The organism is Nitrosomonas nitrosa, from assembly GCF_003051105.1.
GTDB lineage: Bacteria > Pseudomonadota > Gammaproteobacteria > Burkholderiales > Nitrosomonadaceae > Nitrosomonas > Nitrosomonas nitrosa.
On record NZ_QAOO01000014.1, the window covers coordinates 1 to 92,591 of the forward strand.

General features: G+C 45.5%; 78 protein-coding genes and 1 pseudogene. 48 read left to right on the top strand and 31 right to left on the bottom strand.

The features are described 5' to 3' along the window. Positions 1–468 precede the first annotated feature (468 nt). The 3 genes from C8R30_RS09230 to C8R30_RS09240 are packed head-to-tail and all read left to right on the top strand — an operon-like array spanning position 469 to position 5,124. Positions 469–924, top strand: coding sequence for a hypothetical protein (locus C8R30_RS09230; RefSeq protein ID WP_244888106.1), 456 nt, complete (start codon positions 469–471; stop codon positions 922–924). Beyond that, entirely contained in the window at positions 893–2,197 is a 1,305-nt protein-coding gene (locus C8R30_RS09235; RefSeq protein ID WP_146156625.1) for a hypothetical protein, read from the top strand. Before C8R30_RS09230 ends, C8R30_RS09235 begins: the two co-directional genes overlap by 32 nt. Positions 2,198–2,208: 11 nt before the next feature. Next, positions 2,209–5,124 carry a bifunctional diguanylate cyclase/phosphodiesterase gene (locus C8R30_RS09240; protein ID WP_107789996.1) on the top strand — a complete coding sequence of 972 codons (2,916 nt, stop codon included), beginning with the start codon at positions 2,209–2,211 and terminating at the stop codon, positions 5,122–5,124. A 15-nt stretch (positions 5,125–5,139) separates the two neighbouring features. Here C8R30_RS09240 and C8R30_RS09245 read toward each other — a convergent pair whose 3' ends face one another. From C8R30_RS09245 to purM, 3 genes are all read right to left on the bottom strand, one after another. Next, positions 5,140–6,411: an RsmB/NOP family class I SAM-dependent RNA methyltransferase gene (locus tag C8R30_RS09245; protein ID WP_107789997.1), complete on the bottom strand. Its 1,272-nt coding sequence runs from the start codon at positions 6,409–6,411 to the stop codon at positions 5,140–5,142. Positions 6,412–6,533: 122 nt separating this feature from the next. After that, complete coding sequence (purN, locus tag C8R30_RS09250; RefSeq protein WP_090672564.1) at positions 6,534–7,181, bottom strand: phosphoribosylglycinamide formyltransferase; 648 nt, start codon at positions 7,179–7,181, stop codon at positions 6,534–6,536. A gap of 13 nt (positions 7,182–7,194) precedes the next feature. Continuing rightward, positions 7,195–8,253: a phosphoribosylformylglycinamidine cyclo-ligase gene (gene purM, locus C8R30_RS09255; protein WP_090672567.1), complete on the bottom strand. Its 1,059-nt coding sequence runs from the start codon at positions 8,251–8,253 to the stop codon at positions 7,195–7,197. Positions 8,254–8,312: 59 nt separating this feature from the next. Here purM and C8R30_RS09260 point away from each other — a divergent pair, with 59 nt between their 5' ends. From C8R30_RS09260 to C8R30_RS09285, 6 genes are all read left to right on the top strand, one after another. Beyond that, positions 8,313–9,383, top strand: a complete 1,071-nt coding sequence (locus C8R30_RS09260) for an AI-2E family transporter (RefSeq protein WP_107784184.1) — start codon at positions 8,313–8,315, stop codon at positions 9,381–9,383. A 418-nt stretch (positions 9,384–9,801) separates the two neighbouring features. Continuing rightward, positions 9,802–10,542 carry a hypothetical protein gene (locus tag C8R30_RS09265; RefSeq protein WP_090668768.1) on the top strand — a complete coding sequence of 247 codons (741 nt, stop codon included), beginning with the start codon at positions 9,802–9,804 and terminating at the stop codon, positions 10,540–10,542. A 51-nt stretch (positions 10,543–10,593) separates the two neighbouring features. Beyond that, positions 10,594–11,412 carry an AmmeMemoRadiSam system protein B gene (gene amrB / locus C8R30_RS09270; RefSeq protein WP_107789998.1) on the top strand — a complete coding sequence of 273 codons (819 nt, stop codon included), beginning with the start codon at positions 10,594–10,596 and terminating at the stop codon, positions 11,410–11,412. After that, positions 11,402–11,983 (top strand): AmmeMemoRadiSam system protein A, encoded by a 582-nt coding sequence (amrA, locus tag C8R30_RS09275; RefSeq protein WP_107789999.1) that lies wholly within the window; start codon positions 11,402–11,404, stop codon positions 11,981–11,983. The genes amrB and amrA overlap by 11 nt, the downstream gene beginning before the upstream one ends. Beyond that, positions 11,976–13,067, top strand: coding sequence for an AmmeMemoRadiSam system radical SAM enzyme (amrS, locus tag C8R30_RS09280; RefSeq protein WP_107790000.1), 1,092 nt, complete (start codon positions 11,976–11,978; stop codon positions 13,065–13,067). The genes amrA and amrS overlap by 8 nt, the downstream gene beginning before the upstream one ends. Position 13,068: 1 nt before the next feature. After that, positions 13,069–13,719 (top strand): dienelactone hydrolase family protein, encoded by a 651-nt coding sequence (locus tag C8R30_RS09285; RefSeq protein ID WP_107790001.1) that lies wholly within the window; start codon positions 13,069–13,071, stop codon positions 13,717–13,719. Positions 13,720–13,792: 73 nt separating this feature from the next. On the opposite strand, the gene C8R30_RS09290 is transcribed toward C8R30_RS09285, so the two are convergent. Together C8R30_RS09290 and C8R30_RS09295 are read right to left on the bottom strand one after the other, a co-directional pair. Further along, complete coding sequence (locus C8R30_RS09290; RefSeq protein WP_107790002.1) at positions 13,793–16,498, bottom strand: cation-transporting P-type ATPase; 2,706 nt, start codon at positions 16,496–16,498, stop codon at positions 13,793–13,795. Between the two features lie 95 nt (positions 16,499–16,593). Continuing rightward, a complete protein-coding gene (locus C8R30_RS09295) occupies positions 16,594–17,232 on the bottom strand; it encodes a phosphoribosyltransferase (RefSeq protein WP_090668784.1) in 639 nt (212 codons plus the stop codon). A 266-nt stretch (positions 17,233–17,498) separates the two neighbouring features. On the opposite strand from C8R30_RS09295, the gene C8R30_RS09300 reads away from it, so the two are divergent. The 5 genes from C8R30_RS09300 (at position 17,499) to C8R30_RS09320 (ending at position 20,442) form a co-directional block, all read left to right on the top strand. After that, on the top strand, positions 17,499–18,002 hold the full coding sequence (locus C8R30_RS09300) for a BCAM0308 family protein (protein ID WP_107790003.1): 504 nt from the start codon (positions 17,499–17,501) through the stop codon (positions 18,000–18,002). Between the two features lie 64 nt (positions 18,003–18,066). Further along, positions 18,067–18,573 (top strand): Hsp20/alpha crystallin family protein, encoded by a 507-nt coding sequence (locus C8R30_RS09305; protein WP_107790004.1) that lies wholly within the window; start codon positions 18,067–18,069, stop codon positions 18,571–18,573. 73 nt (positions 18,574–18,646) lie between these two features. Further along, positions 18,647–19,327: a DnaA regulatory inactivator Hda gene (gene hda, locus C8R30_RS09310; RefSeq protein WP_090668795.1), complete on the top strand. Its 681-nt coding sequence runs from the start codon at positions 18,647–18,649 to the stop codon at positions 19,325–19,327. Continuing rightward, a complete protein-coding gene (locus tag C8R30_RS09315; RefSeq protein WP_090668798.1) occupies positions 19,324–19,986 on the top strand; it encodes a histidinol-phosphatase in 663 nt (220 codons plus the stop codon). Before hda ends, C8R30_RS09315 begins: the two co-directional genes overlap by 4 nt. A gap of 51 nt (positions 19,987–20,037) precedes the next feature. Then, positions 20,038–20,442, top strand: a complete 405-nt coding sequence (locus C8R30_RS09320; protein WP_107784190.1) for a carboxypeptidase-like regulatory domain-containing protein — start codon at positions 20,038–20,040, stop codon at positions 20,440–20,442. A gap of 4 nt (positions 20,443–20,446) precedes the next feature. On the opposite strand, the gene C8R30_RS09325 is transcribed toward C8R30_RS09320, so the two are convergent. Both C8R30_RS09325 and C8R30_RS09330 read right to left on the bottom strand, forming a co-directional pair. Then, a complete protein-coding gene (locus C8R30_RS09325) occupies positions 20,447–20,920 on the bottom strand; it encodes a hydrogenase maturation protease (RefSeq protein ID WP_107790005.1) in 474 nt (157 codons plus the stop codon). Between the two features lie 53 nt (positions 20,921–20,973). Further along, positions 20,974–21,906: a patatin-like phospholipase family protein gene (locus tag C8R30_RS09330; protein ID WP_090668807.1), complete on the bottom strand. Its 933-nt coding sequence runs from the start codon at positions 21,904–21,906 to the stop codon at positions 20,974–20,976. Between the two features lie 456 nt (positions 21,907–22,362). Here C8R30_RS09330 and C8R30_RS09335 point away from each other — a divergent pair, with 456 nt between their 5' ends. The 6 genes from C8R30_RS09335 (at position 22,363) to C8R30_RS09360 (ending at position 28,334) form a co-directional block, all read left to right on the top strand. After that, a complete protein-coding gene (locus C8R30_RS09335; RefSeq protein ID WP_244888043.1) occupies positions 22,363–24,120 on the top strand; it encodes a fatty acyl-AMP ligase in 1,758 nt (585 codons plus the stop codon). Between the two features lie 6 nt (positions 24,121–24,126). Continuing rightward, positions 24,127–25,047, top strand: a complete 921-nt coding sequence (locus tag C8R30_RS09340) for an NAD-dependent epimerase/dehydratase family protein (RefSeq protein ID WP_107790006.1) — start codon at positions 24,127–24,129, stop codon at positions 25,045–25,047. 36 nt (positions 25,048–25,083) lie between these two features. Continuing rightward, entirely contained in the window at positions 25,084–25,314 is a 231-nt protein-coding gene (locus tag C8R30_RS09345; RefSeq protein ID WP_258191975.1) for an acyl carrier protein, read from the top strand. Then, entirely contained in the window at positions 25,311–26,498 is a 1,188-nt protein-coding gene (gene spt / locus C8R30_RS09350) for a serine palmitoyltransferase (protein ID WP_107790007.1), read from the top strand. Before C8R30_RS09345 ends, spt begins: the two co-directional genes overlap by 4 nt. 61 nt (positions 26,499–26,559) lie before the next feature. Beyond that, positions 26,560–27,312 (top strand): peptidoglycan editing factor PgeF, encoded by a 753-nt coding sequence (gene pgeF / locus C8R30_RS09355; RefSeq protein WP_090668822.1) that lies wholly within the window; start codon positions 26,560–26,562, stop codon positions 27,310–27,312. A 227-nt stretch (positions 27,313–27,539) separates the two neighbouring features. After that, positions 27,540–28,334, top strand: coding sequence for a ZIP family metal transporter (locus tag C8R30_RS09360; RefSeq protein WP_090668825.1), 795 nt, complete (start codon positions 27,540–27,542; stop codon positions 28,332–28,334). A 35-nt stretch (positions 28,335–28,369) separates the two neighbouring features. Here C8R30_RS09360 and C8R30_RS09365 read toward each other — a convergent pair whose 3' ends face one another. From C8R30_RS09365 to C8R30_RS09410, 10 genes are all read right to left on the bottom strand, one after another. Further along, positions 28,370–30,991, bottom strand: coding sequence for a glycosyltransferase family 39 protein (locus C8R30_RS09365; RefSeq protein WP_090668827.1), 2,622 nt, complete (start codon positions 30,989–30,991; stop codon positions 28,370–28,372). Positions 30,992–31,039: 48 nt separating this feature from the next. Next, a complete protein-coding gene (mltG, locus tag C8R30_RS09370; protein ID WP_107784195.1) occupies positions 31,040–32,050 on the bottom strand; it encodes an endolytic transglycosylase MltG in 1,011 nt (336 codons plus the stop codon). A gap of 15 nt (positions 32,051–32,065) precedes the next feature. Continuing rightward, positions 32,066–33,307: a beta-ketoacyl-ACP synthase II gene (fabF, locus tag C8R30_RS09375; RefSeq protein WP_107790008.1), complete on the bottom strand. Its 1,242-nt coding sequence runs from the start codon at positions 33,305–33,307 to the stop codon at positions 32,066–32,068. A 33-nt stretch (positions 33,308–33,340) separates the two neighbouring features. Continuing rightward, positions 33,341–33,586, bottom strand: coding sequence for an acyl carrier protein (acpP, locus tag C8R30_RS09380; RefSeq protein WP_046849580.1), 246 nt, complete (start codon positions 33,584–33,586; stop codon positions 33,341–33,343). 178 nt (positions 33,587–33,764) lie between these two features. Beyond that, positions 33,765–34,505: a 3-oxoacyl-ACP reductase FabG gene (fabG, locus tag C8R30_RS09385; protein ID WP_177182319.1), complete on the bottom strand. Its 741-nt coding sequence runs from the start codon at positions 34,503–34,505 to the stop codon at positions 33,765–33,767. A 29-nt stretch (positions 34,506–34,534) separates the two neighbouring features. Beyond that, a complete protein-coding gene (gene fabD, locus C8R30_RS09390; RefSeq protein ID WP_090668838.1) occupies positions 34,535–35,473 on the bottom strand; it encodes an ACP S-malonyltransferase in 939 nt (312 codons plus the stop codon). 10 nt (positions 35,474–35,483) lie between these two features. After that, positions 35,484–36,440 carry a beta-ketoacyl-ACP synthase III gene (locus tag C8R30_RS09395; protein ID WP_090668841.1) on the bottom strand — a complete coding sequence of 319 codons (957 nt, stop codon included), beginning with the start codon at positions 36,438–36,440 and terminating at the stop codon, positions 35,484–35,486. A 5-nt stretch (positions 36,441–36,445) separates the two neighbouring features. Further along, the gene (plsX, locus tag C8R30_RS09400) at positions 36,446–37,492 is read right to left on the bottom strand and encodes a phosphate acyltransferase PlsX (RefSeq protein WP_090668844.1); all 1,047 of its coding nucleotides are present in this window, start codon (positions 37,490–37,492) and stop codon (positions 36,446–36,448) included. Positions 37,493–37,576: 84 nt separating this feature from the next. Continuing rightward, positions 37,577–37,759 (bottom strand): 50S ribosomal protein L32, encoded by a 183-nt coding sequence (rpmF, locus tag C8R30_RS09405; RefSeq protein WP_090668846.1) that lies wholly within the window; start codon positions 37,757–37,759, stop codon positions 37,577–37,579. A gap of 17 nt (positions 37,760–37,776) precedes the next feature. Beyond that, positions 37,777–38,289, bottom strand: a complete 513-nt coding sequence (locus C8R30_RS09410) for a YceD family protein (protein WP_090668849.1) — start codon at positions 38,287–38,289, stop codon at positions 37,777–37,779. 63 nt (positions 38,290–38,352) lie between these two features. Here C8R30_RS09410 and C8R30_RS09415 point away from each other — a divergent pair, with 63 nt between their 5' ends. The 9 genes from C8R30_RS09415 (at position 38,353) to C8R30_RS09455 (ending at position 48,876) form a co-directional block, all read left to right on the top strand. Next, positions 38,353–38,949: a Maf family nucleotide pyrophosphatase gene (locus C8R30_RS09415; protein WP_107784196.1), complete on the top strand. Its 597-nt coding sequence runs from the start codon at positions 38,353–38,355 to the stop codon at positions 38,947–38,949. A 132-nt stretch (positions 38,950–39,081) separates the two neighbouring features. Continuing rightward, positions 39,082–39,456: a hypothetical protein gene (locus C8R30_RS09420; RefSeq protein ID WP_090668855.1), complete on the top strand. Its 375-nt coding sequence runs from the start codon at positions 39,082–39,084 to the stop codon at positions 39,454–39,456. 203 nt (positions 39,457–39,659) lie between these two features. Beyond that, complete coding sequence (locus C8R30_RS09425) at positions 39,660–41,048, top strand: TolC family protein (protein ID WP_107790009.1); 1,389 nt, start codon at positions 39,660–39,662, stop codon at positions 41,046–41,048. 3 nt (positions 41,049–41,051) lie between these two features. Continuing rightward, positions 41,052–42,593, top strand: a complete 1,542-nt coding sequence (locus C8R30_RS09430) for an efflux RND transporter periplasmic adaptor subunit (RefSeq protein WP_107790010.1) — start codon at positions 41,052–41,054, stop codon at positions 42,591–42,593. A gap of 32 nt (positions 42,594–42,625) precedes the next feature. Beyond that, complete coding sequence (locus C8R30_RS09435; protein WP_107790011.1) at positions 42,626–45,805, top strand: efflux RND transporter permease subunit; 3,180 nt, start codon at positions 42,626–42,628, stop codon at positions 45,803–45,805. Positions 45,806–46,136: 331 nt separating this feature from the next. Beyond that, positions 46,137–46,556, top strand: coding sequence for a hypothetical protein (locus tag C8R30_RS09440; RefSeq protein WP_090668866.1), 420 nt, complete (start codon positions 46,137–46,139; stop codon positions 46,554–46,556). Positions 46,557–46,573: 17 nt separating this feature from the next. Then, the gene (locus tag C8R30_RS09445) at positions 46,574–46,879 is read left to right on the top strand and encodes an HPr-rel-A system PqqD family peptide chaperone (RefSeq protein WP_090668869.1); all 306 of its coding nucleotides are present in this window, start codon (positions 46,574–46,576) and stop codon (positions 46,877–46,879) included. After that, positions 46,869–47,777, top strand: a complete 909-nt coding sequence (locus tag C8R30_RS09450) for an HprK-related kinase A (protein ID WP_107790012.1) — start codon at positions 46,869–46,871, stop codon at positions 47,775–47,777. Before C8R30_RS09445 ends, C8R30_RS09450 begins: the two co-directional genes overlap by 11 nt. After that, complete coding sequence (locus C8R30_RS09455; RefSeq protein ID WP_107784201.1) at positions 47,770–48,876, top strand: nucleotidyltransferase domain-containing protein; 1,107 nt, start codon at positions 47,770–47,772, stop codon at positions 48,874–48,876. The genes C8R30_RS09450 and C8R30_RS09455 overlap by 8 nt, the downstream gene beginning before the upstream one ends. A gap of 53 nt (positions 48,877–48,929) precedes the next feature. On the opposite strand, the gene mgtE is transcribed toward C8R30_RS09455, so the two are convergent. The 5 genes from mgtE to C8R30_RS09480 form a co-directional block, all read right to left on the bottom strand. Next, positions 48,930–50,372, bottom strand: a complete 1,443-nt coding sequence (mgtE, locus tag C8R30_RS09460) for a magnesium transporter (RefSeq protein ID WP_090668878.1) — start codon at positions 50,370–50,372, stop codon at positions 48,930–48,932. 263 nt (positions 50,373–50,635) lie between these two features. Further along, positions 50,636–51,334: a monofunctional biosynthetic peptidoglycan transglycosylase gene (gene mtgA / locus C8R30_RS09465; RefSeq protein ID WP_090668882.1), complete on the bottom strand. Its 699-nt coding sequence runs from the start codon at positions 51,332–51,334 to the stop codon at positions 50,636–50,638. A 96-nt stretch (positions 51,335–51,430) separates the two neighbouring features. Then, positions 51,431–52,252, bottom strand: a complete 822-nt coding sequence (gene aroE, locus C8R30_RS09470) for a shikimate dehydrogenase (RefSeq protein ID WP_107784203.1) — start codon at positions 52,250–52,252, stop codon at positions 51,431–51,433. 291 nt (positions 52,253–52,543) lie between these two features. Continuing rightward, positions 52,544–53,452 (bottom strand): energy transducer TonB, encoded by a 909-nt coding sequence (locus C8R30_RS09475; protein ID WP_107784216.1) that lies wholly within the window; start codon positions 53,450–53,452, stop codon positions 52,544–52,546. A gap of 94 nt (positions 53,453–53,546) precedes the next feature. After that, positions 53,547–55,403, bottom strand: coding sequence for a ribonuclease catalytic domain-containing protein (locus tag C8R30_RS09480; RefSeq protein WP_090668891.1), 1,857 nt, complete (start codon positions 55,401–55,403; stop codon positions 53,547–53,549). Positions 55,404–56,779: 1,376 nt separating this feature from the next. On the opposite strand from C8R30_RS09480, the pseudogene C8R30_RS16420 reads away from it, so the two are divergent. From C8R30_RS16420 to grxD, 6 genes and pseudogenes are all read left to right on the top strand, one after another. Then, positions 56,780–57,460: pseudogene (locus C8R30_RS16420) on the top strand (EAL domain-containing protein). 187 nt (positions 57,461–57,647) lie between these two features. Next, positions 57,648–58,100 (top strand): protein CreA, encoded by a 453-nt coding sequence (gene creA / locus C8R30_RS09500; RefSeq protein WP_090668962.1) that lies wholly within the window; start codon positions 57,648–57,650, stop codon positions 58,098–58,100. A gap of 118 nt (positions 58,101–58,218) precedes the next feature. Further along, positions 58,219–59,472: a glutamyl-tRNA reductase gene (gene hemA / locus C8R30_RS09505; protein WP_107790015.1), complete on the top strand. Its 1,254-nt coding sequence runs from the start codon at positions 58,219–58,221 to the stop codon at positions 59,470–59,472. Continuing rightward, entirely contained in the window at positions 59,469–60,548 is a 1,080-nt protein-coding gene (prfA, locus tag C8R30_RS09510) for a peptide chain release factor 1 (RefSeq protein WP_090668903.1), read from the top strand. Before hemA ends, prfA begins: the two co-directional genes overlap by 4 nt. Positions 60,549–60,682: 134 nt before the next feature. Further along, complete coding sequence (gene prmC, locus C8R30_RS09515) at positions 60,683–61,528, top strand: peptide chain release factor N(5)-glutamine methyltransferase (RefSeq protein ID WP_090668906.1); 846 nt, start codon at positions 60,683–60,685, stop codon at positions 61,526–61,528. A gap of 152 nt (positions 61,529–61,680) precedes the next feature. Continuing rightward, positions 61,681–61,995: a Grx4 family monothiol glutaredoxin gene (grxD, locus tag C8R30_RS09520; RefSeq protein ID WP_090668908.1), complete on the top strand. Its 315-nt coding sequence runs from the start codon at positions 61,681–61,683 to the stop codon at positions 61,993–61,995. A gap of 29 nt (positions 61,996–62,024) precedes the next feature. Here the strand turns inward: grxD and C8R30_RS09525 are convergent, their stop codons facing one another. Together C8R30_RS09525 and metE are read right to left on the bottom strand one after the other, a co-directional pair. Next, entirely contained in the window at positions 62,025–62,444 is a 420-nt protein-coding gene (locus C8R30_RS09525; protein WP_090668911.1) for a YqaA family protein, read from the bottom strand. A gap of 207 nt (positions 62,445–62,651) precedes the next feature. Then, on the bottom strand, positions 62,652–64,925 hold the full coding sequence (gene metE, locus C8R30_RS09530) for a 5-methyltetrahydropteroyltriglutamate--homocysteine S-methyltransferase (RefSeq protein WP_090668914.1): 2,274 nt from the start codon (positions 64,923–64,925) through the stop codon (positions 62,652–62,654). A 116-nt stretch (positions 64,926–65,041) separates the two neighbouring features. Here metE and C8R30_RS09535 point away from each other — a divergent pair, with 116 nt between their 5' ends. The 7 genes from C8R30_RS09535 (at position 65,042) to C8R30_RS09565 (ending at position 73,929) form a co-directional block, all read left to right on the top strand. Then, complete coding sequence (locus C8R30_RS09535) at positions 65,042–65,965, top strand: LysR family transcriptional regulator (RefSeq protein ID WP_107790016.1); 924 nt, start codon at positions 65,042–65,044, stop codon at positions 65,963–65,965. Between the two features lie 69 nt (positions 65,966–66,034). Continuing rightward, positions 66,035–67,006, top strand: coding sequence for an ornithine cyclodeaminase family protein (locus C8R30_RS09540; protein WP_239654147.1), 972 nt, complete (start codon positions 66,035–66,037; stop codon positions 67,004–67,006). Between the two features lie 200 nt (positions 67,007–67,206). Then, positions 67,207–67,791, top strand: a complete 585-nt coding sequence (locus C8R30_RS09545) for a CBS domain-containing protein (protein ID WP_107790017.1) — start codon at positions 67,207–67,209, stop codon at positions 67,789–67,791. Positions 67,792–68,073: 282 nt separating this feature from the next. After that, a complete protein-coding gene (locus C8R30_RS09550; protein WP_090668923.1) occupies positions 68,074–69,816 on the top strand; it encodes a sensor histidine kinase in 1,743 nt (580 codons plus the stop codon). Beyond that, complete coding sequence (locus tag C8R30_RS09555) at positions 69,800–70,249, top strand: response regulator (RefSeq protein WP_090668926.1); 450 nt, start codon at positions 69,800–69,802, stop codon at positions 70,247–70,249. Before C8R30_RS09550 ends, C8R30_RS09555 begins: the two co-directional genes overlap by 17 nt. A 16-nt stretch (positions 70,250–70,265) precedes the next feature. Then, positions 70,266–73,274: an EAL domain-containing protein gene (locus C8R30_RS09560; RefSeq protein WP_107784211.1), complete on the top strand. Its 3,009-nt coding sequence runs from the start codon at positions 70,266–70,268 to the stop codon at positions 73,272–73,274. 247 nt (positions 73,275–73,521) lie between these two features. After that, positions 73,522–73,929 (top strand): VOC family protein, encoded by a 408-nt coding sequence (locus tag C8R30_RS09565; protein WP_090668930.1) that lies wholly within the window; start codon positions 73,522–73,524, stop codon positions 73,927–73,929. Positions 73,930–74,005: 76 nt separating this feature from the next. Here the strand turns inward: C8R30_RS09565 and C8R30_RS09570 are convergent, their stop codons facing one another. The 7 genes from C8R30_RS09570 to gyrA form a co-directional block, all read right to left on the bottom strand. Further along, positions 74,006–76,753 carry a M16 family metallopeptidase gene (locus C8R30_RS09570; protein WP_107790018.1) on the bottom strand — a complete coding sequence of 916 codons (2,748 nt, stop codon included), beginning with the start codon at positions 76,751–76,753 and terminating at the stop codon, positions 74,006–74,008. Positions 76,754–76,872: 119 nt separating this feature from the next. Continuing rightward, positions 76,873–77,757: a prephenate dehydrogenase gene (locus C8R30_RS09575; protein ID WP_090668935.1), complete on the bottom strand. Its 885-nt coding sequence runs from the start codon at positions 77,755–77,757 to the stop codon at positions 76,873–76,875. A 43-nt stretch (positions 77,758–77,800) separates the two neighbouring features. After that, positions 77,801–78,919, bottom strand: coding sequence for a histidinol-phosphate transaminase (hisC, locus tag C8R30_RS09580; RefSeq protein ID WP_090668938.1), 1,119 nt, complete (start codon positions 78,917–78,919; stop codon positions 77,801–77,803). Positions 78,920–78,993: 74 nt separating this feature from the next. Further along, the gene (gene pheA, locus C8R30_RS09585) at positions 78,994–80,064 is read right to left on the bottom strand and encodes a prephenate dehydratase (protein WP_090668941.1); all 1,071 of its coding nucleotides are present in this window, start codon (positions 80,062–80,064) and stop codon (positions 78,994–78,996) included. Positions 80,065–80,075: 11 nt separating this feature from the next. Continuing rightward, on the bottom strand, positions 80,076–81,284 hold the full coding sequence (locus C8R30_RS09590; protein WP_107790019.1) for a phosphoglycerate dehydrogenase: 1,209 nt from the start codon (positions 81,282–81,284) through the stop codon (positions 80,076–80,078). Next, entirely contained in the window at positions 81,277–82,380 is a 1,104-nt protein-coding gene (gene serC / locus C8R30_RS09595) for a 3-phosphoserine/phosphohydroxythreonine transaminase (RefSeq protein ID WP_107790020.1), read from the bottom strand. The genes C8R30_RS09590 and serC overlap by 8 nt, the downstream gene beginning before the upstream one ends. Before the next feature lie 81 nt (positions 82,381–82,461). After that, complete coding sequence (gene gyrA, locus C8R30_RS09600) at positions 82,462–85,008, bottom strand: DNA gyrase subunit A (protein WP_107790021.1); 2,547 nt, start codon at positions 85,006–85,008, stop codon at positions 82,462–82,464. 446 nt (positions 85,009–85,454) lie between these two features. Between gyrA and C8R30_RS09605 the strand changes: the two genes are divergently transcribed. From C8R30_RS09605 to fusA, 6 genes are all read left to right on the top strand, one after another. Then, complete coding sequence (locus C8R30_RS09605; protein WP_090668953.1) at positions 85,455–86,660, top strand: aspartate aminotransferase family protein; 1,206 nt, start codon at positions 85,455–85,457, stop codon at positions 86,658–86,660. 11 nt (positions 86,661–86,671) lie between these two features. Then, the gene (argF, locus tag C8R30_RS09610) at positions 86,672–87,595 is read left to right on the top strand and encodes an ornithine carbamoyltransferase (RefSeq protein WP_090668956.1); all 924 of its coding nucleotides are present in this window, start codon (positions 86,672–86,674) and stop codon (positions 87,593–87,595) included. Between the two features lie 44 nt (positions 87,596–87,639). Beyond that, complete coding sequence (locus C8R30_RS09615; RefSeq protein WP_090668959.1) at positions 87,640–88,854, top strand: argininosuccinate synthase; 1,215 nt, start codon at positions 87,640–87,642, stop codon at positions 88,852–88,854. Positions 88,855–89,351: 497 nt separating this feature from the next. Then, entirely contained in the window at positions 89,352–89,729 is a 378-nt protein-coding gene (gene rpsL, locus C8R30_RS09620; RefSeq protein WP_090672719.1) for a 30S ribosomal protein S12, read from the top strand. Between the two features lie 73 nt (positions 89,730–89,802). Next, a complete protein-coding gene (rpsG, locus tag C8R30_RS09625) occupies positions 89,803–90,273 on the top strand; it encodes a 30S ribosomal protein S7 (protein ID WP_090672722.1) in 471 nt (156 codons plus the stop codon). A gap of 123 nt (positions 90,274–90,396) precedes the next feature. Further along, the gene (gene fusA, locus C8R30_RS09630; RefSeq protein ID WP_090672724.1) at positions 90,397–92,490 is read left to right on the top strand and encodes an elongation factor G; all 2,094 of its coding nucleotides are present in this window, start codon (positions 90,397–90,399) and stop codon (positions 92,488–92,490) included. The last annotated feature ends 101 nt before the right edge of the window (positions 92,491–92,591 follow it).

Sequence of the window (92,591 nt, forward strand, 5' to 3'; positions counted from 1 at the left end):
ATGAGCACTTTTTACACTGAAAGTGCTCTTTTGTCCAGATCTTTAAATAACTTTCTGAATTTGATTATGATTGATTAGTGAACAAATTTACCCTGAACCTAACATAAGTGGGCGTAGACGTTTTCCTCACCCAATGCTAGGACTGGCAGTCGGTATCATCCAAATGTGTGCAAAACATAATATCTATTACTGGTTCTCAGCAATGGATCCTGCCCTGAATAGACTGCTGGGCTTTTATGGTATGCAACTTAATCCCATTGGTCCTTTAGCTGAGTTCCACGGCGCCCGTCGACCTTATCATGTTTGTATACTCGATGTGCTTGAACGAATGTATCAGAATCATCGTGATATTTGGGAGTTGGTAACTGAGAATGGTCAAATCTGGCCTGCAGATCTTAAGTCTATTCCCTTGTGTCAGCCCCGAGCGCATACTGATTCAAGCGTTGTGACCTGCTAGAACTACTCGGCATGGTTGCGCGTTTCGTTGATCATTGGTGGTGCTGCATTCTTTTGCTGCTTATCCTCATTGGTTTATCGCATGATATCAATTCTGCAGAAACGAGTCAGTCGGTTGAAACGATCATACATCCTGCAGTTAATATTCATCATATTTCGAGAAACTCACTGCGTGGCATTTTTGGTATGCGGCAAAGAGCATGGCCGAATGGCTTGCCTATCAGGGTGTTTGTACTTCCGGACGATGCGCAGCTACACAATCAATTCGCGAAAGAAAAACTCAATATTTTTCCATATCAATTACGTTCTGCATGGGATAGGCTTATCTTTTCAGGGACTGGCCAGGCCCCATTTCTAGTAAATTCTGAAGAAGAAATGCGCGCGCGCGTAGCCAGCACACCGGGCGCTATCGGTTATTTGAAGAGAGTGAATATAGATGACAGTGTCCAAATTCTTCATATTGAATAAGCTTCTTACTCATAATGTGAGGTTGTTTTTATTATGGGGGGGAGCGGTCTGGATCGTCATGCATGCTTCCTTGGTAAATGCTTCAGAGGGTAAGAATCTAAATATACTTCAAATTCATGGTTTTTTGAGTCAAGGTTATGTCAATACGTTGGGGTCAAATAATGATGTATTCGGTGATAGCAGTAGAGGGAGAGGAAGTTTCGACTTTAGAGAAATTGGTGTGAATGCCTCTTATCGACCACTGACGAATCTTCAGTTTTCAGGGCAATTACTATCACGCCAGGCGGGTGAAGATAGCAAAGGGGGAATTCGCGTCGATTATGGTTTCGTGGATTATACTGCTTTTACAACAGAAACGAGGGAATTAGGTATTCGTTTGGGGCGAACCAAGAATCCACTTGGCTTGTACAATGATACACGCGATGTGCCGTTCACACGTCCAAGTATTTTGTTGCCCCAATCGATTTATTTTGACCGGACGCGTAATTTGGGATTGGCTTCAGACGGAGCTCAATTTTATGGTGAGTCGCGTGAAGAATGGGGCGATATTACTGTCCAGTTTGGGGTTGTGTTTCCACAAGTCGGTGATCGGGCTACTGAATGGGCGATTCTCAATCGTGATCGACTGGGTCATTTAACAACCCGGCTGTCCTATATTGGACGCATGATTTATGAACGTGATGGGGGGCGTATAAGGCTTGGAATAAGCGGAGCGCAAGTCAACGTTGGCTATGATTCAGCGGCGAGCTTGAATGATCCTTTAAATGAAGCGGGTTCATTTCAGTTTACGCCTATAATTTTTTCTGCTCAATATAACACTGAACGTTGGAGCTTTACGTCGGAGTATGCATTGCGTCACATTATGCGTAAAGACTTTGGTTCGGCTTTAGGTAAAGTTGATACTACAGGTGAGAGCTTTTATTTTCAGGGGATTTATCGGTTCAGCCCTTCTTGGGAAGCTGTTTTGCGTTATGACGTATATTTTGCTGATAGGAGTGACCGTGACGGGAGTGATTTCTTTGCCCATATTCAGCAAGCAGCACCTCAGCTTGCTAAGCACTATCCTGCATACAGCCGTTATGCCAAGGATTTGACGGTGGGTTTGCGCTGGAATGTGACGCCTTCGATTATGTTACGTGCAGAATACCACCATGTGAATGGGACGGGGTGGCTTTCTCAGTTAGATAATCGACATCCTGTGAGACCTGATTTCCCTGCATTCACTGATCGCCACTGGAATCTTTTCGCTTTTCAAGCTTCTTATCGTTTCTAAGTGAACGTCTCATGAAACAGGGTACTTCGGAAAAAATCACTCAACTAAATAAGTTGACTCATCGCGAATCATCTAAATTTGCTAGCCTAAAATGGAAAATTTCACTACTCAGCAGTGTCATTTTGCTAGTAGTCGTGACGATATTCAGTGTCATCAATTACAAAAGCCTCATAGATAGCATTGATCAACAAGGTGAATTGCAGTATCTACGGTACGGTAGGGAAGTCGAGAAGCTGATCGAGCAGATCAAGCAAGATTCCCACCAATTAATCAGAATGATTCCTTTTCTGAAAGGAATGGACGTGGCTCTAATTGCGCAAGATGATAAGCAAATTACAGAGGCATTCGAACATCATTGGCCATTACTCCAGCTGCAGGATGGGATCGAAGCGGTAAGATTTTATGATCAATTTAATCAGCTCTTAGTAGGATGGGACAGTTTTGAAGCCGACAGTTATCGTGAAACTTTAATTTTGGAGCATGTACGGCAAGTCAACTTGCAAGAGCAACCAGCCAATCCCTTGATATGTGTAGAGAGTTGTATACAGTACACGATAGAGCCCTTACTCATAGAAGGTATTCGTGCCGGGACGATCGTTATTGGTGCTTCACTTACGGATGTCTTTTTAGGGTTTAAGCGGACATTCGGTTCCGATATTGGATTACTTCTGAAAGAAAATACTTATTCGGCAAAAGACCACGATGTTTGGTTTCCTGATTGGGAGATGCGTTTGGCGGCATTGACCAATAGAGAAAGAAATCTCAAGATTCTTAATCATGCCATTAAAACGCACCCGGATCCTCTCAGTCTCAAACAAGGCATTCAAACCGAGAGGAATAAACGCTATTACAGGGTTAAGCTGTTGCCTTTACAAGGTGTAAGTGCGGCAGATCAGGCGCATCTCGTCGTTATAACTGATATTACTGCGACTATTGAGGCTATTCATAACTCCACTTGGCGTATCGTTATCATTGGGTTAATCGGATTAATTTTTTCGGAAATTCTGTTATTTGCCATTCTTTCCGGACCCCTCTCGCGGCTTAAGCACATTGTTTTTACTTTGCCGTTATTAGCAGGCGGAAGCTTTAGCATTTTTCGTGCAACGCTTTCTTCGATTGAACGAAAACAATGGCTAAAGGATGAAATCAACCTCCTTTATGAAGCAGCTGTCACTTTATCGCATAAACTCGAGAATTTGGAAGACAAAGTCGTTTACCGTACCAAACAACTTGTGCAGCAACGAGACGAGTTAAGTAAAGAGAAAGATTTTATTGCACATTTGTTGGATACCGCCCAGGTTATCGTATTGACGCAAAACGTGTATGGCAAAATCATCATGTTGAATGCCTATGGTGAAATGCTGATGCGTTATACGGAAGAGGAAATAAGTGGAAAGCCTTTTCTTGAGATATTATCTCCCGATAGTGAGCAATACAACCTTAGTCAATATTTGGAAGAAATGCGTTTGGGGCGACGCGAACAATTGAAGCATGAGACGATTACTTTATGTAACGATGGTTCAAAGCGGCATATCGTTTGGCTGCATTCTCGATTGGCGTGGCAATCAGCAGAAGAACCCTCGGTGCTTTCGGTGGGATTGGATATCACAGAGTATAAGCGCGTAGAGGGTCATTTGGCATGGTTGGCTGATCACGATCCTCTAACAAATCTGTATAACCGGCGTCGTTTTAGTGAAGAGCTTGAACAGATCATGAGTTGGTCGGAGCGTTATCAACACCATGGTGCATTACTGTTTTTCGATCTTGATCGCTTCAAATATATCAATGATACCAGCGGCCACCAAGCGGGCGATACGCTGCTCAAGATGATAGCGGATATGTTAACCCAGACTATTCGTTCAGCGGATGTGACAGGGCGTTTGGGAGGAGATGAGTTTGCCGTTATACTGCCGGAAATTACTGCGAGTGGTGCAATTGAAGTCGCAAAAAAAATTATTGCTCGACTGAATGAAACGCAACTCACTGTAAATGGCAGAACTTATAAAATTGCTGCCAGTATCGGCATTGCACTTTTTCCGGAGCATGGTAAAAATGTGCATGATTTATTGGCTGCAGCTGACCTTGCAATGTATCAAGCCAAGGAAATTGGACGAGGAACTTGGCATCTGTTTTCCAATGATGATCAAACGAGAGAGCGAATGTACACGCTTGTGCATTGGAAGGAGAAGATAGAGTATGCTAACTTATACGATAAATATCTACTTTATTTTCAACCGATTATGTCGTTACGGGATAGATCGGTTACGCACTACGAAGTTCTCCTGCGTATGTCCGATAAAGATGGTACGATTCATTCACCAGCGGCGTTCATTGCTGCGGCCGAGCATACCGGTTTGATTCATGAAATCGATCACATGGTATTACGTAAAGCGATTGAGCAATCGGCAAAAATCAATAAATCGGGTAATCGGATTCGATTATCGATCAATTTGTCCGCCCATGCATTCAATGATCCGGAGTTGTTGCCCGTAATTAGGCATGAGCTCACCTATTACAATGTTGATCCTACCCTCTTCATGTTTGAAATAACCGAAACAGCGGCACTGGATAATTTGCCGGGAACCAGAAATTTATTGCGTGAAATTAAGGAATTGGGGTGTGGTTTTGTATTAGATGATTTCGGTGTGGGTTTTTCTTCATTCTATTATTTGCGAGAATTGCCTGTCGATGCAGTAAAAATTGATGGTTCGTTTGTACGAAACTTAGCAAGTAACCCGGCTGACCAGATTTTAGTAAAAGCTTTATGCAGCGTAGCAAGAGGATTTGGGAAGAAAATTACGGCTGAATTTGTTGAAAACGAGGAAGTGCTCGCGTTACTGGAAAAAATGGAGGTCGATTTTGCGCAGGGTTATCACGTAGGCAAGCCATGTTCAGCAAATGAAGCATTTCGATCCTTGTTACCGTGATAGTTGTATCGACCACTAAGCCAAATTTTCTTTTGAACGCTCAAGAGCAGCGGCGAAAAAACCATCGGTATGGTGAAGATTGGGAAATAATTGTAGATATTCTCCTGTATCAAGTGGAATATTTTGCTGAGACAGAATGTGGGCACAATTTAAGCGGGTAAAGCATGATGCATTTTCCGAGAGAAAGTGTTCGATGATCTCCTGATTCTCTTCAGGTAATAGGCTGCAGGTGGCATAGACCAGCCTGCCACCGGGCTTGAGTAGTTTTGCCGCAGAAGTGAGGATGACCGTTTGTTTAGTTTTTAATTCGTCGATACTTTGTGGATTTTGCCGCCATTTCAGGTCCGGATTGCGGCGCAGTGTGCCTAATCCGCTGCAAGGCGCATCAACCAGTACGCGATCTATTTTTCCCTGTAATCGTTTGATTCGGGCATCATTCTCATTGTTGATACGTTGAGGGTGTAAATTGGATAGCCCTGAGCGTTTGAGGCGGGGTTTCAAATTATTGAGCCGTTTCTCAGAAATATCGAATGCATAAATACGGCCTTGGGAATGCATGAGCGCCCCGAGCATCAGAGCTTTGCCTCCCGCACCCGCACAAAAATCAACAACCATTTCACCTCGACGAGGCGCAAGCAAATACCCAAGAATCTGACTGCTTTCATCTTGTACTTCAATTTTTCCGGAGAGAAATAAAGGGTTTTTGTTAATAGCCGGCTTGCCAGTTAACCGAATTCCGATAGGCGAGTAGGGTGTAGCATTCGCTTCAATACCTTGCTGGTTCAAGGTTGCGAGTACCTCATCTTGTTTAGCAAGTAATGTGTTAACACGCAAATCCAACGGGGCAGGGCATTGCAACGCCTGGCCAAGTTCCAGGATCTCATTATCTGACATGAATTTCTGGAGTTTTTCTACTAGCCATTCAGGAAACTCGGCCTGAATTGTGAGCGATTGTGATGTAGATGATATCGCCTTAATACGTGCAAGCCATTTAGCTTCACTGTCGTTGATGAATGTGGCTAGTTCTCGCAGATTCATGCCCTCGAATTTCGCTAAATAAGCCAAGAGGAGTGAGTGGGGAGTGATTTTTTCAGTTAAACATTCCAGAAAAATTCTGTGTCGCAGGATACCGAACACAATTTCTGCGATGATGGCGCGATCATTTTGACCAATCATGGGATGTTCGCGAAAAAATTGCCGAAGTAGCGCATCTGCAGGCGCTTTCAGGGGTAGGACAGTGCGTATGGCCGCGATGGTCATATCAAATTGAGCGGGGGATGGGCGCATATTATTTCCAGAGATTAAGAGAGCGTATTTTAAGTTAATGGTGTTGGTGGGCGTTATTTTTAGTACGGTAATAAGTCAGCATAGCGAAGCGCTTAACAGAGCTTTCAGCACATTTCTAGTCGTTATTGATCTAGATTAGGAGAAAGCAAAACGTACTGTTTTGTCTTTATATGAGTTGCTGATTGAACGAGAACACGACCATGAGCAACGGTGATACGGCCTTCCAGAAACCAGCGCACGGCTTGTGGATAAATCAAGTGCTCTTGTTGAAGAACGCGCGCACCCAGCGTTTCGGGGGTATCCCCAGTCAGAACCGGGACGGCAGCCTGAATGATGATGGGGCCATGATCTAATTGGGGGGTGACGAAGTGAACTGTGCAGCCATGGATTCTGACACCTTCTTGTAGCGCACGTGCATGGGTGTTTAGGCCTGAAAAAGCTGGTAGGAGTGAGGGGTGGATATTGATCAATCGTTTTTGGTATCGATTGACAAAATTATCTCCTAGGATTCGCATGAAACCAGCGAGCGCGACCAAACTAGGCTGGCAAGCTTCTATGATTTCAGTCAATGCGGCATCGAACGTTGTGCGATCCGAATAAAGGCGATGATCAATGACATGTGTTGTTATGTTGCGTGATCTTGCAATTTCTAACCCAGCGGCTGCCGGATTGTTACTGATCACTGTGATCCTTTTGACTGGAAGTTTCGCATCGAGCAACGCTCGCATATTACTACCTTGACCTGAAATAAGAATAACCAACGATTCCATCAGGACAAGACGGTTAAGCGATCAGGATAGAAGGCGCGTTAGAAGCTGTGGATTGAATGTGACCAATTGGCCAGACTGTTTCTCCAAGTGCGCGCAAGAGGGTTATCGCCTCATCGGCGTGTTCGGGGGCAACTACGAGTACCATTCCTACACCACAGTTAAAAACCCGGAGCATCTCTTCATCGGTGACATTACCGTGCTGCTGCAACCAACGGAATAAAGGTGGGGTTTCCCACGCATCTTTTTGGATATAAGCCATCGTTGTTGCAGGAAGAATCCGTGGGATGTTTTCCAGCAATCCCCCACCCGTAATATGAGCCATGCCTTTCACAGGCAATTGCTTTATTAACTCCAGCAAAGGCTTTACATAAATACGTGTCGGAGCCATGATGGCTTCGATCAGACTGCTACCGCCAAGCGGAGTGTTTAATTCGTTAGGGTATTTTTCGATAATTTTACGGATTAAAGAATAACCATTGGAGTGTGCGCCATTGGAAGCGATGCCAAGAACGATGTCATTTTCCGAAATGGTAGAGCCATTAATGATACTGTCTTTTTCAACGATCCCTACTGCGAAGCCAGCCAAGTCGTATTCACCATCTGGGTACATACTGGGCATTTCTGCAGTTTCTCCACCAATCAAGGCACATCCTGCCAACTCGCACCCTGCTGCGATACCCTGCACAACACGGGTGGCGATATCCACTTCCAGTTTTCCACAGGCGAAGTAATCGAGGAAGAACAGCGGTTCCGCACCTTGAACAAGAATATCATTGACACTCATGGCAACCAGATCGATACCGATATGATCATGCCGATCGAACTGGAATGCTAGCTTTAATTTTGTGCCCACGCCATCGGTTCCTGATACCAGCACGGGCTGACGATAACCCCCGGGAATTTCGAAAAGCGCACCGAACCCTCCGATTCCAGCAAGTATTTCCGGACGCCAAGTCCGTTGAGCAAATGGTTTTATTTTCTCAATCAGTAGATTACCTGCATCAATATTGACACCGGCATCGTGGTAGGAAAGTTGTTCAGCGTTAGAAGGATGCGATTTAGGCGAAGTCAAGTTGAGTTCTCGCTAAGTTACAGTTAGAGTGCCACTTTTATTGTGTAATTTTACCGCAAATGGCTTCTAAATACTCTCACTCTCGCGATCGGCAATATCTTTGGTGGTTTGTCTTAATCGGTTTATTCGGTGTGTTGATTTATTTATTGAGCCCAATATTGACACCTTTTATGCTGGCAGCAGTGATCGCATATATTTGTAACCCGCTTGTTTCATGGTTATCCGCTAAAAAAATATCCAGGACACTGGGGGCAATAGTCGTCATGCTTTTGTTAGTCGGCGCTTTTGCTACTTTGATTCTAATCATGATGCCCTTGTTCGAGAGAGAGTTTACACGTTTTGTTACCAGGATGCCCGACTACCTAGAAATTGCCCGTGATCATTGGATCCCTTGGTTAAATGCGAGGTTGGGGATCGATTTGCAGCTGGATGTGACAATGTTAAGGCAAGCATTGACAGAGCATTGGAGAAGTGCCGGCGGTATAGCTGCCAAGATGTTACCTTCGCTAACGAGTGGGGGTATTGCGATATTGGATTTTTTAATGAATTTACTGCTGGTGCCAGTTGTTCTTTTTTATTTGTTACGTGATTGGAACACCTTGATTCTACATCTCTATCAATGGATCCCTCCTTTTTGGCATGCTCAGGTTTATCCTTTGATGAAAGAAACCGATCGCGTGCTGGCCGAATTTTTGCGAGGACAAGTCGCAGTCATTATTTTGATGAGTATTTTTTTTGTGACCGGATTGTGGCTCGTAGATTTGGAATTTGCGCTACCGATTGGACTATTGGCAGGTATCTTGGTGTTTGTGCCTTATTTAGGCGCAATTGTTGGTTTGGCGCTTGCAACGTTTGCAGCCGTGATGCAATTCCAGGAATGGACGGATGTAATTGCCGTCTGGGCAGTATTTGGTGCCGGACAATTACTTGAAAGCATGCTGATAACGCCCTGGTTGGTGGGAGACCGCATAGGGTTGCATCCGGTTATGGTCATTTTTGCATTGCTCGCTTTTGGTCAATTGTTTGGGTTTATCGGTGTTTTGATTGCACTTCCAGTAAGTGCCATCCTGCTGGTGTGGCTCAGGCATTTACATAGGCAATATCTGGGTAAGATGCAGTCAAGCGACTGAAGTGCGAAGATATCCGTTTATTTGTGTGGATCGTGCATTCTGTATTTTTTTGATGATAAGTATTCATCATGCACCCTTGATATTCAGCTAAACTCACATTTCAGTGTATCTAAAATTTTTTCTAAAGCCTCTTGATTTTTAGACGACAATTTACGTGCAAAATCAATTAATCAAAAGGAATTTTGAAGAGTTCGACTGGTATTATTTCTGGTAAATTCTGAAAACTTTTTCACACATGGAGCGTGATTCGAGCTAATTTTGTTTAAGGGTCAATATTGTTTTGAGGGTAGCTAAATTCAGGAAAAATTGAATAGATTTATTACAATCTCAATAATATAGTATAGCTAATTGAGCGTATCGAAACTGACTGAAACGAGTCATAAATCCGCCAATTAGAACCTCTCGATCAGAAAATAAAATGATCAATGCTGAGATTGATGAAGAAATAGCGTTAATAAAGTCCTATGGAAAGCTTGTGTATCCCATAATCGATGGTTATATCATTAGTCTCGATAAGAAAAGATTCATAAAAGTCACTCGTCCCGTTACACCATCCGCATTGCGCGAATTTGAGAATTATTTGGAAACCTTGTTTAATCTCACGTATTCAGCTTATTCACAACAGTTCCATTTTTCTACGAATGAGCTAATTGATATAAGTCTTGCTGCGGTAAATAGAACTCAATTTCTGACTTTGCATACGATAGGATACGAAAATGTAATTGACATGGGGCTCGCATTTGTTTGGTCATACAATTCTTCTCAATTGTTACCGACAGAAAATCAAGTTTGTCTGCAGTTGATAAAAAGGCAGATAAATGAATCGATTTACCAGGATGCAATGGGATTGATTCGTGAATATAGAAGGCAAGGTGCACTTGGGGATATTTGTAGAATAGGGCGCGTTAATCTGGTTACAAATGAAAATATTAAAAATGGCACAGCAGCCTTGCTGAGCTATGCAGGCTTGATAAATAGCTGGAGAGTGCCCCATATTGTGGGATACACTAACTATGCTAGATTTGTGTACTTTAACAAAGTAGTAGGATTCGGGCGGAACCATGGTAAATATGTGGTTTTAGATGATAACCGTAACGGTAATCTCGTTTTTATTTATAAAGTAAAAGATTTATATAGTAAGTATTTCCTTGATTTTTAGTAGCTAGCCCTCATATAGCAATCCATGTTCTAGTCTGATATCTTTCTTATTATGGCTACTATCCGCACCCCTGCTGTCGCGGGCTTATTTTATCCAGCTAATCCTCAGTGCTTGCTTGAAAATATCGGGTGCTTATTGTCCAGCGCGCAAGTATCAAGATGCTTACCCAAAGTATTGATCGTGCCCCATGCAGGCTACATCTACTCTGGAGTCGTCGCGGCATCAGCTTATGTCACACTTAAGTTGATTGCGGAGTGTGTACGGCGTGTTGTCCTGCTAGGCCCCGCACACCGTACTTTTTTGCATGGGTTGGCATTACCGAGAGAGGCTATTTTTGCAACACCCCTGGGTCAAGTAAAGGTAGATGCCACGGCTGCCGAAAAGATCGCTCGTTTACCACAAGTATCCATCAACTCATCCGTACACGCATTGGAGCATTCGCTGGAGGTGCAATTACCTTTTTTACAATATCTTCTGGAAGATTTTTCAATTTTACCTGTAGTCGTGGGAAGGGCTTCAGTTGATGAAGTGAGTGATGTATTGGATTGCGTGTGGGGAGGTGAGGAGACGTTGATTATCATTAGCTCCGATCTTTCGCATTACCTTCCTTACGCAGCCGCTCAAAGAGAAGATAATAAGACAGCCGCATCCATTCTTGAACTCCACCAGGAGATCGATCATACCCACGCATGTGGTGCGACGCCGATCAATGCTTTGATGGCAGTTGCACGCAAGCATTGCTTGATACCGCATTTGCTGGATTTGCGCAACTCGGGCGATACTGCCGGTTCAACGGACCGTGTAGTAGGTTACGGTGCATTCGCTTTTATGTCACAAGATGTTCCAAAGAGAACAGGCTATGCATCCTGAGCAAGGAAAATCCCTTTTAACGATTGGACGTGTAGCGATAGCGCGCGCTCTGAATCAGCCGTGCCAATTAAATATTGATGAGACCGTGCCCTGGTTGCAGAAAATGGGGGCTTGTTTTGTGACTTTGATGCAAAACAATAAACTGCGAGGATGCGTTGGGTCTCTTCAGGCGCATCGTTCATTACTGGCTGATGTCCAAAACAACGCTATATCTGCAGCTCTTCATGATTCCCGTTTCTCTCCGCTCGAATCAAACGAACTTGATTACACTGAAATCGAAATTTCACTCGTTTACCCATCACAAAAAATGGTGGCCCAGGATGAAGCTAATGTTTTGGCGCAGTTGCGGCCCGGTGTCGATGGGATCATATTTGAATATGGTTATCACCGCAGCACCTTCTTGCCCCAAGTATGGGAGATGTTTCCGCAGCCCCAGCAATTTCTGGCCAAGCTGAAGCAGAAGGCGGGGTTGCCCGTCGATTTCTGGTCAGAGGCGATCACGTTGTCACGCTATACCATAACCAAATGGCGAGAATCAGATATGCGTTGGGAGGAGAATTCGGATGGATGAGCCGATTGGCAAAGCAGAGCAATTTCCAGCTAAATACTGGCATCGATTGGAGGATGGGCGAATTCAGTGTGATTTGTGTCCGCGTGATTGTAAGTTGCATGAGGGGCAGCGGGGGGCATGTTTTGTGCGCGGCCGTGTAGGAGATGAAATGGTGCTGACAACTTATGGTCGCTCATCGGGCTTTTGCATCGATCCGATCGAAAAAAAGCCACTGAATCATTTTTTTCCAGGCAGTAGCGTGCTGTCTTTTGGTACGGCAGGTTGTAACCTTGCTTGCAAATTTTGCCAAAATTGGGATATTTCCAAATCACGCAGTTTCGATAAGCTAGCTGACCAGGCGAGTCCAGAAGCCATTGCGCGTACTGCTGCACGTTTAGGTTGTAAAAGTGTCGCATTTACCTATAACGACCCTGTTATATTTGCTGAGTATGCTATGGATGTCGCAGATGCGTGTCATGAGCGTGGAATCATGACAGTTGCTGTCACGGCAGGCTATATTCATGCTGAGCCCCGAGTTGATTTCTACGCAAAGATGGATGCGGCTAATGTTGATCTTAAAGCATTTAGTGAGGGATTCTATATCAAGCAAACGGGTTCGCATTTGCAGCCCGTGCTCGATACGTTAAAGTATCTCAGGCATGAGACGCAAGTGTGGTTTGAGTTGACGACTTTGTTGATTCCAGGGCTGAACGATTCTGCTGAAGAACTGACAATGCTTAGCGAATGGATAGTCGGCGAGCTAGGAGAAGATGTGCCATTGCATTTCACCGCGTTTCATCCAGACTACAAAATGGTGACTATTGCTGCTACACCTGTCAGCAAATTGGTTGAGGCAAGAAAAATTGCACAAGCAGCGGGGCTTAAGCATGTTTATACCGGTAATGTGTATCATCAAGAAGGCGATACTACTTTTTGCCCATGCTGTAACGAGCCTTTGATCAAACGTGATTGGTATGATATTACCCAGTACCACATTGCGAACAATGGCCGCTGCTCTTATTGTAATACTGTGATTGCCGGACGTTTTGATGATTTTGCCGGTGCATTCGGCAGGAGACGTATTCCTGTTGTTATAGGGAGTTAATATGGGTTCAGTCTGGATTTCGGAGGGGACGGTCCGATTGGAAGGTGAGTTGGTATTGCCTGAATCGACAACCGGTGTAGTTTTGTTTGCGCATGGCAGTGGAAGTAGTCGTTTTAGCCCGCGTAATACTTACGTTGCAAAGGTATTGCAGGAACGTGGAATCGGTACACTGCTATTCGATTTGCTGACTAAGAACGAAGATCGCGATTATGCAACACGCTTCGATATTGAGCTGTTAACCCGGCGATTGCTCGCAGCAACAGCTTGGGTATTAGCAGAGCAAAAGACATCAACATTGAAAATTGGTTATTTCGGTGCGAGTACCGGCGCTGCGGCTGCACTGCAGGCGGCAGCAAGATTAACCAATAAAATTGCTGCGGTGGTATCGCGTGGTGGTCGGCCAGATCTTGCAGGAGAACAGGCCTTGAAATCGGTGACGGCTCCGACTTTGTTACTGGTTGGAGGTGCAGATTACGGCGTAATTGAATTAAATGAACAAGCCTACGCAATGTTAAATTGCAGAAAACAGCTTGCCTTGATAGCCGGTGCAACCCATTTATTTGAAGAAGAGGGCACGTTGGCGCAAGTTGCACATCACGCTGCAGATTGGTTTGAGCGGTATTTGGTTAAATCTGCACATTTGGCCTCCTAGGTCGATGAATGGGCCTTTTGCGGCAAAAGATCATTTTGGTTGTTATCCATCAATATGGCTTTATCTTACTATATTACTGATTTTTATTTAAAAATTTGCTGGAAATCATTTTTTCTATTTCAACCAGTAAGAATATTCCTAGGCCGATACCGAGTGATATTAGCCAATAGCGTAACTCAAGTGAAGTAGAGCCAAACCATTGGTGCATGAAAGGTGCATAGACAAAAAGTAGTTGTAGTGCTGCCAGTATACCAATCGCTAGCCAGGCAATAGGATTGGCGAAGAGACGAGACAAGGGTAGGCTTGATTCTAGCAAGTAACGGCTGTTCAAAAGATAAAAAGCTTGTCCACAAACCAGGGTGTTAACCGCCATCGTTCGGGCGAATTCTACCGGAGTGCCAAGTTCAATTTCGATCAGGAATACAGTGACGGTAGCGCCACCGATCAGAACGGACACGAAACCGATTCGCCATAGAAAAGCTATCCCTAGTATCGGAGCATTGGGTGCGCGGGGTGGGCGCGACATGACGTCTGGCTCGGAGGGTTCAAAAGCAAGGGCTAATGCAAGCGTGACGGCGACCACCATGTTGACCCATAGGATTTGTACGGGGGTCAGGGGAAGAACTAGGCCAAAGACAATTGCGACTAAGATTACGAGTGCTTGTGCACCATTTGTAGGTAAAGTAAACAGTATGGCTTTGCGGAGATTGTCATAAATGGTGCGGCCTTCTTCTATCGCACGTTCGATCGATGCAAAATTGTCGTCGGCCAAGACAATATCAGCCGCTTCTTTTGTGGCTTCTGTGCCTTTAATGCCCATGGCCACTCCCACATCCGCACGTTTAAGTGCCGGAGCATCATTGACGCCGTCGCCCGTCATTGCAACAATTTCCCCGTTGGCTTGCAGGGCTTGCACTAACCTGAGCTTATGTTCGGGGCTGGTGCGGGCGAAGATATCGTTAGCATGGACGATGCGACGTATTTCCTGATCGGAGGCCGCCTCCAGCTCTGCGCCTGTGACGGCATGCTTACCATCGCCAATGGCCATTTCTAAACCAATGGCTTTGGCGGTGCCTGCGTGATCACCCGTAATCATTTTTACGCGGATACCTGCTTGATGGCAGGCCTGAATGGCTTTGATCGCTTCGGGGCGAGGCGGGTCAATAATGCCGACGAGACCAAGGAAGATCAATTCCTCTGTAAGATCATCCTGGGTGAGCGTATGTTGGTTGTAATCGACATCACGCGAAGCAGCCGCAAGCACACGCAGACCTTGTTGCCCAAGTGCTTCTATTTGCTCTTCCCAAAATACACGATCAAGAGTTTCTTGCAGGCCGTTTGCAGATTGTTGGAATTGGCAACGTTCCAACAATCGGTCTGGGGCGCCTTTGAGCAAAATGCGGCGGGCTCCATTGGGTAGGCGATCAAGTGTTGCCATGAATTTATTCGCTGATTCAAATGGGATCAGGGCTATGCGCTCGTAACTTTGATCATCGAAGCATGCTTTGTGCGCGAGAGCGCGTAGCGCACCTTCAGTGGGCTCGCCTGTGACTATCCATTCATCCGCATCTTTGCCAATGCGGGAGTCGTTGCAAACAGCCATAACTTCGATCAGACGATGTAAATCGGGATGTGTATCGAGTGATACTCCGTCACCATCGAGCGTGATCTCGCCCTGGGGCCTGTAGCCTGTTCCTGTGATATCGTAGCATGCCGCCCTTGTGACGATGTGACGTGCCGTCATTTCATTGCGAGTGAGTGTGCCCGTTTTGTCCGAGCAGACGACCGTGACAGAGCCGAGCGTCTCAACGGCATTCAGCTTTCTCGTGATGGCATTATGTTGTGCCATGCGTTGCACACCTAGGGCGAGTGTAATGGTGAGGATGGCAGGCAGTCCTTCCGGAATGGCCGCTACTGCGAAACCTATGGCGGCAAGAAACAGTTCATCGAGCGTGAAATCGTGAAGTGCGTAGCCGATGAAAAACATGAGTACGGCCTGTCCCAAGATAAGCGCTGAGAGGATCTTGCTAAATAGATTCATTTGTCTCGTCAAAGGCGTGGCGAGCGTTTGCACTTCGGCGATCAGTTTGTTAATACGGCCAAGTTCTGTCGTTGCCGCTGTTGCTGTTACGATACCGATTCCCCTGCCGGAAGTAACCATGGTGCCCGAATAAGCCATATCATATCGATCGCCTAAACTAGCATCCTGTGAGACAGGTTCTGTATTCTTTTCCGATGGCACTGATTCGCCAGTAAGTGCAGACTCTTCGATTCTTAGATTGACGGCTTCGATCAATCGCATATCGGCAGGTACGCGGTCACCAGAGCGCAGTCTCACGATATCTCCGGGGATGAGTTCCTCGGCCACGATTTCCACCCATTCATCATCACGGCGGACATGCGCGTGTATAGAAAGCATTTTGCGAATGCTTGCAAGTGCTTCTTCCGCTTTTCCTTCTTGGATAAAACCAATAATGGCATTGATGAGAACGACACCGAGAATGACACTGGTATCGATCCAATGGCCCAGCAAGGCAGTAATGATTGCTGCTATGATGAGGATATAGATGAGTAAGTCGTGAAAATGTTTGAAGAAACGTTTAAGCAATCTTTCTTTGGGTGGAGTCGGTAAGCGGTTGGGGCCAATGATTTTGAGACGATTCGCGGCTTCTTCGCGACTCAAGCCATTAGGGTGGCTCTTCAGTTTTTGTAAAATGACGTCGATAGCTTGTGCGTGGGGTTGTTCGACATAGAAAGTTGAATTCGAAGCTTTGCTCATGGACCTCCTTTTGTCAGTCTGCTTTTTTGCTATTGCTGCAAAGTGTGGGATGTTCTTGTTTTTCTGCCTTATAGTTTGATTGAGTCAAATAAATTCTAGAAATGATTGCATTCAGCTGTCTTCAATAACTCAATAACTTCCTCGTCGCTAACCTGGGGGAAGGAACGATAAAATTGACCTACTGAATAAAATGACTCGGGTGATTCAAGGCATACGATTTCATCAGCGTAAGAAGCTACTTTACTTAGTGTCTCCGGAGGTGCGACAGGTATTGCGCATATCAATTTTTGAGGCTGCTTAGCGCGCAAGGCGTGTAAGGCGGCGATCATCGTAGCACCTGTAGCTAAGCCGTCATCAATGACGATTACGATACGACCCTTTGGGTCGAGGGGAGGACGAACCGGTGTATAACGGCTACGCCGCTCACGCATGATTTCGAGTTGGTTATTTTTTTCGATTTCGATATAACGCGGATCCTTTACGATCTGATGCGCGTATTCAGGTAGATAGGTCCAACCGGTTTCATCAACCGACCCGATGGCAAATTCAGGATTGTCCGGCGCGCCCAATTTTCGAACGAGCACGATATCCAAGTCACCTTCTAATTTTTCAGCGATGATTTTGGCCATGGGTACAGCACCGCGGGGAATTGCAAGCACCAGAGGGTGCTGCTTGTGATATGAATTCAGTCGTTCTGCCAATAGAGTGGCTGCTTCTTTGCGGTCACGAAACATTTTAATTTTCTCCTTCTCTATCAGTTTGTTTAAATCATACGCCGATATGGTCGGTTGGTAGTAAGTTTTGTGCCGTAATCTGGCTTAATAAATAAAAGACAGGTAGGATATAAAAGTAAAAAAAACGTGATAATGACCGAAAATTATGGCTACTTTGTTAACGTAGTAGCAGTGGCTCATCCTATTTTGAATTTTTTGCATCTTTACTTGATTGAATTGAATACTTTCAGTACCTATATTTGCCTATAAAGAAGGAGGTGCATGCTATGAGTCATTCTAAAATTCCCCCCGGTTTTCATACGATTACTCGTCGAGATGGTATTTTTCAGGAAAAAGTACATGATGCCTATAAGTCTAAAAAGAAGCTGTCTGAGCCCACGATATGCCCGGACTGTGGTGCCGTATACCACCAAGGTCACTGGCAATGGTTGGAAGCCCCAGCTCACGCAAACCAGGAAATCTGCCCCGCTTGCCATCGCATTCATGATCATTACCCTGCTGGTTTTTTGACACTGCATGGGCCTTTTTATTCGACTCACCATGAAGAAATTATGCATCTTGTGCAAAATGAAGAAAAACACCAGCGCGCAGAGCATCCGCTGAAGCGGATAATGAAGATTGAAGAAGAGGCTGAATCTACGTTGGTGACCACTACTGATATTCATCTTGCTCGTAGCATGGGGGAAGCGCTATACGATGCCTATCGAGGTGAGCTTGAGTTTCACTATAACCCCGCAGAGAACTTGCTGCGTGTTAATTGGTCGCGTTGATGGCAATTTTCATTATAAATAACCGCTATCATCTTTTCTTTGATGGTGAGAGAGGAGATTAAGTATGCTAGAGTCACTAAAAGAAGCTGGAAAGAGCATTAGCCGCGAATTGGGGCGCGCTTGGGAGAATCTTTCTGAAGGTTGGCGTGAGCTCCTTAGCCGTAGTGGAGAAGCGCTTACCCATTTCGCTCGTAATAAAGATAAATCGGTTGCTGAAGAAGGTGGCCAATTGCCTGTACTGCCACACTGGAGCTTGCTTGCGGGAGAAGTGGAGGAGGCCGATAAGGAAATTGTTGTGCGTGTCGAAGTACCTGGAATCGAGAAGCAAGATTGGCAAATTACCGTCGATGGCAGCATGCTTTATATAAGAGGTGAGAAACGCTTTGAGCGTATTTCCCACGATAGTACTTATCACATCATGGAGCGGGCTTACGGCGTTTTCCAGCGATCGATTCCGCTGCCACATAATGTGGATACGGAAAAAGCCGTAGCGAATTACAAAAATGGAGTACTAATTGTTCGTTTGCCAAAACTTGGCGAAAGCAAATCTAAAACAATCCACTTATCTTGAGTCGAGATGGCCGTTGGTAAGGATATGCCAAATATTACGGAATCGCTCTCGGAACGATTCCGTATAGATTTCTATGAAACAATTATTGCTTGATCTTGCATCACCTCATTTTCCTACTTTGCAAAATTTTGTTCCGGGGCGAAATGTTGAATTACTGCAATTACTTAGGGATGCACTAACCCAACAGAATTTCGAACGTTTTATCTATGTCTGGGGTAACGTCGGTTGCGGTAAAAGCCATTTATTACAGGCAATGGTGGAAGCATTTAAACAGCAGCAATGTAAAGCAATTTATATTTCATGTGAAATGGATAGCGATTTTCCGGTCGATGCAAGTGCTATTGACTGCATAGCAGTCGATAATATAGAACGGCTGGGGGAGATTGCTCAAATCAAATTATTCAACCTATATAATCAAGTGCGCGAAGTAGACGGCACGCTGTTCTTGGCGAGTGGCAATACATTACCTGGACAATTGCTTTTGCGACAAGATTTAGTGACACGTTTAAGCTGGGGACTTGTTTATCAGGTACATGAATTAACTGATGAGGAGAAAAGAGAAGCCATAAAGTGTCATGCAATCAGTTGTGGATTTGAATTGCCACAGGTTATTTGTGATTATCTGTTGCGGCACGAACAACGCGATTTACCCTCTTTGATCAAAATTATCGACGCATTGGATCGCTATTCTTTGACTAGACAGCGACAAATTACATTGCCTTTATTACGTGAATTATTACAGGATGCATTATGAAGCTGGCTTTATTTGATCTTGACAATACGCTGCTTACAGGAGATAGCGATTTTCAATGGGCGCAATTTCTAATCGAGCAGAAAGTGCTGGATCGTGAAGTATATGAAGCACGAAATATCGAATTTTATGAGCAATATAAAGCAGGGACGCTGGATATTCATGAATTTCTCGATTTCCAGCTGAAACCGTTGGCGCGGCATCCACGAGAGCAGCTTGATGCGTGGCGTAGCGAATTCATGCAAAAAAAAATCATTCCTTTGATTGCACCCGGTGCACGGGATCTAATTGAGAAGCATAAGCTGGAACGTAACTTATGCATCATTATTACGGCTACCAATAGTTTTGTGACGGCACCGATTGCGCGAGTATTGGGCATTGATCATCTGATTGCTACCGAACCTGAGCAAAAAAATGGACAGTTCACGGGGAAGGTGTCGGGGGTACCCTGCTTTAGGGAAGGGAAAATTACGCGTTTAGAACAATGGTTGGATGAGCATAATCTAACTTGGCTTTCCTTTCTTGAAAGTTGGTTTTACAGTGATTCACTCAATGATTTACCGCTTTTGAAGAAAGTGACCCACCCTGTTGCAGTGGATCCTGATGCGACCCTTGAAGGACATGCGCGTAGAAATGGTTGGCCGGTGATTAGCTTGCGTTAGTTTTAATAGTGTGATTATGTTTTATTGTTAATCATCAACGGAGAGTTCATCGTGACCATAAAAATAAGATTTTTGCTCCTTAGTGCGCTGATGCTGAGTCTTACGGGTGGTTTCATACCTGATTCAGCGGCAACGCATATTTCAAAGCCTGTGCTCAAGGAATATAAAGTCGAATACGATCTAGGGGAAAAGATCGTTTTAGTGGGGTGGGTGGAGTATGACGATCAGCCTACTTCAGACGTATTGTTGAATGTGAAGGTATTTCAGCCGGAAGGAGTGGAGCTGCTGGAGCGATCAATTGTGAGTGATGAACGAGGCTATTTTAGGATAGAGTTGGAAACAGAAAACCTTTCGCCCGGAAATTATCGAATCGTGGTGACTTCTCATTGTCGGGAAGTGCATCGATCCATATGCAATTATCGGAATGAGGCGCTGACAATTCGCTTGAAACAGTGATAATCTAGGCTTTGCATTTGATTTCAAAGCTACCAATGTGGCATAGCTTACTTACTAATTTGATTGCTTCTTCAAGATTGATACGGGCTTTCGCGCTTAGTTCTTCGCAAAGTGCAAAATGATAGCCACGGATTCGCAGTAAATAAGCGGGAGGCGGTTTTTGCCTATAGACTTGTTGGTATATATGTAACACAGTATGGGGTGTCATGGCGTGTGTCGTATAGCTATTATCTTTTGCTGCGGCAACTTTGGAGAAAACAAATGGCTCGGTACATGATAAGTCGGCATCAATAAACATAATTTGATCACGTTCAATAAAATCCATGATATGCTCGACTTGTAACTGCATATCATTTTGACACTCAATGTGACCGAGTTTTAACAGCTCAATTCGGGCGACGAGACTTGGGCCGAGCGCATCATCTCCCCGACTGGGGTTGCCGTAGCCAAATAGCAACAATTTGCGTGAAGTGTTCATAAATAAGTTGCTAACCTGATTCTAATAGACGATATCTCGGAGTACGGAAATCATTAGGGTGCGCGGCATATGAGCTTCTGGTTTATTGTGCTCAGAGCTTGGTATGTTGCGTCATAACCCCTGCTAATTATTTTGTCTGCCTGGTCGAATTCGAGAAAATGAATGTCTCCTAGAGGTGGGCGAATGATCAGCTCTGGTTTATCAATTTTTAAGCGTGCTTCAGATATCTTGGCACTCATGATATTGATAGAAGATACGATAATTTCAAAGATATTCGGTGACGCGTTTGGTTCTAACCATTTTTTGAGTTGCTTGATTGTCAACTGGTTTTTAATGTCAAGTGCTTTTTTAATATGTTCCTGTGAGGTTTCATGGGTGGTGGATAAATCGGTTCCTTGAGTTCTAACAGTTTCATGATTTAAATCTACCGCAATGACAAATTCAGCGCCCATTGCACGAACTATATTCGTGGGTACGGGATTGACTAACCCGCCATCGACAAGAACGCGCCCATTATCGCAAACGGGGGTAAAAATACCAGGTATTGCAATACTTGCGCGGATAGCGTGGTGTAAATTACCTTCGCTTACGATGACTTCCTTGCCTGTCGATATGTCGGTTGTGACGATATACATTGGTATGGATAATGCTTCAATTCTAGAGACGGGGAGGTGAGCTTGCACTAATTCCATTATTTTCTTACCCTCGATCAAGCCTGACTGGGGGAGCGCTAAATCAATCAGCGAAGCAATCGTTTTCCAGTTGAATGACTTGAAAGTAGCCTCAAGTTTGTCAAGATTGCCGGCAGCATAAACTGCGCCAATCAACGCGCCTATGCTTGTGCCTGCAATATAGTCGATCTTGAGATTGTAGGCTTCCATTGCTCGAAGTACTCCGATATGCGCGAGTCCGCGAGCCGATCCACTTCCAAGAGCAAGGCCAATTTTGGTGTTCTGGGAGACTTTAAGGAGATTTCGTTTTGACATTAGATGAGGAGGTTATGATTTTTCTGAATGAAGATCAATATTTTTAATTTTTATGGCCAATTCTTCTGTATTGGCAGTGACAAGTGATTGAATGTTGACGGATGAAGTGATGCAAAAAATTATCTCGGCAAGTGGAATAAGCCCTAGAAAGCATGTTGTTATTACGCAACAGATTGTGAATATTGCCTTGACAGGAAAAACACCCTTATATAAGCTCCAACGTCAACGAATATGAGACACTTGTGTTTAATAAGCAACGGAAATTGATGACTCTAGGCATTTTGTAACGTATCGGTAAAAAATCTGGAATGAGTGCGTTAAAAACAAACTGCTCTGCTTATTAAATGAGATGACCAGCACCATTACTTCGAGGGGAAGATCTTGAGTTCGACTATAATCAAGCTGGGCGATCCGCTAATGCAAGAATCTGGCTCTCAGCCTTCAAGCAAATTGTCAATGGCAGCGACACCTACGATTAATACGCTAGCCCAGCGGCTAGTAGAATTTGATACGCTGATTGATGCGCTAGAGTACGCAGCAGATGGAGCGACCGGTTATAATTTTTATGATGCTAAAGGAGAGTTGCGTTCTGTACTTTCCTACAATACGCTAAAACATAATGCGCTGAGTGCCGCGCGTCGCTTGTCTGGTTTAGGTTTAGCGAGAGGTGATCGTGTTGCGCTGATTGCCGATACCAGCCCCGAGTTTATAGAATTATTTTTTGCGTGCCGCTATGCAGGGCTTGTTCCATTTGCGATGCCTATTCCTGTTAATCTTGGCAGTCATGCAATATATGTTCGGCAGCTACGTAGTATGCTTGAAAGCGGTCAAGCAAGCATTGCGATAGCTAATGTCGATTATTTTGGGTTTATTGAGGAAGCTGCAGAAGGGTTAAATATCGATTCATTGCAATGGATTGGGACACCTGGGCAGCTTAATAAGCTTTCGGAAGTAGATACGGTTTTTCAGCCTAGCTTACCAGAAGAGACTGCCTATCTTCAATTTACATCAGGAAGTACGCGGATGCCCAGGGGAGTGGTTATCACTGAGCATGCTTTAATGTGTAATTTGCGGGGAATTGTGCGGAACGGATTGAAAGTACGTGCAACCGACCGGTGTGCATCATGGCTTCCGTTTTATCACGATATGGGGCTAGTCGGTTTAGTGTTGTCACCGATGGCCGCCCAACTCTCAGTTGATTATCTTGCAACGCGAGATTTCGCTATAAGACCATTGCAGTGGCTGAAATTAATCAGCCGTAATCGCTGTACGATCGCTTTTAGTCAACCATTCGGTCTTAAGCTTTGTTCGTTAAGAGTGCGTGAATCAGATCTCAAAGATCTTGATTTGAGTTGTTGGCGTGCCGCAGGTATCGGAGCTGAAATGATTCGGCCTGAAATTTTGAGGAATTTTGCAGATAAATTTTCTGCAGCTGGTTTTGATGAACGTGCTTTTTTACCCTGCTATGGGTTGGCAGAATCGACCCTTGCTGTTTCATTCTCAAATATCAGCCAAGGGGTCATGAGTTTACGGGTCGATACTAAAACACTGGTTGAGAAGAAAATGGCCGTACGCGTACAGGCTGAAGGAAGAAAATTCAATGAGTTCGTAAATTGCGGCCGTCCGCTTCCTGGTCATACAGTCAAGATTGTTGATGAAAATGGCCAAGAGTTGCCCCAGATGATGGTTGGAAGTATTTTGGTCAAGGGGGGGAGTATTATGACTGGGTATTTTAACAATCATGAAGAGACTGCTAAAACCCTTAAGCCCGGCGGATGGCTTGATACGGGTGATATCGGTTTTATTTTAGATGGGGATCTATATATTACCGGACGTCGCACGGATGTTATTATCGTTAATGGACGGAATATCCGTGCTCAGGATATAGAAGAGCTTGCTGAGCAACAACCGGAAGTTCGCTCTCGTGAAGCGTCAGCGTTTGGAATTAGTGGAGCTGATGATGCAACAATCGTGGTTTTGGTTGTTGAGTGTCGTCTAACCTCCGTGGAGGAAAGACAATCTCTCATTAATCGGTTGCAGCAAATGGTATACATGGCTTTTGGTGTTAATTGTCTAGTTGAGTTGGTGCCCCCGCATACCTTACCGAGAACATCTTCTGGAAAATTATCACGCTCTGCTGCTCGTCAGGGATTTCTGCAGCGTGCGAAAATGACGGATCAGATATCCGTAGCAGTTCACTCTGGAGATAGATAGTCTTAAATGTCAGAAGTGGTGGCAGTAACAGGTGCCACTGGATTTATTGGTCAAGTATTGCTTGATCTCTTGTTAGAAAGAGGATGCCGAGTTCGTGCGCTGACTCGACATCCTCTTTCTGTTAAACGAGAGAATTTGGAGTGGGTTCACGGAAATCTAGATGATCATGATTCTCTACGTAAACTTGTTGCAGGGGTATCTGCTGTAATCCATTGTGCGGGTGTCGTAAGAGGAAACTCTCTGGAGAGTTTCTGGCGTTACAATGTTGACGGTACAGATAATCTATTGCGGGCAATCATAGATCAAAAAATTAAGCCGCGTTTTCTGTTCATATCCTCATTGGCAGCCAGAAAATCCAATCTTTCGTGGTATGCCACAAGTAAATTTGAAGCCGAGCGAGTGGTAAATAATTATTCTCATGAATTTCCCTGCACGATCTTGCGTCCTGCCGCAGTATATGGACGTGGGGACAAAGAGCTAAAACCACTTTTTGAAGCAACACGCTATGGCTTACTGCCTGTTGTCGGTCATCTGAACAATCGCTTCGGTTTGTTGCATGTGGATGATCTGGTTGCAGCCATATATTGCTGGTTCTCTGCGGATGAACCTGTCAAAGGACTATTTGAGATTGACGATGGTACGCCAGGGGGGTATACCTATCAATTGGTTGCATCTATTGCACAAGATATACTGGGAAAACCTGTAAGATGTATTCAATTCCCTGAGGGGTTAGTTCGACTGATTGCAAACATAAATTTATCGTTATCAAAATTGCTGAATTATTCGCCTATGTTGACTCCTGGTAAAGTAAATGAGTTGCAGCATCCTGATTGGGTGTGTGACACCATGCCTCTGAAAAGAGATTTGGTTTCCTGGTATCCGAATTTACGCCTCTGTGATACATTGCCACAATTAATTAAACACTAATTTCAATGCATGGTAGACATTAATCAGGAAGACATCTTGCGTCTTTTGGCCCAACGTTTAGCGAGTTTCGCAAACCCTGAATTAGAGATTACGCCTGATACCAATCTCATAACTCAATTAGCGATCGATTCTATTAAATTGCTCAATCTTATCATGGAATTGGAAGATCATTTTGATATCTCAATTCCTTTAAATGCGCTAACAGATGTCGTTACCGTGCGCGATCTTGCCAATTTGGTTTACAAACTCAAATTAGATTCAAAATGAGCTTACTAGAAAAACTGGATGCGGCGGCATCTGCCAGGATAGCGCAGCTCCCATCTGGGTTGGGTGCTTTTGGTATACCTATCGAAGAAATCTATTCTCCAACAGAAGCAAGAATTGGCACAAAGCGTATACTGCTTTTGGGTACCAATAATTATCTTGGGCTTAGCTTTTCACCAGAATGCCGCAAAGCAGCTCACGAGGCAATAGATCAAGAAGGAACAGGTACAACAGGTTCACGCATGGCAAACGGAAATTATTCCGGACATCGCGCGCTCGAGATGGAGTTTGCCGATTTTTACCAATGCCGTTCCTGTATTGTTTTTACAACAGGCTATCAAGCCAATCTTGGAACGATATCGGGATTGATTGGTCCGGGTGATGTGGCATTGATTGATGGAGACTCTCATGCCAGTATCTATGATGGCTGTGTCTTAAGTGGAGCGGATATTATTCGCTTCCGGCATAACGATGTAATTGATCTTGAAAAGCGCCTGCGGCGGTTAGGTGAGCGAAGTAAAAACACCCTTATTATCGTGGAGGGTATTTATAGCATGTTGGGTGATCAGGCCCCACTGGCTGATATCGTTAGGCTGAAAAAGGCTTATAACAGTACTTTATTGCTCGATGAGGCGCATTCACTTGGTGTATTGGGCGAAACCGGGCAAGGTCTGGCTGAAAAGTATGGCCTTATTGGCGAAGTTGATTTTATTACCGGTACTTTCAGTAAAAGTTTATGTGGTATTGGAGGGTATTGTGTCAGCAATCACCCGCAGCTTGATCAATTGCGCTACGTGAGCCACCCTTATATTTTTACAGCATCACCTTCGCCAGCTACGATCGCGGCAACGCGCGCTGCCTTAAAACTATTGAAAAATGGTCGGGAATTACGAGAACGGTTATGGGAGAATGCTAGGCAGCTATACTCGCACCTTCAGGCACTTGGTTATCAAGTCAGCCCTGAACCTGGCCCTATCGTAGCAACGATTTTAGATAGCCCTCAGCAGGCTTTAGCATTATGGAAAGGACTGCTTGAGAACGGTATCTATGTAAATCTGATTCTTCCTCCTGCGGCCCCTGAAGGAAAATCATTGGTAAGATGCAGTGTAAACGCAGCGCATACTACCAAACAAATAGAGTATGTTTGTGAAGTGTTTTCTCGGCTTTATTCATCAATTATTCAATGAGTGCTATAGGTAAACCCCATAGCGTACTCCACTTTTTTGGAACATAGCCTTGACTCGCACAATGTATGATTGGATCACACCAAATTGGCCATCACCGCCCAATGTTAAAGCTATATTTACTACCCGAACCGGTGGTGTGAGTAAAAACTACAATGGGATCTACTCAGGATTAAATTTGGGTGATCATGTAGATGATGATGAATTGTCGGTGCGACATAATCGTGCTTTACTTCGTAGCTACTTGCCAAGTGAGCCTTACTGGCTAAAACAAGTACATGGTGTAAGACCTATTTGGATAGATAACGACGATACCCATCTAGAAGGTGATGCAGCATTAAGTCGATGTGGTGGAAGGGTATGCGCAATCTTGGTAGCGGATTGTCTGCCAATATTATTATGCGATTCAGTAGGAAGTGTGGTGGGTGCTGTGCATGCGGGTTGGCGAGGACTGGCAGGTGGCGTGATCGAAAATACAATTTCTGAAATGGTTCGTAAAGATGCGGAGATAATTGCTTGGCTCGGCCCTGCAATTGGCCCTAAGCACTTTGAAGTCGGCGAGGAAGTGAGGGAAGTTTTTTTAAAGCATGATAGCGCATCATCCTCTGCATTTACTTCTACTTCCAATGGTAAGAAATGGTATGCGGATTTATTTACTTTGGCCAGGCAACGATTGAAAGATGTTGGTGTTAATAGAGTTTATGGTGGAGATGAGTGTACTTTCAGTAATCCAGAGCGATTTTATTCGTATCGCAGAGATGGTATAACAGGAAGAATGGCAGCATTAATCTGGTTGGCAGATACAGCCCTTGAATGATGCGCATCCATTATATTGTGAGCACGATTAAGCGCGTGATATATAAATTCTAACCGGTTTAGGATGAACCTTTCTTTTGCGTCATTCCATAGAATAAATCTATTCTCGGACAACCTCCTAGTAGCGCTTCTAACATAACAGAATTGCCCCAAATCTAACCTCCGAGTTGTTAGCACCTTATTTAGTAAACAAACTTGTTTCTTTCTTGATTTTCTAGAAATAATTCTATGTCAACCTTATCCTGGATCATTCTCTCTGGCCTACTTGGCGGTTTGTTGAGTATTCTACTTGCAGCGCTGTTGACCTTAAAAGCCCGTAGTTCTTGGCTATCGATTCTTGTTTCATATGCAATCGGTGCGTTGCTCGGCGCAGCGTTTTTGAACACGCTTCCAGAGGCATTAGAGCTCTCAGACGATCCTAAGCAAATTACAATGATCGTCCTGCTAGGAATCTTCATTTTTTTTATTCTGGAAAAACTTGTTTTGTGGCGGCATTGTCATATGGAAGATTGCGAAGCGCATGATCTGGGACATCACCATCCGATTTATAAGCTCGAAGGTGATCAAGGACGCAGCGGCTTGATGATCACGCTAGGAGATACTTTTCATAATTTTGTAGATGGTGTGCTGATTGCAGCGGCCTTTATGGTCGATACACAATTAGGTATCGTTACAGCAATTGCCATTATTGCGCATGAAATACCTCAGGAAGCGGGCGATTTTATTATCTTGCTTAACTCGGGTTATAGCCGCACCCAGGCATTGCTGCTTAATTTGCTGTCGAGTGCAGCAACGCTAGTAGGAGGAGTACTCGCCTATTTTATGCTAAACCTGCTCAATGGTCTCGTGGTTCCGATGCTTGCTATTGCGACGGCCTGTATGATTTATGTCGCGATGTCGGATCTGATTCCAAGTTTGCATAAGCGGCCTGAGCTTACCGCGACTACTCAGCAGGTCATATTAATTAGCTTTGGGATTGGCTCAATCTGGCTAATTGAGTCCTTGCTCAAACATAGCCACTAAAGCTGATTATGGTAACAGTTTAATTTTTTAGGCCTTTATCTCATGTTATGGGAGAGGGTTGACATTTCATTGCCACGATATCCCTGTGCCGTGCGGTAATATAAACAACGGAGCGGCGTACCATTCCGTGTCACTATTTTATAGTGGATAGGGCTTGGCTCGTGGAGCATAAGATCAATTTCATTTCCAGCCCGATTGCGCTCAAGTACATCACGCTTCATGCCTACTAATATAAGCGGACGGTCTGTAGGTGGCTGCGAGGGGTACCAGAAATCATACATGGCACCGCTCTCACCAAACGTATTTCTTGATCGAATGTCCAATCCAACATTGTTTTTATTATAGAATGACAACGCGCTTGCGATTGACCATTTGCTCATACCAACAACAATGGGTATTTCCCCCGTTTGTGACTGAATTTCCTCTGCAATTTTTTCAACTTCAATGGCTGCTTCTTTCCAGAAATAATGCTCGGAAAGATATTGATAAGGTATTCCTGGAATACCTAGCACGACATAATGTAGAACTAACGCGTATGCAAGTAGCGAAATGATAATAGTGGGGTGCCATATTGCACGTAAATGACTTGAAAGCTTATTAAGGGCAGGGCGAGTTTGGCCCATCATCCATGCCATAGTTGGCAAAATGGCGAGCCAAACTGGGCTGGTCCAATGAAACCGGGGAGTATCAAATGTGCTGATGCCCATAAATATAATCAGTGGAATACCGGTGAATACCAGCACAAATAAATTGCGTCTACGCTCATTGTCGTGTCTATCCATGTCATCTTTGCTGGCAGCGTAGCGGAGCGCCTGGAGGGCAGCGTATAGGCCTACCGGTGTCAAAATGATTGCGATATAAAAAAGTAAGTAATGAACAGAAAAAACGGATCCCCCTCCCCCCAATCTTTCGGTCTGAAATAAAAACGAAACCCAGTTATTCTCAAAATTCCAAATAATAACGGGAGAAAATAGCAATAGTGCGAGTGTTGCTGACAGGTAAGGATGGGGGCGCTTCATCCAACGGCGTGCTATTGGATCAAGGATAACAAACAGCAAAGCGGCGATTCCTAATAAACCTAGGGTATATTTGGATAGTAGACCTAAGCCAAAAGCAATCCCCATTCCCAGCCATGCTGTAGAACGGCCAGCGATAAGAGCCCGCTCCATGTAATATAAGGTTGCCGCCCAAGCTGCGATCAATGGCGCGTCGGGTGTCATGACTAATCCGGAGGCAAAACCAAATGGCAACACAGAAAAAAGGAGGATTGCTCGCATACCTGTAGACTTATCATATAAGTTACGGGTCAATGCATATAAGTAGCCCATAGCAATCAAGCCACAAACAAATGCACCAATTCTTACACCAAATTCATTCTGGCCGACAAGTGCGGTGCCTAACCAAATCAACCATGCAACCATCGGAGGGTGGTCGAAGTAGCTCAGATCCATATGTTGAGCATATTGCCAGTAGTAGGCTTCATCAGGGATAAGCTGGGCTAAACCAAGATAAATTAAACGCAATGAAACTGCAAATAGCACAATACCTACTGCGGCTACCCGCCAACGTATATCGAGTGATGGGCGATTTCCATTTACTGGAAAAACATAAAAGGCGGAGCCGAGATAATTGACGATAGCAGTTGCGGCAATTGCCGGGAAAATGGCAATTCCAGCCGGTATATTCCAACTATAGACAAGTAATGCAAGCACTCCTCCGCGCAGTAATAGTGCGAACAATCCCACAGTCAGAAAGCGGCTAAATTGGTGCCAAGTCAGATAGCCTTTGCTGTGTGACCGAAATGACCACTTAGAGTTGAGTGTGTAATTAATGGTAACGGCTGCGAGAAAGCTTGTTATGTGCGCTAATGCCAGACCAGCCTCCCAATTTAGCATCCATTGAAAAACTAAAGCATCGACAAAAACACCCAGAAAGCCAACTATGGCAAAGCGACTAGCTGTGCCGAACGATACAGTACCGCCAGCTAAACTAATCAATCGCTGTAGGTAAATTAAATGATGTGAAAGTGAAAGTTTGGAAGTGCCGTGAGTTCGGTCATGAAAGCTAATGGGAACTTCTATAAAATTAAGTTTATTTTGGCCCGTCATCAGGAGTTCAAGAAGAATCTTGTAGCCACGGGCATTTTCGGGGATATTTGTAATAAGCTCTCGGCGGCAGGCAAAGAAGCCGGAAGTTGCATCATTCACATCACAAATTGGGCGTGCACAGAACCCACCCAGCCGAGATAACCATTGCCGGTAAAAAGGCCAACCTTGAGTACTTCCACCTGCGACATAACGGCTTCCTATCGCAACATCGTAGCGACCTTCCAAAACCGGAGCAACGATCGAAGGCAGTTGTTCAGGTAAATGACTTAAATCAGCATCCATGACTACGATAACGTTGCTTCTAGCTGTGGCTGCCCCCTCGATAATGGATGCTGCCAGGTCTGGTTTTGCTCGTCTTTCAACGAGATGGATATTATTATTGCGTGCTTCCCATCTGCGTATTTTTTCTTGAGTACCATCCTTTGAGCCATCATCCACAAAGATAATCTCAAAGTTCTCTGAAAACACTTTGAGCGCGAGCAGGCGTGTTACCAGTGAATCTATATTTTCTGATTCATTCAGAGTAGGGATAATTATGGAGAACAGCATTATTTCACTTTGCAAAATAGATAGTTTTGAATAGACGCATTGTGGTGGCTACCGTTTCTGGTATTTTTGTACAGCGCGATTATGGTCTTGCAGATTAGTTGAAAAATGCGATTCACCGTTTCCTTTTGCAACAAAATAGAGTGCGTCGGTTTCTGCGGGATTGAAAGCGGCCCGAATGGAAGGTAGTCCAGGCATGGCAATTGGAGAAGGAGGAAGTCCTGATCGTGTATAGGTATTATATTCTTGATCAGTGAGCAAGTCTCGCTTGCGCAAGTTTCCATCAAAATTACTACCCATTCCGTAAATGACAGTTGGATCAACTTGTAGTCGCATGCCTAATTGCAAACGATTGACTAATACTCCGGCAATCAAGCTGCGATCACTTTCTTTCCCTGTCTCCTTTTCGATGATAGAAGCTAAAATTAATCCCTCATATTCTGATTTAATTGGGAGGGATTCTTTACGGGACGACCACGCAGCTTTTAAATGTTTGTGCATTTTTTGATAGGCGCGCTTTAATATATCGACATCGCTACTATTCCTTACAAAAAAATAAGTGTCGGGGAAAAAAAGTCCTTCAGCTTTTTCTTCAGTAGCACCAATGAGTTGAAGGATTTCTTGCTCATTGAGATGAAGCGTGTCATGTTTGATCGATGGATGCTGGTATAACGCTTCTCTCATCTGAGAGAATGTCCAGCCCTCAATAAAACGTATCTGATTTTGCTTAACATCACCTTTAACAAGGTACTCTAATATCTGTATAGGTGATACATTCTCAGTCAATACATAATCGCCTGCTTTTACAGAGGATTCATGGCCAAGTATTTTTGATAGCAAAATAAAAGACCAGGCATTGGGCAATAAACCGTCCCTGGTTAATTGATGAGCAATACTTCGAAAACTACTACCTCGTTCAATTGAAAACTCATAGGGGGTGGCTGGTAACCTGCTTGTCGTATTTACCAGATAATAAAACCAGCCGACTAAGAAGAAAAACCCAAGAAGGGTGATTACAATAAGATACTTCAGTGTATGAAATAGGCGTTCTGGTATCCGCATACGCCAATTTATAAGTTAAATTTTACGAAACGCCAAAGTGCCGTTAGTTCCTCCAAATCCAAAAGAATTGGATATCGCTACATTTATTTTCAAATCCCTGGCGGTATTGGGAACATAGTCTAAGTCACACTCTGGATCGGGATCAAAAAGATTGATAGTGGGAGGTACAATCTGATGGTATAAGGCAAGAATAGAGAAAATTGCCTCTATCCCCCCTGCAGCTCCCAGCAAATGCCCGGTCATTGATTTTGTAGAATTGATGGCAAGCTTTTTGGCATGATCGCCAAAACATCTTTTTATCGCTATGGTTTCTGCAATATCACCCAAAGGAGTTGATGTGCCATGAGCATTGACATGATCAACTTCATCAGAATTGATTTCCGCTACCCTTAGTGCATTCGTCATGCATCGAGCGGCACCTTCACCATCTTCACAAGGCGCTGTCATATGGTTCGCATCGGCACTCATACCGAACCCGATGAGTTCGGCATAAATTTTTGCATCTCGCCGTTTTGCATGCTCAAATTCCTCTAAAACAATAATACCCGCACCTTCACTCAGCACAAAACCATCTCTTCCTTTATCCCAAGGGCGACTTGCTGAGGCAGGGTCATCGTTGCGCACTGACAACGCGCGTGCTGCAGAGAATCCACCTATGGCGAGCGGGGTAACGCATGACTCGGCGCCTCCGCAAACCATAATATCAGCATCTCCATATTCAATCATGCGCGCAGAACTTCCTATGGTATGAGTGGAAGTCGTACACGCCGTCACGATTGCTAAATTTGGGCCTTTGTACCCAAACATGATAGACAGATTACCGGATATCATGTTGATGATCGTGCTGGGAATAAAAAATGGAGAGATCTTACGTGGGCCGCTCGCATGATAGGCGATATCAGTGTTCTCAATCATAGGCAGCCCCCCGATACCTGAACCGATATTAACACCGATACGTTCAGGATCAAGTTTTGTCAGATCTTCGATGGCAGCATCTTTAATTGCCTGAATTGCCGCTGCCATGCCGTAATGAATAAAAATATCCATACGGCGCGCCTCTTTTGCAGACAGGTAATCTGTAATTTCAAAATTCTTTACTTCACCGGCAATTTGTGACGAAAAAGCCGAAGCATCGAAACGAGTGATGCGAGTAATGCCCGATTTCCCGGAAACGATGTTCTGCCAGGCATCGGACACATTGTTGCCTACAGGCGAAACAATCCCTAATCCGGTAACAACTACCCTACGTTTGGACAAAAAAGAACTCCAGTAGAAAAAGATAGAGAAAAATTAGTGAGATGTGTGTTGATTGACGTAATCGATCGCTTCTTGAACAGTATTAATCTTTTCGGCTTGCTCATCAGGAATTTCACATTCAAATTCTTCTTCCAATGCCATGACAAGCTCTACGGTATCGAGCGAGTCGGCACCTAAGTCGTTTACAAATGACGACTCATTTTTGACATCTGCCTCATTTACGCCTAATTGCTCAGCTACAATCTTTTTGATCCGTTGCTCAATATCTGTATTTTCCATCTATGCACCCTTCCTTTCTACGTGAGAAAATCTTAGCTATTCTAACAAATTTCCTATACTAACAAAACTAACACCAGCGTTTGCTCATGCCCGTCCCAATCAACTCAGCAACACATCATGTATTCTATTGGGTTTTGGGCATAGGCTTAAATTAAAAAGAGTTTTTGTAAAAGGTTAATTAATCCATATACATTCCGCCATTAATATGTAAAGTGGTGCCTGTAATATAGCTTGCTGCAGGAGAAGCAAGAAAAGCAACTGCAGCGGCAATATCGGCGGGTTGTCCTAACCTGCCTAAGGGTATGTGCTGAATGAGATTCTGTTGCTGCTCTGCAGATAGCGACCGAGTCATATCTGTTTCGATGAAACCTGGTGCAACGCAATTAATCGTGATGTTTCTGCTGCCTACTTCCCGTGCAAGGGATTTGCTAAAGCCAATTATGCCAGCCTTGGCAGCAGCGTAATTGGTTTGACCGGGGTTACCGGTCACACCTACGACTGATGAGATGTTGATAATACGGCCAGAGCGTGCTTTCATCATGGCACGTAGGACAGCGCGACTGAGATAGAATATGGATTTCAGGTTAGTTTCCATAATCTCATCCCATTCTTCATCTTTCATCCTGGCCAACAAATTGTCGCGAGTGATGCCCGCATTATTGACTAATATGCTGATTTCTCCAAATTCCTTGCGTGTTGTTTCAATAGCATTGTTAATTTGGGCCAGATCATTAACATTCATCGCTAAACCCTTGCCCTTCAGGCTAGCTTCTTTGAGGTATTGACTAATGTGTTCCGCGCCATCAGAAGTGGTTGATGTGCCTATCACTATGGCCCCTTGTTTGCCAAGCTCCAAGGCAATAGCTTGACCTATTCCTCGACTTGCACCTGTAACCAGAGCTATTTGCGTATCTAACATAATTTTCTACCAGATAGTTTGATCGAAGCTTATTTCAATATATCGATTGTACGCCTTATTATTTCACTGTCAGTAAGCGATAGATTATTCAATTTTGTATCGATGCGTTTAGTTAGCCCAGTTAAAACTTTTCCAGGGCCGCATTCGATTACATGGCTAACGCCCGCAGAAGTAAAGGCACGTATTGTTTCAACCCACCGTACTGGTCGATAGAGCTGCTGGGCCAGAATTTCTCTAATAGATGATGTGTCTGGATGAGGCTGGATATCTACATTGTGTAAGATGGGGATAATAGGTGCTTGAAACGAAATGGTCTCAAGTAATGAACGCATTCTTTCTGCTGCTGGTTTCATTAAAGAGCAATGAGAAGGGATGCTCATTGGCAGCAATGCCGTTAATTTGGCGCCTCTTTCTTTTGCCAAGATCATTGCACGCTGGACGGCATGCTTATGTCCGGCAATGACAACTTGTCCGGGGGAGTTGAAGTTTGCCGGCTCTAATGATTCTTCTTTGCTTTCGCTTATGCTTTCGGAGCAGATTGTTTGAACTTTGTCATCGTCTAACCCGACAATTGCAGCCATTCCTCCCACACCTTCAGGAACACAATCCTGCATGACTTCTGCGCGATAACGAACCAGTCGTAACGCATCGGTAAACGTCAACGCTTTTGAGGCAACGAGCGCTGTATATTCTCCAAGACTGTGGCCCGCCATATAGTCGGGTTGTTTTCCTCCAAGCATCTCCCACGCGCGATAAACTGCAAACCCGGCAGTCAGCATGATCGGTTGTGTATTGACGGTTTGATTCAACGCCTCTGCGGGGCCTTGATTGACAAGAGACCACATGTCTTGCTCGAGAATATCGGACGCTTCGTGGAAGGTTTCTTGTATCAAGGATAAATCAGCATAGTGACTCATCATGCCAATTGATTGCGAGCCTTGTCCAGGAAAAACAAATGCAGTTTTCATGATCGTGTCATTACCAGCGTAACAGGATTGAACCCCAAGTGAAACCGCCACCCACACCCTCGAGCAATATACATTGATTCGATTGAATACGTCCGTCACGCACTGCAATATCCAATGCCAATGGAACTGAAGCAGCAGAGGTATTTCCATGCTGATCGACGGTCGTAACCACTTTTTCCATAGGAATGCCGAGCTTCTTAGCAGTTGATTTGATTATCCGGATATTAGCTTGATGAGGGATCAGCCAATCAATATCGGATGTTTGCAAATTATTGGCAGTAACGGCCTCAGTAACGGCTTCCTCGAGTACTTTGACTGCAAATTTGAAGACAGCGTTACCTTCCATCGTGATGAAAGGTGTGCCTTGAATTTTTCCACCGCATATATTGCCCGGTGCGGCCAACAGTTTGTTATGACTGCCGTTGGCGTGCAAATGACTCGAAAGTATTCCAGGCTGATTGCTTTGGGTTAATACAACAGCCCCTGCGCCATCGCCAAATAGTACGCACGTGCTTCGGTCTGTCCAGTCAATTATGCGTGAATAAACCTCAGTGCCAACCACCAATGCATGTTTGCATTTACCTGAACTAACAAACATATCCGCTGTGGCCAAAGCGTAAATGAAGCCACTGCAGACTGCCTGCACATCAAATGCTGGGCCGCCGGTAATGCCAAGCTTGTCTTGTAAGATGCAGGCTGTGCTTGGAAAAATCATATCCGGAGTGGTTGTGGCTAAAATGATGAGCTCTATTTCTTGGGGTTGGATACCGGCTGCGTCAATGGCGCGGCGGCTTGCTTCAAGCGCCAGATCGCTCGCTAGTTGCTGGTCAGCTGCTATGTGCCGCTGAACAATGCCGGTACGTGCGCGTATCCATTCGTCACTCGTGTCGACCATACGCTCGAGATCAAGGTTAGTCAGGATTTTTTCGGGTAAATAACTCCCTGTGCCAATGACTCTTGAATACATTTTTTTCATTCAGCAGTGACAGAATTAAGTTTATTTTTTTTGACGTGGTGTTGCAGCTCTGCTATGTGCTCACTAATGTGGCGCAGCATCCCACCGCGTACTTCTTCAGCAGCGCGTTTGATGGCAGCGCTGAATGCCTGTTTATCTGCAGAACCGTGGCTCTTGATAACAATCCCGCGTAGCCCTAGAAGGCTGGCGCCATTATACTGGCGATGATCGACACGGCGTTTGAAGGCATTGATAACGGGTAAAGCCACCAACCCTGCAAATCTTGTCAAAAAATTACGCTTAAATTCTTGACGCAAAAAAGTTGCAAGCATTTGTGCAACACCTTCCGAGGTTTTTAGGGCGACATTGCCAACGAAGCCATCACATACTACGACATCTGTCGTTCCTTTGTAGATATCATCGCCTTCAATGTTTCCGTAAAAATTCAACCCGCTCTCACGGAGGAGCTCTGCCGCTTGCTTGACCACTTCATTTCCTTTGATGTCTTCCTCGCCGATGTTGAGTAAGCCGATACTGGGAGATTTTTTATTTTCGACGGACGCGACCAATGTGGCGCCCATCATGCCGAACTGGAGCAGATGTTCCGCGGTACAATTAACATTCGCACCTAAATCTAATATGTAAGTATGTCCGGTAATGGTAGGCAAAACAACAGCAAGCGCAGGCCGATCGATCCCGGGAATCGTTTTCAGAACAAACCGAGAAGTCGCCAATAGTGCGCCTGTATTCCCCGCACTGATACATGCTTGCGCTTCTCCGCTTTTGACTAAATTGATCGCAACACGCATAGAAGAATCTTTTTTGTTGCGCAAAGCGAGTGCGGGCGGCTCATCCATCCCCACCACCTCGCTTGCCGCATGCATGCGTATCCGTGTTCCAAGTGGCTTATTGAGTGCATGGAGTTCGGCCTCGATTGCAGCAGGAATACCAACTAAAATGACATCAATTTCTGGGTCATCGAGCGCATACTCAACTGCTGAAGGAACGGTTACATGCGGGCCATGATCACCACCCATACAATCAATCGCGACAGTAATATTCACTTTTATTATTCTTGTAACGTACTATGTGATCGAATTGCGTAAGGAGGTCTGCTATGCGAAGCCGGAGTCAGGGGATATTGGAAATTATTCGTCGTTTTTGGTTTTGATGACTTTTCTGCCACGATAATACCCATTGGGGCTAATATGGTGGCGTAAGTGTACTTCTCCAGTAGACGGTTCGATGGCTAGTGGAGGGTTGGTCAAGAAATCGTGAGATCGATGCATACCGCGTTTCGAGGGTGATTTTTTATTTTGTTGAACGGCCATTTATGTTGACTCCAAAATTAAGCTTTAGTGAATTTATTCTTCAGTGATTCCAGTGAATGCTGTTCCATTAATTTTGTCGACTCCGGTACATTGTTAGCGACATTGCCGATTGAGCATTCATCTTCTCGATGTCGGGGAGCGATGGGTAAGCTGAGAATGATTTCATCTTCAATGAGTATGAGCGCATCCATCTCGTGAGATGCTAGAATGGCATCAACCGAGCTGTCTTCGTCATAATATGCGAGTTCATCTTCATTTTTTGCAATTAATAAATCAGTTTTTATATTAAGATCATGCTCCAGCTTGCCGAGGCAACGTTGGCAGCATAGCGCAATCACGCCATTAATCGTTATTTTGAGTGTTGACCTGCCCTTTTCATCAAAGATTCCGTTTATCGAGTACGCGATCTTGCCAGAGTGGTCTGATAAGAACGTGCGTAAACGTTCTAATTCAGCGGGCAGAATTTTACCACGATGTACGCCTGCATTGCGGATAAAATTGAGAGTGTCTATGATGAATTGTTTAGACATAAACTTGGCATGCTATATTTTTTGTAATTGAGTGTCAAAATTTATTGTTAATATTATAACATTTTGAAAACACAGTATGTTCACCCAAGGTTGATTCTGGGATCGAGTTCCTTATATCGCCGCGAACTGCTTGAGCGTCTCAAGTTACCGTTCGAAACAGTAAATCCAGCAATCGACGAAACTCCCTTGTTGAATGAAAAACCTGAAGATACGGCATGTAGGCTTGCTGAAACCAAAGTACGCGCTATCGCATCCCAGTTTTCTGATGCGCTTATCATAACTGCTGATCAGGTAGCGGTGCTGGAAGGGGTGCAATTGGGTAAGCCACTGAATCACGCAAATGCGCTCAAACAATTGCAGTTTATGCGCGGGAAAGAGGTTGTTTTTCATACTGCATTGTGCCTATTGAATAGCCGCTCAAATCGATTGCAAATGAGGCGTATTCCTTATACGGTTAAATTCCGCGAACTAAGTGATCAGCAAATAGAGGGCTATTTAGCTAAAGAACAACCTTATCACTGTGCGGGAAGTGCGAAATCCGAGGGATTGGGGATTGCGCTGATCGAGCGCATGTCCGGCGATGATCCCAATGCTTTGATCGGGTTGCCGCTGATAGCTTTAGTGGATATGCTCATGGAGGAAAAAGTAGCTGTGCTATAAAACATTGCTTTACAGACATACGAAGATCATTTAGCCTGATATTGATGAGATAAGAGACGATAGGAGTAAAAAGTAACGATGGCGGCCATATTCAGCGGCGCAGTGAGTAAAGAATAGTTATCATCAGAGGTTATGCGTAAACACTTAGCGATCAATTCTGTCATCCTGCTATTTTTCGTAAGCATGCTTACAAATACACTAGGATGGGCATTCAATGATAAAGTTATTGCCCATGAATTGGAGCATCACTACAATGCTGCCTTATTTACTGCTGATCCACAAACGCACCTCGAATTTCATCGCTTGCTGGGCGATGAAGGTGAGCTGGATGCTGCAACGCATTTATGTCTACATGCGGCAGGCCAATTCCTGCCTTTTTTCTTGAATTCGGATTTACTCATCATTCCACCGGTAACTGAAGCAAAAAATCCGATAATGCTCGTATCTGCGAGCATGCCTGAATCGATTCCTGATTCTCTTTTCCATCCTCCCAGAAATATATCCTAGCAAGAAGTGAACTGACCAGCCTCGTGAGCTGTAAAGAGGTGGGCTTGCACGCGCTCTGTACCTGTGTGCACTTTTATTCAATATCAAGCTTGATAAGTAAAAGTAGCGGGTTGGGTCAGTCAGCGAGATTTGGCAATGCGAATAGTGGATGCGCCGCGGTGATCGTAAGTCGCGGTGTGTTTTCTTTGTAGGGAATGAATTCCATGAAAATTAAACAGCGGTATTGTTTGCCGTATGGGCTACAAGCTTTGATCGTTTTTTTGTTATTAGCTTTTTCTTACTCATTTAAAGTAATGGCAAACCCTGGCGGTGCGGTAAGTTTGGGTGTGATGGGTTCTTCATATCAGGCTGGGCCGATGCCAGTGGATGAAAGTACCCATTTATCTCTACGGGATGTGTTGCAATTGATGCTGCAACATAATCCCGAGTTGGCATCTTTTTTCAAGGAAGTACTTGCTTTTGAAGGCACAAAGCTTCAGGCAAGCAGGTTTAGAAATCCAGAACTTGCGGTCGAAGCCGAAGATGTCAATTCTTCTAATCCAGCAATACAGCGATTCACGACTTTTCGTATCAGCCAGCTCATTGAGCTAGGCGGGAAGCGGGGTGCCCGGATGCATGTCGCCTCTTTAGGACAGGCGCTAGCCGATAAAAGCTACGAAGTAAAGAAATTGGAACTGATAGCGAGAACAGCCAATACTTTTATCGATGTGTTGGCGGGGCAAGAGCGGTTGAGAGTGGCAGAAGAGACGTTGCAGCTGACGCGGAAAGTCGTTGATTCGGCAAATAAGCGGGTCGTGTCAGGCAAGGCGCCCCCGATCGAAGAAACGCGATCTAAAGTAGCGCTCTCAACGGCAAATATTGAACTTGAACAAGCACGTAGAGATTTGGTGTCGGCGCGTACGCAACTGTCGTTGCTTTGGGGAAGCACCTCCCCTCGATTCGGAAAAGCGCTGGGTAATCTAGAGTCAACCGTTCAGATTCCTCCTTTTGAAGTACTTGAGCGCAAAATTCTTGATAATCCTTTGGCGCAACGTGGCGTAACCAATGTCGAGCATCGCAAAGCGATCGTTGAGTTAGAAAGGACGCGTCGTATTCCAGACTTAACGCTTGGCGGAGGATTGAGGCGTTATCTGGTAACCGAGGATACGACTGCTGTTATGAATCTTTCTATTCCGATTCCGTTATTTGACCGCAATCAAGGGAATCTGCAAGAGGCACATCAGCGGTTGAACAAGGCTAGAGATGAGCAGGCAGCAGTTGATTTGCTGTTGAGAACAGAGTTGACCCGTGCTTATCAAGCGTTGCTCGCTGCGCAGAATGAAATCAGGTTGCTGCAAGATGAGGTATTGCCGGGCGCTAGAAGTGCATTCGAAGTAGCGAATAGAGGTTATGAGTTGGGGAGGTTTAGTTTTCTCGAGATGCTCGACGCGCAGCGTGCCTTATTCCAGAATCAAATTTTGTATGTACGTTCGCTTGCTAATTATCAGCGGCTTATCAATGAGATAGAGCGTCTGATTGCGGCGCCGATCGATGATCCGGCAAATAGCGTGCATGACCGCCCGTCGACTGAAAGTCGGGAACAAAAGGAGTAGGAAATGGAAAAAACGAGATGGGTGCCAATCGCTGTTGTGATTATCATCGGGGCCGTTTTGGGCGGACTGATTCTGATGACGGATAAGACTGATCCGCATGGCTTGCTTGATAACGAGGTCAGCCCAGCAGGGGAAGAGCATGGCAATCTTTTTTCTGAAAAGTTAAAAGCAGCGGAAGGTGAGCAAGATGGACCAATCCGAGGGCCCCAGGGCGGTATGTTGTTTACCTCGGATAATTTTGGCGTTGAAGTGATGATCTTTGAAAAGGGCGTGCCGCCTCAGTTCCGAGTTTATCTTTACCATCAGGGTAAACGGCTTGCTCCCGCTGAGGCCAGCGTTTCCATTACGCTGACACGGTTGGGTGCTTCTGCGCAATTTTTTCGATTTACCCCAGAAGGCGACTATCTTGTTGGTGATCAGGAAGTTGACGAGCCCCATTCTTTCGATTTGGCCATTGCTGCGGAATGGAATGGTAGAACATTTCGTTGGGGATATAGTCAGGTAGAGGCGCGTGTGGAAATGTCAGATGAAACACTCAAGAGCGCGGGAATTGAAATTGAGAGTGCAGGCCCGGCTATCATCAAACCTACGCTGAGGCTGCCAGGTGAGATCACATTTAATGAACATACTATCCTGCAGGTTGTTCCCCGTTTAGCCGGTATGGTGACCGCTGTCGAGCGTCATCATGGTCAGCATGTCCAGGCGGGAGAAGTATTGGCTGTCATCGAGAGCCCCATGCTGGCTGATTTGTATAGTCAGTATCTCGTTGCTCGAAAGCGACTGGCATTGGCGAAAACCACCTATGAACGTGAAAAGCAATTGTGGGAAGAAAAAATAACGGCTAAACAGGAGTATCTCACCGCGCAACAACAATGGGAGGAGGCCGGCATTGCTTTGGAACTTGCGGCAGAGAGATTGCGTGCGTTGGGCGTGAAACCCGAAGCGAGTCATACAGGGAAAAATTTGGCCCGCTACGAAATCCGTGCACCCATACCTGGCATCATCACAGCCAAGGCCATCGTTCTGGGAGAAGCGGTGAAGGAAGACAAGGCGATTTACACCATAGCGGACGTTTCGACAGTTTGGGCTGCGATCACGGTTTATCCAAAAGATTTGAACATTGTGAGTGTTGGGCAGCAGGCAATAATTAAAGCAACGGCCTTCGAGGTTGAGGGAGAGGGTGTCATCACTTATGTCACAACGCTGATAGGCGGGCCCACGCGAGCGGCTACAGCGCGTGTCGAACTCGATAATCGTGATGGGAAATGGCGGCCTGGGATGTTCGTCAATGCCGAATTGGTAGCGGAAGAAATAGAAGTGCCCGTCGCAGTTTCAGTAGAAGCGATTCAAACACTCCATGATTGGTCGGTTGTATTTGGCCGCTATGGCCCTTATTTTGAGGCGCGTCCATTGGAGCTTGGCCGAAGCGATGGAAAAATGGTCGAGGTGTTAAAAGGGCTGACAGCTGGTGAAAAGTATGCCGTTGGTAACAGTTTTGCTATCAAAGCTGAGCTAGGTAAAGCGGGTGCAAGTCATGACCATTAATTTGCTTAGTGATCAGTACGGGGCCAGCAACCATGCTTGAACGTATTTTAACAATTTCCATTTATCAGCGCTGGCTCGTTTTGGTGTTCGTCATGATGATCGCGGCGATGGGTTTGTACAGCTACCAGAAGCTACCTATAGATGCCGTTCCCGATATTACGAATGTTCAGGTGCAAATCAACACGGTCGCAGCGGGATTTTCGCCAGTGGAGGTCGAGCAGCGTGTCACTTTTCCGGTTGAAACGATCATGGCCGGCCTGCCCGATCTTGATTATACCCGTTCGCTTTCGCGTTATGGTTTGTCTCAAGTGACTGTAGTATTTAAAGATGGCACAGATGTCTACTTTGCGCGTCAATTGGTCAGCCAACGCATCCAAGAAGCAAAAGGCAGGTTGCCGGTGGGGATCGAGCCAACAATGGGTCCCATTTCTACCGGGCTTGGAGAGATATTCATGTGGACGGTCGATGCGGAAGAGACGGCTCGCAAGCCGGATGGAGGCGCTTACACGTCCACCGATTTGCGTGAAATCCAAGACTGGATCATTCGGCCTCAGTTGCGCATGGTTCAAGGTGTGACAGAAGTGAATTCGGTGGGGGGCTATGTCAAACAGTTTCATGTAACCCCCTATCCCGAGAAGCTCATTGCCTATGGTTTGACGATCCAGGACGTAGTAAGCGCGCTCGAAAGAAATAACCTGAACGTAGGTGCGGGTTACATTGAAAAACGGGGAGAGCAACATTTAGTGCGGTTGCCGGGTCAAGTTGCCAATCTGGATGAAATTGGCGATATTACGTTGGGTTCTCGACAAAATGTGCCGATACGGATCAAAGATGTGGCCGATATACTGATCGGCAAAGAGCTACGCACGGGTGCAGCTACGCAAAATGGCAGGGAAGTGGTATTGGGGACGGCGCATATGCTGATTGGGGAAAATAGCCGTGTCGTTTCCCAAGCGGTGGCCAAAAAGCTGGCCGAGATCAACCGCAACTTACCAGAAGGGGTTGCTGCGACCCCCGTATACAATCGTACTACGCTGGTTGATGGAACGATTCGGACGGTTGCCACCAACCTGACTGAGGGTGCCATTCTGGTCATTGTGGTGTTGTTCCTGATTCTAGGCAATATCCGGGCAGCACTGATAACGGCGCTCATTATTCCGCTATCTATGTTGTTTACTTTCAGTGGCATGGTGGTCAACCAGGTGAGTGCAAACTTGATGAGCTTGGGTGCGTTGGATTTTGGCATTATCGTGGATGGGGCCATCGTGATTGTAGAAAACAGTGTTCGGCGTTTAACTCAGGAACAAATGCGTCTCGGACGGGCGTTGACCCGAAGCGAGCGCCTGGAATTGGTGTTTTCTGCGACCATGCAAACGCGCCGGGCGCTGATCTATGGGCAAGCCATCATCATGATTGTGTACATCCCTATCTTTGCATTATCTGGCGTCGAGGGAAAGATGTTTCATCCAATGGCGTTTACGGTAGTGATAGCGCTATTGGGTGCGATGATATTTTCGGTGACATTTGTACCGGCCGCAATCGCACTCTTTTTAACAGGTAAGATCAAGGAAGAAGAAAGGTGGACTATTAGAGCGGCGAAGCGGATATACCAGCCTATGCTAGCTGCCGCCTTGCGTAATCAGGGGCTTACGGTAACGATTGCCATTGTAGTCGTTGTGCTATCCATTTTGCTGACGACGCGTCTGGGCAGTGAATTTGTGCCTAGTCTGAACGAGGGTGACATTGCATTGCATGCCATACGGATTCCAGGAACGAGCTTGACGACATCCGTAGAAATGCAGAATGAGCTCGAAAAAACCATCAAATCATTTGCGGAAGTGGAAAGGGTTTTCTCCAAAATTGGAACTGCGGAAATTGCCACCGACCCCATGCCACCAAGCGTGGCAGATATTTTTATCATTCTCAAGCCACAAACAGAATGGTCCGGCTCTTTTCGTACCAAAGATGAATTGATCGCTGCGATGGAAAAAGCGGTGAAACAAGTGCCAGGAAATAATTACGAGTTCACTCAACCTATCCAAATGCGTTTCAATGAATTGCTGTCGGGAGTGCGTGCTGATGTGGCGGTTAAGGTGTTCGGCGACGATATGGAAGTGTTGTTCGCCGTAGGAGAAAAAATAGAATCGCTCATTAAAACAGTTCCGGGTGCGGCCGATGTGAAGATTGAGCAGGTTACCGGGTTGCCAGTTCTTTCTATACAGATCGATCGCGCTAAGATTGCGCGCTTCGGTTTGAATGTGGCCGATATTCAAGATGCTGTCGAAATCGCGATCGGTGGTCGGAGTGCTGGTCTCATATTCGAGGGTGATCGCCGTTTCGCATTGCAAGTGCGACTACCCGAACATCTACGCGCGGATATTGAAGCGCTCAAGCGTTTGCCAATAGGCATACCCATTCAAAACCAGGGAGGGGCATCAGGCACGCTTCAAGCGGCAGCGTCAGCCTATGTTACGCTGGGCGAAGTGGCTTATTTTGAAATGACGCCTGGTCCCAATCAAGTGAGTCGGGAGAATGGTAAGCGCAGGGTCGTCGTGACTGCAAATATCCGGGGGCGGGATCTGGGCTCGTTCGTGAATGAGGCGCAGACATTGATTAAGGAGCAGATTCATATTCCTCCGGGCTACTGGGTTTCATGGGGAGGACAATTCGAGCAAATGATCTCGGCGGCGCAACGCCTGCAAATCGTTGTTCCAATCTCACTTGGTTTGATCTTTGTTTTGCTTTATACCATGTTCGGGAATCTTAGGGATGGACTGCTGGTTTTTACGGGGGTACCTTTCGCTTTAACTGGGGGTATCGTGGCATTATGGTTACGTGATATTCCTTTATCCATCTCTGCCGGTGTGGGGTTTATCGCGCTGTCCGGCATTGCGGTATTAAACGGCCTCGTTATGATATCGTTTATCCGTGATTTGCGACAAGAAGGGTTGACGTTGGATGAGGCGATACAGACAGGGGCGTTGTCCCGCTTGCGTCCGGTATTGATGACGGCGCTGACCGATGCGATTGGATTTGTTCCTATGGCATTGGCTACTGACATTGGTGCAGAAGTTCAGCGGCCTCTGGCAACAGTGGTGATCGGGGGGGTGATGTCTTGCACGGTGTTAACCTTGCTGGTACTGCCCGTCCTTTATCGATTGGCTTACCGGGGGCGAGAGAGGGAAGTCGATCCAGCCCGGATGCAACCCTGAGTTATTTTTTCGATCCGATATATTGTCTTGCGAATTGAGCGGTTAGACGAAATGTCGAGATTTTTTACAGGTGCACTATTGGGTGCTTTTGTAAACGCTGCTGGCGATTTTGTAACGCAATGATATTACTTGGTTAATTGGATTTAAGTGAATAAATGGCATGGTTATTGCATATAGTTAAGATAGGAGCTGCATCTCACATGCAAAAGTACGCACGAATGTAAGTACACAAGCTATAGATGATATATTGCGATCAATATGAAAAGCATCATTGATTATGAGCGGAAATACGAGGACAATGATTTCCTGTTCATCTTGAGGAGTTAAAGAGATGTCAGAAGATAAAGTAAAGAAACAAACAGATTTAGGAAGGGATTCTCCAGATAATACGCTGCAACAAAGCCGAAGGCGCTTGCTTAAAAACTCTGTTGCAATCCCGGTGATTATGACGCTGAGCAGTGGCGCGGCACATGCCGTGACCAGTAATTTGGTAAGCCCAAGTGAAACTGATATTTTTATGGTTGATGAGCAAGTAGCTTGTTTTGATATTGAAGAGGCAGTAGTTATAGATGATTTACATACAAAATATGATCTCGGTGAATCAAATTCAATAACTTATACTCTAGAAGAAGATGTGATGGCCTGTTCCAATAGGCAAGATATGTATGGGCCAGGAATAGTCATCTCTTCGGCTGCCTATTCATCGCTCAGTGGAAGGCCGAATGTGCAAATAATGCAAAGAATGTTGTGAGATAGCTAATTTTTGTAATGTTCTGGAGATCGACCGATTTTACTTCTCTTCTTATCGAAGAGTGGGAGGAAGAGTTTATCGTTTTCCAGCCAACTTCAGGGAAAACGCATTTTCTTAATAAATTGGGAATGCAGCTTCTCTTGGAGCTAGATAAATATCATCAATCGGCCTATTCCGAAGATCAAATTTGCCAGTGTCTCTTGGATCGATTCCAGCTGCAGTCAGCTCCACATTTCTTGGAACAAGTTAAGAAAACGCTGCGCCGTTTTGAAGAACTGGGTTTAGTTGAACAAGTTAAGCGAGATCCTGTGAGTGCGCGTTGAGCAAATACCCGCTGCAAGTTTTTTTTCATTGCTTTCCGAAGAGGGGCTTAGAATAAGGCTAGGGCCGTTCAATGTGCGAATAAGCACAAATCTTCGTCATTTAGCCGAGCAGCTTCACTTTCTCTATGCACATTATGAATTGGTTGAAGATGAAATTACAGAATTTCATGTAAAAATTGTATCGAAACGTTCTATCCCGCGCCCTTTTTCTGCATCTGTTCACTTTTTGGTCGACGACCAAGAACCTTTTCCTCCCGCTCCCGTTAACCAAGCATTAGCCATATTGGAATGGGGAATCAATCTGGCCATTGCTCTCCGAACTAATCATTTGCTGCTATTTCATTCTGCCGCAGTGGAGAGGAATGGGAACGTCTTGTTGCTGCCAGCTTGGCCGGGAAGTGGCAAGACAACTTTATGCACGGTACTTGCTCATCGTGGATTTCGATTATTTTCAGATGAATTTGGGCTCATGGATACTGAATGCGATGAGCTTCTTCCCGTTCCCCGACTCATGTCGCTCAAAAATCAGTCTATCGATGTCATCAAGCGCTATTTACCTGAAGCGTCAATGGGCCAAGCAATACCGCATACTCAGAAAGGGACGGTTGCGCATGTTCGGCCACCGCAAGAGAGTATCGAGCAGTCTGCAAAAACTGCAAAAGCGAGATGGATTATTTTCCCAAAATGGGTTGCCGATTCGCCATTGAGACTTGAGCGTTTACCCCAGTCTGAGGCTTTCCTGTTACTGGCGAGTAACTCATTTAATTATGAAATACTCGGTGAGGCAGCTTATAAAGCCGTTACTCGTCTAGTGAAAACGTGTCATTGTTATAAACTTGTCTATTCCGATTTTGATCGTGTTCTAACTGCGTTAAACGAATTGACCTACGGTGGGTAACTTCTCCAATCATCAAAAATTACTTCGTAATGCCTTGATCGATCCTGTCTCTGTACTCGATTACAGCATATCGGAATGGGAGTTGCTGTTACGTCTGGTCAGAAGGGTAAAACTCTTGGGACATTTAGCAATTGAGCTTGAGAGAAGGGGATTGTCGAATAAAATTCCTGTACGTGCAGCCAATCAACTGCGCTCTGGACTGATCAGAGCAAAAAAATTCCAGCAATTGGCGCGCTGGGAACTCGATAGAATTACTTGGGCATTGAAAGGTATGAATATCCCCGTCGTGGTGTTAAAAGGGGGGGCATATATGTTGGCAAGGCTTCCTTCAGCAGAAGGTCGGTTTTTCATTGATCTGGATATCATGGTCCCCCAAGAACAGTTGGATCAGGTAGAAGCATGTTTGCTGAAGCGAGGGTGGAGACATCGCGAGATTTCAACCTACGATGAACACTATTATCGGGCATGGAGTCAGGAGATTCCTGCGCTCATACATAGGGAACGGGAAACGGAGGTGGATATACACCATACCATCGCACCTGTGACGAGCCGGATTAGATTAGATGCGCGTTTATTATTCGATGATGCGATCACCGTTGGCAGCCCCGAATATCGGATACTCTGTCCTGTCGATATGGTGTTGCACTGCTCGGTCAATCTATTCCAGAACAACGAGCTGGCTGATGATTTGCGTGATTTGCTTGATCTGCACTCGATGCTGTGTGTGTTTCCTCATGAGGACACCCAATTTTGGGAAAAAATGATTAGCCGCGCTAACCAGCTACGTTTGGGGAGGCCGCTTTTTTATGGTATATGGTTTACGCGCATGATTTTCCAAACACCCGTACCAGAAAAAATAGAAAATACGCTGAATCAAAAGCCAGGGCTGTTTTCGCGATGGATAATGAACGCACTGGTTCCTTCTGCTTTATTGCCGTTGCACCCGGATTACCCAGCGAGATTTGCACAATTTGCGCGCTTTCTTTTGTATCTACGAAGCCATTGGATTAGGATGCCATTTCATTTGCTGATATCGCACCTTGCTTATAAATGCTATTTGAGGTTGCGCCCACCCAGTAAGCCGATGATCAAAAAGTGAGAGAAATAAGCGTTTGTTCGAGTAAAGCTTTTTCAAACTATTGGCTTGACCATTCACAGCAAAAACAGCGTGGCAAGTCCCAGAAAAATGAAAAAACCGCCGCTGTCCGTTACGGCAGTAATCAGGACACTAGAGCCGATGGCAGGATCACGCCCCATTTTTTTTCGAGTTAATGGGATGAGCACTCCAACTAAAGCGGCCAACAGAAGATTCAGTACCATGGCTAATGCCATGACCAGTCCGAGCGGGATATTCTGATAAATAACATAGGTGAACAATCCTACGATGCTGCCCCACACTAGACCATTTACCAGACTCACACCAATTTCTTTTCCGATCAACTTAAGTGTGCTGTCGGTATTGACCTGACCCAATGCGATTGCGCGAACGATCATCGTAATCGTTTGGTTGCCAGAATTTCCACCGACACCCGCAACAATGGGCATCAGTGCTGCAAGTGCGACCAATTTTTCAATGGAATCCTCAAATAGGCCAATAACGCGGGAAGCGATAAAAGCGGTTACCAGATTGATGGCAAGCCAAGCCCAACGGTTCTTGACACTCTTCCAGATAGGAGCAAATAAATCTTCTTCTTCACTCAAGCCGGCTTGACTAAGTGCCTCATTCTCTGCTTTTTCCCGAATGAAGTCGATTACGGAATTAACCGTGACGCGCCCTAATAGCTTGCCATCTACATCAATGACCGACGCAGAAACAAGATCATAACGTTCAAATGCTTCTGTTGCCTGTTGCGCTTTGTCATACGGCTGGAATTTGACGTTTTCCTTGGTCATTGCCTCACTCACCATAACGTCAGGGTCTGTGACCAATAGTCGATTTAATAATAAAACACCTTTGAGATGTTCATTCCGGTCGACGACAAATAGCTGGTCGGTATGATCGGGTAACTCGCCCAGGCGCCGGAGGTAGCGCAGCACCACTTCTAACCTGACGTCTTCGCGGATGGTAATGACATCGAAATCCATGAGCGCGCCGACAGAGTCTTCTGGGTAAGACATCGCTGCACGCAGTTGTTCGCGCTCACCAAGTGGGAGTGAACGAAAAACGTCCTCAATAACTTCAATGGGTAGATCGGGTGCAAGATCGGCGATTTCATCTGCATCAAGTTGTTCGGCAGCCGCAACGAGCTCACTGCTACCCATCGTTGCGATGAGCGTTTCTCGCACGGCGTCGGACACTTCGAGCAGCACCTCTCCGTCGTTTTCAGCTTTGACCAGATTCCATAGAAAAAGCCGATCTTCTAATGGCAAAGCTTCCAGGATATGAGCAATATCAGCTGGATGGAGTTTATCCAGCATGTTTTGGAGGCTGGCTAGATTTTGTTTTTGGATAACAGATTCGACGAGGTCCTGACGTGGCGGGTGGTCTTGCAGGCGTACCAACCCTTCTACGAGCTTATACTTGCGCAGTAAGTACATTATTCGCTCGAGCTTGCTTTGCAAGTCTTCGTTTTCGTGTTGGTTTTCTTCAGTCATAACTGCCTATCCGCTAAAAGAAGAAGAGATCTTGCTATTCGTAAATAATTCGATTCCGGTGTGCCAAAAAGACTAGAGTGCTTTTTTGTTATATCACAGGAACAAGCGTTGATCTTTACAGATTTGTTGAATGCGAAGTCAAAGTATAAAAATGAACTTCGATGAGGGTGAATATTGAACAGTCTTAGTGCTTAAACCAGTTCGCAGAAGTAGAAGACGGGCAGACTGCTTTCTAATGATAAATCCCAATTAGATAAATTATATCATGGAACTTGCGCTAGAGGCATGCGGCGGTGAATGATGTCACGCTTCCTAATTAGTTTTTCCGCCTGGCGATTGCGTTCATAATAACGTGGATTGGGCAGCATTGAGGCAAGATAGGCGGCTTGCCTGCCGTTAAGTACTGAGGCTGATACACCGAAATAATGCTGCGCCGCGGCTTCTGCGCCAAAAACATCATGACCCCATTCAATGATGTTCATATAAATCTCCAAAATACGGCGCTTTGACAGGATACTTTCGAGCATGATTGTGATCATTGCTTCTTCCAATTTGCGACTGATCGTTTTTTTGTCGGACAAAAATAAATTTTTAGCGAGTTGCTGACTAATCGTTGAGCCACCGGCTGACCATTTTCTTTGTTCAATATTTTTTTCGAGAGCATGCTTGATCGAATCAAAATCGAAGCCGCCATGTTTCAAGAATTGGCTGTCCTCCGAAGCAATAATGGCCCGTTTTAGATGAACAGAAATATCTTCATAATTTACCCACTGATGGCGTAGCTTGGCATCGGGATGCGTTTGTCTAAGCTCTTCCAGCCGGGTCTGCATAAACGCGCTAGTGTGCGGGTTATAGCGTTCCCAATAAACGATGTGAAGAAGGAGCCAGCTTAAGTAAATTAAAGCGACGCCCCCTGTTGCTAGCAATAGCCGCCACGACCAGCGTTTAAGAAAATGTCTCATCTTGGTTGTGTGATGCTATCAATTTAAAAATAAATAGAAAGACAGAAGGAGAGATCGATGCCGCGTGCGTATCGGGTGCGTCAAGGTGCTGAGTCACTACCTGTTATTTTTGAGCATTTCTATTATTTTTCTTGTTTCTGGTCTAATACCGCGCCATACATAAAATGATTCTGCGGCTTGTTCAACTAGCATACCGATTCCGTCAGCGAGATGGTGTGCGCCTTGTTGTTGGGCAAAGATCAAGAAAGGAGTCAGATTTCGGCTATACATCATGTCGTATGCTAGTGTCGTTTCCTTGAACAGACCTGTGGGGAGTGGGGGTAATTTATCTTGAAGGCTTGCCGATGTTGCATTGATGATAATATCAAAGCTTTCACCAGAGAAATCCTGGAAGTGGCCGGATACAATTTGACCATGAGAGGAAAATTGTGTTTGCAATAGCTGTGCTTTGGTTTGCGTGCGGTTCGCGATGGCTAGCAGACGTGGCTTACGTTCTAGTAGTGGCAAAATGACGCCACGTGCAGCACCGCCCGCACCCATTAGCAGTATACTTTTCCCCGAAATGGGAATCTCCTGATTTACTTCTATATCTCTGATGAGACCAGTGCCGTCGGTGTTGTCGCCAAGAATAGGATGATTTTGATCAAATTTAAGGGTATTGACAGCTTGTGCCGCATTCGCCCGATCAGTCAACCGAATCGATAAAGTGTACGCTTCTTGTTTGAAAGGGAGTGTTACATTCAAACCTTTCCCCCCTTTTTGTTGAAAAGCGCTTACTGTCGCGGCAAAACCTTCCAAAGGCGCCAAAATGGCGTTGTATTGGATATCCTGGTGAGTTTGCCTAGCAAATTCCATATGAATGATGGGCGATTTGCTATGGTGAATAGGGTTGCCAATTACCGCATAAAGATCAGGCATAAACTTGTTTATCGTAAAGTGTTGACAGAAAGCGGTCACGATCACTATGACCAATGGTATTCTACTGGTTATCCAAGGAATCTCAATCGGACAGCCAGTTTATGTTAATTCAATCTAAGATAAATGCGATGCGATTGTGCCGTTCTATCCCTGCACGAAAAATAACGCCAAATTAACGTCTTGTATTTCATAAAGTGTATTTCATACTGATTTTTGTCAGTATATAGGCAGAGATCGTGCTTATAGATCAGATTATTGAAAGTGCTGTCTGACTAACAGTGGTTCCAAGAATTATTCGCTGAATAATTTTTCTGAGCGGGCAAATACCCATGTGCGGGTAATATGCAAGATGTCGGTATCGCGGCTTATGTCCGGCGGGAAAGGCGCGAAGCCGTTCTGTGCCGCCAACCGGACTATGTGTATGGCGGCATCATCGAGAATCTTGATTCCAGACGATCGATCGATTCCAATCGATTCAAGGCTGCCATCCGACCGGATGCCGACGGTCAGTTGCAAGCTTCCAAACAGTTTTTGCTTTCTTGCTGCCTCCGGATAGTTCAGATTGCCGATACGCTCGACCTTCAGCCGCCAATCCTCCACATAACGTGCAAATCGATATTCTTTGGTACGTGCCCCGATAAATCTCCGTTTGGGTCGTTTCTGATATTCTTCATACTCTTTAGCAATTTGAGCCTCTAGGCGGGCGATTTCAAAACTGCGCTGCAATAAATCTTTGCTGTCTACGGCGGGGGATGGTTCACTTTCAGATTGGATAGGTTGGTCGTCGCTTTGGATAACGCGTGGCTTGCTTTCAACGGCGGTCAAGAGCTGTTTCACTTCCTTCTCTAACTGCTTGGTTTTTTTTGTGGCTTGTGCGAGATCGACAAGTGGTTTGGATTGAGGCAGCACTGGAAAAGGTGATTTTGCACGTCTGTCATCATCAACATTGCCCCCGCCTTCCAAATTGGCCTGTGACAATACATTTGTATCGTCAATAGGCTTATGCTCGGTTTTGCTATTGACCAGGATAACTTCTAGCGATTTCGCTACTTTGTTGAGGGGAAATTCTGGTGTTTTAAATGTGACACCCAAAATAATCAACGCATGAAACAGCAGCGAAATCAGAATGGCCGCATGGATAGCTTTTGGCCGCCATGCAGCCCAGGAATGAGGGGTCTGAAGCTTATTATGATTTGACATCATAAAATGAGCAAAGGAGTCGCTTTAGCCAGTTGAATGATTGTTCGTAAACGAATAAGTTGAAAAGGGTTTCATTGAACAATGGAATATATTTTTAAATATGTTCTTTGTGAAGAAATTTTGTGTTTAAAGTACATTCGAGCAAGTCGATCTGAGATATTTCTAATTTGACTTGTGTGCCGGGTGACAGGTCGGGCAATGAAGAGACGCGCGTAATCAATGGAATACGGTCAAATTTTACCAAATTCTCTTTGAGGACTTGCGCGCCTGTAATTTGAATATTTTCTTGTATCAGCCAACGTAGACACCAATAACGCTCCATTGATCGTTGGAATTCATTATAAATACCATAGACTTGTTCAAAGTCCCGCATCGAGATTAGCAAATCATCGCTATCTTTGGAATAAGGCGGCGTGCTATCGGTCAGCAGTGCAATGAGTTGTCGCTGATTGATGAGGTCGACGTAACGGCGCATTGGTGAACTGCTCCACGCATACTGTGCTACACCGAGACCTTGATGAGGTGCAGGGGAAAGGCTCATTCTTACTTTTCCACTATTTTGGCTGCGATAAATACCGGCAATTCCAGCATCGGCAAGTTGTTTGCCCCATTCGGTATTTGCAAAAATCATTAATTCCGACACAACCCGGTCAATCGGTGAGCCGCGGCGGCGCTCCTGTATGATGATGCGCTCTTGTTCAACGAAAAAGCTGTAATCGATTTTTTCATTATTGGCATCATTTTCTTTGCCACGCTGGATTTCCATCTTGCGGGAGAAGTTCCACAGCAAGGACAATTCTTGAGCAAACGGGTAGTTCGTGAGATTTTTTCTCAGCGTATTTTCATTGAATTGCTGCTCAAGCGCATCATGGCGTAAATTAGCGATGATCTTGATTTTTTCTATACGACTATAAGTGCTCGTGACCGTGAAGTCATCTGCAACCTCCAGATAAAGTGAGAGTGCCGGACATAAGCGTGCTTCACTGAGCGTATAGCTATCGATTGTTTTCTCGGGAAGCATGGTGATTTTTTGGCCAGGCAGATATACAGTGGACAGGCGCTTTGCTGCTATTTGATCCAATAGTGAACCTGGCGCAATACCCAGAGCGGGTGCAGCGATATGAATACCGATGCGAAAACTACCCATGGGCAGAAGCGAAACAGAGAAAGCATCGTCAATTTCAGTGGTGGTAGCATCATCGATACTGAAAGCTGATACGTCGGCTACGGGCAGATCGTCGTGATCGACGTATGCAAACTCTATGTCGGGGATATCGAAAGCAGTTCCATCGGGAAAATGTTCCCGTAAAAATAGATTAAAGTGATAATCATGCGTTGATGCAATGGCGCCGCATTTTTCTAATAGTTTTGGTACGCTGAGTTTGGTGGCCGTACAAACGGATTCGAGTGCTTTCCATTCAACCGTACTTTTGTTCGGTTTGTAGAGTAAATCATCCAAATGGGGCTTAAACTCCTCTGGAAGAGAAAAATCACTCAGTTGTTGCTTATAACGCGCATGCAGTTCTGCTTCTAACCGTTTTTTTTCTTGACTGGCGAGCGCAGCACGTAGCGCTTCCGGTGGAGCGGCTTTGTAGCGCCCCTGCCCCTTGCGATAAAAATACATGGGAGCGCTATTCAGTAGAATCATAATTGCAGCGACTTCTACCGGGCTCGGCGTATGTCCGAAATAATCCGCTGCAAGCGTATGACTCGAAAATTCTTCACTATCAGCACAATATTCCCAGAGAAAATCTGTATCCAACTCGGCAGCTACTTGTTGCGCTTGATGCATGAATTCATATAAAGGAGGCACCTCAAATCGTAGCAATACCGATGAAGCTTTTATTTTGGATCGCTTGCCGTGCGAAGCTTCAACGTGTAGGGAAGTCATGTTGTCGGCTAACACTGAGCCGACTTTAAAGGTGCCGGATTCTTCGTAAAATACGTTCACGGAATGATCCTTTCATACGAAATCAAGGCGTTCGATAACGATCCTCGAGACTGAGCTGTCAAAAATCCATTCATTAAAAGTAGACACATAATTAATTTTATCATGCTTAACAATATGATTATTAGATATAATCCTTGTCGTGACTTGATATATACTGCCTTAAGCTAAGTAAGGGGTGACGGGTGACACGGTTTTCAGATAGAGACTGTTTGTACACTAAAAATCCAACAAGCTGGTTGAGAAGATTTGCATAGGCCATTTCTTGGCGTACTTTATTGCGCCTATTTTTTTGTTTTTTTAAAGATAAGAGCATGTTTCGGTTAATAGCAAGAAAAATATGTCGATGAATACCCTATCAAGACAAACAACTTGTTATAAAGTTTGAGTGGATCCATAAGTGTTTTTAATTCTATTTTTTGAACAGCGCGGGCGACGTTGGCTGGGATAGTGTAGGGATGGGTTTGAGCGCAATCAAACCAGGCAATATTCCATCGGTGAGTATAGTGAGTATATTTAGCGTAAAGTCAAGGCGGTATGAGCAAAACGAAGCAGCAAGTATATCGAACCCTTTGTGGTCATGTTGAAACTATACCTGAATATAGAAAGTTGGTTCCGGTTCATGATAATGCGTAAGCGAACTCTTTGGGTAAACGTGATCGGTCGTGCTTAAAAGTATATTTTTATGGAATGGGTGAGCCTTATGTCTTGTTTGCTCAATTAAAGCTTAAGCTGAATCCCCTTTAAATGACAACGGTTGAATATGTTCGTCGGTACACCAGAGCAGCCTGCTTCTAGTTTTTCCAAAAAGGAGGTAGATGGCTTTGTTACACCCGAGTTAATCGATCGATCACCTAGAAATATTCGGTGATACGGGCATGGTCAATACTGAAGCAGATCTCCAGTATGGCCGCACAGAAAACACAGTGCCAAAGAACCCTAATATCGATTCACGTTTTCAGATTAATTCTCCCACGGCAGTCAGTTCTGTCCGGGGCACCGATTTCCGATATGAACGAACACCTCTGACCATTCCGCTTAAGCCATTACCTGATGTCTATATGAATTTGTGCTGCTATTCGGTCAAATTCATAATGAAATAGCTGCCATCGCAAATGGCACAAAAAATTCTGGAGACGATTAATCATCTCTTTGGTCTAAATGGACATGATGTTTTGTTACTGCGAGCATAGGAGTGAGCTCATATCTCCAGGACAGCGTAGTGAGCGGGTCAGTGTTGAACCATGCGATGAGTGCCATGTCTCTTATTAAGCAACAGGGAGCCAATCAATTTTGTTCTTATTCTCCAGAACTTATCACTGTTGAGAAAGATTTCCGGTTGGCGCTGAAGAATGGGGCGTTGCAAATTTTTTTAACCTATCGTCGATGTTCGATCCGGCCGTATCGTTCGGATGAGGGCGCTTGCACGCTGGAAGCATCCAGATCGCGGCTATATATCTCCAGCAGAATTTATACCGTTAGCTGAGCGTATTGGTTTGAATGCGCCGTTGGGGGAGTTCGTATTGCGAAGGGCGTGCGAGGTGGCGGCTGATTTTGCAAAAGCCAATCAATTGATCGGTGTGTCTGTCAATGTGGCCCCGCGGCAGCAATTGCATAAGGATTTTATAGCGACAATTGAACGGGCAATGAAGGATACTGACTTGCCCGCTAGTTTACTGCTACTGGAGATGACGAAAAGTATGGTCGTCAGTGATATGGTGCGGACAGCTGAGTTGCTTACTCACCTTAAGGCATTAGGTGTATCGATTGCACTCTACGAGTAATTTTACTATTTCGCATACCATTATTGGTTTAGGCAAAATTTAGGTATAACTGTTATTGCAGAAGGTGTTGAAACAGTGCAGCATATGCGAATTCTGCGTGAACAGGGCTGTTTCTTACATCAAGGCTATTATTTCAGCCGGCCCGCGCCGATCGTTGAGTTTTGGTCGCTCATCGAAGGAAGTGATCGAAAATTATTTCTCTATGTTGTGCAGCGATTGAATCGGATCTTGAGCAAAAAACGAATTGAGGGCGCCTCTAACAATTCAGAGTCTTAACCAAGATGAGGCGAGAGCAATAAATGTTGGCGCAACCTATACTGAATAGGTAAGGAAACATTTTTTGTAGACAACGATGTATTGTGACGAAATATATGAGCGGTACCCTTGAGATTTTGAAATTTGACAACGGAAGGAGCCTGCAATGATTGATAATTTGAGTTTTCAGAAAAGAATTTGGTTTTTCATGTCGATTTCGGCGTTATTGCTTGCCTCTCCTTGTTTGATGGCGGAGAAGATTGGCAGTGTGTCTACTAAATTCAAGATCCTGGGTGCGAACGATAAAATTGTGATTGAGGCATTCGATGATCCCGATATCGTGGGTGCTACATGCTATCTAAGCCGGGCAAAGACGGGAGGGATCAGTGGCACGGTGGGGGTGGCCGAGGATACTTCTGATGCTTCGATAGCTTGTCGACAGGTAGGGCCGATCGAGTTACCCGAAAATGTGAAAAATGGACAGAAAGATGGCAAGGAAGTCTTTAAGAAGAGCACTTCGCTATTATTTAAATCCCTGCAAGTGGTTCGATTTTATGATCCAAAACGTAATGTACTGATTTATCTTGCTTACAGTGACAGAATCATCGAAGGGTCACCTAAAAACAGTATATCGACTATTCCCATTATGCCTTGGCGCTAACTAAATCATTGGGAATCATGTAGGTAATGAAAGTAAGCGTATTCGTTTCGTTGATGGTATTTAAACTTCCGCTATAATTACGCTTTTTCGATTTTTAGCTATTTAAAGATCATCATCCATGCAGCTATTTGCTTTTGGTATCAATCATAATACAGCGCCGTTAAGCATCCGTGAACAGGTTTCATTTCCTGAAGATAAAATGGAGCATGCTCTGCATGATCTGGTTGGGCATCATGCCGTGAAGGAAGCAGCCATCGTCTCAACTTGTAATCGTACCGAAATATACTGTAATACAGAAAAACCCGATGCTGCTGTCTGCTGGCTAACGGATTTTCATCGATTACCGGAACGCGAGCTGGAGCCTTATCTTTACCGCTTGCCCCGTGAGCTGGCTGTCAAACATGCTTTTAGAGTGGCAAGCGGGCTGGATTCGATGGTGATCGGTGAGCCGCAGATACTTGGGCAGATGAAGAATGCGATCAAATCGGCAGAGAATGCAGGTACGCTGGGGTTATTGTTGCATAAATTGTTTCAGCGTACTTTTTTTGTGGCCAAGGAGGTACGCACATCTACTGAGATTGGCGCTTGTTCCGTCTCTATGGCGGCAGCGGCAGCACGCTTAGCGGAGCGCATATTTGGTGAAATCAGCGAGCAAAATGTGCTCTTTATCGGTGCTGGCGAGATGATTGAATTATGCGCGACTCATTTTGCTGCCAAGCGTCCAAAGCGGATTACGGTTGCCAATCGTACGGTCGAACGTGCAGAAGCGCTGTCGCGACGATTTGGAGCGCGCCCTATTTCACTCAGTGAATTACCTGAGCAACTTGCACTGCACGATATTGTGGTGACTTGTACAGCGAGTCCGCTACCTATTCTTGGTAAAGGTATGTTGGAGCGCGCTATCAAAATTCGTAAACACCGGCCAATTTTTATTGTCGACTTGGCGGTCCCCAGGGATGTCGAGCTGGAAGTTGCGGATCTGGACGATGTTTTCCTTTATTACGTGGATGATCTGGCTGATATTGTCAAGGAAGGATTGGATTCGCGCATGAGTGCGGTCGCACAGGCCGAAACCATCATCGAATCCAATGTGGTCGATTTCATGCGCTGGCTGGCAGCGCGCGAATTAGTGCCAACTATCCGTGCTTTACGAGATCAGGCCGAGCGATTCCGGCGGCACGAATTGGTACGTGCTCAGAAACTACTGGCAAAAGGCGAAGATCCTGAAAAAATTCTCGAATCACTCAGTAACGGTCTGACCAATAAGTTTTTACACCTGCCCTCCAGTCTGCTGAATCATGCTGCTGATGATGAACGCGAGAAGCTGGTCGAACTGATCAATCGGTTATATCAACTACATTACCCACAATGAATAAAAGTATTGCAGAGCGGCTCACTCGCCTGAGTGTGCGGCTGGAGGAATTGGATCGGCTATTAAGTAGTGAGAAAATTACGGCAGATATGGATAATTATCGCAAACTGACTCGTGAACGTGCCGAGATCGAACCAGTGGTCGAGCTGTATCAAGCACATCAGCAGACTCAGTTAGACATCCAGACTGCAAGAGAAATGAGTGCAGATCCTCAGATGCGTGATTTTGCCGATGCTGAAATTGTGACGGGTAAAGAGAAGCTGCAAAAGATTGAGACGGAACTACTCAAGCAGCTCTTGCCCAAGGACCCCAATGATGACCGTAATATTTTCCTGGAAATCCGCGCGGGCACAGGGGGAGACGAATCGGCTTTATTTGCCGGTAATCTGTTTCGGATGTATGCACGCTTTGCCGAGCGGCAAGGTTGGCAGGTCGAAATCATTTCGCAAAGCCCGTCGGACGTAGGCGGGTATAAGGAAATTATCGCCAGAATTATCGGGTATGGTGCATACTCCCGGCTCAAGTTTGAGTCTGGTGGACATCGGGTGCAACGGGTACCTGTAACCGAAACTCAAGGAAGGGTGCACACGTCTACCTGTACGGTGGCGGTCATTCCAGAAGCAGATGAAATTACCGGTGTCGAACTGAATCCTGCCGATTTGAGAATCGATACATTCCGCGCATCGGGCGCGGGTGGACAACATATCAACAAAACGGATTCTGCGGTACGTATTACCCACTTACCAACGGGTATCGTTGTCGAATGTCAGGAAGGGCGCTCCCAGCATAAAAACAAAGCGCAAGCGATGAGTGTTCTGGCGGCGCGAATTCTGGATAAGCAAATGCGTGAGCAACAAGCAGAGCAGGCGGCAACGCGTAAATCACTGGTAGGGACTGGGGAACGTTCCGAACGGATTCGTACCTATAACTTTCCGCAGGGGCGTGTGACCGATCACCGCATTAATCTTACCCTTTATAAAATGGACCAGATTATGGATGGCGATATCGATGAGCTTTGCTCGGCACTGGTAGCCGAGCATCAAGCGGAACAGCTTGCGTCCATGATGGAAAAATGAGCATCGGCAAAGTAAAACGGCAAATCGATGGGTTCCTGGATAACCTTTACAAAATAATCGTACAGACTAACAACGCTACTGAGCGCGCGTATGGTTTTACTAAAGCGGCCTCCTCAGATCATTATTGAGCTGAAATGCAAAGCACGATTGCACAGGCGCTGCAAGATGCGCGGCATCATATAGAAGATTTGGAAGCCCGCTTATTATTGCAATGTGTGTTAAATGTAGATGCTGTTTATCTGGCTGCTTACCCTGATCGCAATTTAAATTCCAGGCAGCAAGAAGCCTATCGGTCGCTGATTGCTAAACGCATAAGGGGCGAACCGGTTGCTTATCTTGTAGGCGAGCGTGAATTCTATGGCTTAACTTTTAAAGTCACACCGGCCGTGCTGATTCCTCGACCTGAAACGGAGTTGCTGGTAGAGATTGCACTGTCGCGTATCCCAAATGAACGAGTTTGCCGCATCCTGGATTTAGGGACAGGCAGTGGCGCAATCGCAATCACCATTGCCAAACTTCGGCCACATGCGCAAGTGATTGCAGTTGATTGTTCTTCTGAGGCGCTAACCGTTGCACGTATAAACGCACAAAATTTGGGTGTAAGCAATGTACGCATGCTCTCTGGGGATTGGTTTGCTACCTTAGGTCCGCAGCAATTCGATTTGATTGTATCCAATCCACCCTACGTTGCGGAAGGAGACCCCCATCTCAGCGAGGGAGATCTACGTTTTGAACCGATTATTGCGCTGACGGCACAAGAGGAGGGGTTGGCCGCTATTCGCCATATTGTCGCAAACTCACTTCATTTTATGGCGCCTGGGGGGTGGCTGCTACTGGAACATGGCTATAACCAAGCCCCTATTTGCCGGCAATTGCTGGCCGAGTCGGATTTTAGAAATATTTTTACTTGCCCAGATTTAGCCGGGATACCACGCGTGAGCGGTGGGCAACATTATGATCGTACGCGCGCGACAAGCTAGCTGTTAGAATATGACCATGGGGTACGTTGCTAGATTAGAACATCATGGCAAACTATATTAATTCTGGTCAGAAACAGAACCATACGGTTGATGAGTTATCCAATCACCAAGCGGGCTTTCAAAAAATTATCTTGTAAGGAGGATATCAAGACGTGAACGCGAATGAATTGATTGAGCAGCAAATAAATTCCAACCCTGTTGTGCTTTATATGAAAGGTACGCCACAGTATCCACAATGCGGGTTTTCCGCCAATGCTGTGAAAATACTCAACGCATGTGGTGTTCAAGATTTTTATGCGGTAGATGTACTGGCTGATCCAGAAATTCGCCAAGGAATTAAAGATTACTCCAACTGGCCGACGATACCACAGCTTTATATTAATGGTGAGTTTATCGGCGGTTCAGATATCATGACCGAGATGTATCAGAATGGAGAACTTCAGAAATTACTCGAGAAGGAAAGTTGATGTAATCAGCTAATCCCTTGCTGAGGGGGTTAGCTGATGGCAGTGGCAATGACCCAGTAGCGTACGAATTTGCCAACCGCGATGAAAATGACAGCCCAGAACCAGTGAATACGCAGCCAGCCTGCAGCCACACACAAGATATCGCCAATCAAGGGTAACCAAGAAAAAAAGAGAATCGGCGCACCATGATGGCGTGTCCATTCCAATCCACGGGTTTTATGGCCGATTTTGTTCAGCATGGCTTTCTCATCCGGCAGAAGGCGGCCTATTACATAAGAGCTCATCCCGCCCAACGTATTGCCGACAGTCGCCACGCCTAATGCGGACGCATAGAGCTCGGGATAGACCATCAGTACCCCGACGAGCACTGCTTCCGAGCCACCTGGAAGGAGGGTTGCCGCTAGAAAACTACTGGTGAATAACGCCAGCAAACTTGATTGTTCATCCATGAAAATACTGAAGAGTGCGAATTGATTTGCTTATGTTCCCAGAGTTATCCGGGAACATAAGTCTAAGTTCTTTGTGAAAGAATGATTCAAAAGGCCAGCTGGCAATTTTCTAAGCCAACATCTTAAAAATATAAATTATAACGCCTAAAGCCATGTGACTGCTGGCTCTTTTAGAAATGATACGTATTAAATGTTTCTTGGGAGGCTTCAAGCGGCAAGTCTTTCACGCAGGATACGGGCGGCATGTACCATCTTTTTCAATGCGGCTTGCGTTTCCGGCCAACCGCGTGTTTTCAGACCACAATCTGGATTGACCCATAATTGCCGGGGTTGGATATGTTGCAACGCTTTTTCCAGCAACATCAGCATTTCATGGGTATCGGGAATACGTGGAGAATGGATGTCATACACGCCTGGCCCAATTTCGTTGGGATACGCAAACCGAACGAATGCATCCAATAATTCCATACGCGAGCGTGAAGTTTCGATGGTAATGACATCTGCGTCCATTGCGGCAATGGCGGGCAAAATATCGTTGAACTCCGAATAGCACATATGCGTATGAATCTGTGTTTCGTCTTTTACACCGGCACTCGCAATACGAAAGGCCCTGACTGCCCATTGCAAGTATTCATCCCAGGCTGATCGTTTCAGCGGAAGTCCTTCGCGAAAGGCAGGTTCATCGATTTGGATCATGCCAATGCCAGCCTGTTCTAGATCGATGACTTCATCTCGAATAGCCAGGGCAAGTTGTAGCGCTGTCTCTGAGTAGGGTTGGTCGTCACGCACGAAGGACCACATCAGCATGGTAACCGGCCCCGTCAGCATGCCTTTGACCGGTTTGTGGGTCAGGCTTTGGGCATAACTGATCCAATTGACCGTCATGGCTTCTGGCCGGTAAATATCCCCGTAAAGAATTGGAGGCTTGACGCACCTTGAGCCATAGCTCTGTACCCAACCATGATCGGTAAAAGCATAACCCCACAATTGCTCTCCAAAGTATTCGACCATATCGTTTCGCTCGGCTTCACCATGCACGAAAACGTCGAGCCCAATTTCTTCCTGTTTTTTGATGATTTCCCGAATTTCAGCACGCATAGCCTCGAGGTAATCCAGGTGACTGAGTTGCCCTTTTCTGAAAGCGGCTCGTACTTTACGAATCTCGGGTGTTTGTGGGAAAGAGCCGATCGTCGTAGTGGGCAACAGCGGCAATTGAAAGTGCTGTTGCTGCAATAATTGGCGTTGAGGAAAGGGTTGATGACGCTGGCTATCGCGCTGTGTCAATCTTTTTAATCTTGCTTGTACGACTGGATTGTGTATTCGTTTCGAATTCAGCCTGGTTTGCTTAGCCTGCGCTGATGATTCCAGAGAAGACTGGATAGCAGCTTTTCCCTGATTTAAACCACGAGCCAGTATCGTAATTTCATTGAGTTTTTGGACGGAGAAAGCAAGCCAGCTTTTGATCTCGGGATCTAACTGAGTTTCCAGATCGAGATCAACCGGGCAATGTAACAACGAACAGCTTGGGGCAACCCACAGTCGATCACCTAGCATTGACTGTGCAGTCGTCAGTGTTTTTAGCGCTTGAGACAGATCAGCACGCCAAACATTGCGTCCATCGATGATGCCAAGCGATAGTATTTTATCGACAGGGTAATCGGTAAGAAATCGGTCTAGTTGATGCGGCGCACGGCATAAATCGATATGCAAGCCATCGACAGCCAGGGCTTTGAGTCTTTCGGCATGATCATCGACTGCATCAAAATAGGTTGTCAACAGTAGTCGTGGTCCATTTCCCTGCAGTGATGAGTAAGCTTCACTCAGCTTTTCTAACCAGATCTCCTCCAGATCAAGCGCCAAAATGGGTTCGTCTATTTGTACCCACTGGACATCGAGTGCTGCAATTCTAGCTAGAATTGTGCGGTAGGCGGATAGCAGGTGGGGCAGTAAATCTAGCCGGTGAAAATTAGCTTCAGTTTCTTTGCCTAAGAACAAATAGGTCAACGGCCCAACCAATACCACTTTGGGGGAAATGCCGAGCGCCTGGGCTTCGGCAATTTCGTCAAATAATTGTGTCGAAGCGACAGTAAACTGGGTCTGTCGGTCGAATTCAGGAACGATATAGTGGTAGTTAGTGTTGAACCACTTGGTCATTTCCATTGCCGGTTGGTTGGGTGTGCCGCGTGCCATGGCGAAATAAGCATCGAGCGGCGTTGCTTGCTGGCCCAGATCAAAGCGCGCGGGAATGGCACCAAGCAATGTTGTCATGTTGAGCATATGATCATAAAGGGAGAAATCCCCGACAGGGATCAAGTCGATACCGATACGTTTTTGTAAAAGCCAGTTTTCTTCACGAATGGCTTTTGCTCGATCTTGTAGTTGCTGTTCATCGATGTCTTGTCGCCAAAATGATTCGAGTGCCTGCTTTAACTCTCGTCGCGCGCCTATACGCGGAAATCCTAGATTGTGTGTCAGAATCATGAATTACTCTTGTTAAATTGTTATGGATAAAGTCATGATTGTGTCGCGTGCTATAATATGAATCAAATGAAAATTTTTATCATAACTATGAATATAATTCATGGTGTTATTAGCTTATGATTGAACTACGTCATCTACGGACTTTGCATGCGCTTCAGGAAACAGGCAGCCTGTCGCTTGCCGCGGAACGAGTCCACCTCACCCAATCAGCACTTTCCCATCAAATCAAGGTATTGCAGGAATATTACAAATTGCCATTGATCCGGCGGCAGGGGCATGCCATTCAGTTGACCGAACCAGGTAAGCGTCTAGTTCAGCTAGCGGAGAAAGTAATCAAAGAAGTGCAGGCGGCGGAGCGGGATATGGCTAGATTTTCCCAGCCAACCGGCGGTAGCTTGCGTATCGCCTTGGAATGTCACACTTGTTTTGATTGGCTGATGCCGATCATGGATACCTTTCGTGAACATTGGCCAGAAGTAGAATTGGATTTGGTTTCTGGATTTCATGCTGATCCAATCAGGCTGCTCAAGCAAGGTGAGGCGGATATTGTGATTGGCTCCGAAAACAAGCCGCAGCGAAGCATTGTTCATCATCCTTTGTTCCGTTTCGAGATTCTGGCCGTACTCGCACCCGGTCATGAGCTTGGCAAAAAGCGGGTTTTGCATGCTGCAGATTTTGCCAATCAGACACTCATCACCTACCCTGTTCCAGAAGAACGCATCGATCTGATCAGTCATGTGCTGACGCCGGCTGGTATCGTCTGGCAACGTAGGACGGCAGAATTGACGATAGCGATCCTACAATTGGTAGCGAGTCGACGTGGTATCGCAGCGTTACCTAACTGGGGTATAAAAAGCTATGTCGATCATGATTATGTTATCGCCCGACGGATTGGTACACATGGGCTATGGAGCGATTTGTTCGTATCGACACGCAAAGAAACGGCTGCACTACCCTATTTGCAAGATTTTCTGATTACGAGCCGAGATCAATGCTTCACCACCTTGGATGGGATAGTGCCGCTAAGAGCAGATGAATAGCTAGGGTGCTGTAGTGGGGCAGTATATTGACCCATTCAGGCAAGGAAATAACTCGTAATGAGAGGTGAAATGATGGAAATGCCAAAAAATTTACTTTACTTGAATCATCAGATGCTCGAAGGTCTAACGCTGACCACTGATGATGTTGTTAGTCGTATTGAGCATCTGTTACGTGGCAGTCGGCAGTCCCTTGCCTGGAATGCGCCGAAGACCGTAATTACGCCGCCGGATGGCCGTTATATGATGGCGACATTGTCTGCTGCCGATGATCCGCCCTTTTTAGCGGTCAAATCGCTCATGCTCAATCCGCGCAATCGGGAACGCGGCTTGCCCGATATTAACTCACTGGTAACGTTGCTCGATAGCGATACCGGCTTTCCTATGGCAATCATGGATGGCAATTGGATTACGGCTGTACGAACAGCTGGACTCAGCGCGGTTGCTGCTACGCGATTGGCAAGACCTGAATCTTGTATTGCTGCATTTATCGGCTGTGGTATTCAGGCGCGTAGTCACTTGCAGGCATTTTCTTCCCTGTTTCCATTGAAAGAGGTTCGCGCATTTAGCCGTGGCAGCAAGAATCGTGATGCATTTTGCCAGGCAGTAGAGAAATTAGGTATATCAGCTGTGGCATGTCGTAATGCCGAGGAAGCGGTGAAAGGGGCGGATCTGGTGATCTCGACCGTAACGCTTTCTCCAACGCTTGTTCCTTTTATCGATGCGCGCTGGTTGAAAGCAGGGGCGTTTGCCACTACGGTTGATTTGGCAGCTTCTTGGATAAAGGAACACATGCGCACATTTGACCGTATCGTCATCGATGATCTCGAACAAGAAGCGTATATGCCATCACCGCTAGTCGATGCAAAGTGGGTAGCAGGCGATCTGACTGGGTTGGTGAATGGGGAAGTCGCAGGACGCAGCTCTGATGATGAGAAGACCGCTTTTGTTTTTCGTGGGTTGGCACTTGGTGATCTTGCACTTGCCGGCTTGGCGTATCAACGTGCATGTCAGTTGCACAGGGGATACCTCATCGAACGATAACATTGCGGTATTTCCATCGCTTTAATTTACAGCATCATTGATCATCGAATTAACCGGGATTGCGCCCAGTGATGTTATGCTGCTGTTGTACAAGCTGATTGACCCTTTATTTTGATGAGCGTAAAGTGACAAGGAGGAAGGCTTAAAGTATTAATTCTTTCCAATTTAAGGGTTTAGCCATTTAATAGGAGGAACTTATCATGCTTGAATACCCCGTGCTTCCAGCACAGCGACTAATTGGTGCTGTCCGGATTTCCCATCCCATCCCCCCCAAATCGGTCACAATGGAATCACCCGCATTTGAGATTATGACAGATTTGCGGCATAGCCATGTCGCAGAAATCGAACCCCATGCAACCATGGAACTCGCCAATGCCTATATGATGCAGCGAGGGGTTCGCTCTTTGTTTGTATTGAATAGCGACCGCTATTTGCAAGGTGTGATCACGGCCTCTGACATTCTGGGAGAAAAACCTTTACGTTTTATCCAAGAGCGGCGTGTGAGACATAATGAGATACTGGTTTCGGATATTATGACGCCGCTTGATTGTTTAGAGGCGATACCCATTGAGGAAGTGAGGCTGGCTAAAGTTGGACATGTCGTCGCCAGTTTACGCGAAGCTGGGCGGCAGCATACTTTGGTGATGGAGCGAGACTCCAATGGTGAGCCGTTAATATGTGGCATCTTTTCGTTAACACAAATCGAAAAACAATTAGGCACAGCAATAACGCCGACGGGTGTTGCCAAGACCTTTGCGGAAATAGAAGCAACCTTGACGCACTGAAAATCAATCATGACAGATCTACTTCGAGCTACTGAAGGGGCTGCTTATAATGGGCGCCTTCAGTAGTGAAGCCACACTGCAGGCCTGGATTTTTTGCAATTCAGGCATCATTTTTCCTGCCTTTTCGTACCCGCATCATTTAAAAATACAATATTCAACCCCGCTTTTTCTGCTATTGCATTCATTCGGGAAGTGACTTAATGATATGCTGTTTGCTTATTTGCGGCCCAAAGAAAAGGTAATTGGGTAAGGTTTTTTCTATCTGACGAGGATCCATCAACTATGGAAATTACCGATCATAAAATGAAAGGGGCGGGGTTGATTAAAGCTAAAAGATTAGGGTTATTTTATGTCCTGCTGATAGGCATATTGTCGCTATTTATTTTTCTGGCCGTCCAGAGCTATCAATCTATCGATGAAGAGCTAACTGAGTCGGTCCTATCTCGAAGGTTGACTATTGCTGAGCTATCAGCCACAACTCTATCAGAAAAATTCGATCGTATGGTGGACGTCGGTGTCGCGCTCGCTACCCGGGTGCAATTTCGTAAATTGATTGCCGAGGGTAAATGGGCTGAAGCGGCAGAAATTCTCAAGGACGTCGTGAGTGATTTTCCGTTTATCGAAAGGGTTCATCTCACCAGTCTGGATGGCATCAAAATGGCGGAGTTGCCCATATTGGCAAGCGGTATAGGGATCAGCTACGCTCATCGGGACTGGTATCATAACGTGAGTCGTAACTGGGAGCCTTACATTTCACCCGTCTTTGAGCGATATGCTTTACCGCGCCATAACCTATTCGTTGTGGCGATACCGATCAAAGATAGTGCTCAGAATCCACTCGGTATATTAGTCATGCATATCGATATGGAAAAATCTTTTACTTGGATCAGTCAGATCGAGATCGGGGTAGGTGGATTCATCTATGTGGTCGATAGCAAGGGGCAATTGGCATCCCATCCCCGATTTCCCGCTCAGGGCGAGATCATGAATTATTCAGAAGTGCCATCGGTGCAGTATGTTTTGCAAGGGCAGAAAGGGGTTGGGTATATCTATAATCATATCGAAAAAGAGCATCGTGTCGCTGCTTATGCACCGGTCAAATTTGGCTGGGGAGTCATCGCCCAGCAACCCATTGAAACAGCATTTGAATTTAAGAACAAACAGCTCAACCGGGTTTTGACCGGCTATATACTCGTGTTTTTCTTTTGCATGCTTGTATTGTGGTTGATCGTTCATGTTTTGCGTCAACGATGGAGAGCCGAAAAAGATCAGCAAATGGTGATAGAACTCGAGCAGCGGGTTGCTGAACGTACTCGGCAGCTAGAGAATGCCAATAAAGAGTTGGAAAGTTTTAGCTATTCTGTTTCTCACGATCTGCGTTCGCCATTGCGGGCTATTGAAGGATTTTCTTTGATATTAGAAGAAGATTACGGTAAAAAATTGGATGCGGAAGGTCAGCGCCTGTTATCAGTGGTAAAAGATAACGCTCGAAAAATGAGTATGCTGATCGATGATCTCTTGTCTTTTTCCCGTTTAGGTCGGCAAGGTATCAAATCGGTCGAAATCAATATGGAAGCGCTGGTCAATGATGTGCTTGAAGAAATGCGCATGCAGCATGATTTGCAGCGCGTAAAATTGGTTGAACATCCGTTGCCCGCTGCTAAGGGGGATAGAGCATTGCTACGCCAAGTTTGGTTCAATCTTTTCTCCAATGCCGTTAAATACAGCAGTGAGCGCTCAGCGCCCATTATCGAATGGGGCGGATATGGCGATGAGGCTGAGATCGTATATTACGTTAAAGATAATGGCGTGGGTTTCGATATGCAATATTATGACAAGCTCTTTTCTGTTTTTCAGCGCCTCCATCGCGCCGAGGATTTTGCGGGGACAGGAATCGGACTTGCCATCATCAAGCGGATTATTACGCGTCACGGCGGAAGGGTGTGGGCTGAAGGCAAAGTCAATGAAGGCGCAGTATTTTATTTCACGCTACCTCGGAAGGAATTGCATGACGAACAACTTTGAGCAAGTGGAAATACTCATCGTGGAAGATAACCCCCATGATTACGAATTAACGGCACGTGCACTCAAAAAAATTAAATTAGCCAACAGAATCTACTGGGTAAAAGACGGTGCGGAGGCATTGGAATTCATCTATTGCTCAGGAAAATATGCTCAGCGTTCATCGATGGACGGGCTGAGGCTGATTCTTTTGGATTTGAAGTTGCCCAAGGTGGATGGCATACAAGTACTGGCAAAGATTAAAGCTGATCCTGCCACCTGCAACATACCTGTAGTCATGCTAACTTCCTCTCAAGAAGAAAACGATATCGTGGAAAGTTATAAGCTTGGGGTAAACAGCTATATCGTAAAACCTGTCGATTTTCAGAGCTTTATGGAGACGGTGTCTAATGCAGGTTTTTACTGGATGTTGATCAATAAGATACCAGTGAATTAGGGACTAAGAGGACAGGATGAACCACGGGGTAGAAATCAAGGTATTACTGATTGAAGACGTCGAAACGGACGCAGAGCTTGAATTAAGAGAATTGCGTAAGAGTGGGATCATTTATGTCAGCAAGCGGGTGGATAGCGAGCCCGATCTGCGTCAGGCATTACAAGAATTCAAGCCCCATATCATCTTATCTGATTTCTCTTTGCCAGGTCATTTCGATGGCTACCGTGCACTTGCGATCAGTCGTGAGCTTGCTCCCGATATTCCTTTCATCTTCGTATCTGGCACTATCGGTGAGGAAAATGCGATTGAGTCGCTGAAAAATGGTGCGTCCGACTATGTATTGAAATCCAATTTACTGCGCCTAAGTAATGCGGTCAAGCGTGCACTGGATGAATCGGAGCTGAAAAGGCTCCAGAAAGCAGCTGAAAGGGAAATCGAAGCGCAGCGCACTTTTTTTCGCAAGGTCATCGATTTGGATAAGAATCTGATTTTTGCCAAAGATCGCGAAGGGCGGTTTGTACTTGTAAATGAAGCATTTGCTGCTTTCTTGGGTATGACTGCCAGTGATTTGCTGGGGAAAAACAATGTCGATCTCATCTCGCGTTCGAATGCTGAGTTGGTTAAGCATTTGCAGATGGATGAACTTGAAGTGATGGACACAAAATGTGAAAAATTTTTTCCGGAAGTAAAAATCACGGATGCGCATGGCAAAATCCACTGGCTACAGACAATAATGCGTCCGATTATTTCCTCTGATGGTAGCGCAGACATGATTCTGGCCGTCGGTACTGACATTACTGAACGCAAACAAATGGAGGATGAGTTGCGTCAGAGTATCGAGCGTTTTGAGATCATCGCGCGTGCGACCAATGATGCCGTGTGGGACTGGAATCTGCAAACGGGTTATCTTTGGCGGAACGAATCATTCGAGTTGTTGTTTGGTTATGGAGAGGAAGCTGAGCCGAGTATCCGTTTTTGGATGGAACATATCCATCCTGATGTGCGCGATGTGATAAAAAGTAGTCTTTACCAAGTAATCGAGGGAGAAGAAAAATACTGGAGTGCTGAATATCGGTTCATGCGACACGATGGGTCGTATGCTTATGTCTATGATCGAGGGTATGTCATACGTGATGCATCAGGGAAGGGAATGCGCATGATTGGCGCCATGATGGATATGAGCGAAAGGTATGCACAAGAAATGAAGATTGCGCGCTTGCATCGGATACGTGACGTCCTGAGCGGTATCAACTCTACGATCATTCGCGTGCATGATCAAGAAACCTTATACCAAGAAGCTTGCCGTATCGCAGTCGAATACGGTAAGTTTGCCATGGCATGGATCGGTTTGCTTGATCGAACGACTGGAGAAATATGCCCTGTGGCTGTTTGTGGAGAAGATCAGGGGTTTCATGACACGGCCAAGTTTTCGATAGATGAAAATAAGCCCGAAGGTCATAGCCTGGTTGCGACCGTATTGCGGGAGAATAAGGTCATTTTCAACAATGATGTGGCTATGGCAGTCGATGTGAAATACCAGCAAGAACTGCTGGCAAGAGGGATTCATTCGATAGCGGCATTACCGCTGTCAATGGGTGATGAGGTGATCGGCGTATTTGGGTTGAACAGCACGGAAAAAAACGCTTTTGACGAAGAGGAAATAAATTTACTGCGCGAGATGGCTGCTGATATTTCCTTTGGGCTAGAAAGTATCAATAGAGAGCAACAGATTAAATATCTGGCTTACTATGACGTACTGACGGGATTGCCTAACCGCGAATTATTCACGGATCGTCTGGTGCAGGCTTTACATCCAGCAGTGCCAGGTTATGCAGTGGCGCTGTTGTTATTGGACATAGAACGTTTCGCTTATGTCAATGATGTGTATGGCCGCCATGTGGGCGATGGCCTGCTCAAGGAGTTTGCCAATCATCTTAGAGCGTGCGTTCCTGAGCAAGATCGTTTGGCACGTGTGGGGGCAAATTGTTTCGCTATTTTGCTCGTGGATATTCATGAACCATCGGTAGTAGCCCATTTTATTGAAGAAAAGTTACATGGAGTGTTGCCAAGAACAGTGATGGTAGAAGGAAGAAGTATCCTGGTATCGAGCAAGGTGGGCGTAGCCCTCTCTCCAACTGATGGAGTTGAGGCAGAGGTTCTTTTCAGAAACGCTGAAGCGGCATTGAAAAGCGCTAAACAAGCCAATGCCAAATATCTGTTTTACGCACGCGAGATGAATGCTTTGGTTGCCGAGAAGCTTATTTTAGAAAATAGATTGCGGCAGGCGCTTGATAAGCAGGAATTCATTCTGCATTATCAGCCTAAAATCAATTTGTCATCGGATGAAGTATGTGGCTTGGAGGCGTTGATCCGCTGGCAAACTCAGGATGGCCTGGTCCCCCCTATAAAATTTATCCCGTTGCTGGAAGAAACGGGAATGATTATTGAAGTTGGATTATGGGCGATCAGGAAAGCAATGGAAGACCGGCAGGCATGGAAAGAAAAAGGTCTGATATCCCCCCCGATTGCAGTGAATGTATCATCGGTCCAGATTAAGGATAAAAATTTTGTTCCGGCTGTAATCAGTGTATTGGATAGCTTTCCGGACGATAAGGCAGGCTTAGAGCTGGAAATTACGGAAACACTGATTATGGAGAATCTTGATGATAATATTAAAAAATTTTATGAGTTAAAGGATAAGGGAGTACGTATCAGTATCGATGATTTCGGAACAGGGTATTCTTCGTTGAGTTATATGAGCAAGCTACCTGTTAATGCATTAAAAATTGACCGATCTTTTATCTCAGATATGCTGGATAATCCGGATGATACCAATATTGTTTCCACAATCATCATGTTAGCGCATTCACTCAATTTGAAGGTTATTGCCGAAGGCGTTGAAACGACTGAACAGGTCAATTTGCTCAGATTGCTGAAGTGCGATCAGTTCCAGGGATATCTTTTTAGTCCACCCGTCCCACCCCTTGATATAGAGACGATGTTGAAAGCAAGATCGACCACATAAATTGAATGATTTTGGAAGTGGCCATTGGATGGGGAGGGTGTAACTCTGACCCATGTTATGACGGTGGCCTCGTTCGAGGGCGTGAGGGGAAAATATCAATATACCGATGGATCAATAACTTGTTTCCCCAACAAGCAATCAATAGCGGTTTCTAGGATGTGATGTAGGAGGGCTGATAAGATTGCTGAATGAGTAATTCGATTTCAACACGAATTTGAATTTATAGACACGAAAGGAGAAGATCGATATGGCCATTGATGGGATGAACCATTTTACGGTGTTAACCAGCGATCTGGAAAAAAGTAAAGCTTTTTATATTGGGGTACTGGGGCTGACAGAAGGTTACCGTCCTCCCTTTGCGTTCCCTGGTGCTTGGCTTTACTCCGGTGATCAAGCGATCTTGCATATCATTGCAGGTAAACCACTACCGGTTGAGGCACAAGGAGTGATCGATCACATGGCATTTACTGCCTCCAATCTGCAAGTCGTTGTCGATACACTGAATCAGCATGGTATTCCGTTCAAGCTGCATCGGCTGGTAGGCGAACATACTTGGCAGCTTTTTTGTCACGATCCGGATGGGGCAAAAGTCGAGCTTGATTTTGCAGCAAGCGAACCCGAGCCTCGAGCGATAAACACTCAACTGGGATCGTAAGGTTGATATTTCCGATATAGGCGACTCATGCAAGCCCGTTAGCAAGCTACTTGACATGAGTCGCGGGATCCCGTACTTATGGCGATACTGTATTTGTTTTGGTTTTTGTAAAATCGCCTGCTTTAATGATTGTCAATTTGTTGAAATCTAGGTGTTTACGCATCGCAGCCAGAATCGATTCAGGGGTAAGCGCCGCGATTTTAGCTTCAAATTCGATATCCCATTGCATGGTGCGGTTACGTTCCAAATAACTGACAAGCCGTTCGACCAGCGCCTTGTCTTGGCCACGTGCAACGCGCCGTGCTTGTAGATAACCCGCTTTGGCAGTTTCAACCTCTTCCAGTGTATAACCTTCCTTCATAACACGCGCTAACTCTTCTTTGATGGCAGATTCGATTCGTGTAAGGTTTTCCGGCGCATAGATGGCATAGATATTGAATTCACCATGCATATCGAAGGCACTAGCAGAAAGCGTCGAAGCAACATTGTAGGATAAACCTTCCTGCTCTCGAATACGCCGCCAAAGCCTAGAGTCAGCCGAGCCTCCCAATAGATAGTTGCCTACGATGAGTGCCGCGTAGTCAGGGTGATCGTCTCGCAATTTGAGATTCATGCCAGCTTGTAAGACCGCATTGGCCTTATCAGGCGTATCAATTTCTCGATTGATTGGCTCAATTTCCTGATAAATCATTGGTATGCGCTGATAAGGGTATGGACTTTTCCAGTCATCAAAAAGCTGTTGCAAGCGTTGTTGAGTTTCTTTGGGATCAAAATCGCCGACAATAGAAAATGCACTGTCTGATGCACCGAATAGATCATTATGACACTGTTTGACTTCTTCCAATGTCAGTGCGTTGATCAGCTCGATGCGTTCTTCCAAAGTGGGCGTATAGTGCCAATGTGACGAGGGATAAGGAGCAAGATGGCGATCAAGGAGCAAGCTTGCCTGTGCGCTGGGTTCGCTTCGCTTGCTTTCAATGGAGGACAACATTGCCAGTTTGAGTTGCTCGAATTCATCGACTGGGAAAGTAGGTTCCCGCAGCACTTCGGCAACCAATCGCAGCGTATCGGGCAGATGCTCGCGCACCGTTTCGATCGAAACACCCTCAACGCTCACGTTGACTTGTGCCCTGAGTTTGTCGAATGCATCGCGTAATTGTTCTCGAGTGTGTTTTTGAGTTCCACGCATCAACATCGCTCCCGTTATGTTGCATGCCGTCGCTTTATTCTGTTTGCTCTCCTCATCGCCCCAATGAAGCACTAGTGAGGCAACTACCGTACTGCCACGGGTTTTTTTGGGTAACATGGCGAGTTTCATGCCTCCCGGCAGTGTTGTTCGAATGATTTTTGCTTCGATATTCTCAGGAGTCGGATCAAACGCCTCACCTGTGCTAATGCTTGGGTCACCCCGGTAATCGGCCAACATGCGTGCGAGATCGGGCGGGGCTGGAATTTCCGCACGATCGGGTGCGGTGGTTGGAATAAATAAACCGACCGTCCGGTTGCTCGGCTTGAAATAGCTATTGGCCGCACGCTGTACTTCTTCTAAAGTGGTTTGCTTGATACGATCTCGATGCAGGAATAATAAGCGCCAATCTCCCATGGCAATGAATTCGGTCAGGGTGATGGCGAGTCGGCGTGTATCAGAAAGTAATTGCTCGATATTGTTTAGTAAACGGATGCGTGCTCGTTCGAGTTCGTCAAGGGTTATCGGTTGGGTCGAGAGCGATTCGATGGTATCGATCAATGTGTCGCGCGCAGTTTCCAGTGACATATCGGGCCTCAGATTTGCGCCAAAAAAAACATACCCCGGTTCTCTTAATTGACGATCAAATCCCATGATACTTGTCGCTAATTTGGTTTCCACTAGCGACTTGTGAAGTCGACCACCGGGAACTTGTTTGAGAATAGTCACCAGCAGATCGAGCGCAGCATATTCAGGATGTGCGCCAGAAGGTACACGATAAAGTGTCGCAGCAATCTGGCTATCGCCGACACGGCGTAATTTAACCATGCGTTCACCGTCTTGTGTCGGCTCGATGGTGTAGGTTTCTTGTAAATGGCGCACCGGACGGGGTAGAGGGCCAAAATGACGAACGGCCATTTTTAGTGCTTCGGCTTCCTCAAATTTTCCGGCAATGACCAGTACTGCATTATCCGGTTGGTAATAGTGGCGATAAAAAGCTTGTAACCGTTCGATGGGTACATTTTCGATGTCTGAGCGAGAACCGATGATGGCTCGCCCATAGTTGTGCCAAGTATAGGCCGTTGACGTCATTCGTTCGAACAGGACGCTGAATGGGCTATTTTCGCCCGCCTCAAATTCATTGCGTACCACCGTCATTTCGCTGTCAAGGTCAGATTTAGCTACACGCGAGTTGACCATGCGGTCTGCTTCTAGGCGCAACGCCCAATCTAAATTATCGTTACTAGCGGTAAATGTTTCAAAATAATTGGTGCGGTCGTAGGAGGTCGTGCCATTCCAGCGAGCCCCCCGTTTAGTAAATTCGTTCTTGATGTCAGGAAATTGTGCTGTCCCCTTGAATAACAGATGCTCGAGTAAATGCGCCATTCCTGCTTCACCATAGCCTTCATTGCGTGAACCAACAAGATAAACGACATTGACCGTAATCGAGTCGAGCGAATTATCGGGAACGAGCAGGATGCGCAATCCATTTTCGAGTTGGTATTCTGAAATACCTTCAACCGAGGTGACATGAGTTAAGCTGGAGGGTACTTCGGTGAGAGGCAGCTGAGCGTTAACATTCTTGAAAAAGATAAGTGCAATAATAAAAGCGGTGAAGGTAATCAGATATTGACGCATAAGTTTTTTTATTCTTGGATTAGAGTTAACGATTAATAGAGACTGCTTATTTATCAACAAGTTCTTTGATGTTTCTCCTGGCTTTCAGTAAATTGGAACCTTGACAGTTGGTTGGCAAGTTAACAGAATTGGTTCAACCATTTCTGGCGCAGTTCACGAGCCGCAGCAAAAGTGCGTTCAAGCGCTTCTCCATCATGATTTGCTAACAGAGTGCGCAAGTAAGTTAGCTGAGCTTGATAGGTATCGATTTGTTTGAGGAGTGTTTCCTGGTTGGCGAGGCAAATATCTCGCCACATTTCCGGTGAACTGCTGGCAATTCGAGTGCAGTCGCGAAAGCTACTGCCTGCAAAGCGTAATACTTCTTCAGGCTGATCATCGCTGTTACAAAGCACATGATTCATGAGTGAAAAGGCCAAAATATGTGGAAGATGACTGACAGTGGCAAGAATACGGTCGTGCTGAGCGGCTGGCATACGCGTAACTTTTGCGCCACATCGCTGCCAGAGCGTTGTCACCAAGTCGATAGCTTCCACACTATTTTCTTTCAAGGGGGTAATAATGAGAGGCTTGTCGCAAAATAAGTGAATATCAGCCGCTTCCGCTCCACTGAATTCAGTGCCAGCAATCGGGTGGCTAGGGACAAAGTGAGCAAGTTGTCTAGCCAGGTGAGTCCGTGCAGCAAGGATCACGTCCTGTTTAGTGCTGCCGACGTCAGATATAATTGTTCCATCTTCTACATAAGGCGCAATTTGTGCCATGACCTGGTCAGTTTGACCAACAGGCATGGCAAGCAGGATAAAATCAGCGCCTTTAAGCGCCGACGCTGGATCATTCGCTATCTCATCGATAATGCCAAGCTCCAGCGCGCGTTGCATATTCTTCCGGCTCCGCCCAATGCCAACACAATGTTTGACCATGCCAGCATGACGCAGCGCCAAAGCAAAGGAGCCCCCGATCAAACCGACACCAATAATGACAAGTTTCTTAAGCGGGGGAGAAGCCATGATTATGAATAACTAGAAAGATAGACTGAGAAACAAAAAGGAATTAAGTTGATGTTTTGAGCACTTGCTCCAATGCTTTCAGAAATTTCTCATTTTCTGATTCTAAGCCGATGGTGACCCTCAAATGGTGAGGCATTTCGTATACGCCGAGTGGGCGGACAATTACTCCTTGCTGAAGGAGATTTTGGTAAGTTTTCATCGTATTGGATACATCCCCTCTGACGCGGAAAGTAATAAAATTTCCATAAGAAGGAATATATTCCACCCCTAATTGACGCAGTCCATTCGTGATTTGTAACATACCGGCCCGATTGGTCGCGTAGGCGCGTTTGACAAATTCGATATCTTGCAGTGCCGCATGGGCACCAACCAAACCGATGCTATTGACGTTAAACGGTTGACGTATACGATTCATCAAATCCGCTAAATCGGGATGAGCTAGCGCAAAACCAACCCGAATACCAGCAAGACCATAGGCTTTTGAGAAGGTACGAGTGATGAGTAAATTTGGAAATTTTCTGAGCCATGAAATACTATTCGCTTTATTTGCCTCGGGCAGATACTCGTCATAGGCTTCATCCAGAATAACTAAAACATCCTGTGAAACCCGTTCGAGGAAGCGCAACAAATCGTCGGTATCACAGAGTGTACCCGTAGGGTTATTGGGATTGGCAATAAATACGACGCGTGTCTCAGGTGTGATAGCGTTGAGCATAGCTACCAGATCATGACCATAAAGTCTTGCGGGCACTGAAATCCCTTGTGCACCGAGTGCTTGTGCCAATAACGGGTAGATGGCAAAAGCATGTTGCGAATAAACGGCAGAAGCGCCCGGTTTCAGAAAAATTCTGGCAGCTAATTCCAATACATCGTTCGACCCGTTACCTAGCACGATTTGATTGACATTCACTCCATAGTGCTTGGATAAAGCATTCTTTAATTCAAATCCACTGCCATCTGGGTAGCGCGCAATTTCTTGCAATGCTTTAGTCATGGCCTCCATGGCGAGGGGGCTAGTCCCAAGAGGATTTTCATTAGAGGCCAATTTGATGACCCCGTACTTTTCAAGGCCGAGTTCTCGCACCAGCTCTGATATAGGCTTGCCTGGCTGATAAGGTTGTATGGCGCGGATATATTCTGGTGCAAGTTCGCAAAGTTTCATAAGCGTAAAGAGGTTGATACTTTAAAATAATAAAACTGAAAGTAAAGATAGCATTGATTAACTAATCAGATGCATTACTGCGCGGCAGGGTATGAACCGAGTATTTTAAGAAAAGTAGCTTTGCTACGCAGTTCTTCAAGTGCTTTTGCAATATTTTCGTTTTCTTGATGGCCTTCGATATCGATAAAAAAAACATATTCCCATAATCCTTTACGCGAAGGTCTTGATTCTAGTCGGGTCATACTCACTTGGTAGCGTGCAAGTGGCGCAAGAAGCTCATGAATTGCGCCAGGCCGATTACTGGTAGAGAGGACAATGGATGTTTTGTCTTTACCCGATACTGAAACTTGTTGTGTGCCGATCACTAAAAATCGTGTGGTATTGTTGGGTTCGTCTTCGATATTTTTGGCGCAAATAGTGAGTCCAAATACTGCAGCAGCTTTTTTTCCAGCAATGGCTGCCGCATTTTGATCGGTTGCGGCACGGCTGGCGGCGTCGGCATTGCTTGCTGCGTCGATACGCGCGATGGTCTGCAGATTGGGAAGATGCGTTTTTAGCCAACCAAGGCATTGCGCGAACGATTGGGGATGCGAGTAAATTTTTTGAATGGCCGCGAGATCGCTTTGTTGGGCCATGAGGTATTGATGGACCGCGAGTTCAATTTCACCGCACACGGTTAGTGGGGTTTGCAGCAGTAAATCCATGGTTCTACCAACGGCACCTTCGGTGGAATTTTCTACCGGCACAACACCATAATGGGCTGAGCCCGATTCGACTTCACGAAAAACATCATCGATTGTATGACACGCAAGTGTCAAGACAGTATTACCAAAACGCTTAGTGACTGCTTCTTCGGAGAAGGTGCCTTGGGGACCTAGATAAGCAATTGTCAGCGGCTCTTCCATCGCGCGGCAGGCTGAGATGATTTCTGTAAACAGTTGTGTAACACGTTCACTTGTGAGTGGGCCAGAATTCGATTGTTGCAGACGTGTAAGCACTTGTGATTCTCTTTCTGGGCGATAAGTGACCCCATTTTTGCGGCGGCCAATTTCTTGCGCCAGTGCGGCGCGCGCATTGATCAGCTTGAGTAATTCGTTATCAATCGCATCGATCTTATCTCGCAATTGTTTCAGTTGTTCAGTCATGTGCAAGGAATTTAATCAGAGGTTTCTGTAGGAATGGGTAAATAGCGTACCAACAAAACACCATTGATATTGCTGAGAGCGGTGATCACTTTTTGAGGTACTGGACTATCGATATCGACCAGGGTATAGGCCATTTCTCCACGAGATTGATTGGCCATGCTATGGATATTTAATCCAGCTTTTGCCATGCATGTTGAAATTTGACCCAGCAAATTGGGTACATTGGCATTAGCCACCGCTACTCTATAGGGCGAGCCTCGTTCCATACATACATCTGGAAAGTTAACGGAATTCGTGATATTGCCATGTTGCAAATAATCTATAATTTGATTAACGACCATTATGGCACAATTTTCTTCTGCTTCTTGTGTTGAAGCACCCAGATGAGGTAAAGCGATAACAGATGGCTGCTGGTGTAATTTCTGGCTTGGAAAGTCACATACGAAATATTTAATTTTGCCATTCTTGATTCCTGACAGAATCGCATCTTCATCCACGATAGCATCGCGGGAAAAATTAAGCACGATCGTATCTCGTTTTAGATGAGCGACCATTTCATCGTTGATAAGATGATAGGTTGTGTCCATTAACGGTACGTGCAGAGAAACGAAGTTACTGCGGCGTAGCAAATCTTCGATATTTTGTGCTTTTTGCACTGCTGATGGTAAGCTCCAAGCTGATTCAACCGTGATTTTAGGATCATAGCCCAATACTTTCATCCCAAGCTTGATAGCCGCGTCTGCAACCAGTCTGCCAATCTTACCTAATCCAATGATACCGAGTGTTCGCCCGGGCAGTTCCAATCCAAGAAATTTCTTTTTATTATCTTCAACTTGTTTATGTAAGGCTTGATCATCGCCCTGTAAGCTTTCTACATAGCGCAGTGCCGGAATCAAATTTCTCGATGCAATTAACATGCCGGCTAAAACCAGCTCCTTGACCGCATTCGCGTTGGCACCGGGGGTATTGAATACGGGTACGCCGCGTATATTCATCGCGTTGACTGGAATATTATTCGTGCCTGCGCCTGCGCGCCCAATGGCGATAACACTATTGGGGATATCCATATCCAGCATATTGTGTGACCGGACTAGAATGACATCCGGATTCACTAAATCATTGCCGACATGATAGTGATCTGAAGGGAAGCACTTCAGCCCTATTGACGAGATCTGATTGAGCGTGAGGATGCTAAAAATCTTGGGTGGCTGATTAGGCATGCGTTTTTTCGAATTCTTTCATAAAGGAAACTAGAGCCACTACACCCTCATAGGGCATGGCATTATAGATCGAAGCCCGCATACCACCCACCGAGCGGTGGCCTTTTAACTGAAGTAGTCCTCGAGCCTTGGCCTGTTTTAAAAATTCATTATCCAATGATGAATCTTTCAGGGTAAACGGTATATTCATACGTGAACGATCAGGCTTGGCGACCGGACATCGATAAAAATCGCTGGAATCAATGAGATCATAGAGCAGATTGGCTTTGACAATATTGGTTTTTTCCATTTCGGACAATCCGCCTCGTTGTTTTAGCCAGTCTAGAACAAGCCCCATGACATAAATGGCGTAAGTAGGTGGCGTGTTATACATGGAGTGGTGATCGGCGTGTGTTTTGTAAGCATACATCGTCGGCGTGCCCGCAATGGGGGTATTCAACAGGTCTTCACGGATAATAACGAGAACGAGTCCCGCGGGCCCGATATTTTTTTGTGCGCCTGCATAAATCAAACCGAAGGGCGTGATATCCAAAGGGCGTGACAAGATATTAGATGACATATCGGCAACTAATGGGGCGTCGATTTTTCCTCCTGTAATTTGTGCCATATCAGGTACCCAGTTGAATTCTACACCCCCGATTGTTTCATTCGGAGTGTAATGAACATAGGCGGTGTCGGGATCGATTACCCAGCTTTTAGAGGGGGGGGCATAGGTAAAACGTGCATCTTCAGACGAAGCGGCAATGTTAACTTGGCAATATTTTCTGGCTTCGTCGATAGCCTTTTGAGACCATTGACCCGTATTGACATAATCCGCTTTCCTTTTCCCTCGAAGCAGGTTCATCGGTACCATGGCAAATTGACTGGAAGCGCCACCTTGAAGGAAAAGGATTTTATAGTGATGCGGTATACCTACCAGTTCACGTAAATCGCTCTCGGTTTTTGCGATGATGGACATGAACTCTTCGCCGCGATGGCTCATTTCCATAACCGACATACCACGCCCGTGCCAATCCAGCATTTCCTGCTGCGCGCGCTGGAGAACTTCTTTGGGTAGTACCGCCGGACCTGCACTAAAATTGTAGATTATGCTCATCAAAGGATTCCTGTAAGAATTTACCCGAGAAGTTCATCAATGCCCATCGTAATTGTTTTCTCTAAAAGTAAGGAATACAGGTTACGATTCATCGGTTTCGACCACTCTTTCTAGGCCAGCGAGCTTTTCACCCTGATCTAAATTGATCAATGTCACACCTTGAGTAGCACGACCCATTTTACGTATTTCACTGACACGTGTTCGAATCAATACTCCTCCTGTCGTGATCAGCATGATTTCGTCGTCAGGTTTGACAAGTTGCGCTGCGACAACTTTGCCATTTCGCGTGCTGGTATTGATAGCGATGATGCCTTGTACGCCACGGTTGTGACGGGTAAATTCACTGATGGAAGTGCGTTTGCCGTATCCATTCTCTGTGGCTATCAAGACCGTCAGTTCCTCATTTTCGGCCACGAGCAACGAAATAACTTTTTGTTCTGTACCCAGTTTCATGCCGCGCACACCTCGCGCACTACGCCCCATCGGCCGTACATCATTTTCGTCAAAACGAATGGCTTTGCCATTATCAGAAAACAGCATGACATCATGCTTGCCTTCCGTTAACGCAACACCAATTAAATAATCGCCTTGATCGAGACCAATTGCAATAATGCCGTTGTTGCGCGGCCGTGAGAATTCTGACAGCGGTGTTTTTTTGACCGTGCCGAAGGCAGTTGCCATGAAGATATAGCGATTGTCATCAAACGTTTTGACTGGCAGTACCGCATTGATTTTTTCATCTTTTTCTAGTTGAACCAAGTTGTTGATGGGCCTGCCTCGTGAAGAGCGACTACCCTGTGGCACATTGTATACCTTGATCCAGTAAACACGCCCTAGGCTTGAGAAACAGAGAATGTAATCATGCGTATTGGCAATGAACATATTGTCGATAAAATCGTCTTCCTTAGTGGCACTAGCCAATTTCCCACGTCCACCCCGTTTTTGAGCGCGATATTCATCCATCAACTGGGTTTTGATATACCCTGCATGCGATAATGTGATGACGACATCGGCTGGGGCAATCAGGTCCTCGGTATTCAAATCCTGAGCGTCAATAACGACTTCGCTGCGGCGCTTGTCACCGAATTGTTGTTTGATAGAGTTAAGTTCCTCAGCGATGATGGTGGTTATTCGTTGCGGATTGGCAAGAATATCAAGCAGATCGGTAATTTTATCGATAATTTCTGTATATTCGGTCTTGATTTTATCTTGTTCTAACCCGGTAAGGCGTTGCAAGCGGAGATCCAGGATCGCTTGTGCTTGTGTGTCGGATAATCGATAACCTTGATCGAATAAGCCAAATTCAGAAGCGAGCCCGTCCGGACGGAAAGCTTTTGCGTCGATAGCGGCGCGTGTCAGCATTTCTTCTACCATTGGTGAGCGCCATACTTTAGACATCAGTGCGCTTTTAGCATCTGAAGGCGTGGGCGCGGCTTTGATCAGTGCAATGATTTCGTCGACATTGGATAGCGCAACCGCTAAACCTTCTAGCAAGTGTCCGCGTTCGCGTGCTTTCTTCAAATCGAAAGTGGTTCTGCGCGTAACGACTTCTCGCCGGTGGCGTAAAAATGCTTCAAGAATTTGTTTTAGATTAAGCAGGCGGGGCTGGCCGTCTATCAAAGCGACCATATTCATCCCGAAGGTGTCCTGCATCTGTGTTTCTTTATACAGATTATTCAATACGACTTCAGGTATTTCGCCACGTTTTAGCTCTATTACGACGCGCATGCCGGATTTATCCGATTCATCACGTAAATCGGAAATTCCTTCAATGCGCTTGTCTCGTACCAGTTCACCGATTCGAATCAGCAAGTTGGCTTTATTGACTTGGTAAGGCAACTCATCGATGATGATGCTTTGGCGGTTGCCTTTATCGATATCTTCAAAATGAGTACGTGCCCGCATGATTACCCGACCTCGTCCGGTATGATAGCCGTCTCTGATTCCTCCCGTTCCATATATGATGCCGGCGGTAGGGAAATCGGGTGCTTGGATGTGCTCGATAAGTTCATTGATGCTGGCTTCTGGATTGTGGAGGAGTAGGAGACTGGCATCGACGACTTCACTTAGATTATGAGGGGGTATGCTGGTTGCCATGCCTACGGCGATTCCCGAAGAGCCGTTGATAAGTAAGTTGGGGATCTTGGCTGGGAAGATGAGCGGCTCTTGTTCTGAGCCGTCATAGTTGGGCCCGAAATCCACCGTATCTTTATCGAGATCGACGAGTAATTCATGAGCGATGCGGGACATGCGTATTTCTGTATACCGCATGGCCGCAGCATTATCACCATCTACAGAACCAAAATTGCCTTGTCCATCTACCAGCATATAACGCAATGAAAAATGCTGTGCCATGCGTACGATTGTGTCATATACAGCGGTATCACCATGAGGGTGATATTTACCAATCACATCGCCGACGATACGGGCTGATTTTTTATAGGGGCGATTCCAATCGTTGGATAGCTCATGCATCGCGTATAACACTCGCCGGTGGACGGGTTTTAACCCATCTCGCACATCGGGGAGTGCACGCCCGACAATGACACTCATTGCATAATCAAGATAGGAGCGACGCATCTCCTCTTCGAGGCTGACGGTCAAGGTTTCCTTTGCGAATTGGTTCATTTTGTTTGATTTTGTCGATTTCCGCTTTCAGCTTAGCGCTAATTTATTCTGGCTGAAATAGTGAATGGCTGGTTAATAAGATGATCATTTGATTTTTTTGGTCGAAGCTTATGAGTCTATTTTTATATTTTAGCATGCCATCTCATCTGTGCTTGTTTCATCGACATAAGCGGAGGGGTTGTTTCGGAAGACAAACAGAGAATCAGAAATCACCGAAGTGATGAATCCCTATTGCTGGATTCATTCGGAAACAGAAATTGAGCGCAAAAGCATATAAGTAATCGTTTAAAAATGATGTGAGATAAAAAAGCCTTGAAAAAGCAAGCTAAATAAGTAAATATAGATCGAGTATACGATAACTAGTCAAATACGGCGGCAGAGGCCGCCGTATTGTTTTTCTATTTATTCAAACTATCGAATGTGAGTATAGCGCTGTGTCAAACTTGATGAGTACTTATCTGCGACTTCCTGTTACCTTCGTCAAGGGGGAAGGTGTTTGGTTATGGGATGATCGTGGCGATTGTTATCTTGATGCACTTTCTGGCATAGCTGTGTGTGGTCTCGGGCACAGTCATCCTACATTGGCAAAGGCATTGTGTGAGCAAGCAAATTTATTGATACATACCTCCAATCTTTATCATATTGAAAAGCAAGCGTTGTTGGCCGAAAGGCTGGTTTCTTTATCGGGGATGGACAATGTCTTTTTCTGTAATTCAGGCGCGGAAGCCAACGAGGCAGCGATCAAGCTGGCAAGATTGTATGGCCATAATAAAGGAATCGAATTGCCCACGATCATCGTTATGGAGCGTTCGTTTCATGGACGCACTATGGCGACCCTGACTGCGACGGGAAATCGAAAAGCGCAAGCAGGTTTTGAACCTCTGCTTGCAGGGTTTTTGCGCGTTCCTTACGATGATCTTAATGCGGTTGCTCAGATTGCAGCAAGCAATAAGCAAGTGGTGGCAGTGTTAATGGAAACCTATCAGGGTGAAGGTGGAGTAAACTTTCCACAAATCAACTATTTGCAAGGTCTGCGCCAGTTATGTGATCAGAATAATTGGTTGCTCATGCTTGATGAAGTGCAGTGTGGGATTGGACGCACGGGTAAATGGTTTGCGTTTCAGCATAGCGGTATCGTGCCAGATGTCATGACGTTAGCCAAAGGTCTTGGATCGGGTGTGCCGATAGGGGCTTGTATCGCCAGGGGGGATGCAGCCAATGTATTTAAGCCAGGAAATCATGCCTCGACATTTGGGGGGAACCCCCTTGCCTGTACCGCCGCACTTACCACTCTGGATGTGATTGAAAAAGATCATTTAATGGAGAACGCGGTTAGCATAGGCGATTATATCCGGGGGCGATTTAAGGAGAAACTTGCCAACTGGTCGGATGTAATACAGATTCGTGGGCAGGGGCTCATGCTGGGCATAGAGCTGCCAGTGCCTTGTGGTGAACTTGTTAAGGAAGCTTTGAAGCATCGATTGTTGATTAACGTTACATCGGAAAAAGTAGTTAGATTGTTGCCTGCGCTCATCATGAAACAAGCGGAAGCGGAGCAGGTGGTGGAAATTGCGTCAGAGATAATTGGGAAATTCCTGGAAAGTCAAACTGAAGTTGCAATCATGCGTGACAAGCTGGGTTCTTTCCATTGAATATCGATTTTATGCAATTAAAACATTTTCTGAAGATTAATGATTTAACGCTTGATGAGCTGGAATATATCTTCGAGCGAACTCGGTGGATAAAAAATGAATTCAAGCAATACCGTCGGTACTGGCCATTAACGGATCGAACGCTGGCGATGATTTTTGATAAAAACTCAACGCGTACGCGTTTATCGTTTGAGGCGGGGATGTATCAATTGGGCGGAAATGCGATCTACCTTTCAACACGAGATACCCAATTAGGTCGAGGCGAACCGGTGGAAGACGCTGCGCAGGTGATATCCCGCATGGTAGACATTATTATGATTCGCACCTATGAACATAATGTAGTTGAGCGTTTTGCGGAAAACTCGCGCGTGCCTGTAATCAATGGCCTCACTGACGAATACCATCCTTGTCAGATTTTAGGCGATATTTTTACGTATATAGAACATCGGGGCAGTATCGCCGGTAAGACGGTCGCTTGGATTGGTGATTCCAACAATGTGTGTAATACCTGGCTTCAGGCTGCGGAGATTTTTGGTTTTAATGTCCATGTCTCTACTCCAAAGGGGTATGAAGTGGAGCCAGAGCGTGCGGGATTGTATAGCACTGATCATTATGAAGAGTTCGCTTGTCCGCATGATGCCGTGAAAAATGCTGATTTAGTCACGACAGATGTATGGACGAGCATGGGATTCGAGGCGGAAGAGGAAAAGCGTAGAGACGCGTTTTCTGGCTTTTGTGTGGACGCCGAGATGATGTCCTATGCTAAAAAAGATTCATTGTTCATGCACTGTTTGCCGGCTCATCGAGGTGAGGAAGTGACCGCAGAGGTATTGGATAGTCCTCAGTCGGTGGTATGGGATGAGGCCGAGAATCGGCTGCATGTACAAAAAGCGCTCATGGAGTATTTATTGCTGGGTAGAGTTGAAATTAAGTAATTGAGTCATTTCAATTTTGATTGTTTAAGTCTTGTTTGGTTGCCATGAATAAAATTAAAAAGGTTGTGCTTGCTTTTTCTGGTGGTTTAGATACTTCGGTTATATTGAAATGGCTGCAGGAGGTATATCAGTGCGAAGTGGTTACATTTACTGCTGATATTGGTCAAGGAGAAGAAATTGAACCGGCGCGAGCTAAAGCTAAACGCCTGGGCGTTAATGAGATATTTATAGAGGATTTGCGTGAAGAGTTCGTGCGTGATTTTGTGTTTCCCATGTTCCGTGCAAATGCAATATATGAAGGGGAATATTTGCTTGGCACCAGCATTGCAAGACCGCTGATCGCCAAAAGACAAATAGAGATTGCTCGAGAAACGGGCGCGGATGCGGTTTCTCATGGTGCAACGGGAAAAGGGAACGATCAGGTTCGCTTTGAGCTGGGTTATTATGCACTGCAACCCGATATCCACGTGATTGCGCCCTGGCGGGAATGGGATTTAACCTCCCGGGAGAAATTGTTGCAATATGCCGAGAAGCATGACATTCCAGTTGAGATGAAGCAACAAAGCGGGTCGCCTTACAGTATGGATGCGAACTTGTTGCATATCTCATATGAGGGGCGTTTATTGGAAGATCCGGCGGTAGAGCCAGAAGAGTCGATGTGGCGATGGACGACATCGCCGGAGAAAGCCCTAGATGAGCCAGAGTACTTGGATTTGGAATTTGAACATGGGGATATTGTCGCGCTGAATCAAGAAAGATTATCGCCTGCTGAGGTGCTTACAAAATTGAACCGCTTGGGTGGCGAGCATGGTATTGGCCGCTTGGACTTGGTGGAAAATAGATATGTTGGTATGAAATCTCGGGGGTGCTATGAAACACCGGGCGGTACAATCATGTTACGCGCGCATCGTGCTATAGAATCGATAACATTGGATCGGGAAGTTGCTCATTTAAAAGACGATCTTATGCCGCGCTATGCGGCGCTTATTTATAATGGTTACTGGTGGAGTCCGGAACGAAAGATGCTGCAGACATTGATTGATGAGTCGCAATTGAGCGTCAACGGCTGGGTGCGGGTAAAGCTCTACAAGGGGCATGTAATGGTTGTTGGCCGTGATTCCAAAACAGATTCGTTATTTGATCCCAATATTGCAACGTTCGAAGATGATCGTGGCGCTTATGATCATGTTGATGCCGCTGGATTTATTAGATTGAATGCACTGAGAATGCGGATAGCTGCAAAAACACGAAAACGATGAGAGGGGCCTCGCTTTATGAAGCGGGTTTTTATACAAAAATAATGGAGCCTATGTATTGTGAAGCACAACTCAGAGGCCTGTTGACTCAGGGTGCTGAGCGAGTAGCGTCGCAGTATCGAGTAATCGTGAACGTTGCTGAATAATAAATAATTAGCGCTTATGCGGGATTATTCGGCGTGGCGAGCATTATTGATGCATTCCTTTGGTTGTAAGTTGTTATGGTAGAAGTTCTTCCCTAGAGCTATGCAGGTTTTATGGGATAAATGGGATGCAATATTATTTAACTTCCTTGACATGGTGAGATAAACCCCATAAAATCCGCAGTCTTTTTAGCCACGCACTCTTACCCATAATTTAAGTGGGGGCGAGCAGATAAAATGATTTTAGATCGCTTGCTCTGCATGAAGGGGTGGCTAGACAAAGCAAATAGACCCTATTCGGTTGTTCAATCATGATGATTGTTAAACGCAGAATTAATTAGAAATGAAACATATATTATGCCAACGATAAGCCAATTAGTTAGAAAGCCGCGAAAAGCTAAGCGTGTTAAAAGCAAGGTTCCTGCGCTAGAAAGCTGTCCGCAAAAGAGGGGTGTTTGTACGCGTGTTTATACAACAACACCAAAGAAACCAAACTCTGCACTTCGTAAGGTCGCGCGGGTAAGATTGACAAATGGATATGAAGTGTCTAGCTACATTGGCGGCGAGGGCCATAATTTGCAAGAGCACTCCGTGGTGTTGATACGCGGGGGGCGGGTAAAAGATTTGCCGGGTGTACGATATCATACGGTGCGTGGAAGCTTGGATACCGCGGGAGTTAAAGATCGTAAGCAAGCGCGATCTAAATATGGATCTAAGAAACCTAAAGCGTCATAAAATTCTATGAGAGTTTTGTGATATAAAATTTGAGCAAGTAGATAGAACAGATACGAAAGTTTGAGGTTAGTAAATGCCAAGACGGAGAGAAGTACCTAAGCGCGAAATTTTGCCGGATCCGAAATATCACAATGTTGAAGTGGCAAAATTTGTAAATGTTTTGATGACGCGCGGGAAAAAATCGGTTGCCGAACGAATTATATACGGCGCTCTGCAGCAGATAGAGAAGAAAACCGGGAAGGATCCGGTAGAGATTTTTACGCAAGCTTTGGCAAATATTAGGCCCATTGTTGAAGTTAAGAGTCGTCGCGTAGGCGGGGCGAACTATCAAGTGCCTGTCGAGGTGCGTTCGGTTCGTCGTAGTGCATTAGCGATGCGATGGTTGCGGGATGCGGCGCGCAAGCGGAGTGAAAAATCGATGGATATTCGTCTGGCTGGAGAATTGATCGAAGCGTCTGAGGGGCGTGGTGGCGCGATGAAGAAGCGCGAAGAGGTTCATCGTATGGCTGAATCGAATAAAGCATTCTCGCACTATAGGTTTTAGTATTTTTTTAGTATTTAAATAATTTGTATCTCATTATCCGAATGATTTCGCTAACAATAACATTAAGCTGATATTTTCGGAAAAGTAGAAGTTTCTAGGTAAAAAAGATTAAGGGTTATTAACGTGGCAAGAAAAACTCCCATTGAGCGCTATCGAAATATAGGAATTATGGCGCATATTGACGCTGGAAAAACCACAACGACTGAGCGCGTGTTATTTTACACAGGGGTGTCGCATAAGTTGGGAGAGGTGCATGATGGCGCGGCCACGATGGATTGGATGGAGCAAGAGCAGGAGCGAGGTATAACGATTACCTCGGCTGCAACAACGTGTTTTTGGAGAGGTATGGCGAATAATTATCCAGAACACCGAGTAAATATTATCGATACGCCAGGGCACGTGGATTTTACAATCGAAGTGGAGCGCTCACTAAGAGTTTTAGATGGGGCGTGTACCGTTTTTTGTGCGGTGGGGGGGGTGCAACCGCAAACAGAAACAGTCTGGAGGCAAGCTAACAAATATAAAGTACCTCGCCTTGCTTTTGTAAATAAAATGGATCGTTCGGGCGCAAATTTTATGCGAGTCCTAGAGCAGATCAAGTCGCGATTAAAGGCGGTGCCAGTACCTATTCAGCTTCCTATTGGTGCGGAAGATAGGTTTGAAGGGGTGATTGATCTCGTCAAAATGAAGGCTATTTATTGGGATGAGGCTTCACAGGGAATGAAGTTTGAGGAGCGTGATATTCCGGCAGAATTACTCAGTGATGCAAAGAGCTGGCAAGAAAAGATGGTGGAATCAGCGGCTGAAGCTTCTGAGGAATTGATGAATAAATATCTCGAGGAAGGTGAACTCACCATTGCGGAAATCAAGCAGGGATTGAGAACACGTACCCTCAATAACGAGATTGTACCCATGCTCTGTGGATCCGCATTCAAAAATAAAGGCGTTCAAGCGATGTTGGATGCTGTGGTCGATTATCTTCCGTCTCCCGTTGATGTGCCTGCAATTCAGGGTATTAAGGAGAATGAAGAGAAAGATGAGCGTCATGCAAGCGATGATGAGCCCTTTTCGAGTTTGGCGTTTAAGATTGCTACCGATCCCTATGTGGGCCAGTTGACATTTTTCCGAGTATATTCAGGCGTTGTTACGTCGGGCGATACTGTTTATAACTCTGTAAAAGGACGTAAAGAACGAATTGGCAGGATACTGCAAATGCACGCAAATCAGCGCGAGGAAATTAAAGAGGTGCGAGCTGGCGATATCGCGGCTGCTGTAGGCCTAAAAGAGGTTGTAACTGGCGATACATTATGTGATGTAGAGCATATCATTACTTTGGAAAGAATGGATTTTCCAGAGCCTGTTATTCATGTGGCAGTCGAGCCAAAAACAAAAAATGATCAAGAAAAAATGGGTATTGCCCTAGGCAGATTGGCACAAGAAGATCCTTCATTTAGAGTGAGAACGGACGAAGAATCAGGTCAGACGATTATTTCTGGCATGGGTGAGTTGCATTTAGAGATAATTGTTGACCGCATGAGACGGGAATTTGGGGTCGAAGCTAACGTAGGCGCTCCGCAGGTTGCTTATCGTGAGGCCATTAAGAAGAAAGTGGAAGTCGAGGGCAAATTTATCAAACAAAGTGGTGGTCGTGGGCAGTATGGTCACGTTTGGTTGAGGATGGAACCTAATGAAGCCGGTAAGGGATTTGAGTTCGCAGATGAGATCAAGGGTGGCGTGGTTCCACGTGAATATATACCCGCTGTAGAAAAAGGTTTGCTTGAGTCACTTGGTTCTGGTGTGTTGGCGGGTTATCCAGTGGTGGATGTCAAGATAGCACTTTTTGACGGATCCTATCATGATGTAGACTCAAGTGAGAATGCCTTTAAAATGGCGGCCTCAATTGCATTCAAAGAAGGGATGCGTAAAGCTAACCCGGTTTTATTGGAGCCGATGATGTCTGTAGAAGTTGAAACGCCAGCAGATTTTATGGGGAATGTCGTGGGTGACTTGTCGTCACGACGTGGCATGATCCAGGGTATGGATGATACGGCGGGTTTCAAGATCATACGCGCGGAAGTGCCGCTAGCTGAGATGTTTGGGTATTCAACTATTCTGCGGTCAGCAACACAAGGCAGAGCAACCTATACGATGGAATTTAAGCACTATTCAGAAGCACCTAAAAGTGTAGCTGAAGCAATTATCAATAAAAGCAAATAATTATTGACGATAAGGATATAGCATGGCGAAGAGTAAGTTTGAGCGATCAAAGCCGCATGTAAACGTAGGGACGATTGGGCACGTTGATCATGGGAAGACGA

Excerpts from the sequence above, each read along its gene's own strand:
- C8R30_RS09230 (WP_244888106.1), top strand. The coding sequence starts at position 469 with ATGGTTGCGCGTTTCGTTGATCATTGGTGGTGCTGCATTCTTTTGCTG.
- C8R30_RS09235 (WP_146156625.1), top strand. The coding sequence starts at position 893 with ATGACAGTGTCCAAATTCTTCATATTGAATAAGCTTCTTACTCATAAT.
- C8R30_RS09240 (WP_107789996.1), top strand. The coding sequence starts at position 2,209 with ATGAAACAGGGTACTTCGGAAAAAATCACTCAACTAAATAAGTTGACT.
- C8R30_RS09245 (WP_107789997.1), bottom strand. The coding sequence starts at position 6,411 with ATGCGCCCATCCCCCGCTCAATTTGATATGACCATCGCGGCCATACGC.
- purN (WP_090672564.1), bottom strand. The coding sequence starts at position 7,181 with ATGGAATCGTTGGTTATTCTTATTTCAGGTCAAGGTAGTAATATGCGA.
- C8R30_RS09260 (WP_107784184.1), top strand. The coding sequence starts at position 8,313 with ATGGCTTCTAAATACTCTCACTCTCGCGATCGGCAATATCTTTGGTGG.
- C8R30_RS09265 (WP_090668768.1), top strand. The coding sequence starts at position 9,802 with ATGATCAATGCTGAGATTGATGAAGAAATAGCGTTAATAAAGTCCTAT.
- amrB (WP_107789998.1), top strand. The coding sequence starts at position 10,594 with ATGGCTACTATCCGCACCCCTGCTGTCGCGGGCTTATTTTATCCAGCT.
- amrA (WP_107789999.1), top strand. The coding sequence starts at position 11,402 with ATGCATCCTGAGCAAGGAAAATCCCTTTTAACGATTGGACGTGTAGCG.
- amrS (WP_107790000.1), top strand. The coding sequence starts at position 11,976 with ATGGATGAGCCGATTGGCAAAGCAGAGCAATTTCCAGCTAAATACTGG.
- C8R30_RS09285 (WP_107790001.1), top strand. The coding sequence starts at position 13,069 with ATGGGTTCAGTCTGGATTTCGGAGGGGACGGTCCGATTGGAAGGTGAG.
- C8R30_RS09290 (WP_107790002.1), bottom strand. The coding sequence starts at position 16,498 with ATGAGCAAAGCTTCGAATTCAACTTTCTATGTCGAACAACCCCACGCA.
- C8R30_RS09295 (WP_090668784.1), bottom strand. The coding sequence starts at position 17,232 with ATGTTTCGTGACCGCAAAGAAGCAGCCACTCTATTGGCAGAACGACTG.
- C8R30_RS09300 (WP_107790003.1), top strand. The coding sequence starts at position 17,499 with ATGAGTCATTCTAAAATTCCCCCCGGTTTTCATACGATTACTCGTCGA.
- C8R30_RS09305 (WP_107790004.1), top strand. The coding sequence starts at position 18,067 with ATGCTAGAGTCACTAAAAGAAGCTGGAAAGAGCATTAGCCGCGAATTG.
- hda (WP_090668795.1), top strand. The coding sequence starts at position 18,647 with ATGAAACAATTATTGCTTGATCTTGCATCACCTCATTTTCCTACTTTG.
- C8R30_RS09315 (WP_090668798.1), top strand. The coding sequence starts at position 19,324 with ATGAAGCTGGCTTTATTTGATCTTGACAATACGCTGCTTACAGGAGAT.
- C8R30_RS09325 (WP_107790005.1), bottom strand. The coding sequence starts at position 20,920 with ATGAACACTTCACGCAAATTGTTGCTATTTGGCTACGGCAACCCCAGT.
- C8R30_RS09330 (WP_090668807.1), bottom strand. The coding sequence starts at position 21,906 with ATGTCAAAACGAAATCTCCTTAAAGTCTCCCAGAACACCAAAATTGGC.
- C8R30_RS09335 (WP_244888043.1), top strand. The coding sequence starts at position 22,363 with ATGGCAGCGACACCTACGATTAATACGCTAGCCCAGCGGCTAGTAGAA.
- C8R30_RS09340 (WP_107790006.1), top strand. The coding sequence starts at position 24,127 with ATGTCAGAAGTGGTGGCAGTAACAGGTGCCACTGGATTTATTGGTCAA.
- spt (WP_107790007.1), top strand. The coding sequence starts at position 25,311 with ATGAGCTTACTAGAAAAACTGGATGCGGCGGCATCTGCCAGGATAGCG.
- pgeF (WP_090668822.1), top strand. The coding sequence starts at position 26,560 with ATGTATGATTGGATCACACCAAATTGGCCATCACCGCCCAATGTTAAA.
- C8R30_RS09360 (WP_090668825.1), top strand. The coding sequence starts at position 27,540 with ATGTCAACCTTATCCTGGATCATTCTCTCTGGCCTACTTGGCGGTTTG.
- C8R30_RS09365 (WP_090668827.1), bottom strand. The coding sequence starts at position 30,991 with ATGCTGTTCTCCATAATTATCCCTACTCTGAATGAATCAGAAAATATA.
- mltG (WP_107784195.1), bottom strand. The coding sequence starts at position 32,050 with ATGCGGATACCAGAACGCCTATTTCATACACTGAAGTATCTTATTGTA.
- acpP (WP_046849580.1), bottom strand. The coding sequence starts at position 33,586 with ATGGAAAATACAGATATTGAGCAACGGATCAAAAAGATTGTAGCTGAG.
- fabG (WP_177182319.1), bottom strand. The coding sequence starts at position 34,505 with ATGTTAGATACGCAAATAGCTCTGGTTACAGGTGCAAGTCGAGGAATA.
- fabD (WP_090668838.1), bottom strand. The coding sequence starts at position 35,473 with ATGAAAACTGCATTTGTTTTTCCTGGACAAGGCTCGCAATCAATTGGC.
- C8R30_RS09395 (WP_090668841.1), bottom strand. The coding sequence starts at position 36,440 with ATGTATTCAAGAGTCATTGGCACAGGGAGTTATTTACCCGAAAAAATC.
- rpmF (WP_090668846.1), bottom strand. The coding sequence starts at position 37,759 with ATGGCCGTTCAACAAAATAAAAAATCACCCTCGAAACGCGGTATGCAT.
- C8R30_RS09410 (WP_090668849.1), bottom strand. The coding sequence starts at position 38,289 with ATGTCTAAACAATTCATCATAGACACTCTCAATTTTATCCGCAATGCA.
- C8R30_RS09420 (WP_090668855.1), top strand. The coding sequence starts at position 39,082 with ATGCGTAAACACTTAGCGATCAATTCTGTCATCCTGCTATTTTTCGTA.
- C8R30_RS09425 (WP_107790009.1), top strand. The coding sequence starts at position 39,660 with ATGAAAATTAAACAGCGGTATTGTTTGCCGTATGGGCTACAAGCTTTG.
- C8R30_RS09430 (WP_107790010.1), top strand. The coding sequence starts at position 41,052 with ATGGAAAAAACGAGATGGGTGCCAATCGCTGTTGTGATTATCATCGGG.
- C8R30_RS09435 (WP_107790011.1), top strand. The coding sequence starts at position 42,626 with ATGCTTGAACGTATTTTAACAATTTCCATTTATCAGCGCTGGCTCGTT.
- C8R30_RS09440 (WP_090668866.1), top strand. The coding sequence starts at position 46,137 with ATGTCAGAAGATAAAGTAAAGAAACAAACAGATTTAGGAAGGGATTCT.
- C8R30_RS09445 (WP_090668869.1), top strand. The coding sequence starts at position 46,574 with ATGTTCTGGAGATCGACCGATTTTACTTCTCTTCTTATCGAAGAGTGG.
- mgtE (WP_090668878.1), bottom strand. The coding sequence starts at position 50,372 with ATGACTGAAGAAAACCAACACGAAAACGAAGACTTGCAAAGCAAGCTC.
- mtgA (WP_090668882.1), bottom strand. The coding sequence starts at position 51,334 with ATGAGACATTTTCTTAAACGCTGGTCGTGGCGGCTATTGCTAGCAACA.
- aroE (WP_107784203.1), bottom strand. The coding sequence starts at position 52,252 with ATGCCTGATCTTTATGCGGTAATTGGCAACCCTATTCACCATAGCAAA.
- C8R30_RS09475 (WP_107784216.1), bottom strand. The coding sequence starts at position 53,452 with ATGTCAAATCATAATAAGCTTCAGACCCCTCATTCCTGGGCTGCATGG.
- creA (WP_090668962.1), top strand. The coding sequence starts at position 57,648 with ATGTCGATTTCGGCGTTATTGCTTGCCTCTCCTTGTTTGATGGCGGAG.
- hemA (WP_107790015.1), top strand. The coding sequence starts at position 58,219 with ATGCAGCTATTTGCTTTTGGTATCAATCATAATACAGCGCCGTTAAGC.
- prfA (WP_090668903.1), top strand. The coding sequence starts at position 59,469 with ATGAATAAAAGTATTGCAGAGCGGCTCACTCGCCTGAGTGTGCGGCTG.
- prmC (WP_090668906.1), top strand. The coding sequence starts at position 60,683 with ATGCAAAGCACGATTGCACAGGCGCTGCAAGATGCGCGGCATCATATA.
- C8R30_RS09525 (WP_090668911.1), bottom strand. The coding sequence starts at position 62,444 with ATGGATGAACAATCAAGTTTGCTGGCGTTATTCACCAGTAGTTTTCTA.
- metE (WP_090668914.1), bottom strand. The coding sequence starts at position 64,925 with ATGATTCTGACACACAATCTAGGATTTCCGCGTATAGGCGCGCGACGA.
- C8R30_RS09535 (WP_107790016.1), top strand. The coding sequence starts at position 65,042 with ATGATTGAACTACGTCATCTACGGACTTTGCATGCGCTTCAGGAAACA.
- C8R30_RS09540 (WP_239654147.1), top strand. The coding sequence starts at position 66,035 with ATGATGGAAATGCCAAAAAATTTACTTTACTTGAATCATCAGATGCTC.
- C8R30_RS09545 (WP_107790017.1), top strand. The coding sequence starts at position 67,207 with ATGCTTGAATACCCCGTGCTTCCAGCACAGCGACTAATTGGTGCTGTC.
- C8R30_RS09550 (WP_090668923.1), top strand. The coding sequence starts at position 68,074 with ATGGAAATTACCGATCATAAAATGAAAGGGGCGGGGTTGATTAAAGCT.
- C8R30_RS09555 (WP_090668926.1), top strand. The coding sequence starts at position 69,800 with ATGACGAACAACTTTGAGCAAGTGGAAATACTCATCGTGGAAGATAAC.
- C8R30_RS09560 (WP_107784211.1), top strand. The coding sequence starts at position 70,266 with ATGAACCACGGGGTAGAAATCAAGGTATTACTGATTGAAGACGTCGAA.
- C8R30_RS09565 (WP_090668930.1), top strand. The coding sequence starts at position 73,522 with ATGGCCATTGATGGGATGAACCATTTTACGGTGTTAACCAGCGATCTG.
- C8R30_RS09570 (WP_107790018.1), bottom strand. The coding sequence starts at position 76,753 with ATGCGTCAATATCTGATTACCTTCACCGCTTTTATTATTGCACTTATC.
- C8R30_RS09575 (WP_090668935.1), bottom strand. The coding sequence starts at position 77,757 with ATGGCTTCTCCCCCGCTTAAGAAACTTGTCATTATTGGTGTCGGTTTG.
- hisC (WP_090668938.1), bottom strand. The coding sequence starts at position 78,919 with ATGAAACTTTGCGAACTTGCACCAGAATATATCCGCGCCATACAACCT.
- pheA (WP_090668941.1), bottom strand. The coding sequence starts at position 80,064 with ATGACTGAACAACTGAAACAATTGCGAGATAAGATCGATGCGATTGAT.
- C8R30_RS09590 (WP_107790019.1), bottom strand. The coding sequence starts at position 81,284 with ATGCCTAATCAGCCACCCAAGATTTTTAGCATCCTCACGCTCAATCAG.
- serC (WP_107790020.1), bottom strand. The coding sequence starts at position 82,380 with ATGAGCATAATCTACAATTTTAGTGCAGGTCCGGCGGTACTACCCAAA.
- gyrA (WP_107790021.1), bottom strand. The coding sequence starts at position 85,008 with ATGAACCAATTCGCAAAGGAAACCTTGACCGTCAGCCTCGAAGAGGAG.
- C8R30_RS09605 (WP_090668953.1), top strand. The coding sequence starts at position 85,455 with ATGAGTACTTATCTGCGACTTCCTGTTACCTTCGTCAAGGGGGAAGGT.
- argF (WP_090668956.1), top strand. The coding sequence starts at position 86,672 with ATGCAATTAAAACATTTTCTGAAGATTAATGATTTAACGCTTGATGAG.
- C8R30_RS09615 (WP_090668959.1), top strand. The coding sequence starts at position 87,640 with ATGAATAAAATTAAAAAGGTTGTGCTTGCTTTTTCTGGTGGTTTAGAT.
- rpsL (WP_090672719.1), top strand. The coding sequence starts at position 89,352 with ATGCCAACGATAAGCCAATTAGTTAGAAAGCCGCGAAAAGCTAAGCGT.
- rpsG (WP_090672722.1), top strand. The coding sequence starts at position 89,803 with ATGCCAAGACGGAGAGAAGTACCTAAGCGCGAAATTTTGCCGGATCCG.